Consider the following 115343-nt stretch of genomic DNA (forward strand, 5'->3'; position numbering starts at 1 on the left):
TCCTGATCTGGGCCACCATGCGCGCGTGTCAGAGCTCCGATCGCTCGTCCGTCATCCGCAGCTTGCTGCGGGCGTTGGCCGCCCACTCCTTGATGCCCCTCGCCAACTCTTCTCGCGAAATCTCCGACGCATCCTGCGGGGGACCGACGTTGTGATGGGTGTAGATCGCCTCAACCAGTTCACCAACGTCTTCCACCGCTCGCCCCGCGAGCCTCCTCAGTGCTTCCGCCTGCTCGGCCTCGGCCTCGTCAACAGCCAGGTGGAGCGCCGACTCACGGAAGTACAAGTCCGTGAAGCGATCCAGGAGTTGCTGTCGAGGCTCGGCCAGATTGGGAGGCTCTCCGGGAACACCTCCCAGATGATCAATGGCAACCATGCACAGCGAGGTCAGATGCAAGATGCCCATGTGTACGGCCTGGATCTGGCCGAGGTATGTCGCGTAGGCCTCCCGACGCACCTGCCAGAGAGCGGCCTGGTGCTGCCCCGAGATCTGTTCCCGCACACCCGCCAGTGCCGCTTCGACCTGAGCGGCTGCCGTCTCCTGGGCTGCCTTCATCTGAGCGGCTGCCGCCTTGCGCGCTGCGTACCAACCCATTCCAGCGGTGATCACCACACCACCGACACCGATGCCTGCTGCCCAAATGGCTGCTGCGCCCTGATCCATGCTGCGTGATTATGCCTGCGCGATCACTTGCCAGGCGGGACAGTTGTACGTCTCATCTCACGTCTGCGAGCGAGCGTCACGCGCTCTCTTGCTTCCGAACGGCGCTCAGGCACGTCTCTCGGCTCCCAGCAGAGCTAGCGCGACAGAAGACACGCACTCAGCAACCGATCTCGTTAGACGCACGCACAGCGTTTCGGCAGGTCAGCGCGTGCCGGCGAGCACTGCACGAGACCATCGAGAAGCCCGGCACTCCTCGCGAGTGACCGGGCTTCTCTGCTCGGGGCTGGTGAGGAGTGCGGTGCGGGCTCCGCACAAGCCGTTGCTGTTCCGGTATGCGCTCAGCCGGTTCCAGCAGGACGCCGACGGCGAGCTGCGGTACAGCGCGATGGGGCAGGACCTGCGGCGGCTCTCGCCGAGTATGGGCCCGGCAACCGGACGACGCCCGCTTATCCCTTCCCTCACCTGGTGAGTGACGGGGTGTGGGAGGTGCGCACCGGGCGCGGGACGGGCAGCCCCGGGACCGGGACCGGCTGCGGGAACTGTCCGACTGGCTGCAGGAGGAACACGGCCCGCTCACCGAAGGAGGGCGCATCGCAGCGTTTCGAGGAACTGGAGGAGCTCGACGCCGAGCACGAGCGCCGTCGCGCCGCCGGAACGCACGGCGCGGGAGAGGCCGCGTGAAGAAGCGGGCCGGTGAGCCGGGCGGCGCCCGCTGCGCGTCTTCGTACTCGGCTGCGAAGCCCTGTCCCTGGCCGTGCGCGGCGAACGGAAGATGATCGCATGGCTCGACCTCGCGGCCGGAGGTGAAGCCGAGGTGGTGACATCTCCGATGCCGCTGATCGAGGCGTACGACGGCAGAACCACCGAGCAACGCTGGGACTGGGTGCTCTCGCGGCTCAGAGTCGCCGGCATCGGAAAGGACGAGGCCCGTCAGGCCCGCCGTTTGCTGGCAGATGCCAAGCTGCATGGTCACAAGTACGCGGTCGACGCGGTGCTCGCCGTCATCGCGCGCCGGCAGAAGGGGCAGGTCACCGTCTTCACCTCGGACGTGGACGACCTGGAGAAGCTGGTTCCGGGGTCGATCGTCGTCAAGAAGGTGTGACCGGCACTCTGTTCCGGTCTCGGTCCTGGTCTCATTCACCCCCGTCCGGAGCCGTCCGACCCGCCCGGCACCGCCCGCCACCTGCCCCGTGGCTCCGTGGCCGCGGCGCACCCGGCAGGGTCTGCTGACGCAGGCGGCTGCCGGGTCCGGGCGTCCGTGCCGCGGGCGGTCACTTCGGCGACGGCGGCTCCAGGGTCAGGCGCGGCAGGCGGCGGGCCAGCGGAGCCGGGAGCCACCAGGCGTGGCGGCCCAGGAGGTGCATGACGGCGGGGACGACGAGGCAGCGGATCACCACGGCGTCCAGCAGGATCGCGGTCGCCAGGCCCAGGCCGAACTGCTGGAGCATCCGGCTCGGGCTCAGGACGAACGCGGCGAAGACGACGATCATGATGGCCGCGGCGGCCGTGATGACCCGGCCGGTGGCGGCCAGACCCTCGCGGACCGCGAGGGCGGGGTCACGGGTGCGTTCCCACTCCTCGTGGATGCGGGCGACCAGGAACACCTCGTAGTCCATGGAGAGCCCGAAGACGATCGCGAAGATCATCACCGGGATGAACGCCTCCACCGGGCCCGGCTGCACACCGAACCAGCCGTGCTGGAAGACCAGGGTGATGACGCCGAGCGCGGCCGAGATGGACAGGAGGTTCAGGACGGCGGCCTTCAGCGGGATCCAGACGGAGCGGAAGACCATCAGGAGCAGCAGCGCCGACAGGCCCACCACGATCGCCACGAAGAGCGGGATCCGGTCCGCGACCGAGTCGGCGAAGTCCTGGGCCGCTGCCGTGGGGCCGCCGATCAGATACGTGGCGCCGGTGCGGTCGGACAGGCCGGGCAGGACGTCGTCGCGCAGGGTGTGCACCAGGTCGGCCGTCGGCTCGTCCTGGGGTGCGGTGGTCGGGAAGGCGATGACCGTCGCGATCTCACCGTCGGCGGAGGGCAGCGGCGGGGTCGCCGCCGCGATGCCGGCGGTGTCCGTGAGTGTGCCGCGCAGCGCCGTCGCCGAAATGTCGCCGCCGTCGGTCACCACGACCAGGGGCCCGTTGAAGCCGGGGCCGAAGCCCTCGGCGAGCAGGTCGTAGGCCTGGCGGCTGGTGGACGTCGCCGGGTCGTTGCCCGCGTCGGCGAAGCCCAGGCGCATGTCCAGGGCGGGGGCGGACAGAGCCAGCAGGGCGACGGTCGCCGCCAGCAGCGCGGGCAGCGGTCGGCGCTGCACCGCGGTGGCCAGCCGGCGCCAACGACGGCCTTCGGCCACCCCTTTGGCCTCCGCCTTCGCCGCGTGCTTGCGGACGTGCCGCTGGATACGCGCGCCGCACAGCGACAGCAGTGCGGGCAGCAGCGTCAGTGAGGCGGCCATGGTGACCAGCACGGTCAGCGCGACGGCCAGCGCCACGCCCTGCAGCGCGCCGAGTCCCAGGGCGACCAGGCCGAGCAGCGCGATGATGACCGTGCAGCCGGCGAAGAAGACGGTGCGGCCGGCGGCGTCCAGTGCGGTGCGGGTGGCCGTGCCCGGATCGGCGCCGCGCAGCAGTTCGTGCCGGTAGCGGTAGAAGATCAGCAGGGCGTAGTCGACGCCGACGCCCAGGCCGACCAGCATCATGATCGGCGGGGTGAAGTCGGCGACGGTGAAGACGTGCGAGGCCAGCGTGATCAGGCCGACCGCGCCGCCGACCGCGAACAGCGCCGTGACCAGCGGCAGGGCGGCGGCCACCAGGGAGCCGAAGAGCAGGACGAGGATGACGAGCGCCGCGAGCAGGCCGGCGCCCTCGGCCGAGCCGCCGCCCCCCTCCTCGGCGCCGCGCACCGCCTCGCCGCCGAGTTCCACGGCCAGCCTGTCGCCCTCCGCGCCCCGTGCGGTGTCGATCAGCCGGGTGACGTCCTCCTTCGGGATCTCCTCCGCCCTGCCGTCCAGGACGACGGTCGCATAGCCGATGGTGCCGTCCTCGGAGACGGCGGCGGAGTCGGCGTAGGGGCTGCGGACCTCGGCGACCCCGGGCAGTTCGCGCACCTGGTCGAGGGTGCCCTCGACGGTGGCGCGGTCGCCGGTCAGCCCGGCGTCGTCGTGGAAGACGATCTGCACGCTGTCCCCGGCGTGTGCCGAGCCGTGCCGCTGCAGCAGATCGGTGGCGGCCTGGGAGTCGGTGCCGGGGAGGCTGAAGTCGTTGCGGTACGCGCTGCCCGCGCTCTGCGCGCCGACGGTGATGACGGCGACCACGACGACCCAGAGGAACAGGGCTGCCCAGCGGTGGCGCTGGGACCAGGAGGCGAGGCGGCCGAACACACCGGGCGCGGCGGGCGGCGCCGCCGTCGCCGGTGGGGTGCTGGTGATGCGGTGGGTGTCCATGACGGCAGCGTCCGGCGCCGGTGTGCCGGCGGGCGTCGGCCCGGGGTGGGCATCCGGGGTACGCCTGTGGTTGCGGAGCGGTGACGCTCGTAGGCCCGGGGTTGCGGGTCCGTCCGACGGCGGGCGCGGCACCCGTCCGCCGATGGCCGCGCGAGCCGTTCCGACGGCGGCACGAAGCCGGTCCGACGGCGGCACGAAGCCGGTCCGACGGCGGCACGGAGCCCCTCGGGCCTACTCGCGCAGCCAGCCCGGTCTGACCATCCCGGACTCGTAGGCCAGGACAACCAGTTGGGCGCGGTCGCGGGCGTCCAGCTTGGTCATGATGCGGCTGACATGGGTCTTGGCGGTGGCGGGGCTCAGTACGAGGCTCGCGGCGATCTCGTCGTTGGTCAGGCCGGCCGCGACCAGCCGCATGACCTCGCGCTCCCGGTCGGTGAGGGCGTTCAGCCGCGGGCCGGGCTCGGGTGGGCGGACCCGGCCGGCGAACTCGGCGATCAGGCGGCGGGTGATGGACGGGCTGATCAGGGCGTCGCCGCGGGCCGCGACGCGGACGGCGTGCACCAGTTCCTCGGGCTCGGTGTCCTTGACCAGGAAGCCGGTGGCACCGGCGCGCAGCGCGCCGTACACGTAGTCGTCGAGGTCGAAGGTGGTCAGGATGACCACACGGACGTCGGCCAGGCGCGCGTCGGCGGCGATGTCGCGGGCCGCCTGGAGGCCGTCGACGCCGGGCATGCGGATGTCCAGCAGGACGACGTCGGGGTGGAGCGTCCGGCAGGCGGTGAGCGCTTCGGCGCCGTCGCCGGCCTCACCGACGACGGCGATGTCGTCCTCGTCCTCCAGGATCGAGCGGAAACCGGCACGCACCAGGCGCTGGTCGTCCGCCAGCACCACTTTGATCATGTCCATCGTCACCGTTCACCGTCGTCCGTGGGATTCCTCGTCGTCACCGTTCACCGTCGTCAGCGACATTCCTCGTCGGCGCCGTCACCATCGTCCTCGTCCTCGTACTCGTCCTCGTACTCGTCCTCGTCCTCGTGGCGTCGCCGTCATCGTCCGGCGCTGCGCGGGTCGTCGGGCCACCGGTCGCCGGCCCCGGACGGGCACGGGAGTGTCGCGCGGACCGTGAAGCCGCCGTCGGGGGCGGGGCCCGCGGTCAGTTCGCCGCCCAGTGCCCGGGCGCGCTCCCGCATGCCGCTGATGCCCGTGCCAGGGGTGCCGCCGGTGACCGGGACGGCGGCCGGTCCGCGGCCGTTGTCGGTGATCTCCACGGTGATCCGGCCCGGCTCCCGCCCGGTGCGGATGGTGACGGCGGTGGCGTGGGCGTGCCGGGCGACGTTGGTGAGCGCCTCCTGGACGATGCGGTACGCCGCCAGGTCCACCTCGGCGGGCAGCGGCCGGCGGGCCGCCGCGCCGTCACCGCGTACCCGGACCTCCAGGCCGGCCAGGCGGGCCGGTTCCACCAGCTCCCGGAGCCGGTCCAGCCCGCCGGTTGCGGGCGCGGTGGGCGCCGCCTCGCCCTCCTGCCGCAGCACGCCCAGCGTCGTCCGCAGCTCGCGGAGCGCCTCCCTGCTGGCGTCCTTGACCGCGTCGAGGGCGGCCTCGGCGCGCTGCGGTCCGCTCTCCGGGTCCTTGTGCAGCCTGCGCAGCGCAGCCGCGGACTGGACGTTGATGAGGGAGAGATGGTGGCCGACGACGTCGTGCAGCTCGCGGGCGATGCGCAGCCGCTCCTCGCTCACCGCGCGCTGTTCCGTCTCCCGGGCCAGCGCCAGGCGGTTGTGCCGCACCCAGCCGAGCGCGACCACGCCCACCAGCCAGCCGGTCATCATGAACAGCGCGACGCCGTTGACGTCCTGGTTGCCCAGGAGCGTGCCGGTGCCGGTGAGCAGCAGGCCGAGTGCGGCCAGGACGATCGCGGCCCGCAGCCGGCCCCGGGCCGCGACCAGGTAGAGGGCCACGACGAAGGCGACCATGAGGGGGCCGTCGTAGGCGCTGATCAGGTAGTACGCGATGGTGGCGGCCAGTACGAAGGTGGCGACCGGCACCGGGTGGCGACGGCAGCCGTACAGGGCGGCGCAGGCGGCCACCAGCAGCCCCCAGGCGAGGGCGGTGGTCTCCCAGGGTTCCTCCCGGTCACCGAGGAGCGAGCGCAGGCTGCCGACGGCGACCAGGACGAGCACGCCCCCGGCGAGGGCGGCGTCCGCCGCACGGCCGCGCGGCAGCCGCGGGCGGGGAACCGCGACGGAAACCATGCGGCCAGCGTAGGCAGCCCGGCCCCGCCGTGCCGTCCTCCGTGCGGCGGACCGTGCCACCGCGGCGCCGCAACCCCGGAGGTAGCCGGGCACCGGGAGCCGCAACCCGCGCAGTACGCCAGATGTCGGCCGCCGGCCGACGCCGCGGGGCGGACCGGCCGCCGACGCTGGCCCCATGAGCACAGATCCCGGAACCGGCCTTCCCCTCTCCGCCCGGCTGCGGCTGCTGAGCCGGCCGATGGTGGTCCTGCTGACCGCCGTCGCGATGCTGCGGCCGCTGTTCTCGGTCACCGGACTGACCGACGCGCTGGGCAGGCCCTTCGCGCCCCTGCTCCTCACGGTGGTGATCACGCTGACCTGGATCCTCGCCGTCGGCCTGAGCCGGGTGCGCGAGCCGGTGCTGACCGTGGTCGCCGCCGGGGTGGGGTACGCGCTGACCTCGCTGGTCCTCAGCGCGGCCCTGTCCCCGGTCCTGACCGGCGAGCTCCAGGGGCCGCTGGCCCGGCCCGCGGCCCTGATCCCGCACTTCCTGGTCAACGGGGTGTGGGGCGCGGTGTGCGGGGTGTGCGCGCTGGGCGTACAGCGGTTGCGCGGGGTCGACTGAGCGCGCGGGCGCGGGGGCCGGACGGGCGCGGGCACCGATGCGGGACAGGGGAGCCGGACCGATGGAGCACAGGGGAGCCGGACCGATGGAGCACAGGGGAGCCGGACCGATGGAGCACAGGGGATCGGCATCCGCCCGTCCCTCACCACGACGGGCGTGCCGTCACCCCGCCGTCCACCACCAGGTCGTGGCCCGTCACCCAGGATGCCAGCCGCGAGGCGAGGAACACGCAGGCGTCGCCGACGTCCTCCGGGCGGCCCAGGCGACCGGTGGGCGCCGCCGCCCGCCACCGCCGTACGCCGTCCGGCCAGGCCTCGGCCAGGCCCTCCCGGTGGATCAGCCCCGGGGAGACGGTGTTGACCCGGACGCCCCACGGGCCGTACTCCAGGGCCGCCGCGCGGGCGTGCATGACGACCGCGGCCTTCGAGGAGCTGTAGTGCGCGTGGGCCGGTGCGGGTGCGCCCGCCTCGATGGAGGCGATGTGGGTGATCGAGCCGCCGCCGGAGCGGCGAATCACCTCGGCCGCCGCCTGGGTGCACGAGAACGCGCTCGTGAGGTTGGTGTCCACCACGGCCCGCCACTCGGCCGCCGTCATCCCGGCCAGTTCGCGCACCGGTTGTACGCCGGCGTTGTTGACCAGCGCGGTCAACCGGCCGACGCCCTCGCCGCCGCCCGGGTCCGGGCTCCCGTCGCCGTCCCGGCCCGGCCTTCCGTCGCCGTCCCGGCCACCGCCCCGTACGGCCCTCGCGCCGTCGCCGCCCCACTCCGCGGCGTCCGCCACCAGCCGCCGGCAGGCGTCCTCGTCGGTGAGGTCGGCTCGCAACACCAGGGCCCGGCCGCCACGGGCCCGGACCTGCTCGGCGACATCCCGGGCCGCGTCCACCGCCGTACGGCAGTGCACCACGACGTTCGCGCCCTCCTCGGCGAACCGCAGCGCGATGCCCCGGCCGATGCCGCCGGCGGCGCCCGTGACCAGGACGACCTGGCCCTGCAGCAGACTCATGGGCGGCACAGTTCCACGATCCGGTCCGCGTGCTCCGGATAGCGCGCGGTGAGGGCGGCCGGGTCGCCGTGCTCGTAGTCCGCCTCGATGAAGCCGGGCGCCATCGTGCAGCCGAACAGCGTCCACGCGCCCCCCGGCGCGACCCGGGCGCCCATCCAGGTGCCGGCCGGCACGGTGAGCTGGACATGCTGCCCGCCCAGGAGGTCCGGACCCAGCACGGCCGTGCGCGCGGTGCCGTCGGGGGCGAGGAGCAGCAGGTGGAGCGGGTCGCCGAGGTAGAGGTGCCAGATCTCGTCGGTGGGCAGCCGGTGCAGCGCCGAGCAGTCGCCCGGGCGGGCGGTCAGCAGGGCCACGATCGCCGTGCCGGCCGGGCGTCCGTCGGGGCGGTCCGGTCCGGCCCAGGTCTGCCGGTACAGGCCGCCCTCGCGGGGGATCGGCTCCATGCCGTAGTGGGCGATGAGGTCCTTCGGGGTCGGCCGGCTCACCCGCCGAAGACTACCTCCCGGTGGAGGAAAGCGAGTTGGGCCTTCTTCTCCGGCAGATACACGTCGGGCAGATCGACCTCGGGGAGCACGACCACCGGCCCGGCGGTGAAGCCCTGCCGCAGGAAGCGCGCGACGGCCTTCTCGTTGGCCACGTCGGGGTCGACCACGAGCCGCTTCTTGTCCAGGCCCACCAGGACGTAGCCCAGCAGTACCAGCGCCAGCGCCGCCGTCCAGCCGGGGCGCCCGCCGCCCGCGCCGGCGGGGGCGAGCAGGACGTGGGCGCCGATGTCGCCGGGCTCGACGTCGTAGCACTCCCCGACGCGGTCGGCGGCCGGGTCGTACGTCTGGAGCAGGGCTGCCGGTTCGCCGTCCTTGAGGACGAGGAAGGCATGGTGGGTGTCGAGGGCGTCCATGTGTGCGTAGATCTCGGCCACCTGATCGCGGGTCAGGCCGTTCATGCCCCAGAACGCGGCCCGTTCCTCGCTCACCCAGCGGTGGATCACCTCGGCGTCGGCCGCGGCGTCCAGAGGCAGCACACGGACCGTGCCGAAGCCGTCGAGCGCCTGTTCGTGCACGGCGGTCCGGGCGGAGTACGTCTCGTTCGTCGGGGCGGTCGTCCGGTCGTGCGCCGAGTCGTGCGCTGGGGCGGCCGTGGGGGTGAGCGTGGGGGTGGGCATCGGGTCAGTCATCGGTTTCCTCGGTGAGCTGGTCGAAGTCGGTGACCACCGGGACGAGAGCGCCGGTGAGCCACAGGGGGAGCTGATCGCGGTGATGGGGCGAGCCGGGAACGCCCGAGGCACCGAGCGGCACGACCCAGCGGCTGGCCCCGCGGTCGGCCAGGTCCCAGACGTAGCGGGCGGCCGGGCCGCGCGCCGCGCGGTCGGTGAGACCGGGCACGGCGGAGGTGCACAGCACACAGTCGTGGTCGCCGGAGAGCCCGGGTTCCTCGGACGCCGGGTCGGCGGGCAGCGCCCGCCAGGGGGCGAGGCGGTGGCGCTCGCCCCAGGTCCCGGACGGCGGACCCGCGGCCACCTCCTCGGCCGCCGCGCGGATCAGGGCGGTGCGGTCGACGCCGTACAGGTCCGGGGCGCGCAGCAGGTGCTCGAGGGCGAAGGCGATCCGCGGCAGCAGCGCCAGCCAGGGCTGGAGCACCTCCGGGTAGGCGGGGGCCTCGGCGAGCGGGGCGAACACCGGCTCGGCCGCCAGCCGTCGTACGACCGCACTGCGCAGCGCCGCGTACTCGGCGGCCTCGGTGCTGGCGGCGTCCATCCGGCGGTCCCAGGCCAGCAGCCGGCCGCGGAGGGCGTCGGCGCCGGGGGTGAGGTCGTCCAGGGCGGCGAGGCGGTCCAGCAGGGGGCCGGCGGAGGCCAGGTGGGTGTCGGTGTGGATGGCCGGCATGTCGGCGGCCGACCAGCGGTCCTTGCCGGCCAGCAGTTCGGCGATGCGGTCGGCGCGGTGCGGCGGGGCGAACTCGACGCCGAGCGGGGCGGCCGGGCCGCGCTGGTTGGCCATGACCGCGATACCGTCCCCGGTGAGTCCGGCGCGCGGCGGCTCGTGCCAGCCCTGCCATGCGTGGCCGGGCTCCCAGGCCGGGACCAGCCGGGTTCGGTTGGCCTCGGCGCGCACCGGCACCCGGCCCGCGACCCGGTGCAGCAGTCCGCCCTCGGTGTCGGCGGCCTGCACCACGTTGACCGGCTCCGCCCAGGCGTCCAGGGCACGGTCCACGTCGGCGACCCGGCGCGCCCGCAGCAGCGGCAGCAGGGCGCTGAAGCCGAGGTCGCCGGTGACGCGGGGCGGGCAGCGCAGGCTGAGCGCGACCGGGGTGCCGTCGTCGAGGCCCTCGGGACCGCCGGCGATCACCGGGCCGCGGTCGGTCTCGATCACCTCGACCTCGATGTCCTCCTCCCCGGCGACCTGGACGCGTTCGGTGTGCCGGGCGGCGCGGTGCCAGCCGCCGTCGGGGCCGAGCGCCTCGATTCCGGCGCCGGTGCGCCGCAGCCGCTCGCGGTAGAGGTCCTGGTAGTCGGCCATGGCGTTGGTGATGGCCCAGGCGACCGGGCCGGCGTGGCCGAAGTGGGCGATGCCGGGGACTCCGGGCACGGCGAGGCCGACGACGTCGAACTCCGGGCAGGACAGGTGGATCTGCTGGTAGACGCCGGGATCCTCGACGAAGCGGTGCGGGTCTCCGGCGATGAGCGCGTGCCCGGTCACGGTGCGCTCGCCGCTCACCAGCCAGCCGTTGCTTCCGGCGGTGCCGGGTCCGTCGGTCGCGAACAGGGCGACGGCCTCCGGGCCGAGGTGCTCCACGACCTGCTCGCGCCAGAGCTTGGCCGGGAACCCGGCGAACAGGACATGGGTGGCGAGCCAGACGCCGAGCGGGGTCCAGGGCTCCCAGCGGCCGGGGGCGAGACCGGTGCGCGCGAACCCGGAGGAGCGGTTTCCGGCCACCGTCGTCGGCTCCGTCGGCCCGGTCACCCCCGTCGACCCGGTCGGCCCGGTCACCCCCGTCGACCCGGTCGGCCCGGTCACTCCCGTCGCCGCCGTCCGGCACTCCGGCGCCGCCGTCCGGCGCAGCCTCTCCAGTCCCTCGTTCACTCCGTCGACGTACGCTCGCACCCAGGTTGCCGTCTCCGGGTCCCGTTCCTCCAGGGCGGTGAAGCAGCGGCGGGCGGTGTCGGCGAGCCGGGCACGACGGGCGAAGCGGTCCCAGGGCAGGGCCGCGGTGCCCAGGAAGGATGCGGAGGTGCCCTGGGCGCGGTGCCGTTCGACCTCCAGCTGCCAGGCCCGGTCGCGTGCGGTGACCCGGCCCTGGGCACGGGCGAGTTCGTCCACGTTGTCCGCGCGCAGATGCGGGATTCCCCAGGCGTCGCGGTATCTCTCGGCGCTCACCCCTGTGCCTCTACTTTCCTTTAGGTTAGGCTCACCTAAGTCAATGTCGTGGCCGAATAGTACGTGAAGGGTGAAGAAAAGATGGGGCAGGGGCGGGGTTGGGAGGGCGCGGTCCTCAAGTTGATGCGCGCGAAGGACTTCGAGTTCACCGTGACCGGTGCCGAGGACGTCACCGAGCACTACCGGCGCGTGCATCTCACCGACGGCGGCATGCTCGCCGCGACCGGCGTCCACCCCACCATGTGGGTACGACTGTGGTTCCACAACGCGGGCAAGCCCCACCAGCGCGCCTACACCCTGGTCGACCCCGACCCGGAGGCGGGCACCTTCACCCTGGAGTTCGCGCTGCACGAGGGGTGCGCCAGTGACTGGGCCCGGACCGTCAAGCCCGGCGAGACCATCGAGGCGACCGTCCAGGGCACCGGCTTCCAGCACCCCGAGCCGGCGCCCTCGCATGTCTTCGCCATCGCCGACCCCGCCTCCCTGCCCGCTCTCAACTCCCTGCTGGGCACGCTGGACCAGGCCCCCGCGACGGTCTGGTTCGAGGGCGGCACCGGCGACGAACTGGACGGCCTGCCGTTCCGCACCGACCCCGACCGGCACGAGGTGCGCGCCGTGCCCCGCCGCGACGCCGGCGCCCATCTCGTCGCCCAGGTGAAAGAGGCCCTGCCCGAGCTGCTGCGGGACACCCCCGACCCGTACGTCTGGATCGCCTGCGACACGGCCACCACCCGCGCCCTGACCGCCTACGTCCGCAAGGAGCTGGACCTGCCCAAACAGCGGGTCAACGCGCTCGGCTACTGGCGCGCGACCTGAGCCGACCCGCGCGACCATCGGGTCATGGACGTCACACTGCACCTCGCCCAGGACCCCGAGGCCGACGAGCTCCTCGGCCGCAGTCCGCTCGCCGCGCTGGTCGGCATGCTGCTGGACCAGCAGATCCCGATGGAGTGGGCCTTCAAGGGCCCCTCCACCATCGCCCGGCGGATGGGCGCCGAGGACCTGGACGCCCACGAGATCGCCCGGTACGGCCCCGAGGAGTTCGCGGCGCTGCTCTCGGCCAAGCCCGCCGTGCACCGCTACCCGGGGTCGATGGCCGGGCGCATCCAGCAGCTCTGCCAGTACCTGGTCGAGACCTACGACGGTGACGCCGAGGCCGTGTGGCGGGGCGTCGGCAGCGGCAGGGAGCTGCTGAAGCGGCTCCAGGATCTGCCGGGCTTCGGCAGGCAGAAGGCCCAGATCTTCCTGGCCCTGCTGGGCAAGCGGCTCGGGGTCCGACCCGACGGCTGGCAGGAGGCGGCGGGCGACTACGGCGCACCGGGCGCCTTCCGCTCCGTCGCCGACATCACCGGGCCCGAGTCCCTGGCCAAGGTGCGGGCCCACAAGCAGGAGATCAAGGCGGCGGCAAAAGCAGCGAAGGCCGCGAAGGCGTCCCGCCCTCCGGGCGGCGGCGGAGCGTAGGCACCACCCGCCGGAACGACGGACCCCGCACACCCAACCCACCCGCCGGGACGCGGTGAAGCCGGCGCACCACCCCACCCGCCGGGACGCGGTGGCACCGGTGCACCGCCCACCCGCCGGAAGAGCGCGGAGCCCGCGCAGCCGCCCCGCACCGTCCGGAGACGACAGAGTCCGCGCACCGCTCCGGTCCGTCGCCCGGATGGCGATCGGTGTGCAGGTCTCGCACTCGCCGGGGCGCGCCGGCCGCACCCGTAGATGCCGGAGCAGCCGCGCGGCATACGCCCGTTGCCCCCCGCTTGGCCGCCCCCGGGTGGCGGGGCCCTCCGCCACCCGCCAAGCATGGGGCATGACCGAGCCGCCGAGCGGGTTCCCCCGGGGCACGGGGGACGACGACCGCAGGGTCCACGCCCGTCACACACCGCCGGCCGGGCCGCACGAGCCCGAGCCGCCCATCGAGGGGCCGCTGCACCTGCTGTCCCGGGCCGCCTGGCAGACCGTCCTGCTCACCGGCATCGCCTCGCTCGCGCTGGGCGTGCTGGTACTGGTCTGGCCGGGCGCCTCGTTGCGCGTCGCCGGGGTGCTCTTCGGCCTGTATCTGCTGATCAGCGGCGTTCTCCAGCTGGCCGCCGCGTTCGGCACGCACCGGACGACGTCGCTGCGCGTGCTGGCCTTCGTCAGCGGCGTGCTCTCCGTCCTCCTGGGCCTGTTCTGCTTCCGCGGCCCGCTCCAGTCGGTGCTGCTGCTCGCCCTGTTCATCGGCATCGGCTGGCTGTTCCGCGGCATCACCCAGACCATCGCCGCCGCCCAGGACCCGGCGATGCCCGCCCGCGGCTGGCAGATCTTCCTCGGTGTCGTCTCCGCTCTCGCCGGGATCGTGCTGATCGTCTCTCCGTTCGAGTCCGTCGCCGTACTCACCGTCCTGGCCGGCTGCTGGCTCGTCGCGGTCGGCGTGGTCGAGATCGCCACCGCCGTCCGGATCCGCACCCGCGCCCGGCAGGTCCCGCACACGCTGTGAACGGCACCCTTCTCCCATCCGGCGGTACGCCGAGCGGGCGGTTCTCCGCCCGGCGCGACGGTCCCCGGGTGCCACACGGGGAGACGACCTGACGTGAGCCGCGTACCACCGCCCGCCACCGCCCGCGCCGGACGCCGACGTGCCCGGTCGCGGGGGCTGGTACGGATACTGGTACTCGCGCTGGTGCTGCTGCTGCCCGGCACGTCCGCGCAGGCCCAGTCGGGGCCGACCGCGGTGGTGTCCGCCGAGGGCGGTGGCGGCCAGGTCCTGGAGTACGAGCCTTTCGACACCGCCCTGCGCGCCCCCGCCCGGACCGTCCGGCGCCGCGGCGCACCCCGGCACCCCGGACCCTCGTTCCCGGCCGACCGCGCACCCACGCGCACCGACCGGCGCCTGGCCGCCGTGCCGCCGCCGGGACCGCCGTACTTCCTGCGCGGCCTGCGTTCGGTGGTCCTGCGCTGCTGACCGGACCGGCTACCCGACCGGTCCCTCAGCCCGACGCACGGAAAAGGAAGTACCGCCCATGCTCAAGGACCCCTATGCCGTCATGCGCGCCCTGCTGCGCGCCGAGGCCACCCGCAGCGCACCCGCCGAGCCGGCCCGGCCCGAGCCGGACCCACAGCCCCGCCACCAGATCGACCCCCGCGACCGTGTCGAGCAGGTCGGGCAGGTCGGGCAGAGCGATCGGGGCCAACAGCTCCGTCAGGTCGTGGAAGAACGCAAGCGCGACTGATCCGCGGGCACGGCGGGGGCGGACCGGCTCCCTTCACCCCGTCTCCGCCGTGCGGTGCCGACGAGTACGGGACAGGACGGGACGGCCTCGGGGTCGTTCCTCTCGAGCCCCTGTTCCCGTTTGCCCGGCTTTACTGCGTCTTTTTCGGCGCCGTACTCCGTCGCCATGGCTGCGCCCGGGACGACTGGGCCGGTAGGCTTTCCGTGTGATCTTCAAGCGCATCGGAAACGGCCGGCCGTACCCCGACCACGGCCGGGAGAGCACCCGGCAGTGGGCGGACGTGGCGCCGCGCCCGGTCCGCCTCGATCAGCTCGTCACCACGAAGCAGCAGCTCGACCTGGAGACGCTCCTCGCAGAGGACTCCACCTTCTACGGCGACCTCTTCGCGCACGTCGTGAAGTGGCAGGGCGACCTGTATCTGGAGGACGGCCTGCACCGCGCGGTCCGCGCGGCTCTCCAGCAGCGCCAGGTACTGCACGCCCGCGTCCTCGAGCTCGACTGATCCCGGCTGCGCCGCAGTCCGTCAGCGACTGATCCCTTCGGTCACCGGCTGATCCCTTCGGTCACCGGCTGATCCCGTCGGTCGCCGTCGCCAGCTGATTCCTGCGGTCGCCGAGCGGCCCGGGCGGTCACCGAACGGCCCGGGCAGTCGCCGACCGATCCAGCCGTGAACCGACCGGTCCCCGCAGAGCCGACTACGGGGGACCGCCCGACGGCTCCCCCCTTCCCTCACCGGACGGCCCGCGCGAGCCCGCAACCGCCCCTTTCGGGTGGCGATTGGGCGAGTCGGCGCAACATCGAATGATCATCTAGTAGGCAGCGCCGCCCGCGCGCACTACGCTGCGCTCATGAGCATGCTGACTCCCCCCGGCATGGGCGGCCAGTACCGGATCACGGGGGACAAGTACCCGCGGATGCGCCCGCCCCGGAGGCGCGGCAGGCTCGGAGTGCTCGTCGTGGCCTGTGTGACCGCCTTCGGCCTGCTCGGCTGGGGCACGCTCCAGCTCATCGACGTCTTCACCGGCGGTGACGAGGCCTCCGCGGCCGGCGCCAAGGACGGCTGCCCGGTCGCTCCGGCCAGGGCGTCGGCGTCCCCGGCCGCCGCCTCCCCCGCCCTCACCGCGCTGCCCGAGCCCGGCCAGGTCACCGTGAACGTGCTCAACGCCACGACCCGCAGCGGTCTGGCCCAGCAGACCGCCGACGAGCTGAAGAAGCGCGGTTTCCGCATCGGCGACGTGGCCAACGCGCCCCAGGAGTTCGACAAGAAGGTCGCGGGCGCCGGGATCCTGCTCGGCCCGGCCACCGGCCTGAAGACCACACTGCCCGTGCTGGGCACCCAGCTCCCGGCCGCCGAACAGCGCACCGACGCCGCCCGCAAGGGATCGGCGGTGGACCTGATCCTCGGCAACGGCTTCAAGGGACTGGCGGCCAAGGTGGACGCCGACGCGGCGCTGGCCAAGGCGGCGGCCCCGAAGCCGACGGCCACCGCCGCCGGAAAGGGCTGCTGACCGGCGAGGCGCGTCCGGCTGCCCGGCCCCGGCAGGACCTCCATGGCCGGCCTGCCGGCCCGGCCACCGTGAAGCCGGACGGGCCTCGCCCACCGACTCGGCTAGGCCGTACGGCCCGCGTTCTCCGCCGGGCCGTACGGCCCGCATACTCGGCCCGCATACTCGGCCCGCCTGTTCGGCCCGTCCACTCCACCGGGCCGTACGGCCCGCGTACTCGGCCCGCCTGTTCGGCCCGTCTACTCGGCCGCCCCGTACATCCGGTCCCCCGCGTCGCCGAGGCCCGGCACGATGTAGCCGTGCTCGTTGAGCCGCTGGTCGACCGAGGCCGTCACGACCGTCACCGGTGTCCCGGCCAGCTCGCGCTCCATGACCTCCACGCCCTCGGGCGCGGCCAGCAGCACCACGGCGGTCACGTCGTCGGCACCGCGCTTGATCAGCTCCTGGATGGCCGCGACCAGCGTGCCGCCGGTGGCCAGCATCGGGTCCAGGACGTACACCTGACGCCCGGAGAGGTCCTCCGGCATCCGGGTCGCGTACGTGGAGGCCTGCAGCGTCTCCTCGTTGCGGATCATGCCGAGGAAGCCGACCTCGGCGGTCGGCAGCAGCCGGACCATGCCGTCGAGCATGCCGAGCCCGGCGCGCAGGATCGGCACCACCAGCGGGCGCGGATGGGAGAGCTTGACGCCGGTGGTCTGCTCGACCGGCGTCCGGATGTCGACCTGCTCGGTGCGCACGTCGCGCGTGGCCTCGTAGGCGAGCAGGGTGACCAGCTCGTCGGCGAGACGGCGGAAGGTCGCGGAGTCGGTGCGCTGGTCGCGCAACGTGGTGAGCTTGTGGGCGACCAGGGGGTGGTCGACGACGTGGAGACGCATGTCCCCCACAGTAACCGGGCCGGGATGCCCCGGCGTCCCCGCGCCGGGGCAAGCCCGGGTCGCGGCCTTCACCCGCTCGCTGGCGTCGAACCACCCGTCCGGGGGAAGGTGGGAGGGACGGACGCTGTGCGGGCTGGGTGGTGAGACTGTGCCGGACCGGGAATTCCACGACACGCCGTCCCCGCGGCCCCCGCGCGAGGGGCCGGGGCAGGTGCCTCGGACGGGTCCGCCCACCAGGCGACCGGCGCAGCAGCCGACGGAGCCGGGGAGCGACCCGGACGGCGAGCGCCGCCGGCGCCGGGCGCAGTTCCTGCGCGAACTGGCGGAGGCCCGGGCGCTGCGGGACCGGGTGCAGCCGCGGCGCGCCAAGGCGGCCCGCCTGCGGCACGCGATGCGGATGCGAACGTTCCGCTGGTAGCGCCCCGTTGGGCAAGTCGATGCGGCCCTGTCGGGGAAGATCGCGCGGCACGCCGGTGTTCCCGGTACGGACGTGCACGGGCTCCGGGTGAATCCGCGTACGATCCGATCGTGGCGGCAACGAGTGCGCTGGTGAGTCCCGTGGGGACGCGTTCACCGGCGGGCGCCGGGGCATCCCCACGGGCCCGTGGTCGAAACAGCCGGACACAGGGAGCCGAAGACGTCCCCTGACGGCTTCGTTTCTGCCACGATTCCGAGTGGGTGGGGCTCGGAGCCCGCTCTCCCCGCCCGCACACCTCCGCCGGGGGGACCGCCAACCGGCACGCCTAGGACCAGTGGGAGAGTCACGGTGTACTTCGCCGCACTGCTCGCGCGCACCGAAGACGGGTGGGAAGCGAGCGACACAGAGCTCGACGATGTGGAGACCCTGGCCGACCTGGCCGACCTTGCCCGGGAGGCCTCCCCCGACGAGGACACGGTGCTCGTCCTGATCGAGCAGGAGGAGGGGTGGTTCGGCGTCGTCCGGGTGGACGGCGAGGACGACCCCCGCATCTATGTCTCCGACGCCGCTGCGGCGGCCCGCAGCAGCTACGGCGAGATCCTGCTCACCGACGAGCTGCTGGGCCGCGAGCCCGGCGACGACGGCACCGACCTGGACGCCCTCGACCTCGACGGCACCGAGGACGGCGAGCCGGAGGACGGCGCCGACGGCGACGGTCCGGACGCCGGGTCCGCCGAGTCGGCGGTGCCGCACGCCCCGGTGGGCGACGCGGGGATCCTGGAGGACCTGGGCGTCGGCGAGAAGGAGCTGCGCTCGATGACCGAGGACGCCCTCGGCCGGATCGCCGACGCCCTGGGCGCCTCCGAGGTACTGGAGACCGTCCGCTGACCGCACCGACCGAACCCGGCCGGGACCCCGGTTCCCCGGATCCGGTGCGCGACCCCTGGCGGCCCGCGATGCGGCTCGCCCTCGACGAGGCGCGGCAGGCCCTCGCGGGCGGCGACGTGCCCGTGGGCGCCGTCGTGCTGTCCGCGGACGGTACGACGGTGCTGGCGGCCGGGCACAACGAGCGCGAGGCCACCGGCGATCCGACCGCGCACGCGGAGGTGCTGGCCGTCCGCCGGGCCGCCCAGCGGCTCGGGGCGTGGCGGCTGGCCGGCTGCACGCTCGTCGTCACCCTGGAGCCGTGCACGATGTGCGCGGGCGCACTGGTGCAGTCCCGGGTGGACCGGGTGGTCTACGGCGCCCGCGACGACAAGGCGGGCGCGGCCGGCTCCCTGTGGGACGTCGTACGGGACCGGCGGCTGAACCACCGTCCCGAGGTGATCGAGGGGGTACTCGCCGCCGACTGCGCCCGGCTGCTCACCGACTTCTTCCGCGGCGACCGGTGACCGGGCGGGGGCCCGCGCATATCGATTTCGGACCACTGGACACCTTGCTGTAAGGTCTCCCTCGGTAGCGTGTCCGAGCGGCCGAAGGAGCTCGCCTCGAAAGCGAGTGTGGCGTAACCCGTCACCGTGGGTTCAAATCCCACCGCTACCGCTTGGGAAGGGCCTCGTCGGGAGACGGGGCCCTTCGTGCGATCATGAGCGGTACTCGGGCTCGGCAGCGACATCAGCGACGTCAGCGACAGGGGAGGCCGCGGTGGCGGTGAACGCGAAGAAGATCGCCGTCTACGTACTGGTGGTCTTCGCGCTGTATCTGATCATCACGGATCCGGCCAAGGCGGCCGACTACGTACAGATAGGGTTCGAGGGCATATCCGACGCCGCCAAGGCCATCGGCGACTTCATGACGTGGATCGCCAACGGAGGTAAGTGATGATCCGGCACCTGGTCCTGTTCAGGCTCGACGAGGGCGTCGAGCGCGACGACCCGCGTGTGGTGAAGGGCGTCGAGGCCTTCCGGGCGCTCGGCGGGCAGATCCCTCAGCTCCGCTTCTGGGAGTGCGGCTGGAACATCAGCGACCGGCCCATCGCGTACGACTTCGCCATCAACTCCGCCGTGGACGACGCGGACGCGCTGAAGAGCTACCTGGAGCACCCGGCGCACCAGGCGGGCGTCGCCCTGTGGCGGGAGTTCGCCACCTGGGTGGTCGCCGACTACGAGTTCTGAGCCCGCCTCCGGCAGCCCCCACCGGCAGCCCCCCACCGGCGCACCGCCGCGCACCGTCCCGCGCCCGGGCACCGCGCCATCCCCCTCCACACTGCATCCCCTGTCCGGGCCACCGCGCCCGCCCCTTCCGCAGCTCACCCCCTGTCCGTACCGGCGCGCCCGCCCCCTCCGCACCGCACTCCTGTCCGGACCACTGCTCCCGCCTCTCCGCGTCTCATTCCCCCGATCCCCGCTCGGCCGTATCCGACTCCCGGCCCCTCGCCGATCCGAAGAGGGGCTAATTGTGCTTTATGCCCGTTTATAGCGCATCTTGCACACAACACGGCGTTATGCGGTGCTTGCACACAGTGGACATGTCTTGTGATGCTATGACCGCTTTTGACGGATGAGTTGACGGATACGAGGTGGAGTTGACCGTGCCGGCCAGTACTGCGCCTCGAACGCCGCTCCAGGAGGCACCGCCCCAGGAAGCACCGCCCCGGGAAGCCGCACCCCAGCGCAGTGGCCGCAGCCGGCGCGGAGCCGACACCCGGGCCCTGACGCAGGTGCTCTTCGCCGAACTCAAGGAGCTCCAGCCCGGCACCCCGGAGCACGACCGGGTGCGCGGGGCGCTCATCGAGGCCAACCTCCCGCTGGTGCGCTACGCCGCCGCCCGCTTCCGCTCCCGCAACGAGCCGATGGAGGACGTCGTCCAGGTCGGCACCATCGGGCTGATCAACGCCATCGACCGCTTCGACCCGGACCGGGGCGTGCAGTTCCCGACCTTCGCGATGCCGACGGTGGTCGGCGAGATCAAACGATACTTCCGGGACAACGTCCGCACCGTCCACGTGCCGCGTCGGCTGCACGAGCTGTGGGTGCAGGTCAACAGCGCGACCGAGGATCTGACCACCGCCTTCGGACGCACCCCGACGACCGCCGAGATCGCCGAGCGGCTGCGCATCACCGAGGACGAGGTGCTGTCCTGCATCGAGGCCGGGCGTTCGTACCACGCCACCTCGCTGGAGGCCGCACAGGAGGGCGACGGGCTGCCCGGACTGCTCGACCGGCTCGGCTACGAGGACCCGGCGCTGGACGGGGTCGAGCACCGCGACCTGGTCCGCCACCTGCTGGTCCAGCTCCCGGAGCGGGAGCAGCGGATCCTGCTGCTGCGCTACTACAGCAACCTGACCCAGTCGCAGATCAGCGCGGAGCTCGGGGTCTCCCAGATGCACGTCTCACGGCTGCTCGCGCGCAGCTTCCAGCGGTTGCGGTCCGCGAACCGGATCGATGCATGACCTCGGCGCATTCCGTCGGTGCACGGCGCCGGTGCACAACACCCCGCGCTCGACCGCAAACTTGAGCGAGTGATCACCGGCGGGAGCGAATCGCCGACCAGGGGCGTTGCCGACACCACGGCCCCGAGGGATCGTCAGACCCCCTGTTTCCAGGGGCGATTCATGTATCGGATGTCGACATGTCACTACAGCGTGTTGCCGACATGTGACATTCTGCCGGAAGCGCGTTTGCCGGGGCCCCGGCTCCGGTATTCAGGTGAAGGCTGCGTTCTCGAGGTGGGGACGCGCGCCGCGACCGTCCCGCGACCCAAAGGGGGTGGCATGTCCGCAGACCAGGGCAGCTCGAAGGTGCTCGCACTCGCGGAGAGCGAGACCGCGCCCGACGCGCTCGACGCGCTCGGCCCCATCGATGACGTCCCGTCCCTCGAATCCGGGCCGGCTCCCGCCGCCCCGGCCACGGCAGCCATCGACACCCGCACCCTGTCCCGCTCCCTTTTCCTGCGGCTCGCCGCACTCGACGAGGACAGCCCGGAGCGTGCCTACGTCCGGGACACCCTGATCGAGCTCAACCTCCCGCTGGTGCGCTACGCCGCGGCCCGGTTCCGCTCGCGCAACGAGCCGATGGAGGACATCGTCCAGGTCGGCACCATCGGGCTGATCAAGGCGATCGACCGCTTCGACTGCGAACGGGGCGTGGAGTTCCCGACGTTCGCGATGCCGACGGTGGTCGGCGAGATCAAGCGGTTCTTCCGGGACACCTCGTGGTCGGTGCGGGTGCCGCGCCGGCTGCAGGAGCTGCGCCTGGCGCTGACGAAGGCCAGTGACGAGCTGTCGCAGAAGCTGGACCGCTCGCCGACGGTCGGTGAACTGGCCGCCGTGCTGGGGGTGTCGGAGGAGGACGTCGTCGACGGCCTGGCGGTCGGCAACGCCTACACGGCCTCCTCGCTGGACTCCCCGGCCCCGGAGGACGACGGCGGCGAGGGCTCGCTCGCGGACCGGCTGGGCTACGAGGACACGGCGCTGGAGGGCGTGGAGTACCGCGAGTCCCTCAAGCCGCTGCTGGCCAAGCTCCCGCCCCGGGAGCGGCGGATCATCATGCTGCGCTTCTTCGCCAACATGACGCAGTCACAGATCGGCGAGGAGGTCGGGATCTCCCAGATGCACGTCTCGCGCCTGCTGACGCGCACCCTGGCCCAGCTCCGCGAGGGCCTGATCTCCGACTGACGGACGCGCGGCCCGCGGTCAGGCACCCTTACCCCTACGACCCGACAGCCAGACCGCCTCACGGTCCGACCGGCCTCACGGTCCGACCGGCCTCACGGTCTGACGGCCCGACCGGCCTCGCGACCCGACGGCCCGACCGGCCTCACTGCCGGGGTGACACCGACCCGGTCACACGCCCGCCGCGGCTCCCTCCACGGGATCCGCGGCGGCGTCATGGGGAGGGCATGCCGCCGGTGTCGCCCGACGGCGCTCCGGCTATGCCAGCGCCAGCCAGGCCACTGCCGCGACGATCGCCACTGCGGCGACGACGCCGATGATCAGGCCGATCCGGGGTCCGGCCGGGGCAGGGGCCGACCGGCCGGACCGGGGGGCGCCCTCGTCGACGAACGCGCGGAACATCTGGGTGCTGCCAGCGGGGTCGTGATTGCCCTGGGGGCCCTGGTTGTTAGCCATGGCCCGAGACCCTAGCGAATCCGCGGGGAGGGCCCAAGCGGGGGTCCGGTGCGGGTCCGGTGAGGGGCCGGGCACCTCTGATGACACCTCCGTACGCCACTGCGATGCGGCACCCTCCCGTGCCACCTGGGCGTTTACTGGGGCAATACTTGCCTTTGCCAACTTTTTAGCGCACACCCCGCTCATTTATTTGCCTGTAGCAACTAAATGCTTCTATGGTTGCCCTAAGCAACAACCACAGGAGGTGCGCATGGCGGGACCGGCGCGGTACGAGGAACTGGCCCGCCAGCTCAGCGCCTTCGGCGCGGTGAAGCGGGAGCTGGGCCGGATCCTGCCGGCCGACTGTCCGAGCGGCTCCGCAGCCGTGCTGACGTTGCTGGACCGGCACGGGGACATGCGCATGAGCAAGCTCGCCGAGTTGCTCGCCGTGGACGTGTCGGTGACCAGCCGGCACGTCGCGCACCTCGCGGAACAGACCTTGATCGAACGTTCCCCCGACCCCGCCGACAAGCGTTCACGCATCCTGCGGCTGACCCCCGCGGGACGGGCCCGGCTCGACGAGCTCTCCGAGCGCACCACGCAGCTGCTCGCGCACCGCCTCGGCGACTGGACCGACGACGAGCTCGGCCAGCTCACCCGGCTGATGGCCAGGCTCCGGGCGAGCTTCGACGACTGCCGCGCCGAGCAGTCCACCCGTACACCCGCGATCACCACGTAGCAAAGGAAGTCCATGGCAACGACCACACCGGCCGGTGTGCGGGCCCATACCAAGCACGGGGGAAGCCCCTCCGGGAGCGCTCCGATGACGCACCGGCAGATCATGGAGGCGCTCTCCGGGCTGCTGCTCGGCATGTTCGCCGCCATCCTGTCCTCGACCATCGTCACCAACGCGCTTCCCGAGATCGTGAAGGACCTCGGCGGCGGCCAGAGCGCCTACACCTGGGTCGTCACCGCATCCCTGCTGGCGATGACGGCCTCCACCCCTCTCTGGGGCAAGCTCGCCGACCTGGTCAGCAAGAAGGCCCTGGTCCAGACAGCCCTGGTCGTCTACGTCGTCGGCTCGGTGGTCGCCGGTCTGGCGCAGAACCCGGGGATGCTGATCACCGCGCGGGCCATCCAGGGCCTGGGCGCGGGCGGTCTGTCCGCCCTGGCGCAGATCATCATGGCCGCGATGATCTCCCCGCGGGAGCGCGGCCGTTACTCCGGCTATCTGGGCGCGACCTTCGCCGTGGCCACCGTCGGCGGCCCGCTGCTGGGCGGGGTCATCACCGACACCAGCTGGCTGGGCTGGCGCTGGTGCCTCTACGTCGGCGTGCCGTTCGCGGTGATCGCGCTGATCGTGCTGCAGAAGACGCTGCACCTGCCGGTGGTCAGGCGCCGGGTCAAGGTCGACTGGGCCGGTGCCTTCTTCGTCACCGCGGCCGTCTCCCTGCTGCTGGTCTGGGTCACCTTCGCCGACGACAAGTACGCCTGGCTGTCCTGGCAGACGTACACCATGGTCGGCGGCGCGATCGCGCTCGCGCTGGTCTTCGTGCTCGTCGAGAGCAGGGCGAGCGAACCGATCATCCCGCTGCGGCTGTTCCGCAACCGCACCATCACGCTGGCCTCGCTCGCCTCCCTCTTCGTCGGCGTGGCGATGTTCGCGGGCACCGTCTACTTCAGCCAGTACTTCCAGCTGGCCCGGGACAAGTCCCCGACCATGTCCGGCGTCATGACCATCCCCATGATCGGCGGCCTGTTCGTGTCGTCCACGGTCTCCGGGCAGGTCATCACCCGCACCGGCCGGTGGAAGGGATGGCTGCTGGCGGGCGGTGTGCTGCTGACCGCGGGCCTCGGGCTGCTGGGCACGATGCGCTACGACACGCCGTACTGGCACATCGCGATCTTCATGGCGCTGATGGGACTCGGCGTCGGCATGATGATGCAGAACCTGGTGCTGTGCACCCAGAACCAGGTCGCCCCGACCGACCTGGGTGCGGCCTCCTCCGTCGTGACCTTCTTCCGGTCGCTCGGCGGCGCGGTGGGCGTCTCGGTGCTCGGCTCCGTCATGTCGACCCGGATCGCTCACCATGCCCAGGACACCATCGGACAGCTCAGCCCGCAGGAACAGGCGGCGGCCGCCGGCAGTGCGGGCGGGGGCGCCATCCCGGACATGGATCTGCTGCCCCCGGGCATCCGCACCTGGCTGGAGAGCGCCTACGGGCACGGCATCGCCGACATCTTCCTCTACGTCACTCCGATCGCCGCCCTCGCCGTCCTGGTGACGCTGTTCATCAAGGAGGTTCCGCTGCGCACCTCCGGCGCCCTGGCCCAGGCCGCGGAGGGCGCCGGGACCACCGGGACCACCGGGACCACTGGCGGCCCCGCCCCGGCCGAGTCCGCCGCTGCCGCCGCCCCGCCGCTGCCGTCGCGGAGCCGGTCCCGGCCGGTGCGGTGACGGCCACGCAGGCCACGGACGGCCGGCCCGCCCCGCAGCGGCTCGCCGGCGTCGCCACGGCGGCCGGTGCCGACGCCGACCCGCCCGTCGGCGACGGCGACGGCGACGGCGACGGCGACGGCGACGGCATGCTAGTTGCGGTATGCAGCACGCGGGACGCCCTTCTGTGGTCAGCGGACTTCCTGGACGCCGAGCGCTTCCCGGGATCACCTACCGCTCCACCGGACCGACCCGGGCGGGACCGGCCGCCGGAGCGTCCACGGCGAGCCGGGTCTGCACGGCGAGGTACGGCCGGTCGGCCTGGACCCGGCCCACCCGGCCCGCCTGGGCACCGGCCCCGACCCGTGGGGCGGCACCCGGGCGGCGTTCCGGGCGACGGCCCGGCTGCGGCGCGAGGACTTCGCCGTGCACGACGACCAGGTCGCGCGGGCCGGGATCGCCGACGTCGGGACGACGCTGCGGGTGGTGCCGGACATCCAGCCGGTGCAGGGCACGGCGCTGCCGGCGGGGTGGGGCCGGACGGCACGGACACCGCGTCCCCTTCGGCGCCTCACCCCCGACGGACACCGCGTCCCCTTCGGCGTCTCACCCCCGCTCGACCATCACCTCGATGCCCGCGACCAGCAGCTCCAGGGCGAGGTCGAAGTCACGCTCCAGCATCTCCGCCACCGTGTCACCGCCGCGCGCCGCCATGATCCGCCGGGACTCGGCGAGGACCTCGGCGGCGTTCGGCCCCGGGGCCTGCGTCGAGTCGCGCAGAGACTGCTGGAAGTACTCGTCCGCGGTCATCCCGGACTCGGCGACCCGGGCGAGGAAGTGGCCCTCGATGGTGCCGTAGCCGTACACGAACTGGAAGACCGCCGAGATCGCACTCGTCACCCGGTACGCGGGCAGGCCCGATCGGCGGATGACGCGCTGGACGGCCCGGGAGAACTCCAGGGATCTGGGCCCGATGTTGAGGAAGCTGCCGGCCAGTGGTGACAGCCACGCGTGGCGCACCAGCAGCGCCCGGTACTCCCGGGCCAGCGCCCCCAGTTGGTCGCGCCAGTCCGCCTCGCCCTCCGGGTCGGGCAGCCGCACCTCGCCGTAGACCCGGTCCAGGGCGAGTTCGAGGAGGTCGTCCTTGGTGTCGACGTACCAGTAGACGGACATCGCCGTGACGTTCAGCTCCGCTGCCAGCCGGCGCATCGAGAACCTGGCCAGCCCCTCGGCATCCAGCAGCCGGACGGTCACCTCGGTGATCCGCTCCCGGTCCAGCCCCGACGGCTGGCCGCCACCGCCCCGACCGCCGCGCGGTGGCCTGCCCTCCAGCCAGACGCTGGTCCGGGGACCGTCCGGGGCTGCCTTCGTCATGGATACCTACCTTCGCCTTTCCCTCGCCCGGTCGGGCGACGCACGGCCGCCGAGCTCCTAGGCAGTCGAGTCTGCCCGCTCCGCGCGCCGCAGCAACGTCGCCGCGACGATCCCGCCGAGCAGCACCGCCGCCGCGCCCACCAGCTGACTGCTCTCCAGCCCGGCGGAGAACGCGTCCACGATCCGTTCCTTCTCCGCCGCGCCGTCCGCCGAGGCCAGCGCCGCCGGGAGCGAGCTCGCCGCCACCGGGATCAGCGCCGCGAACCGGGAGTTGAGCACCGCGCCCAGTACGGCCACCCCGAGCCCGTTGCCGAACTCGGCGAGGGTGCCGTTGATCCCTGCGCCGACCCCTGCCTTGGCCGGCGGGATGGCGCTCATGATCGCGTGCGCCATGGCCGGGTTGGCGATCGCGCAGCCGGCCCCGATCAGCAGCAGCCCCAGCAGTGTGCCGGCGTATCCCTGCCCGGTCAGCAGGGCGATCGCGACCAGGCCCGCCGACATCAGCACCAGCCCGAGCAGCACCGACATCGGCGTACCGAGCCGGGTCATCCACTTCGCGGCCACCCCGGAGAAGTTCAGCGCGACGACGGTGAGCGCCAGCGGCGCGGTGCGCAGGCCCGCCTCCAGCGGCTCGTAGCCGAGCACGAACTGCAGGTGCTGGGTGAGCAGGAACAGCGCCCCGCCCATGCCGAAGGTGATCAGCACGGCACCGGCGACCGCGCCGGTGAACCGGTGGTTGCGGAAGAAGTGCAGGTCGAGCATCGGATACGGGATCCGGGACTCCCAGTACGCGAACAGCGCGAGGACGACCAGGGCGACCGCGGCGGTGGCCTGCACCCGGCCCGAGGTCCAGCCGTGCTCGGGGCCGGAGATGATCGCGAACACCAGCGAGGCCATCCCGATCGTGGAGAGCAGGGCGCCGAGCAGGTCGGGGCGGTCGCCCTGCGGGTTCTTCGACTCGGGGACCAGGGCGACCACGGCGAACAGGCCGAGGGCGGCGACCGGCAGGTTGATCAGGAAGATCGCGCCCCACCAGAAGTGGTCGAGCATGAAGCCGCCGAGCAGCGGGCCGCAGGCGAAGCCGAGCGCGTTGACCGCGCTCCAGATGCCGATGGCCTTCGGGTGCTCCTCGGGCGTGAAGATCTGCATCGCCACGGCCAGGGTCGTGGTCAGCAGCAGCGCACCGCCGACGCCCATGCCGGCCCGGGCCGCGATCAGCTGAGCGGTGGAGTCCGCGAAGCCGGCCACCAGGGAGCCGACGCCGAACAGCGCCAGCCCGGTGAGCAGCATCTTCTTGCGGCCGTAGCGGTCGGCGGCGCTGCCGGCGGTGAGCAGCAGCCCGGACTGCACCAGCGAGTAGGCGTTGATCATCCACTGGATGTCGGAGGTGGAGGCGCCCAGTTCGCCGGTGAGCGAGGGGATGGCCACGTTGAGGACGGTGTTGTCCAGCAGGACGGTGAGCTGGGCGAGGCAGATGACACCGAGGATCAGCCAGCGCTGCGGATGGCCCTGGGCGCCGGGCTGGGGCGGTGCCTCTTGCTGGGGGGACGTCGACATGTTGTACACCGTATAGTGCTCACTATACGGTGTACAACATGTACAACACGAGGTCGTCGGGAACGGGAGCGTCAGTCCCCGTCCGTCGGCCGGGTGAGGTCGTAGAAGGTGGCCGAACCGACCGTGACCTCGGTGAAGTTGGCCTCCACCCAGGAGGTGATCTGCGCGGACGTGCCACTGTCGGAACCGCCGGGGCCGTCGCCCCTGCCACCGCCCATTCCGCCGCCCGCGACGAAGTAGTGGATCTTCCCTTCCGCGACGTACTCCTTGAACCGGGCGAGCGTCGGCGACGGGTCGGTGCCGTTGAAGCCGCCGATCGCCATCACCGGTTCACCGGTGGCCAGTTGATAGCTGGCGGCGTTCTGGGCACCGATCGTCGCCGCGACCCAGGTGTAGTCGTCGGCATCGGTCTCCAGCAGCTCCCTGGCCTCGGAGCCGACCCGGGCGCCGTCCAGCAGGCCGCCCGTTCCGCCGGCCCGCCCGCCGCCCTCACGGGCCGGGCCGCCGCGCTGGGTGCCCTGGTTGCTCCGGCTTCCCTGGCCTCCCGGGCTGCCCTGACCGCCCGACCCGCCCGGACCGTCCTGACCCGCGCCGCCGCCGGGGAAGCCACCACCGCCCGTACCACCCGTGCCACCCGTTCCGTCGGTGCCGCCGTCCCGGGGAGCACCGTTGCCGTCACCGTTCTGCTGCCCCTGGCCGCCCTGTGTCCGGCCGCCCGGGAAGGCCCCGCCGCCGGGACCACCGCCCCGGCCGCCACCGCCGGGACCGCCGCCCATCAGGCTCGCGCCCGTCGGCCCGGCCGTGACGATGGAACCGGACTTGCCCTCCTGCACCGTGCTCAGGGTGTACGCCGTCGGCGCGGCCAGCCCGGCGGCCAGGCCCAGCCCAGCCACCGCCAGCGCCGCCCGGCGGCCGAGCCGGCCGGCGAAGAGCAGCCCGAGCGCCGCGGCCAGGCCGCCGATCAGCACCAGCCACTTCAGCCACGGCAGATAGTCGGGCGTGCGGTCGAGCAGAACGTAGCCCCAGGCCGCGGTCGCCGTCGCGGCGGCGGCCAGACCGAGCGCGGCAAGGGTCTCGTGGCGCCGCTGCCACAGGACCGCCGTCGCCATGCCGATGACGGCCGCAAGGTAGGGCGCGAGCGCCACCGTGTAGTACTCGTGGAAGATGCCCGCCATGAAGCTGAAGACGGCCGCGGTCATCAGCAGCGAGCCGCCCCAGACGAGCAGAGCGCCGCGGGTCGGGTCGGTGCGCCGGGCCTTCCGGGTCAGCACCAGCACCATGGCCAGCAGGATCAGGGCGGCCGGCAGCAGCCAGGAGATCTGGCCACCGATGCTGTCGTTGAACATCCGGTCCCAGCCGGTGTCGCCCCAGCGGCCCCCACCGCCCCCGCCGCCGGGCCCGCCCCCGCCTCCGACGCTGCCGGTCTCCTCGCCGTTGAGCCGACCGAGGCCGTTGTAGCCGAAGGTCAGCTCCAGGAAGCTGTTGTTCTGCGAGCCGCCGATGTAGGGGCGCGAGGAGGCCGGCCACAGTTCGACCACCGCCACCCACCAGCCGCCGGAGACGACGATCGCGGCCGTGGCGAGCGCCAGCTGCGCCAGCCGCTTCCGCAGCCGCACCGGCGCGCAGACGCCGTAGACCAGCGCCAGCGCCGGAAGGATCAGAAAGGCCTGCAGCGTCTTGGTCAGGAACGCGAACCCGATCGCGACCCCCGCCCACACCAGCCACCTGGTACGGCCGTCCTCCAGCGCCCGGACCACCAGGTAGCAGGCGACGGACAGCAGCAGCGCCAGCAGCGCGTCGGGGTTGTTGAAGCGGAACATCAGCGCCGCGACCGGCGTCAGCGCCAGCACCGCCCCCGCCGTCAGCCCGGCCCCGGGGCCGGACCGGCGGCGTACCGCCGCGTACACGACGGCGACCGTGCCGACGCCCATCAGCACCTCGGGGACGAGGATCGCCCACGAGGACAGCCCGAAGATCTTCACCGACAGCGCCATCGGCCACAGCGCGGCCGGGGGCTTGTCCACGGTGATGGCGTTCGCGGCGTCCAGGGAGCCGAAGAAGAACGCCTTCCAGGACTGGCTGCCCGCCTGGACGGCCGCCGAGTAGAAAGAGTTGGCGTAACCGGAGGCACTCAGGTTGTAGAGGTAGAGCAGACCGGTGACGAGGAGGAGGCCGAGGAGGGCCGGGCGGGCCCAGCGGGGGTCCGCGGGGCGGCCCTCGGGCGGACCGGCGTTCGGCGGCGCCGCGCTGGTCGGGAGGGTCCGGTGGTCCTGAAGGGTCATCGTGCGTCCCTGGGGCTGAAGTAGTCGGTGGTTCCGGTGGTTCCGGTGATGCCGGTGGCTTCGGTGGCTTCGGCGGTACCGGTTTCAGTGGCTCCGGATTCGGCGGCTCCGGATTCGGTGGCTCCCGTGGCTTCGGTTTCAGTGGCTCGGGTCGCTCCGGATTCGGTGGCTCCGGTTCCGGTCCCGGTCGCTCCGGTTTCGGTCGCTCCGGTTTCGGTGGGGAACACCCACGCGCGGAAGAGCAGGAAGCGCAGCACGGTGGCCGCGAGGTTGGCGGTGATGAGCACCGCCAGCTCGGTGGAGTGGGCCGGTTCGGTCGTCGCCGCGTTCAGGGCGGCGAGCGAACCGCTGGTGAGCGCGAGCCCGATGCCGAACACCACCAGGCCCTGCGCCTGATGGCGTACGGCGCCGCTGCGACCGCGCACCCCGAAGGTCAGCCGCCGGTTGGCCGCGGTGTTGGCGACCGCCGAGACCAGCAGCGCGAGCGCGTTGGCGAACTGCGGTCCGGCGAGCAGCCGGAAGCCGCTGTAGAGCAGCAGGTAGAAGAGGGTGGACAGGGCACCGACCACGAGGAAGCCGACGAGCTGGCGGGCCAGGCCCCGCGGCACGTCCGCGATGTCCCGGTCGCGCGGGTCGTCGCCGAACGGCCGGGCGAGGCGGTCCAGCGGCAGCGAGCCGGTGGCCAGCGCCCTGCCCACCCGCCACACGCCCTTCAGATCGTCCGTGGCCGTCCTCACGAGGTGCACGGTGGAGTCGGGGTCGTCCACCCAGTCGACCGGCACCTCGTGGATGCGCAGCCCTGCGCGCTCCGCGAGCACCAGCAGCTCGGTGTCGAAGAACCAGCCGCTGTCCTCCACCAGCGGCAGCAGCGCCCGCGCCACGTCCCGGCGGATCGCCTTGAACCCACACTGGGCGTCGGAGAATCGGGCCTGGAGCGACCCGCGCAGAATGAGGTTGTAGGAGCGGGAGATGAACTCCCGCTTGGCACCGCGCACCACCCGGGAACTGCGCGCCAGCCGCGAGCCGATCGCCAGGTCGGAGTGGCCGGAGATCAGCGGGGCGACCAGCGGCAGCAGGGCGTTGAGGTCGGTGGACAGGTCGACGTCCATATAGGCCAGGACCGGGGCCTCCGAGACCGACCAGACGGTGCGCAGCGCCCGCCCCCGGCCCTTCTGCTCCAGCCGCACCGGGGCGACCTCGGGCAGTTCCGCCGCCAGCCGGGCGGCCTCGTGCGGGGTGCCGTCGGTGGAGGCGTTGTCGGCGATCGTGATGCGGAACGCGTACGGGAACGTCTGCGCGAGATGGTCGTGCAGCCGGCGGACGCACGGCCCGAGGTCCTTCTCCTCGTTGTAGACGGGGATCACTACGTCCAGGACAGGCGCGCCGGCTGCCGCGGCCGGGAGGTGCTCCCGCGCCGGCAGGGTGCCGGGAGAAGAGTCGGTTCGCATGCGACCGACTCTTCTCAAGTCGCCTGTCGCACCTGTGTGGTGAGGCTGTGCCGTACCTGTGAGTGGAGCTGCGGTGGCGCGGGGGCCGGAAGGTGCACGGTGAACGCCGTGCGTCCGGGCACACTGTCGACGGTCACCGTGCCGCCGTGCGCGGTCGCCACGGCCTGCACGATGGCCAGGCCGAGGCCGGTGGACCCGGTGGCGCGGGAGCGGGCCGAGTCACCCCGCGCGAACCGCTCGAAGACATGCGGGAGCAGCGCCGGCGCGATGCCCGGGCCGTCGTCCTCGATGTCCACCCGCAGCCACGGTCCGCTGCGGCGCACCCGGGCGGTCACCGTGGTACCCGGCGGGGTGTGGGTGCGGGCGTTGGCCAGCAGATTGACCAGCACCTGCTGCAGCCGGGCCGCGTCGGCCGACACCTGCGCCGGTTCGTCGGGCAGGTCCAGCCGCCAGCTGTGGTCCGTCCCGGCCGCGCGGGCGTCGCTGACGGTGTCCACGACCAGCGGGACGAGGTCGGTGGGCTCGAACTGCAGTGGCCGCCCCGCATCCAGGCGGGCGAGCAGCAGCAGATCCTCCACCAGCAGGGTCATCCGCCCGGCCTCGGACTCGATCCGGCCCAGCGCGTGCCGGGTGTCGGGGCCGACCCGTTCCCCTCCCCTGCGGGTCAGTTCGGCGTATCCGCGGATCGAGGCGAGCGGTGTGCGCAGCTCGTGGCTGGCATCCGCGACGAACTGCCGTACCCGGGTCTCGCTCTGCTGCCGGGCGTGCAGCGCGCCGTGGACATGGTCCAGCATCCGGTTCAGCGCGGCGCCGACCCGCCCGACCTCGGTGTGCGGGTCGCACTCGCTCTCCGGGACACGCTCGTCGAGGTTCACCTCGCCCGCGTGCAGGGGCAGTTCGGAGACCCGGGTCGCGGTGTCGGCGACCCTGCGCAGTGGCCGGGTGGCCAGCCCGACGAGGACGGTGCCGGCCAGGGAGGCGGCGACGAGGACCGCGGCGGTGACGCTCACCTCCACGAGGACGAGCGTGCCGACGGTGTCCGTCACGGACTCGGTGGGCAGGGCTACGTAGAAGGAGCCGTTCACACCGCTGCGGAAGACGACGCGGTACTCGTCCAGCCCCGGGACGTCGACGGTGTGCGGCTCCCCGTCCCGGGGGACGTCGGCGAGGGCGGCGAGCTGGCCGGCGTCGAGGGAGACGGGTTCCGATGTAGTGACCCCGTCCTCCACCTTGGCCTCGTTGACCAGGCCCTCCGTGACCTGCCCGTTCTCGACGGTCGCTCCGATGGTGCCGATCACGACCTGCGGGGCCGCGGTGACGAAGTCGAGCGGTGGCTTCTTGCCGGTGCGCGGTCCGGGGCGATGGCGGCCGTCGTCCAGCGGCCCTGCGGCCCCGCGCGCCACGTCCGCCACCTGCCCGTCCAGCTGCTCGTACAGATACGAGCGCAGCGCCACCGCCGTCACCGTGCCGATCACCGCGCACACCACCGCGATCAGCGCCACCGACGCCACGACCAGCCGCGTCCGCAGAGTACGTGGGGTCCGCGGGGTTCGTGGGATCTGCGGGACCTGCGGGACCTGCGAGATCTGCGAGATCTGCGGGGACAGTGAGGTCTGCGGGGTCTGCGGGCGGGCGCGCCGGCGCCACACCGTCACACCACCGCGGGCTTGATCAGATAGCCGGCGCCGCGCCGGGTGTGGATCATCGGCTCCCGACCGGCGTCGATCTTCCGCCGCAGATAGGAGATGTACAGCTCGACGACGTTGGCCTGGCCGCCGAAGTCGTAGGACCAGACCCGGTCCAGGATCTGCGCCTTGCTGAGCACCCGCCGCGGGTTGCGCATGAGGAAGCGCAGCAGTTCGAACTCGGTGGCGGTGAGATGGATGCCGTCCCCGCCCCGGGTGACCTCGTGACTGTCCTCGTCGAGGGTGAGGTCGCCGACGACCAGGAGGGACTCGGAGCGGCGGTCGACGGCCCCGGAGCGGCGGATCAGCCCGCGCAGCCGGGCCACCACTTCCTCCAGGCTGAACGGCTTGGTGACGTAGTCGTCGCCGCCGGCCGTCAGCCCGGCGATCCGGTCCTCCACTGCGTCCTTGGCGGTCAGGAACAGCACGGGTACGTCGGGCAGTTCGCGCCGCAGCCGACCGAGCACGCTCAGCCCGTCCATGTCCGGCAGCATCATGTCGAGCACGATGGCGTCGGGCCGGAACTCCCGCGCGCTCCGGACGGCTCCCTGCCCGTCCCCCGCGCTGCGGATCTGCCAGCCCTCGTAGCGCAGGGCCATGGACAGCAGCTCGGTGATCGACTGTTCGTCGTCCACCACAAGCACCCGGACGGGGCTCCCGTCCGGCCTCAGCAGTTCGGTGCGCCCCTGGGGCGAGGTCGTGGTCATGGCGGCCACGATGCCCACACGCTCTGAGAGCACTCTTGCGCGAACCTGTGATTTCCCTGAGAAAACCTCAGGCCCCGGCCAGTCCCAGGCCGGGTCCCCGCCAGGTCCCGGCCAGATCCCGGCCGGGTCCAGTCGGAATCCGGCTCGCTCCCGAACTGCCGGCTGTCTGCTGCCTGCTGTCTGCTGTTTCTGTGTGCCGCCTGCCGTCTACTTCCTGCTGCCCGCCCTCAGCCGAGCCCGAACAGCTCCACACCGTTGTCATGGCACACCGCCCGCAGCCACGGGTCCCCCAGCTCCAGTCGCTCCAGAGCCTGGAGCTGGTGCAGGTAGGGGTACGGGATGTTGGGGAAGTCGCTCCCCAGCAGGACCCGGTCTCCGAGTCCCGCGAGCCGGGGCAGCGCGCGCCGGGGGAACGGGGCGAGCCGCTCACTGAAGTCGGTGAAGGCCACGGTCGTGTCCAACCGCACCTCCGGGTACCTCTCGGCGAGCTCCAGGAAGTCCTCGTACTCGGGCATCCCGAGATGCGCGATCACCAGCCGCAGCCGCGGGTGCCGGGCCAGCACGCGGGCTATCGGCTCGGGCCCGGTGTGCTTGCCGGGCGCCGGCCCGGAACCACAGTGGATCACCACCGGCACCCCGGCCTCGGCGAGCATCCCCCAGGCCGGATCGAGCCGTTCGTCCGCCGGGTCGTACGCCCCCACCTGCACATGCGCCTTGAAAACCCGCGCCCCCTGCTCGACCGCCTCCCGGACATACGCCGTGACGCCCGGCTCCGGGAAGAGGGTGGACGTGTGCAGACAGTCCGGCGTCCGCGCGGCGAACTCCGCCGCCCAGCCGTTCAGCCAACGGGCCATGCCGGGCTTGTGCGGATACAGCATGGCCGTGAACGCCCGCACCCCGAACCGGCGCAGCAGCGCGACCCGTTCGTCCTCCTCCCTCCGATAGGTGATCGGCCACGTGATGCCACCGGTCAGCGGCCCGAGCGAGTCGAAGTAGCCCCAGACCTTGCGCAGCACGCTCTCCGGCATGAAGTGCGTGTGCACATCGACCAGCCCCGGTACCCCCAACCGCTCGGCGAACCGCCGGACTTCGGCAGCCTCGTCGGCGATTCCGCGGTCGCCGGTGCCGTTGTCGGCGACCGAGCGCGCCGAGCTCTCCTGACCCACACCGTGATCACACATAGGTCCACCCTGACCCCCGAACCGATCTCCCGCCACCCCCTGTTCTCCCTGTTCTCCTTGTTCTCCCTGTTCCCTCCGTTCCCCTCCGTTCCCCTCCGCTCGCCCTCCGCCCTCCGCTCCCCATCAGAACAGCCCGTCCTGCACCGCCGCCTCCCGCACCGCCGCCCTCAAGGGCCGTACCGGCACGGTGACGCGCTCGTCCTCGCCCACCACGGGGACCAGCTCCCAGCCGGTCATCAACCGCGTGTCGAGCACCACCACCCCCTGCTCGGTGGCCAGATGGAGATCGGGCCCGGCCGCCGCCACCAGCTCGCCACCGACCACTCCACCCGGCGCCAGCTCGGCCACCTCCGCGACAGCGGCACCGGCCCGGCAGACGCCGTCGACCTCACCCACCTCGCCGACCGGCCGATCCAGCCCGAACACCCCGACGTGATCCACACCGCGGAACGGCTCCGGCGCCAGCGACTCCGGCCACCCTCCGAGTGCCGACGCCCGGGCATGCAGCCCCGCCGTCTCCGCCGCCCGCTCCGCCGCCGTCGCCGGCAGGGCACCCCGCACCGCCCGCTTCTCGACGTACGGAACCCGGTCGGGCACACCGAGCGCGGCACGCAGCAGCTCCTCGGTGCGCCGCGCGGCCATCAGCGGCCCGCTGCCCAGCCAGCTGAAGCAGACAGCCCCCTGCTCCAGCAGCCGCGCCGGTCCCCGCTCCACCGCGGTGATCCCGACCTTGACCAGCCCCGGCCCGAACCACGCGAGGTAGACGCGGTAGGGCCGCGGATCGTCGGCGATCGTGTCGGCGGCCACGGAGTGCGCGCGGTCCAGCCGCGCACACTCCTCGCACCGCGCCCCCGTACTCCGCCCCGGTACCACGGCCCCCACCGGGCACACATGCCCCCGCGCTCCCACACAGGTCCGCACACCCCCGTCCGCGACCCCGAAGGCCACCCGCTTCCCCCAGGCCAGCGCACTGCGCCGGCCACCGTCCCAGCCCAGCACGGGACCGCCGACCGCCCACCGCAGCCCCGCGCACTTCCATGCCTGTGCCATCTCCGCCGAGAGTAGAGGCGACCACTGACAACGCCCGGCGGCGGCGGTCACGGACGGCGGCAGACGCGCACGCCGGCTTACGCGGAACGGTGAAGTCGGCATCGTCGTAACCTGCCCGCATGGAGCCGATCGAGGTCGTCGAACGCTTCAACGCCGCGATCAACCGCCGGGACCTCGCCGATATCGCCGCCCTGATGTCGGAGGACCACGCTTTCGTCGACTCGGCGGGCGGTGCGGTCCGCGGCAAACAGGCCTGCGTCGAGGCCTGGCGCGGTTTCTTCGCGGCGTTCCCCGACTACCGCAATGTATTCACCGACCTGACCGCACGGGAGCAGGTCGTCACCGCGTCGGGATATTCCGTCTGCTCCCACCCGGACCTCTCCGGCCCCGCTCGCTGGACCGCCCGGGTCCGAGGCGACCTGGTCACCGAGTGGCGCGTGAGCGATGCGGTGACATGACCCACAGAACCACCGCAGACGACGTGGGCAACCCTCCTCGCGTGTCCTTTTTGTCTCCGTGAAAGCCATTCGCATGACGCCGCGGCCCACAAAAACAAACGCCCACCTCTTTTTACTGCCGCCTAAAATCGGAGCCGCCGAGGCCACCCTGCACACTTTCTGGTGGCTGCTCCCGCGATTTCACCTGAAGAAGGGCAAGCAGTGGCACTTCGTCGTTCCCTCGCCATGGCCGCCGCCGTAGCAGTGATCACCCCCGTCGCGCTGTTCACCGCCACTCCGGCGTTCGCCGCGGAGAGCAGCCCGGACCGGATACAGAACCAGCCGACCTACGCGGAGCTGCAGAAGGCCGCCGCCGACGCGAAGAAGGCGTACGAGGACGCCGTCACCGCCAAGGAGGAGGGCCTGAAGAAGCTCGAGGCCACCCTGGATGCCCTGGAGTCCGAGACCCACCCGCTCAGGGCGGCCACGATCACCGCGGACAAGGCGGCGAAGGAGGCCGCCGACGCCAGGACCGCCGCCGAGAAGGCCGTCGCGGATGCCGAGGCCGAGCTCGAAGCTGCCGGGAGCGACACCGAGAAGGCCGAGGCGGAGCAGGCCCTGGCAACCGCCGAGGCCGCTCTGGCGGACGCGGAGAAGGCCAAGAAGGAGGCCGACGCCGAAGCCAAGGAGGCCCAGACCGCGCTGGACGATGCCAGGGTTGCCGCCTTCAGCGAATACAGCAAGGTCCAGGACACCCCCGAGAAGGCGAAGAAGGCGAAGGACGCCGCCGAGAAGGCACTCGCCGCCGCCGAGGAGTGCGTCCGTGAGAAGGGCCTGACCTCACTCGCGGTGGGGCTGCCGTCCGAGGTGGCTGCGGGCACGACCGTCGAGTTCACCCTGCGCGTGACCAACGGGACCGAGCGCACACTGACCGTGGACCCCCTGGTCTTCGTCCACGGGGAGGACGAACGCATCGGTGAGAAGAGCGCCCTGAAGGTCGAATGGTCCAACGGCGCGGGCTGGCAGTCCCTCTCCGGCGACGGGCCCCGGCACATCGCGCACATCGACACCATGAAGCCGGGCGAGCAGAGCGACGTGAAGCTGCGGATGACGGTCGACTCCGCCGCCCCGGCCTCCGACGCCTTCGCCCTGTTCGCCAGTGACGCCTCCGACGCGTACAACCCCTGCGTCCTGGGCCCGATGAAGCGCTACGACTTCGCACTCCTGCCCGCGGGCAGCGAGACCGACCCGGCCGGCGAGGCCAAGCCCACCGAGCCCGGCAAGGACGACGACAAGCGGCCGGACGCCGCCACCCCCGGCAAGGACACCGGCGGCAAGTCGCCCCAGGGCGGCGCATCCCAGCAGACCTCTCGGACGACCACCGGGACCGGCACCGGCGGCAACCTCGCCGAGACCGGCGCCTCCACCCCGATCGCACCGATCGCCGCCGCGAGCGCCCTGACTGCGGCGCTCGGCGTCGGCGCGGTCTTCGCCGTACGCCGCCGCAAGGCGTCGGGCAACGCCTGACCACCCAGAGGCGCCCGGCCCACGGGGTCGGGCGCCCGGCGGCGCTGCTGAACCTCGCTGCCGTCTGCCCGCGGAACGCCGAAGGCCCCGGATCACTCCGGGGCCTCTGACCTGTGCGCACTCGGCAGGATTCGAACCTGCAACCTTCTGATCCGTAGTCAGATGCTCTATCCGTTAAGCTACGAGTGCTTGTCTTCTTCAGTTGTTCCGCCGCTCCTGGCCCTTCCGGCCCGCTCGCGGCGACAGGAAGAACATTACATGACTGCCGCCGCCATGTGAAATCCATTGGCTGCACCCCTTGCGGCCTGCAGAAACACCGTGTGGGCCAGGTCTGGGCGCTGGACAGCAGCGAAGCCCCGGCCGACGGGCCGGGGCTTCGCTGATCTTGTGCGGAGGCGGAGGGATTTGAACCCTCGATGGGGGGTAAACCCCAAACCGCATTAGCAGTGCGGCGCCATAGACCGGACTAGGCGACGCCTCCAGACAACACAACCTCTCGCGGGCGAGCGCGAGCGTTGCGTGCCGATGATGACACAGGCGAGCCTGCCGTCACCAATCGCCCCCCACGGTACTAGGCGGGGAGGTCGCAGGGCAAAGCACATTCGGCGCCCTTTCGCCGCCGTTTCGGCGAGGTTGCGCAACATCCGGACGGCCGGCGCGTTAGTCAGGTCATGCCCCAGGTGACCCGCATCCTCGGCGCCGCCGCTCTCTGCGGTGCCGCCGCCCTCACCGCGCCGGCCGCGGTTCCGCCCGCGTCGGCGCTGACCGCCGCATCCGCCACCGGGGCCGCCAGGGCCGTCATGCCGCCGCCGGCCCGGGACGGCGATCATCTGACCGTCGTCGTCGAGGGTGCCGGACGGGACGTGGACGGGACGTACGAGCTGCGCTGCCGGCCCGTCGGCGGCAGCCACCCCGACCCGGCCGGCGCCTGCACCACGGTCGAGGGGAGCACCCGGGCCGGGCAGGACGCCTTCGCCCCGGTCCCGCAGGGCAGCGTCTGCACCATGCAGTACGGCGGCCCGGCCACCGCGCGTGTCACCGGCACCTGGGCCCGACGCCCGGTCGACACCACGTACGACCGGAGCAACGGCTGCCAGATCGTCCGCTGGGACCGGCTCGTCCCGCTGCTGCCGGACCTGCGGCAGGCTCCGGGCGTCTCGTGACCCGGCACCCCGCGGCCCACGGCCGGCCCTCGGCGCCGCGTGCCCCACGGGCGGCCCCCGGCACCGCGTGATCCGGAGCCGGACCCCGGCGCGTCGCGCGCCCCACGGGCACTCACCCGACCTGGCGCGTCCAACCCACGCGGCTGCACCGGACGCCCGGGCCAGCACGGCCGACTGCACAGACCCCGGGCCCCCGCAACCGACTGCAGACAGCCCGGGGCCACACGGCCGCATCCGGACGCCCTTGACAGGTGAGCCGCACCGGGCTGCGGGTCCGGGGAGCGCGCGGACGGGGGCCGTAGGCGGGTAAACCCAGCGGAACCGGTCACGCGTTCTACGCCACTTCCTCGTGCGACCTCCCTCCCATCCGGCGCCCCGTGCTGCGCCCCAGCCCTTAGACTCCCTCGCGTGACACCCCGCGGGCCGGTTGGCAAGATGGCCCAGGCGGTCGGCAAGTGCGGTAACAGGGAGGAAGGCGTTCCGTGAGCAGCAGGCCATCCCGAGGCGCTGCTCGCCTCGCAGCCATACTGGACGCCCTGCCCGACGCGTTGTTCCTGGTCAACGCCAACGGCACCGTCGTCAACGCGAACACGATCGCCCTGGAGGCCTTCGAGGCCCCCGGCACCGCGCTCGTGGGGCGCGGCCTGCTGGATCTGCTGCCGGAGTTCGACTCCAAACTGATCCCCGGCTCCATGCGGCGCCCGGACCACATCGACCCGCGGGCCCGCACCAAGCCGACGCGGATGGTCGCGCGGCGCACGGACGGCTCGGAGTTCCCCGTCGAGGTCACCAGCGCCAATCTGGAGACCGGCCAGCAGGCCTACGACAACTACGGATACGCCGGCGACGAGCTGCTGATGCTGGTGGTCCGCGATCTGTCCGGCACCGTCGACACCGAGGCCGAGCTGGCCCGTTCCCAGCGCCAGACCGAGATGATCCTGCGGGCCGCCGCCGAGGGCGTCGTCGGCACGGACACCGACGGACGGATCGTCCTCGTCAACCCGGCCGCCGCGCAGATACTGGGGTACCGGGCCGGCGAGCTGGGCGGGCGCGAGCTGCACACCCTCGTCCTGCACTCCCGCGCCGACGGCGCCCCCTTCCCGTACGACGAGTCGCCGCTCGCCGACACCCTGCGCTCCGGGCGGAAGCACCGGGTGCGCGGGCAGGTGCTGTACGCCAAGAACGGCGACCCGGTGCCGGTGGACCTGACCACCGCTCCCGTCCGCGACGGCGACCAGCTCGTCGGCGCCGTGATGACCTTCACCGACCGGCGGCCCTACGACACGGTCGTCCAGGAGAAGGAGGACGCGGCCCGGCAGCACACCGAGGAGCTGGAGCGGCTCGCCGAGGAGCACGCCTCCGAGCTCACCGCGGTGCGCCGGCGGCACGCGACCGAGCTGGACGAGCTCCGCGAGAAGCACGCCGAGGAGCTGGCGGCGAACGAGGAGCGGTACGCCGCCCTCGGCGAACGCGAGAAGGACCGTTTCGAGGCACTCTCCGCCCGGCACGAGCAGCTGCTCACCCTGCTGCAGAACTCCCTGCGCGGACCGCTGGAAGAGCTGCGCGGCGAGCTGTCCGCGCTGGCCGCCGACGACGCCGGACAGCTGTGGCCCGAGGCCAACCAGGTGCTGCACCATCTGTCGGCGGGGTACTCGCGGATCACCACGCTCATCGACAACGTCCTCGGGTACCAGCGGCTGGACGCCGACGGCAGCGGGATCGCGCGTACGAAGGTGATGCTGGACGTCGTCGTCGCGGCCGGTGTCGACGGTGCTGTGGAGCTGGTCGGCCCGGGGCGGGTGCAGTTCGCCGTGCACGCGCCGCCGATCGAGGCCGCGGTCGACCAGCGGCTGCTCGCGACCGCGCTCGCCCATCTCGTCGCGGACGTCGCCGGCGTCGACGCGACGGGCAACGCGCCCGTGTCGGCGGGCGGTTACATGGACAACACCGTCGTGGTGGCGGCGGCGCAGCGCGGCGAGGTCGTCCGGATCGAGGTGCGCGGGCCGTACGCCGGGGGGGACCCGGTGCACCAGCCGATCGTCCGCGGGATCGTCCGGGCGCACGGAGGTGTGCTGCAGACGCACGAAGTGCCGGGCATGAGCGGCAGCGCGTACGTCCTCGAGGTGCCGCTGGGGGGTGGGGCGGGCGCCCTTTCCGCCGGGGTCCCGGGTGCGGGTGCGGACGCGGCCCCGGAGACGACTGCCGGAGGCGGTCGGGACGGTCAGGTCGGTCGGGACGGCCAGGAGGGCCAGGACGGCCAGGACGGTCAGAAGGGCCACGAGGGCCGGGCGGGCCAGGACGTGCAGGCGCAGGCCGGGAGCGAGATCGAGGCGGCCGCCCCGGCCGCCGAGCAGGGTGCGGGCGGTGGCGGTCGGCGGCGGGCCCGCCGGTCGTCGGTGGACGCGTTCCTGGAGAGCGAGGTCGCGGGTGCCACGGCCGGCTCGGGCTCCGGCGGGGCCGAGGCGCCGACGCCCGCCCCCGCCCCGCCGACCGGGCGGCGCAGGCGCCGTGCCGCGGCTCCGGAGCCGGACCCGCAGTCGGCACCGCAGACCGCGCAGGTGCCGGCCCAGGCATCGGGCGGCTCCGGCGGTACGGGGCGGCGGCGCGGCCGGCCCGCGGAGGACCCGGGCGCCGGGGTCGCCGGGGGAGCGGCCGGGGTCGCCGAGGGCGCAGGGGTCGAGGGTGCCGTCGTCACCGCCGCCGAGCATGCGGCGGGGGCCGCGGCCTCGGGCAACGGCCTGGGCGGCACCGTACCGCCGCAGGGTGTCCCGGCCGCCGCCCAAGGGGTACCGGCCTCGCCCCAGGGTTTGCCCGTGTCCCCGCAGGGTGTGCCCGCGGGCGGCGGGCGGCGGGCCCGGCGTCCCGTCGGGGAGCAGCACGCGCTGCCGCCGGCACTGCCGGCGCAGTCCGCCGGTGAGGCGGCGGGGGACGCGGCGCCGCAGCCCACCGGGCGCCGGCGCCGTGCGCTGGCCCCCACGCCCGAGCGGGCCGGTGCACCGGAGCCGGGACCCCGTCAGGTCTTCGCCCTGCCGCCCGCCGAGGCGGACCGGGTGCCCGGCGCGGCGCCGGGACAGCCGGTTCCGGAGCTGCCGCAGCCGCAGGTCCCCGGGCCCGCCGCGGCCGGGGACGCGCTGATCGACGACCGCGGGCGGCACGACGCCGTACCGCACGACCAGTCCGGCGACCACACCCCGCCACAGCCGCACCCCACTAGCGCGCCGACGGGCCGCCGTCGCCGTGCCGCCGCGGCCCATCCGGCCGAGGCCGCGGTCCAGCCTCCGGCGTCGCATCAGCCGGGCTCCCCGGAGGCAGCTCCCGCGGCGCCCCTTCCGGCGGGCGGTCAGGGGGTTCCCGCCCGGGGCGTCCCGGCCGATCCCACCGTGCCGGGGTCTCCGGTCCCGGTGGGCGCGGTGCCGCCGCAGGCGCCCGCCACCGGCGATGCCGCTCCCGCGGCCCGTGTCGCGCCCGGCGTGTCCGCCGAGGCCGCGCAGACCGCGCAGACCGCGGGCGCCGCCGGGCAGCCACTGCCGCCACCCCAGGCCCCCGCCCAGGACCAGGGCCCGCCCCCTGCCCAGGAGGGGCGGGCACAGCCGCATGCCTCCGGTCAGCCGGCGCCCGTCGCCCAGCCCGCCCCCGCGCCGCGGGCCTGGCCCACGGCCGCGGGCGGCGATACCCCGGACACGGGTACGCCCGTCCCCGCCGACGGTGCGGTGACCGGCGGAGCAGCCCCCGCCCCGGCCGCCGCCACCCCCGTACCGCCCAACGCCGCGCCCGCTCCCGTGCCCTCCGCTCCCGTGCCCTCCGCCCCGGAGACCCCGGGCCGTGGCACCCCGCTGCCGCCGGAGAACACGCCCCGGGCCGCGCAGCCGCTGCCCGCGGAGGCCGGAGGCGAGGCGCTGGTCGACCCGGACTCCACGCAGGGACGGGCGATCAGCGTGCGGACGCTGGGCCAGGGGGTTCCGTTCAACCGGCAGGCGGCGCAGGTGCAGCAGCCGACGGCGACGCCTGCCCCGCAGCAGCCCGGCGGCTCCGGTCGCCGACGCAAGCTGGGCACCCCGCCCGACCCGGCTGCCGCGCGCACGGAGCCGGCGGCCAGTCCGCATCCGCAGGCCGAGCAGGCGTCGGCACAGCAACAGGCAGGGGTCTCCCCGGCTCCCCCGCCCGCCCGGCCGAGGCCCCAGCCCGCGCCCCAGCCGCAACCGGCCCGGCAGCCCCAGTCGCCGCCGCAGTCGCTGCCGCAGCCACAGTCGCCTGCCCCGCCCGGCCAGTCCCGGCTGACGCCGGTGACGCAGGGTGCCGGGCGGTCGTACGCGATAGGCGCGCCGGACGAGAACGCCGCCGAGGGGCCCGAGCCGCTGGACGGTCCGGGTGGCGCCGTAGAGGTGGCGGACACGCCCCGGTCGCAGCCGATGGACGACGAGCTGCCGCCGGAGCCGCTGGACAACCCGCGCCGGCTGCTGGTCTGGCCCGCGCCCGACGTGTCCACGCAGCAGGCGCTGAGCGACCGCGGCTACCGGCCGGTGATCGTGAACTCCCGCGAGGAGGTCGATGCGCAGATCGCCGCGTTCCCGGCCGCCCTGTTCGTGGACCCGCTGACCGGACCCATCACCCGTACGGCGCTGCAGTCGCTGCGTCAGGCGGCGGTGGCGGCCGAGGTACCGGTGATGGTCACCGCCGGGCTGGGGCAGGCCTCGCGCGATGCGGCGTACGGCGCCGATCCCGCCGTACTGCTGAAGGCGCTGGCGCCGCGGGACAGTGAGCAGCATCCGCCGCGGGTGCTGCTGATCGAGGAGCACGCGGAGATCGCGCTGGCGCTGACCGGGACGCTGGAGCGGCGCGGGATGCAGGTCGCGCGGGCGGCGAGCGACACCGACGCGGTGACGCTGGCCGGGCAGTTCCGGCCGAACCTGGTCGTGATGGATCTGATGCAGGTGCACCGCCGCCGGGCCGGGTTCACCGGGATCATCGACTGGCTGCGCGCCAACGGGCAGCTCAACCGCACCCCGCTGGTGGTGTACACCGCGGCCGTCGACCAGGCCGATCTGCCCCGGCTGGCCTCCGGGGAGACGGTGCTGTTCCTGGCGGAGCGGTCCACGAGCGGAGAGGTGCAGGCCCGGATCGTGGAGCTGCTGTCCCGGATCGGGACCAACTGAGGCCGACCGACGGCATACGCCGACGGGTGGGGCGCCCGGTGTGATCCGGGCGCCCCACCCGTCGTGAGACCGCTTCGTGAGACCGCTTCGTGAGACCGCTTCGTACGGAGCTCGGTCAGAGCTCGGTCAGAGCTGTGTCACGTCGAGCTGACCGTCCGCGTACTGCCTGCGCAGCACCTTCTTGTCGAACTTGCCGACGCTGGTCTTCGGCACCGCCTCGATGATCGTCCAGCGTTCCGGGAGCTGCCACTTGGCGATCTTGCCCTCCTCGGCGAGGAATGCGCGCAGCGACTCGAAGTCGGCGGCGGCGCCCTCGCGCAGGACCACCGTGGCCAGCGGGCGCTCGCCCCACTTCTCGTCGGGGACGGCGACGACGGCGGCCTCGGTGACCTCCGGGTGGGACATCAGCGCGTTCTCCAGCTCGACGGAGGAGATCCACTCGCCGCCGGACTTGATGACGTCCTTGGCCCGGTCGGTGAGGGTGAGGAAGCCGTCGGGGGAGATGGTGCCGACGTCGCCGGTCTTCAGCCAGCCGTCCTCGCTGAACTTGTCGGCGGGGCGCAGCGGCTCGGCGTCGGGGCCGTTGTAGTAGGCGCCGGCGATCCAAGTGCCGCGCACCTCCAGCTCGCCGGCCGACTCGCCGTCCCAGGGCAGCCGCTCGCCGCCGGGGCCGGTGAGGCGGGCCTCGACACCGGCCGGGAAGCGGCCCTGGGTGAGGCGGTAGGCGAACTCCTCGTCGGTGCCGACCGCGTGGGCCGGCGGGCGGGCGACCGTGCCGAGCGGCGAGGTCTCCGTCATGCCCCAGGCGTGGCAGACCCGCATGCCGAGCTTGTCGAACGCCTCCATCAGCGACGGCGGGCAGGCGGAGCCGCCGATGGTGACCTGGGTGAGGGAAGCGACGTCGCGGGGCTTGGCGGTCAGCTCTGCCAGCAGGCCCTGCCAGATGGTGGGCACGGCGGCGGCGTGCGTCGGCTTCTCGCTCTCGATCATCTCGGCGATCGGGGCGGGTTGCAGGAAGCGGTCCGGCATCAGCATGTTGACGCCGGTCATGAAGGTGGCGTGCGGCAGGCCCCAGGCGTTGACGTGGAACTGGGGGACGACCACGAGGGAGGTGTCCTCGTCGGTCAGGCCCATCGACTCGGTCATGTTGACCTGCATGGAGTGCAGGTAGATGGAGCGGTGGCTGTAGACGACGCCCTTGGGGTCGCCGGTGGTGCCGGAGGTGTAGCACATGGCGGCGGCCTGCCGCTCGTCCAGCTCCGGCCACTCGTACGTGGTCGGCTTCCCGGCGATCAGGTCCTCGTATTCGTGCACCTGGACGGCGGGGCCCGCCTCGGCGAGCAGGGAGCGGTCACCGGGGCCGGTGACGACGACGTGCTCGACCGGCTTCAGGTGCGGCAGCAGCGGGGCGAGCAGGGGCAGCAGGGAGCCGTTGACGATCACGACGCGGTCGGCGGCGTGGTTGACGATCCACGCCAGCTGCTCGGGCGGGAGCCGGAGGTTGAGGGTGTGCAGGATCGCGCCCATGGAGGGGATCGCGAAGTAGGCCTCGACGTGTTCGGCGTTGTTCCAGGCGAGGGTGGCGACCCGGTCGTCGTCGGTGACGCCGAGGTCCTCGCGCAGTGCGTGCGCCAGCTGGGCGGCGCGGGCGCCGATCTCGGCGAAGCTGCGGCGATGCGGCTCGGCCTCGCCGGTCCAGGTGGTGACCTGGGAGGTGCCGTGGATCGTCGATCCGTGGGTCAGGATCCTGGAGATCAGCAGCGGTACGTCCTGCATCGTGCTCAGCACGGTGTCCTCCCGGGGCGACATTGCCTGCGCGTGAACCTACGCAGCGGTAAGGGTTCTGCAGATTCTGCGCACATACCACTTGGTATGTCACTAGGGCGGGGATGATCGATCACCGCACGATGCCGGTCAGAACCCTCCCTGTCACTCCACAGATCGGCACACTATCGAACAAACCCCAGCTCAGCGTCGTCCCGCAGCTTGCCCAGAGCCCGGGACACCGCCGATTTCACGGTGCCGACGGAGACGCCGAGCACCTCGGCCGTCTGTGCCTCGCTGAGATCCTCGTAGTACCGCAGGACGACCATCGCGCGCTGCCGGGCCGGGAGTCTCATGATCGCCCGCCACATCGCGTCCCGCAGCGCCTGCCGCTCCGCCGGATCGTCACCGCCCGGCACCGGCTCCGGCTCGGGCAGCTCGTCGCAGGAGAACTCGTCGACCCTGCGCTTGCGCCACTGCGACGTCCGGGTGTTCAGCAGCGCCCGGCGGACATAGCCGTCGAGCGCCCGGTGGTCCTCGATGCGCTCCCAGGCGACGTAGGTCTTGGCGAGCGCGGTCTGCAGCAGGTCCTCCGCGTCGCTCGGGTTCGCGGTCAGCGACCGGGCGGTACGCAGCAGCACCGGCTGGCGGGCCTGCACGTACGAGGAGAAGGACGGATACGGGAAGGTCTGCGTCGCCGGTGCGGCGGCGTCCGAAGCGCTGGTGCAGACGGGTGTGGTCATGGCTCAACGCTATGAGCGAGGGGACCGTGGACGGATCGCCCGCAGGTCCCGAAGCGGAGTCCCCCTCAGGTTGTAGGGGTGGGGATGACTGCACCTCCTGAAGGTGGACGGGAGGAGGAGGGTGCGTGGGGGTTCGTCCCTGAGGCCCGTGCCCCGAGGCAGCCCGCCCTCCGGCCCGGCGGCAGCCCGCCCCCCGGCCCGGCGGCAGCCCGCTGCGCTCAGCCGTCCCCGGTCAGTACCAGTCCCGACGTCGGTACGCCCGCCCCGGCCGTCACCAGGGCCCGCTCGGCGCCGGGCACCTGGTTCACCGCCGTGCCCCGCAGCTGCCGTACCGCCTCCGCGATGCCGTTCATCCCGTGCAGATACGCCTCGCCGAGCTGACCGCCGTGGGTGTTCAGCGGCAGCCGCGCCTCGGCCGCGAAGTCCGCCGCCTCCCCCGGTCCGCAGAACCCGTACCCCTCAAGTTGCATCAGCACGTACGGGGTGAAGTGGTCGTAGAGGATGCCCACATCGATGTCCCCCGGCCCCAGTCCCGACGCCCGCCACAGCCCGCGGGCCACCACCCGGGACTCCGGCAGCCCGGCCAGGTCACCGCGGTAGAAGCCGGTCATCTGCTCCTGCGCCCGTCCCGCGCCCTGCGCCGCCGCCGCGACCAGCACCGGCGGGCGGGGCAGATCGCGGGCCCGCTCCAGGGAGGTGACGACCAGGGCCTGCCCGCCGTCCGTCTCCTGGCAGCAGTCCAGCAGCCGCAGCGGCTCGGCGATCCAGCGGGACGCGGCATGCTCGGCGAGGGTGAGGGGACGGCCGTGGAAGTACGCCGCCGGGTTCGTCGCCGCGTACCGGCGGGCGGTGACGGCCACCCGCCCGAACACCTCCGGCGTCAGCCCGTAGGTGTGCAGATACCGCTGCGCCGCCATGGCCGCCCAGGAAGCCGGGGTGAGCAGCCCGAAGGGCAGGGTCCAGCCGAGTGCCGTCCCCTCCGCCGACGGCTCCCGGCGCTGCACGCCCGCGCCGAAGCGCCGGCCCGACCGCTCGTTGAACGCGCGGTAGCAGACCACGACCCGGGCCGCGCCGGTCGCCACCGCCAGCGCCGCCTGCTGGACGGTCGCGCAGGCGGCGCCGCCGCCGTAGTGCACGCGGGAGAAGAAGGTCAGCTCGCCGATCCCGGCCGCCTGGGCCACGGTGATCTCCGGGCTGGTGTCCATCGTGAACGTGACCATGCCGTCCACGTCCTCCGGGCCCAGCCCGGCGTCGGCCAGGGCGGCATGCACCGCTTCCACGGCCAGCCGCAGCTCGCTGCGTCCGGAGCCCTTCGAGAACCCGGTGGCGCCGATGCCGACGATCGCGGCGGCCGGGCCGGTCATATCCGGGCCCCTTCCGGCATGGCCTCCGGGCCGTCGGGGCCGTGCGGACCGTCCGGGCCGTCAGGGCCGTGCGGACCGTCCGGGCCGTCAGGAACGTCCGAGTCGTCCGGGTCATCCGGAGCGTCAGGGGCGTACAGGCCGTCCGCCGGGGGCGCGGCCAGTGTCAGTGTCGCCGTTCCGGTGACGTGCGTGCCGAGGCTGTTGGTCCCGACCACGCGCACCGTAGCCGTGCCGTCGGCGACCTCCTCGACGGAGCCCGTCAGGAGCATCGTGTCGCCAGGGTGGTTGGGCGCGCCCAGGCGCACGGCCAGCCGGCGCAGTACCGCGTGCGGACCGAAGTGATCGGTGAGGTAGCGGCCGACCAGCCCGCCCGTCGTCAGGATGTTCATGAAGATGTCGGGCGCGCCCTTCTCCCGGGCCGCCTCGGCATCGTGGTGCACGTCCTGGTAGTCGCGGGAGGCGATCGCCCCGGCGACGATCAGCAGGCGGGTGACCGGTACCTCCAGCGGCGGCAGCACGTCACCGTCCGCACCGGCGTCCGCACCCCGGGCCTCGTCACCCGCGTCGCCGCCCGTCTCGTATCCGCCGTCCTCGTATCCGCCGTCCTCGTATCCGCCGTCCTCGTATCCGCCGTCCTCGTATCCGCCGTCCTCGTACCCGGCGTCGCCCCGGGGACGGAACACGGGCAGCACGAGCTCCTCGTCGTACCGCCGGAACTCGACCCGCACCGGCATCCCGATCCGCACCTTGTCGTACGGGACCCCCACCACGTTGCTGATCATCCGGACCCCCTCGGCGAGTTCGACCAGCCCGACCGCGTAGGGCGGGTCGAAGGCGGGGAACGGCGGGTGGTGCAGGACGGTGTAGGAGTGGACGGTGCCCTCGCCGCTCGCCTCGACCGGCTCCCACCTCGGGCAGCCGCACCGGTTGCACCCCGGCAGCCAGGGGAATCGCAGGGTTGCGCAGTCGGCACATCGCTGGACGAGCAGCCGATGCCGCTCGACTCCCTCCCAGAAGGCCGCGTTGTCGCGGTTGACGACGGGGCGGGGGCGGAGCGGGGCGGGAGTAGGGCGTCCGGCCGGCCGCCGGGCCGGGCGTGGGACCGGGCCCCCGGCCGGGCGTGGCGCCGGGGCGTACTTGAGGATGCGGAAGCGGTGTGTGCCGACGGGCTCGGCGCCGACGCGGATGTCAGTACGGGTGGTGACGAAGTGGCCCGCGCCCAGCTTGGTCGTCTTCCGGCCCGAGACCGACTCCACCACCGTGTCGAAGCGGACCTCGTCCCCGTGCCGCAGCGGGCGCAGGTACTCCTGCTCGCAGTCGGTGGCGACGACCGCGGTGCAGCCGGCCGAGTCCAGCAGGCCGAGCAGCGCGTCGAAGGCCGCCGAACGCCCCGGGTTCCCGGACAGACCGCCCATCGTCCACGCCTGGAGCATGGTGGGCGGGGCGATCGCGTCCGGGCCGGTGTAGGCGGGGTTGGTGTCGCCGAGCGCCTCGCACCAGTGCCGGATCATGGGGGCGTTGACGGGGTCCTTGCCGCTGCCGCCCACGACGGCCGGACGCCCCTCGTGGGCCTTCAGCCGCCGTTCCAGGTCGTCGTCGTCCGCGGTTTCGCCCACCGTCACCTCGCCTCCCACACAACTGACTGTCCGTCAGAAACCGGGAGACGTCAAGACGTTGCGACATCGACGGCGCAGCGCACGTCTGCGCGGCGGCACCGAACCGGTACCGCCGCGCAGACGTCGTACGACCCCATGAAGCACACCCACTCGGAGCGGAGGGACCGGCACCGGCTTCCCCGTGCCGCCACCGGTCCCTCAGCTCACCACCACAGGGGGGTGAAGCTGACCGCGACGTTGTCGTTGCCCTGGTTGACGGCCGTGAACGCGGAGCCGTCGACCTGCGCGGTGTTGCTCTGGTTCGAGGCGCCGGAACCGACCGCCTGCTGCTGGGTGGTGGACGAGTTGCCGTTGTTGTCCCCGCCGACACCGCTGCCGATGATGCCGGCGAAGGCCTCCGAGGCGGTCGCGTTCGATCCGTCGTCCGCGAAGGCACCGTTGTCCGCGGTGGCCACGCCGGTGAACAGGGCTGCGGCGAGCGGGAGTGCGGAGACGGCGGCGATGACGCGGGCGGTACGGATGCTTGCCATGTTGCTCCTCCAGAAACCAGAACGAGTACCTGAACCTGAACCTGAACCAGGACTGTGACCAAGGCAGTTGGCCATCCGCCTCGGCTGTCGTGCACGACGTCGCGTGATCAGAGTTGCCCACCGAATCCCCGGCGAACCACCCCGGAAGGCGTGATTCGCTCCCAAGCGTGATGACAAGTCGATAAACCCCTTTGCGCCCCTCGCGCACCGGCTCGGGACAGGCCGGGGCAGCCTCCCCTCAAGCACCACAAGTGGTGAAGCGTTCCGCCAGACCTCCCGGCGTTCACCCCCACCCCGGCGCGTCGCGCACGACCCCACTTTCTTTTCTCGAACATATGTACGAAACTAAACCCATGGCCACCACCGACCGGAACCCCGACCGGCAGGCCGCGACGCTGGCCCTCGCACACGCCCTGTCCGCCGCCGAACGCGGGCTGGCGGTCATCCCGCTGGGGCGGACCAAGCTCCCGGCCCTGCGGTCACCGCACCACGACGACCCCGACCACGCCACCCGCTGCCACGGCGAGTGCGGACGCTTCGGCCACGGTGTCCACGACGCCTCCGGCGACCCGGTCCGCATCCGGGAACTGTTCGCCGCGGCCCCCTGGGCCACCGGCTACGGCATCGCCTGCGGGCTGCCCCCGCACCATCTGATCGGCATCGACCTCGACACCAGGGCCGCCTCGGAACCGGACTCCTCGGTGGCACTGCGCGAGCTGGCGCTGCGCCACCTGTTCACGATCCCGCCCACGGTGGTCGTCCTGACCCCCAGCGGCGGCCGTCATCTGTGGCTGACCGGCCCGCCCGAGGTCGTGGTGCCCAACTCGGCGGGCCGGCTGGCCTCCGGCATCGACGTCCGCGGTGCCGGCGGCTACCTCGTCGGCCCCGGCTCCCGCACCCGGCGCGGGACCTACACCACCGCACCGGGAACCGCGCATCTCACCCCGGCCCGCTGCCCGCGCGCACTGCTGCGCCTGCTCCTGCCCCCGCCCCGTACGCACCACCCCACGCCCCCGCCGGCCGGTGAGCACGGCCAGGGCCTGGTGCAGTTCGTGCTCGCCGCCCACGAGGGCCAGCGCAACACCCGTCTGTTCTGGGCGGCCTGCCGCGCCTACGAGGACGGCATCGGCCCCGCCCTCATCGCCCCGCTGGTCGACGCGGCCCTCCGCACCGGCCTGTCCGAACGCGAGGCCAGGGCGACGATCGCATCGGCGGCCCGGATGACCGGCCGCCACGCCTGAGCCCAGGACGGCCGATGCCGCCCGACCCCGGCGGGGCGGCCCGACCCCGGCGGGGCGGCCCGACCCCGGCGGGGCGGCCCGACCCCGGCGGAGTGGGCAGCCCCAGGCGGAGTGGGCAGCCCCCGGCGCCCTCCTCCCCGCCCCTGCCCGCCCCGCGCCTCCAGCCGCACGGTCGGCCTGGCCGAGTCACGGCTCTCACGGCGCACAGCGGTGTGCCGGTCCCGGGCGGCCTACGGCTCCTTGGTCCAGGGCCGGACGGCCAACCGGCCCGTGGTGCCGAGGTCGAGCTCCGGCGCGACCATCACCGGGTCGGCGCCGTCCCTGGCCGCGACCCGGACGTACGGCACGTTCACCGCCGTGCCGCCCCCGGTGGTGTTGCGCCACGCCATGCCCGCCGACGCGGACTCACCGGGTTTCAGAGTCACCGCCCTGGCCGGGACGTCGTATCCGGGCAGCGTGGCGATGTCACCACTGCCGTGGACGATCTCGACGCCGTCGACGGGCCGGTGGTCCTCGTCGAGAAGTTCGAGCGCCGGATGCCCGTCGAGCCGGTACGGACGGCCGCCGCAGTTCTCCAGATGCAGCCCCACGACCCGCAGTCCCATCGCCGCGTCGCCCTGGTCGGCATAGAGCCGCACCCCCGACTCCGGGCAGGACCCGGCCGGCGCGGGCGCCTCGTCGGCGGGCACCCGCTTCACGTCGCTGATCCGGACGTACGTCGCGTCGGCGGCACCGTCCGGCACCATGATCCGGTCCCTGCCGTCTCCGCTCATCCCCGTCCGGGTGACCGTACGCCGCACGGTCCGCCCCGCCCCGACGTCCGCCACGGTCTCCTCGACGTGCGACATCACGTGCCCTTGCTCCGACAGGAAGGAGAAGCGAACGGTGTACGTCATCGCCTCGGCCCGGTCATTGGTCACGGTGTACGGCGTGGAGCACCGGGCCATGTCCTCGGTGCCGGGCAGGGGTTCAGCCCGGACTATCCCACCACCCTCCGGCGACCGCGCATCGGACGGACCGGCAGCAGGCCCTCCCTCGTCGGGATCGGCAGCCCCGCCCTCCGCGTCCTCGCCCGCCCATGCGGGATCACCTTCGACGATCCGCACCCCGTCCCGCTCCAGATCCCCGGCACCGGAACCGACCGCCGCGGCAACGGAGTCCGGGCCCGGCGCGTCGACGTCCCTCGGCTCACACCGCCCGGCCTCCCGGTCCTCACCGCCGCTCCCGGTGACCTGCGTGCCACAGGCACCGACCAGGAGACCCACGGACAGTACACCGACGACCGCACGAGCCAAGGCTGTTCGCATCCCGCCACCCCACCAGCCCACGCACCCCACCACCGATGACGGAAGCCACAATTCCGGTCACAGCCCTGTACCAAAGCCCCTGACAGCACGTCCGGTGCCGCGCCGTCCAGGGCCCGCCAGAACCTGCGCCGAGTCAATCCTCGTTGCGACCCATGTAGATCTTCATGAATTCCCGCCCCTTAGGGTGACTCCTGAGGGGATCCAAGGATGGGTCCACTTCTGTCCAGAGTCGATTTGGCTCCGAAAGCGGATTGCGGACGACTTTACCCAAGTGAATCAAGGCCTGCTCGACACAAGCTTCGACGTGCGCATCGCCTCTCTTGATCATATGTGAATAGAAACACGCAGCGTTATAGTGAGCCATCCACCCTGCCCCCGGCACCCACCTCTTCTCCGTCATGAATTTATTCATGCTTGCCAGGGGACATTCGGAGGAGTCGTCGACCGCCTCGAGATACTTCTTCATCACGCGAACGGCGCGAAGGAACAATTTTCTCTTGCTTCGCCCGAACCGGCATCCGGGCCGGCGGTGCCGCAACCAGGAAGCCCAGTACCTCCTCTCACCCAAGCTGACCCGACCGGGCCTGAAACCTCGAAGCCACCGAAGGCGAGACTTCCGCCACCCCAAAGATTTCTCGAGCTCCCTGATCTCCTTCTTCGCGGACATCTTCCAATCTTGACTCCTCTCCCGCCCTTTCTCCAGCATTCCGTAATTTATATATGCAGCGACGAGCCGGTATCGAGTCTCGATGCTTTCAGGCCAGACCTCAAGGCATTTCTTGTAAAGCTCAATGGCCTTCATATTCTCCTCTTCGGCGACAGCAGCCTCGAGAGCCTGTGCATGAAGGAGGCGAATGTTGAGGTTTCGGGGTTCAACCCGCTGAGCTCTACGAAATTTCCGGAATACTCGGAACGAAGCCCTTCCGCAGTCCCGACCGTCGCTGATGGAAGATTGCAGCGCCTCCCGATAGAATCGATAGCCTCGCTGGTCACCCGACCATTGCTCCCAGCGCAGAGAATGTCGAAAATTTGTGGGGCAGCGACGAATCTCTTGCAGGCAGTAGCATCCCGCCTGCGCTATGACGTCCTCCCAGCTTCTGGCCTCGAAGGTGCTTGACGCCTCGACGGTGTTGTGCGGTCTTTCGATGACCTGGACAGAAATAGCGAAGCCATTGGGTTCGCTTCGATCCCGTCGGGACCTACTGCGAATCATACGCAACCTTACTACGTGAGCCGGTTTGCTTTGATGGCTGAGGTGAATATAGCGAGCAAGCACTCCTTCGACCGTTTCCGGCGCCGCGTGCGTTGAAGTAGCAGGGCTGGAAACCTCACTCCCTCCAGGCGGCCGAGCAATGCGAAGTTCACTCAGGTCCTCCGCGATGTACTGGGTGAAATCGGTCTCCAGGCGCTTGTGCTCTTCCGGCAGAACCGGCGGAACACCATCATCAGCCGGGTCGTTCTCGTCACGGATCACTTCGATCTCTATCGGAAGATTCCCTCTTCGCCGCACCCATCGGTCGGCCAGTACCCGATAGCAGAAACACAGCAGTGCGACAAGTATCAGAGAACCAATTGCCACCGGAAATACGAGCGACGGCGACAAGGATTGCAGTACATCGGTGGAAGGGGAAGGGGAAGGTGTTGGCGTACTCGGGGAGGGTGTTGGAGTACTCATGGAACGTCCTGAGGCTCACCGAAGCAGAGGATTCTGGCCGCCACACTCCGCTGTGCGGACCAACCGCCCTGTGTCCACTCTGAGTCCGTGACAGCGATCAGGCAAACGGAGCAGAGAGGCTCGGCCGGTACGTGAGCCCGGAACCCGGCGGGTGGCTGACGCTCGGCGATCCGCTGCCCCATGAGCGCTCCTGCCGAGAGGCCCTGGGCTGGCTGCGGCAAGGGATGCGGCAACCGAGACGCAGGAGGGCGGGGAGAAGTAGGCCATGGAGACCAGGCACATGGCCCCAGAGATCGCCGCAGAACTCAGTATCGGTCCACTCGCCCTGACGGCAGACACCTCACAGGGAACGACGGGCAGCCGAGCGGCAGCGCCAACGACAACGGCCCCCGACCGTAGTGCCTGGTCAGGGGCCGTCAATCAGCGCGGTGGGTGTGGGATTTGAACCCACGGTGACTTGCGCCACGACGGTTTTCAAGACCGTTCCCTTAGGCCGCTCGGGCAACCCACCTCCTGCACCGTCCACCAGGGGCGGAGCGGGTACAGCGTACCGGCCTCACGCGTTTCGCGTCGGCCGTGGTCCACCGCAGGTCCGGATCAGGGGCATCCGGGCCACCCTGGGGGCAGAGCAGGCGCCCCCCGGCAAACTGACGCGGAGCCCTTAGGATCGCCCGGGCACGACGAGCAAACGGAGAGGGAGCAAGCATGGCCTACGTGTTCATTGCCGGCTGCTTCCTCCTGCTCGGCGTGGTCAGTTCACTGGCCGCCCGCATCGGGTACCGGGGCAGGGTCTGCGACAGGTCGGACGGGTACGAGGTTCCCGCGGAAGTGAGATCCGACCCCGTCCTGCGGAAGCGCGCCAACGGACTGGTGGCGTTCTGGTGCACGGGGGCCGCGGTGCTCAGCTTCGCTCCGCTGGTGCCGGTCGGGAGCGTCATCCTGAGTGAAGGCGGTAGGTCGGTCTCCACCTGGGGGCTTGTCGTGTTCGCTCTTTACGGCCTGGCCGTGGTGATCGTGGGGGCCTACCCCTTCGAGAAGATCAAGCAGCTCGGCAGATCCGCCGAGCGCTGAACGCTCTCGCCCGCAGACCCGACCCCGGGCAGCCGCTCCGCACGCGCGCGTGCGGGTCCCGCACCCGGGCCTGACGCAGGTCCGCGTGGTCAGCCGCTCCGCACGCGCGCGTGCGGGTCAGCTGTCGCCGACGCGGGAGCCGAGGGTGAGTTCGACGGTGTGCTGCTTGCCGTCGCGCTCGTAGGTGACCGTGACCTCGTCGCCGGGCTGGTGGGTCCAGATCTCGCCGATCAGGGTCGGGCCGCTGTCGATCACGCGGTCGTCGAGCTTGGTGATGACGTCGCCGGGCTCGAGGCCCGCGACGTCCGCGGGGCCGCCCTGCTCCACGGCCTCGCCGCCGCCGGCGCCGCGCTCGGTGATCTGGGCGCCGTCCGTGGTCTCCTCCAGGGAGACCGACGCGCCGATCTTCGCGTACACCGGCTTGCCGGTCTTGATCAGCTGCTGGGCGACGTACTTGGCCTGGTTGATCGGGATGGCGAAGCCCAGGCCGATCGACCCGGCCTGCCCCGTGCCGCCCAGGCCGTTGCTCGCGCTCTGGATCGCGGAGTTGATGCCGATCACATTGCCCTTGGCGTCCAGCAGCGGGCCGCCGGAGTTTCCCGGGTTGATCGACGCGTCGGTCTGCAGGGCGCTCATGTAGGACGCCTTGCTGCCGGCGCTGCCGTCGCTGGAGGCCACCGGGCGGTTCTTGGCGCTGATGATGCCCGTGGTGACCGTGTTGGACAGGCCGAAGGGGGCACCGATGGCGATCGTCGAGTCGCCGACGGCCACCTGGTCGGAGTTGCCCAGGGGGAGCGGGGACAGGTCCGACGGGGCGTTCTCGAGTCTGATGACCGCCACGTCGTAGCCCTGGGCGTGACCGACCACCTCGGCGTCGTACTTCTTGCCGTTGGGGAACGTCGCGGTGACCTTGCCGCCGTCCACCGCTCCGGCCACCACATGGTTGTTGGTGACGATGTGGCCCTGCTTGTCGAAGACGAACCCGGTCCCGGTGCCGCCCTCGCCGCTGGTGCTCTCCGCCTGGATGGTGACCGTGCTGGGCAGCGCCTTGGCGGCCACGGCCGCTACCGTGCCGTCGTCGCGCTTGAGCGAGCCGCCGGTGTCCTGCGCGGAGACCGTCGTCGAGCCGGACTGGTCGTTGTTCTTGGCCAGCGTGTAGCCGAGGCCGCCGCCCAGTCCGCCCGCGACCAGCGCGGCGATCAGGATCCCGGCGACCACACCGCCGCGCCCGCGGTCCGCCTTCGGTGCGGGGGGCTGGTACGAAGAGCCCCACCCGCCCGGACCGTAGCCACCGTCGCCGTAACCGGCACCGCCGTAGCCACCCGGGCCGTGGCCGCCGGGTCCGGCAGCAGCGCCGGAGGCGTGATCGCCGGTGCCATGGCCGCCGGGACCGGGACCGGGGCCGTATCCACCGGCGCCCGGGTCGGCGGGCCTGCCAGGACCGGCATGCGGGTGATCGGCGGGGCCGGGGCCGCCCGGGACCCGATCGTTCGGGCCGTAGGTGTTGCCTCCGTCGGCCGGGGTACCTCCGGGTGCCGGAGGGGCCGGCGGCGACGGCGGCGGCCAGGAGGGGTCCGGGGGTGAGCTCTGCGCTGCGGGGGCGTTCTGCGGAGGTCCCATCTGCTGCGGGGAGGCTGCGGGAGAATCCACCGGCACGGGGGGTGCGGACGGGGCCGGGGGTACCGCGGTGCCCTCGTTCTCGGTGCTCACAGCTCTCTCTCCTCGATCCACGGCTGGTGTTCGGTCACACAGTCACACGGTCTCGCACTCGCGGCACTCGCCGCACTCCGCTGTCTCCGCGCGCACGCGCGCGTGCGCTGGTTCCGGCGGTCCGGCGCGTTGCCGCTGTGCAGGTCTTTTGTATGCCGTCAGCCTTTCCCACGGGCCGTCAGAGCACCATAAGCGGTAGCTGTGGGTCCGTGGCGTTTCTCATAGGTCCCACGACCGCGGGCACGTCCCTGTGACCGTCCTGTGCGTGTCCCATGCACGTCCGTGTAGACGTCGTAGTACACGCCGTACACGCCGTACACGCCTTGTATAGGGCATCCAGGGACCGAAGGGTCACTATCTCGACCCTCCGGTCGCACGTCTACCCCCGGGCGGTGGCACCATGACGCGGTGACCCACGCACGGCAGCACCGGATTCAAGTAGTCGCCCACCGCGGAGCCTCCGAAGAGGCGCCCGAACACACCCTGGCCGCCTACCGGAAGGCGATCGAGGAGGGTGCGGACGCCCTTGAGTGCGATGTGCGTATGACCGCCGACGGCCATCTGGTCTGCGTCCACGACCGCAGGGTGAATCGTACGTCCAACGGGCGCGGGGCGGTCTCGGCACTGGAGCTCGCCGAACTGGCCGCCCTGGACTTCGGGTCCTGGAAGACCCGCGAGGCCTGGTCGGGCCGCGACGAGGAGCCCGACTGGGAGCACCGGCCCGAGGACCGGGAGGAGACCTCCGTCCTCACCCTGGAACGGCTGCTGGAGCTCGTGACCGGCGCCGGGCGCCGGGTGGAGCTGGCCATCGAGACCAAGCACCCGACGCGCTGGGCGGGGCAGGTGGAGGAGCGGCTGCTGGTACTGCTGAAGCGCTTCGGGCTCGATGCCCCGGCCCGGCCCGAGGATTCGCAGGTCCGGGTGATGAGTTTCTCGGCGCGCTCGCTGCACCGGGTCCGGGCCGCGGCGCCGACGCTGCCGACCGTCTATCTGATGCAGTTCGTCTCGCCACGGCTGCGTGACGGACGGCTGCCGGCGGGGATCGGGATCGCGGGTCCCTCGATCCGTATCGTGCGCAACCACCCGGCGTACGTCGAGCGCCTGAAGGAGTCCGGTCACCAGGTGCACGTGTGGACCGTGAACGAGCCCGAGGACGTGGATCTCTGCGTCGGTCTCGACGTGGACGCCATCATCACCAACCGCCCCCGCGCGGTACTGGACCGGCTGGGCCGCTGAACCGTACGGCGAGCAGTTCGACGGCTGGGCACGGCACCCCGGCCGACGCCTCCTCCGACGGCGGCCCAGGCCACACCTCTCGGGCGCATCGTCTCGAGCACATCGTCTCGGCCACAGCGCAGGAATCCAGCCGCAGCACATCGACGTCATTACAGGGAGTGCACCGGCGCGTTCGTTCCGTGGTCGTCGCGTGTCGAATGCGTCACCGTACGGCGATCGGCCGGTTTCCGCTTCAGGCCGATGGGGCATCCACACCGTGGCGTGGGGCAAAGGAGGTCTCGGGGGTGGCGTTGGTGGCGGCACAGGAGGTGCCCACGTCGTCGAGCATGGCCGTTTCCCATGGCCCTGCGGGCGTGGGGAAAGCAAGGCGTCGTATGCGTGAGCAGTTGCGCACGGGCGGCGTAGCGGATTCGGTCATCGACGACGCCGTACTGGTCCTTTCCGAACTCTTGAGCAATGCGTGCAAACACGGCCGGCCTCTGGGCGATGCCCTGGCCGGAGACGGTGACGTCCGTGCCGCGTGGTGGGTGGACGCCGGCGGCCGGCTCGTCGTCGAGGTGACGGACGGCGGAGGTCCGACCCGCCCGGCCCCGGCCACCCCGTCGGTCACCGCGCACGGCGGACGGGGGCTGAACATCATCACCGCGCTCGCCGACGACTGGGGCGTACGGGACGACGCGCGCGGCGAGGTGACGGTCTGGGTCGTCGTCCATGACGATGTGCACGACCCGGACGCCGGGCACCGCCGCGACGACTTCGTTTCGCGGGTGGCGGCCCCGGCGGTGTCCGAGATACCCGGCCTGGACTTCGCGGACGCCTTCGAAGAGTTCGGGTGAGGGCGGCAGACCGGTGACGGGCCGGTCCCTGCTGCGGGTGCGTTCGCGCACCCCGGCCCAGACCACCCTGATCCACACCACCCCGGCCCGCGCCACTCCGGCGCACACCCCGTCGTCCACAGGCTTCCGGGTTGTCCACAGGGTCCCGTCGGTCGGGCGGTGAACGGCTAGGCTCGCGCCGTACGAGAAGAGCCGTGACCGGGAGACAGCCACGATGGCCAAGAAGCGACCCCAGACGAAGGCCAAGCGCCCTCAGATCGACGGACCGATCCCGGTTGTCGGCGCCCGCGAGCCCTGCCCCTGCGGCAGCGGCCGGCGGTACAAGGCCTGCCACGGCAGGGCCGCCGCACAGGCCGTGACCGAGCTGGTGCACCGCCCGTTCGAGGCCCTGCCCGGTGAGTGCGACTGGGTGGCGCTGCGCGAGCTGGTGCCCGCGGCCACCGTGCAGCTGACCCTGAAGGGCGGCCTTCCCGAGGGCGTCCCGTCCGTCACCCTGGCCACCGTCCTGCCGATGGCCTGGCCGGCCCTGCGCCGCGACAACGGCTCGGTCCTCCTCGGCCTGCAGAACGACACCGCGTCCGGCGACATCAGCCGCGACCTCGCCGACACCCTCCAGCGCGCCCTGACCGCCGAGCCGGGCACCCCGGTGCAGGCCCGCCGCGCCCCCGCCGACGCCCCGCGGCTCCAGGAGCTGCTCGACCCGGAGGGCACATTCGAGCCGATCGTGCACGAGGGCTTCGAGTTCTGGGTCCCGGACGCGGAGAACGCCACTCCCGAGGTGTCCGCGTCCCTGGAGCGGGCCAACGCCGCCGCCATCCCGACCGTCCGGCTCCAGGGCGTGGACGCCGCCTACTGGTGCCGCACACCGGAGAAGAACCACCTGCGCTGGGTCATGCCGCACCCCGAGGAGCGGCTTCTGGACGCTCTCGCCCGGCTGCACGCGGCGGGCCGGTCGAGTCTCGGCGAGGGCACCCGGCTCGTCGGCTCCTTCCGGGCCCACGGGCTGACCGTCCCGGTCTGGGACCTGCCGAGCGAGGTCGGCGCCCAGGACGTGGAGAAGCCGGCGGCCGAGTTCGCCGAGCGGCTCGCCGAGGCCCTGGCCACGGATGCTCCACTCACGGCCGAGGAGCGCCGGGCCCGCGGCGGGCTCACCAACCGCCAGGTCACCCTCAACTGACGCAGGGCCGCACCGGCCGGGTCCGGGCTGACCGACCGATCAGCCCGAACCCGGCCCCCGTAAGGCGTGACTCCAGTCACAGCAACCACAACTCCCGGTCAAGACAAGCCAGTCGGTGACCGGAAAAGCTGAGATCGAATTTGCTAACCGCCGATCTCTTGTTACCGTTCCCGTAGCCCGGTTGCTGGTGCATCCCCCGTCGCCAGCAACCGGGTCTTTCCATGGCGCCGAATCCACCCGCCGGAAGCACCCGGCTTCGCGCACCGGAAGGACTCGGATTCGCGCACCGGAAGCACCCGGGCACCCGGGACTCATGCACCGGAAGCACGCGGATCCACGGCCCGGAAAGAATCCGGGTCCCCGCGGCCGGCAGCCGCCGGACCCCGCGCCGGAAGCCGCCCTGGATCCCCACCGGACGGATCGCCCCGTCCCTCGCCGGGGCCCGAAGCAGCACCGGCACCGGTTCCGCGACGGAGTCCGGAGACCGTCCCGGAACCGCCTCCGGGTCCGCGCCCGCCGCCCGGCCCGGCCGCCGCCCTTCACCGCCGGTCGCTCACCGCTCATCCGCCGGTATCCACGGGCCCGTTGCCCCGGAGGGCCCGTCGCTCCCGGAGAGCCCGTCGCTCCCGGAGAGCCCGTCGCTCCCGGAGCGCAGCAGCAGCGGCCCGTACCCGGCCCGCCTCGCGAACTCCGCTACGGCCGCGTACGCCGCCGGTTCGCCGTCCGTGCGCACCCGCGGTGTCTCGCAGCTGCCCGGCCCGTCCTCGGCACCGGTCGCGCAGCGCGTCCGCAAGGTACGGTCGCCGGGCCCCATGAGACTCAGCGCGGCATCCAGTGCGGCGCCGGTCGCATTGCGGTAGTAGGTGCGCGCCCAGGTCTCCTCCCCCCGGGTCAGTACGCAGGTCTGCGCCTCGATGCCGCCGGGAGAGGTGAGTTCCGGACCGCAGCGCACGGCGGTGGCGAGTCCGGGGGCAAGCACCGGAGTTCCCGACGGGGGCAACGGCTCGCCGCGCGGGCTGCTCTCCCGCCCGTCGGCCGCGCCGTCGGGCGCAGCGCCCGCCGAGCCCTCCCACGGGGCGCTGTCCGCGTCCTCCGTCGGACCACTCCCACCCGCGCCCGCCGGAGCGTCGCCCGCACCGCCCCCCTTGCCGTCCCCGCCGCCCCGCACCGCGGAGATGTGCCCCGCCGGCTCGTCGGACCCCGCGGTCGCCATGGCGTAGGGCAGCACCACCGCGCAGGCCACGACACCCGCCAGGGCGTACAGACGGAGCCTGCGGGCATCGGGCCCGTCACAGGCCCCGGCCACGCCGTGCGCACGATGCCCGTCACGCGTGTCATGCCGGTCACGAACGCCCCGCCGGGCGCGGTGCCGCGGCGGTACGGCGCGCTGCTCCCCGCGGGGACCGGCGGCCGGGCGGTGGCCGGCGGCCGGACGAGGGGGCTCCCCAGGATGAAGCGGCATGGGGCGGACGATAACGACCCCGGCGGGTGAGGGGTTCCGCGCGCGCCCGACACCCCTACAACTCGGGCGCGCTCACACCCGTACGAGTGAGGGCGTCGACCACGGCGTCCACCACGGCCTCCACGTCGGGCACCCACGGGGAGGCGGAGCCGGGCAGCGGCGCACGCTCCCAGCGGACGGCTCCGCGGCCGGTCTCGGACGGGGGCAGAGCCAGGTAGCCGCCCTCGCCGTGGAAGCGGAGCGAACCGGGGACGAAGTCCTTGGCGTAGAGCAGTTCGCCCAGTTGCTCCATGGAGTACGGCTTGACCAGGATCGACCAGCGGGCGGACGAGGCGGCGACCGGACCGAGCCGCATACCCATGCGGTCCAGCGCGGTCAGAGCCCGGGCGGCAGGCAGAGCGGGCAGCGAGACCGCGCACGGAGCCCGGCCGCCGGTGGCCAGCACGATGGGCGCCGCCGGCCGGTTGGTCCACCACCAGCGCACCATGCGGGCGTCGGTGGTGGCCGCGAGAAGGCCGGGGTCGAAGGGATGGGCGCCTGGCACGGTGCACTCGGGGTCGGGGCAGCCGCAGCGGGCACGCCCCTGCGGGTCCGCCGCCACACCCGGGAGGACGGGCCACTGCCATTGCGTCGCGTAGGCCAGGGCCGCGCCGATCATGTCAGGCCCCCCGCCGTTGCGCCGTGACAGGAGCCTGCGTCGCCTTCCGAGGATCTCGCGCATGAGCGCTCGTTCCTTTCCGTTGCACGCCTGGCAACACCGTGGGCCGCATCACACCATGAGTCGATCACTTCGCTGTGCGTAGCTGTTGGCGCATCACACCCCCACCGAGGGAGGGGGAACCCCACGTAACCCCTCGAGGTCTCCTAGAACTGCGAGGACCCTGGGGTTCGAGCACTGACTGCGTCCGCGGCCGGCTGCCGTAACGGATGTTGCGACCGTTACCGCTGTTCCGGCCGTTACGTCCATACTGCGTCGCGCAAAAGCTCGGGCGTGGCGCGGGGTGGCGAAGTCTGGCGTTTGCCGTCCCGCGTAGTTCTCTTCGCCTCCGCCGCGGGAGGATGGGGTTCGGTCGTCGGTGGATAGGACGCCCGGTCCCCGCGCCAGGTTCCGGGCGGCCCCCAACCACCCCTGGCCTTCACCGAGTACGTACCCATCACGACCGTTGTGACGCTCCGTGGAGCACCCCCAGTCGACCGCAACAAGCCGTCCTCTAGGGCAGTTTCAAGCCAACTTTGCATTTCCGCAAGAGGTCGAGAAGGAGGTCGCTCAGACCTCACGGACACCAGGAATCCCAGCAGGACAATGCTGGACATCCCCTCACGAGTGCGTGTACATGTGGAGACACTGCTAGCGGCGCAGAATGACATGGGGGTTTGCGATGCTTTTGAGCAGTAAGCGCCGGTCGGAAAGCCGTACGCCATGAACGCCCCGCACCCTCCGAAAGTGGCCGGAATCGATTCGACGGTTCCCGCCCCCGCACACACTGTCGCGCCCGCCGCCGCGGGTGCCTCGCTTCACTCACCGCACTCCCCCGGCGCCCCGGGCGCGCTCCTCCAGGACCGCCTCGCCGGATGGGTCTCGGACCTCACGACACTGCACGAACTGACCGAGCGCCTGGCCCGCACCCACGGCCTCGCGGAAGCGCTCCAGGAACTGCTGCGCGCCGGTGCCGCCCTGGTGGGCGCCCGGCGCGGTTTCGTCGTACTGGAACCGGGCGACGGGCTCGGCCCCGACACCACCGTCGGCCTCGGCCTGGCCCGCGCCGATCTCGGCCATCTGGAGACCGTGCCGCGTGCCTGTCTGCCGTACGGACGGATCCTGGCGGGCCCGGCGGACGCCGAGGCGGGCATCGCCCAGCCCGACCTGTTCGCCGAGGAGCGGCTCGACCCCCGGCACCGCGAGGTCGCGGTCCGGCTCGGTTACGCCGCCAGCTACACCGTCCCGCTGCACACCGGGCATCCCGCGCACACCGCGCACCGATCCGAGCACGCGCAGCACGCCCAGCACATCGGGGACGCCGGGAGCGGCGACGAGCGGCTCGGTGCCGCCGTATGGCTCTACGACGAGCCGGCCGAACCGGCCGAGCGGCAGCGGCACCTCGTCGGGCTGTACGCCCGCTTCGCCGCAGAACACCTGGCCCGGCTGCTGGAGGTCGAGCGCACGCGCGCGTGTATGACGACCCTGGCCGAGGAACTGCTGCCGGCCCGCCTGCCGCGGGTCGCCGGGGTGCAGCTCGCCGCCCGGCACCGCACCGGGCCGCGCGGCGGCGGGGACTGGTTCGACGCGCTGCCGCTGCCCGACGCCGCGGTCGGGCTCGCGGTCGGCTCGGTCACCGGTTCCGGACCCAGCGCGGTCGCCGCGATGGGCCGGCTGCGCGCGTCGCTCCGGGCCTACGCGGTGATGGAGGGCGAGGACCCGGTGGCCGTCCTGTCCGACCTGGAGCTGCTGCTGCGGCTCACCGAGCCCGCCCGTTCGGCCACCGCCCTGTTCGGCTACTGCGAACCTGCCGTACGCCGGATCACCCTGGCCGGTGCCGGACACACCCCGCCGCTGCTGATCGGCGAGCGGCGCACGGAGTTCGTCGAGACCTCCGTCTCCGCACCGCTGGGCATGCTGGCCTGCTGGGAGGCGCCCAGCGTGGAGGTCCAGGCAGCAGCCGGAGAGACGGTTCTGCTGTACACCGACGGGCTGCTGCACCGCACCGGCGACTCCACCGACCGCGCCTTCGCCCGGCTGCACGCGGCAGCCGCCGGGGTACCGAGGACGGCCCGCCACGAACCGGACGCGGTCGCGGAGCATGTGCTGCGCGCGGTCCTGCCGGACGGGCTGGACCGGGCGGACAGCGAGGAGGATGTCGTGCTCCTGGCGGTCCGGTTCGAATAACGGACCGCAGGGCCGTGAGTGCCGCCGTTTCGGCCACGCCCCCGCCTGTCGCACACCTATGTAGCCTCCATAGCACCTGTGCAGCGCCCACAGCGCCTGCACGTCGCGCGTCCGGATAACGGACAGCGACCCGCACGGTACGCCACGCATCCGGCCAGGGTGCGACAGACCCTTCGGCCCTGGGCGGGCTTCCGGGCGACCGTACGATGGGGAGCGGTCCAGTGCCGTATCAAGGAGGATGACGTGGCGGAGGAGCTCCCGGCGAACCCGGAGACCGCTGAGGAAGAGCCGATCAAGCAGCGCAAGAACGGCCTGTACCCGGGCCTGTCCGACGAGCTGGCCGAGAACATGAAGTCCGGCTGGGCCGACACCGAGCTGCACGACCTCGAGCCGATCGCCCAGGCCGCCGAGACCGCCGGCCGCCGAGCCGCCCTCTCCGCGCGCTTCCCCGGCGAGCGTCTGGTCATCCCCGCGGGCAACCTCAAGACGCGCTCCAACGACACCGAGTACGCCTTCCGCGCCTCCGTCGAGTACGCCTACCTCACCGGCAACCAGACCGAGGACGGCGTCCTCGTGCTGGAGCCCGCCTCGGACGGCCACCGGGCCACGCTGTACCTGCTGCCGCGCTCCGACCGCGAGAACGGCGAGTTCTGGCTGGACGGCCAGGGCGAGCTGTGGGTCGGCCGCCGCCACTCCCTCACCGAGGCGGAGAAGCTCTACGGCATCCCGGCCTCCGACGTGCGCGAGCTGGCCGACGCGCTGCGCGAGGCCACCGGCCCGGTGCGCGTCGTGCGCGGCCACGACGCCGGGATCGAGGCCGCGCTGACCGACAAGGTCACCGCCGAGCGCGACGAGGAGTTGCGCGTCTTCCTGTCCGAGATGCGGCTGGTCAAGGACGACTTCGAGGTCGGCGAGCTGCAGAAGGCCGTCGACTCGACCGTGCGCGGCTTCGAGGACGTCGTGAAGGTCCTCGACAAGGCGGAGGCCACCAGCGAGCGGTACATCGAGGGCACGTTCTTCCTCCGCGCGCGCGTGGAGGGCAACGACATCGGCTACGGGTCCATCTGCGCCGCCGGCCCGCACGCCTGCACGCTGCACTGGGTGCGGAACGACGGCCCGGTCCGCGCCGGCGACCTGCTGCTGCTCGACGCGGGTGTGGAGACGCACACCTACTACACCGCCGACGTCACGCGCACGCTGCCGGTCAACGGCCACTACAGCGAACTGCAGAGGAAGATCTACGACGCGGTGTACGAGGCCCAGGAGGCCGGTATCGCGGCGGTCGGGCCCGGCGCCAAGTACCGCGACTTCCACGACGCCGCGCAGCGCGTGCTGGCCGAGAAGCTGGTCGAGTGGGGTCTGGTCGAGGGCCCGGTCGAGCGGGTGCTGGAGCTGGGCCTGCAGCGCCGCTGGACGCTGCACGGCACCGGGCACATGCTCGGCATGGACGTCCACGACTGCGCCGCTGCACGGACCGAGGCGTACGTGGACGGCGTCCTGGAGCCCGGCATGGTGCTCACGGTCGAGCCGGGCCTGTACTTCCAGGCCGACGACCTGACCGTGCCGGAGGAGTACCGCGGCATCGGCGTGCGGATCGAGGACGACATCCTGGTCACCGAAGGCGGCAACCGGAACCTGTCGGCCGCCCTGCCTCGGCGGTCGGACGAGGTCGAGGCCTGGATGGCCCGGCTGAAGGGCTGACACCGCAGGACGGCCCGAGGCCCGCAGGGCGTTCGGGGAGCCGCAGAGCGATCAGAGAGCCGCAGAGCACTCAGAGAGCCGCAGAGCGGATCAAAGTCCGCATGGCGGACCAATGGTCGCACTGCCGACCAATAGCCGTACAACAGCCCTGGGGCCGCAGAAAGCACGCGGAAACGACAGACCGGGGCAGGCCCCCGGCAGGACGCGCCGCCCGTGGTGTCACACCGCCACCAGCGGCGCGTCCTCTCTCCATTTGAGGATCTTGTCGAAGCTCACCACGGCCCCGCCGCTGCCCGGCTTGTTGCCGATGTGGACGTGGTCGGCGAGTTCCCGGATGAGACACAGGCCGCGGCCGTCCTCGGCGTCGGCGGCCGGGCGGTGGACCGGACCCGCCGGGCAGCCGGGCAGGTCGGCGGGAAAGCCGGGACCGGTGTCGTCGACCTCGATCCGGCAGCGCTCACCGTCCAGATAGGCAGTGACCCGGTAGGCCTTGCAGGGGCCGTCCGGTCCACCGTCCCCGCCGTGCTCGACGGCGTTGGCGCAGGCCTCGCTGAGGGCGACGGAGAGGTCGAAGGAGATGTCGGGGTCGACTCCCGCCGACTCCATCGTGCCGAGCAGCAGGCGGCGTGCCAGGGGCACGCTCGCAGCCTCGCGCCGCAGATGGAGTGACCACCAGATGCTCATGCTCCAGCCTCCCGGCCACGGCTCGACATACCGTTACGTATTGCCCCGGGTGCCTCCGCGTAAGCGCCGGTCCGGCGCAACACCGTCCGTACGGCGGATGCGCCCGCGCGGCAGTCGGTGTATGCGCGGTCTGCGTGGGCACTCCGTGGCAGGCCGCGACAGATGGTGATCTTCCGGTCGTACGGCATCTTGCGGACCTGCCGTACGGCGCCGGTCGGGCCAGTGCGATGATGAGCCCGCCATGACTGCCCCCCATCCGCCAGTGGCGCGCTCCGGACACGATCTCCGGGTCCTGCGGGCCGCGGTGTTCGCCGCGGTCTGCGTCGTGCTGGCCGCGGCCGGGCACACGCTCGCCTCCGGCGCGGGGATCCCGCTGTGGGCCCTGGGCGCGGGACTGCTCGGGGTGGCCGTGGTGGCGGCGCCGCTCGCCGGACGCGAGCGCTCGCTGCCGGGCATCGCGGCCCTGCTGGCGGCCGGACAGCTGGCGCTGCACACGCTGTTCGGGCTCGGGCAGCACGGCGGTACGGCGGTCACGGCGACGGCCCGGTCGGCCGGCTCGCTGTCCGACGCCTCGCTGATCCAGCAGGCCGCGCGGCTGATGTGCGGGACCACCGCGGCGGCGATCAGCCCGGCCCAGGCCGAGCGGATCCTGACCGATGCGCGGGTCGTCCCGGACGCCGGCGCTCAGGCGGCCCAGGCCTCCGCGGCTCCCGCCTCCGGTGCGGTGTCCCTCGCCGCGCACTCCTCCGAGTCGCTCCTGCCGTCCCTGTCGATGCTGCTCGGCCATGTCCTCGCCGCCGCCGCGGCGGGCTGGCTGCTGCGCCGCGGCGACCTGGCGCTGGCGCGGCTCGTCGAACTGTCGGCGCAATCGGCGCACGCGGTCGCCGAGGAGACCCTCGTACGCTCCCTGCGCGGGGCGCTCGCGCTGGTCCGCGCCCTGAGCTCCGGGCTTCCGGACGCCCCCGAGTGCGGCCTGCGCGGGCTGCGTACCACCCCGCTCGCACCGCCCGCGCCGCGTAACACCGCACTGCAGCACACGGTGATCCGGCGCGGTCCGCCCGCCACCGTGTTCGCCCTCGCCGCCTGACACGACGCGACACCACCGCTCCACCGCTCCGCCGCATCGCCGTTCCACGGGAGTGAACGGGGAGAGGGGCCGCCGTCGTGCGGCACGCGCGCGTGCGCTCTTGATGCACCCGCGCACCCCTGTAACCGTTCAGCACCGCCGGTGCGTCCGCACCGGCAACCCACTCGAAGCGGAGTACTCAAGCCCATGAAGGCTTCCCGTCTCGCCGCCGCCGGCGCCGTGGCCGGCACCGCCGTGCTCGTTCTGTCCTCCCCGGCGTTCGCGCACGTCACCGTGCAACCCGAGGGCACCGCCGCCCAGGGCGGCTACGCCACCGTCAACTTCAAGGTCCCCAACGAGCGGGACAACGCCTCCACCACCAAGCTGGAGATCACCTTCCCCGCGGACCACCCGCTGTCCTCGGTGATGCCCGCGCCGGTCCCCGGCTGGAAGGCGGACGTCACCAAGAGCAAGCTGGACAAGCCGATCGAGGCGCACGGCAAGAAGCTCACCGAGGCCGTCACCAAGGTCACCTGGACCGCCGACGGCAAGGGCATCGAGCCGGGCTACTTCCAGAAGTTCCCGGTCTCCGTCGGCGCGCTCCCCGAGGACACCGACGAACTGGTCTTCAAGGCGCTCCAGACGTACTCCAACGACGAGGTCGTCCGCTGGATCGAGGTGCCGCAGGAAGGCCAGGAAGAGCCCGACCATCCGGCGCCCGTGCTCGAGCTGTCCGCCGCCGAGGACGGCCACCACGGCGGTGGCTCGGACGCGAAGTCCGGCGAGGAGGCCGAGGGGGCCCACGAGGCCAAGGACGCCGAGCCCGCCGCCCAGAACACCACCACCGCCGACGCAGGCTCCTCCGACAGCACCGACACCACCGCCCGAGTCCTGGGTGTCGTCGGCATCGTCGTCGGCGCCGCGGGTGTGGCGTACGGCGTGCTCGCCGGGCGCCGACGCGGCAACGCCTGACGTTCCTCCCGTCCGGTGCGCGCCGGGCCCGAATCCGCAGTGCGGGCCCCTCGGTGTCCGCGGTTCGGCACCCCGGCGCGCACCCGCGCACCTCACATCTGGGACATTTTTCTATGCGCAAGAAGACCATCGCGGCGGCGGCCCTGCTCGCCGCCGCCTCCCTGACCCTGTCCGCCTGCGGCAGCGGTGACAGCAGCGACGATCCGGTCACCGTGGTCTCCGAGGACACCTCCCAAGAGGCGGCCACCGTCCTCGACCGGCCGTTCGAGAAGCCGGACCTGGTCCTGACCGACACCCACGGCAACTCCTACGACCTGCGCGAGCAGACCGCGGGCAAGCCGACCCTGATCTACTTCGGCTACACCCACTGCCCGGACGTCTGCCCGCTGACCATGAGCAACATCGCGGTGGCCAAGAAGGAACTGTCCCCGGCCGAGCAGGAGAAGCTGCAGGTCGTGTTCGTCTCCACCGACCCCGAGCGGGACACCCCCGAGGCGCTCGGCAAGTGGCTCAAGGGCATCGACCCCGAGTTCGTCGGTCTGACCGGTGACTTCTCCACCGTCCAGGCCGGTGCCCGCACCCTCGGCATCTCCATCGACCCGCCGGCCAAGGACAAGAACGGCAAGGTCGTCTCGCAGCACGGCACCCAGGTGATCGCCTTCTCCCCGAAGACCGACGCCGGCTATGTGATCTACGGCGAGGACGCCCAGGTCGACGACTACGCCAAGGATCTCCCCAAGCTCATCGAGGGGGCGAAGCCGTGAGCCTCCGCATCCGCCGGGCCGCCGCCCGGCCGGCCCTGCACCGCGCCCTCGCCGTGCCCGCCTCCGTCCTGGCCGGCGCCCTGATACTCGCGGCTTGCGGCTCGGACAGCTCCGGCTCCGGCTCCGGCTCCGGCTCCGGCTCCGGCGAGGATTCCCGGGCCGCCGATCTGGCGGTCAGCGCCGCCTACATGCCGCAGCCGGTCTCCGAGTCGATGGCCGCCGGGTTCCTGACCATCGCCAACGAGGGCGACGCCCAGGACGAGCTGACCTCCGTCACCAGCGACCTCGGCGAGGTGACCGTGCACGAGACGGTCGACGGGGTGATGAAGGAGGTCGACGGCCTCCCGATCCCCGCGCACGGCAAGCTCGAACTTAAGAGCGGCGGCAACCATCTGATGTTCGAGGAGCTGAAGCAGCAGCCGAAGGAGGGGCAGACGGTGTCCGTCGAACTCCACTTCGCGCACTCCGACCCCGTCACGGTCGATCTGCCGGTGAAGCCGGCCACGTACCGGCCGGACGCCGGAGACTCGGCGGGCTCGGCGCACTCCACAGACTCCGGGGAGTCGGAGCACTCCGATCGCTCGGGGAAGTCCAAGCACTCAGGGCACTGAGCGCTTCCGGTCACCCAGGGAGGGACCACCTTGACGCAGACCATCGCTCCGCGCATGCGAACCCTGGTGCTGCTGTTCCTGGCCGCGGCCTGCGCACTGCTCGCCGCGGCCGGCCCGGCCTCCGCGCATGCCGCGCTGACCGGGAGCGACCCGCAGCAGGGGGCGGTGGTCGACAAGGCCCCGGCCCAGGTGTCCGTCACCTTCTCCGAGTCGGTGTCGATGGACGCGGACTCACTGCGGGTCCTCGATCCCAAGGGCAACCGCGTCGACGACGGTGAACCGTCCGAGGCGGGCGGCACCACCTACGCCGTGAAGCTGCGCTCGGGGCTGCCCGACGGCACGTACACGGTGGCCTACCAGGTCGTGTCCGCCGACAGCCATCCCGTCGCCGGGGCCTTCACCTTCTCCATAGGCGCGCCCTCGGCGACCTCGGTCTCGGCCTCCGACCAGGTCGTCGGCGGCGGCGTCGTCGGACTGCTGTACGGATTCGGGCGGTATGTGTCGTACGCCGGCTTCATCGTGCTCGTGGGCGGCGCGGCCTTCGTGCTCGCCTGCTGGCCGCGCGGATCGGGCGTCCGGACCGTGCAGCGGCTGGTGGTCTCCGGATGGCTGGCGCTCACCGGCGCGACCCTGCTCCTGCTGCTGCTCCGCGGCTCCTACACCAGCTCCGGGAAGGTCGGCGACATCTTCGACCTGGAGCTGCTCGGCCAGGTGCTGCAGACCAAGACCGGTGCGGCCCTCGTCTCCCGGTTGCTGCTGCTCGCCGCGGCGGCGCTGTTCGTCGCCGTACTCTTCGGCGCCTACGACAAGCGCGAGGACGAGGAGAAGCGCGACCTGACCTTCGGACTCGCGGTCGGCGGGACGGTCGTCGCGGCCGGGCTGGCGGCGAGCTGGGCGATGTCCGAGCACGCCTCGACCGGGATCCAGACGGGCATCGCGATGCCGGTCGACGTCGTCCATCTACTGGCCGTCGCCGCCTGGCTCGGCGGGCTCACCGCCCTGCTCGTCGCGCTGTACCGAGCCCCCGCGGACCAGCCGGTGGAGGCATCCGCCGTACACCGCTTCTCACGGGTCGCCTTCGGCAGCGTGGTCGCGCTGGTGGCGACCGGCGTCTACCAGTCCTGGCGCCAGCTGGGCTCCTGGACGGCGTTCACCGACACCCGGTACGGCCAGCTGCTGATGGTCAAGCTCGGGCTGGTGGTGGTGCTGGTCGGCGTCGCCTATGTGTCCCGGAGGTGGACGGCCCAGCTGGCGGACGCGGTGACCGCCGCGGCGAAACAGCGGTCCAGGACTCGGGAGAAGGACCGCGCTGAGCAGCGGGAGAAGAAGCAGCAGAAAGATCAGAAGGAGCAGCGGGAGCAGACGCGGGCGAAGGTGGGGGCGGCGGCCGGTGCTGCGGGCTCCGGCGACTCCAAGCGCGCCGCGCAGCTCGCCCGGCAGCGTGCGGCGGTGGAGGCCGCCCGCCAGAAGCGGGTACGCGACTCCGATCCGCACCGCTTCGGACTCCGGCGCTCCGTGCTCGCCGAGGCCGGCGTCGCCGTCGTCCTGCTCGCCGTCACGACCGTGCTGACGCAGACCGAGCCGGGACGCACGGTGGAGGAGGCCGCGGCCGCCACCTCGTCCGACACCGCCTCGTCGACCGACACCGCCACCGGAACGCTGACGCTGGACATCCCGTTCGACACCGGCGGCGAGAACGGCAAGGGCGTCGTACGGATCGACCTCGATCCCGCCCGCGTCGGCGCCAACGACGTCCATGTCTACGCCACCCGGACGGACGGACGCCCCCTCGACCTCCCCGAGGTGAAGATCGCCTTCACTCTGGAGGCGAAGGACCTCGGGCCGCTGCCCGTCGTCCCCGACCACATCTCGACCGGCCACTGGTCGGCGAGCGGAGTGCAGATCCCCATGGCCGGTGACTGGGAGGTCGCCGCGACCGTGCGCAGCTCCGACGTCGACCAGGTGACCGTCTCCAAGAACGCGCAGATCGGCTGATTCGCACATGGCTGACCAGTCCATTCCGCAGGCCCGTAGCACCCGCGAGGCGGGCACCGGCGTCCAGGGCCCCGTACAGGCGCTCGCGCCGGCGGGCATCTCACGGCGGCGGCTGCTCGGCACCGCCGGCGCCACCGGCCTCGTGCTCGGGGCGGCGGGCGCGGCCACGGGATATGCGGCCGCCCCCTCCGGCGCCACCCCGCTCACCTCGCTCGGTACGGGGCAGGCGATGTTTCACGGGAAACATCAGCCGGGAATCACCGACCCGATGCAGTCGTGCGGCCATCTCGTCGCCTTCGACCTGGCGGCGGGTGCCGGACGCAAGGAGGCGACGGCCCTGCTGCGCCGCTGGTCCGACACGGCCCGGCGGTTGATGGCGGGCGATCCGGCCGGGTCCGACGACACCGATGTGGCCCGGGACGCCGGGCCCTCCTCCCTCACCGTGACCTTCGGCTTCGGCCACGGCTTCTTCGGCCGGACCGGCCTGGAGAAGCAGCGGCCGACCGCGCTGGACCCACTGCCCGACTTCTCCTCCGACCGACTCGACAAGGCCCGTAGCAACGGCGACCTGTGGGTGCAGATCGGCGCGAACGACGCTCTGGTCGCCTTCCACGCCCTCCGCGCGATCCAGAAGGACGCCAGGTCGGCGGCCCGGGTCCGCTGGCAGATGAACGGCTTCAACCGCTCCCCTGGTGCCACCGCCCACCCGATGACGGCCCGCAACCTCATGGGCCAGGTGGACGGCACCCGCAACCCCAAGCCGGCCGACGCCGACTTCGACGAGCGGATCTTCGTGCCCGGGCCGGGCGAGGGGGACCCCGCGTGGATGGCCAACGGCTCCTACGCCGTGGTACGCCGCATCCGCATGCTGCTGGACGACTGGGAGAAGCTGTCGGCAAGGGCGCAGGAGGACGTCATCGGGCGCCGCAAGTCCGACGGGGCACCGCTGTCCGGGGGCGGCGAGACGACCGAGATGGACCTGGAGAAGACCGACGACACCGGGACACTGGCCGTCCCCGTCAACGCCCACGCCCGGATCACCCGCCCCGACCAGAACGGCGGCGCGGCGATGCTCCGGCGGCCCTTCTCCTACCACGACGGCTACGACGCGGACGGCGTGCCCGACGCCGGTCTGCTGTTCATCTGCTGGCAGGCCGATCCGCTGCGCGGCTTCGTGCCGGTACAGCGCAAGCTGGACCGGGGGGACGCGCTGTCGGAGTTCATCCGCCACGAGGCCAGCGGACTGTTCGCAGTGCCGGGTGGCGCGGCGGAGGGGGAGTACGTCGGGCAGCGGCTGCTGGAGAGCTGACCGCCGGACCGGCCCGCCCCTCGCGGTACCCGCCGGCGGCGGTCCGGCTCCCGGCGTTCCCGGTTCCCCTGGGAGGGCTGCGGTGAGACGCGAGGGACGGGATTCCGCGGGCGCATTAGGGTGAGGTCATGCCAGCCAGTTACGCGTATCTCGGCCCCGAGGGCACCTTCACCGAAGTCGCCCTGCGCACGCTTCCCGAGGCAGCGACCCGGGAACTGGTCCCGTACGTGTCGGTCCAGTCCGCGCTCGACGCCGTGCGGGACGGCGAGGCCGAGGCCGCGTTCGTACCGATCGAGAACTCCGTCGAGGGCGGTATCACCACCACCCTCGACGAGCTGGTCGCCGGCCGACCGCTGATGATCTACCGCGAGGTGCTGCTGTCGATCACCTTCGCACTGCTGGTCCGCCCCGGCACCAGGCTGTCGGACATCAAGACGGTCACCGCCCATCCGGCGGCCCAGCCCCAGGTGCGCAACTGGCTGAAGGCACATCTTCCGGACGCCGCCTGGGAGTCGGCCGCCTCCAACGCCGACGGCGCCCGCCTGGTCCAGGAGGGCCGGTACGACGCCGCCTTCGCCGGCGAGTTCGCCGCCTCCCGGTACGGCCTCGTGCCGCTGGAGACCGGGATCCACGACGCGGAGAACGCCCAGACACGCTTTGTGCTGGTGGGCCGCCCCGCTCGACCGGCGGCGCCGACCGGTGCCGACAAGACGTCCGTGGTGCTGTGGCAGCGCGACGACCACCCCGGCGGGCTACGCGATCTGCTCGGCGAGTTCGCCACCCGCGGCATCAACCTGATGCTGCTCCAGTCCCGCCCCACCGGCGCCGGAATCGGCAACTACTGCTTCTGCATCGACGCCGAGGGACATATCTCCGACCGCCGGGTGGCCGACGCCCTGGCGGGGCTGAAGCGGATCTGTCTCCAGGTGCGGTACCTCGGGTCCTATCCGCGTGCGGACCTGAAGCCGGGCGATGCGGATGCGCCGCGGCAGGACACCTCGGACGAGGCGTTCGCGGCGGCGGCGGACTGGGTCGGGCGCTGTCAGGACGGGCGTTTCTGAGCCGCTGCCAGGACGGTCGATTCCGAGCCGTCGTACGGTCGTATCGGCCGATCGTCGTTGTCCACAGAAGTTATCCACAGGTCCGCTTCTCGATCTGGGGACAAGTCGACAGCGAAGCATGATTCAGTCGACAAATCGCCCTACAAGCCCCGTCTCCGCCCTCCGTGCCGCAAGTCACCCTTCGTCCACCTGTTTCTCGCCCGCCATCCCCCGGAGTGACCCGTTTCCACTCGAACGTGGGTGTGCGGGAGGTTTCCATCGGGAATTCTTCGCCCGCAGAACCCATTGGGAATGATCAATTCCGGAATCCACAGATCTTTCGCACAGCCTGTGGATAACTTTCCGGAACTGTGGATCCCTGTGGACAACCAATCCCCAAGTCCCGTTCCCCGCAAGGAAATCCGGTCAATGCGCACCCTCCCACATGCCCCGTTCCAGGGAATGAGACGCCGTCAATTGACAGGCGGAGGATCCGGTGGATCAGGAGGGAGCACAAGCCGCAATTGCCTCATAACGGAAGGTGAGCACGGCAGTGGCACGGCAGTGGCGAATAGTGAGTCGAGGGCCGTCAGCGGGCACCGGTAGCCTTGACCGCGTGATTGACCTTCGCCTGCTCCGTGAGGACCCCGACCGAGTGCGCGCCTCCCAGCGCGCCCGTGGAGAGGATGTCGCCCTCGTCGACGCTCTCCTCTCCGCCGACGAACGGCGCAGGTCGTCCGGCGTCCGCTTCGACGAGCTGCGCGTCGAGCAGAAGGGCCTCGGCAAGCTCATCGGCAAGGCCACCGGCGACGAGAAGGCTCAGCTGCTCGAGCGGGCGAGCCAGCTCGCCGCCGACGTCAAGGCGGCCGACGCCGAGCGCGACGCCGCCGACGCCGAGACCCAGGAACTGCTGCTGCGCCTCGGCAACCTCGTCCACCCCGACGTCCCCGTCGGCGGCGAGGAGGACTTCGTCACGCTGGAGACGCACGGCACGCGCCGCGACTTCGCCACCGAGGGCTTCGAGCCCAGGGACCATCTGGAGCTCGGCCAGCTGCTCGGCGCCATCGACGTGGAGCGCGGGGCCAAGGTCTCCGGCTCCCGCTTCTACTTCCTGACCGGCGTCGGCGCCCTGCTGGAGCTGGCCCTGGTCAACGCGGCGATGGCGCAGGCCACCGAGGCCGGCTTCACCCCGATGCTCACCCCGGCGCTGGTACGCCCGCAGTCGATGGCCGGCACCGGCTTCCTCGGCCAGGCCGCGCAGGATGTCTACCACTTCGACAAGGACGACCTCTATCTGGTCGGCACGTCCGAGGTGCCGCTCGCCGCATACCACATGGACGAGATCATCGATGCCTCCCGGCTGCCGCTGCGCTACGCCGGGTTCTCGCCCTGCTTCCGCCGCGAGGCCGGTTCGCACGGCAAGGACACCCGGGGCATCTTCCGCGTCCACCAGTTCGACAAGGTCGAGATGTTCTCCTACGTCGCCCCGGAGGACTCTCAGGCCGAGCACCAGCGGCTGCTGGAGTGGGAGAAGCAGTGGCTGACCTCGCTGGAGCTGCCCTTCCGAGTGATCGACGTCGCCACCGGTGACCTGGGCGCCTCGGCCTCGCGCAAGTTCGACTGCGAGGCGTGGATCCCGACCCAGGGCAAGTACCGCGAGCTGACCTCGACCTCGGACTGCACCGAGTTCCAGTCCCGCCGGCTGTCGATCCGGGTGCGCGAGGACAAGAAGGTGCGCCCGCTGGCCACGCTCAACGGCACGCTGTGCGCGGTGCCGCGCACCATCGTCGCCCTCTTGGAGAACCACCAGCAGGCCGACGGCTCGGTGCGCGTGCCCGAGGTGCTGCGCCCGTACCTGGGCGGCCGGGAGGTCCTGGAGCCGGTGGCCAAGTGAGCGGCACCTCTTCCGGCGCGGATCTGCCCTACCGGCTGATCGCGACCGACCTCGACGGCACGCTGCTGCGCACCGACGACACCGTCTCGAGGCGCACCCGTGACGCGCTCACCACGGCCACCTCGGCGGGCGCCGCCCATATCGTCGTCACCGGCCGCGGGGTCCCCTGGACCCGGCACATCCTCGACGATCTCGGCTACGAGGGTCTGGCCGTCTGCGGTCAGGGTGCGCAGGTGTACCACGCCGGGGAGCACCGGCTGCTCACCTCGGTCACGCTGGACCGCCAGCTGGCGGGGTTGGCGCTGGCCAAGATCGAGGCGGAGACCGGCCCGCTGTATCTGGCGGCCAGCCGCGACGGCCTGGACGGCGAGGTCCTGGTCGGGCCCGGCTACGAGGTCGCGGGCAATCTGCAGGCGACCCCTTTCACGGACGCCTCGGACCTGTGGTCCGCGCCGCTGAACAAGATCTATATCCAGCATCCGGCGCTGTCGGACGATGCACTGGCCGAGGTGGCCCGCCGGACCGCGGGCGGCTTCGTCACGGTCACCATGGCGGGCGCGGGCATCGTCGAGCTCCTTCCGCTCGGGCTGTCCAAGGCCACCGGGCTGTCGCTGGCGGCCCGGCGGCTCGGGCTGAAGGCCGCGGACACCATCGCCTTCGGCGACATGCCCAACGACATCCCGATGTTCGCCTGGGCCTCCCACGGCGTGGCCATGGCCAATGCCCATGCCGAGCTGCGGGCGGTGGCGGACGAGGTCACGTCCTCGAACGACGAGGACGGCATCGCGGTGGTGCTGGAGCGACTGCTCGGCTGAGCCGGCCGTCCCGGACACCGCAGTGGTCCTCGTGGCTTTCCGTGGGTCTCGGGTGTCGGCCGGGGGCTGCTGGTTCCTGATGCCGACCGGGGCCGGTGGTTCGAGATGCCGGCCGGGGGCCGGTGGTTCGGTATGGCGTCGGGACGGCGGGGTTTTCCGATGTCGGCGGAGGATGCACGGATCGAACGTGCGCGGGCTTTCCAGGCCCGACCTCGGCTCGCCTCTGCTGCGTCACAGCGCAAGCCGGTGCCTTACCGCTCGGCCAATCCTCCGGGTGGGCGGCCCACGCGGGCGCGGTGCACCGCGTGCTCGAAGCGGCCGCCCCGGGCAGCTCCCCGTGCGGGGCGGGCTCTACGGAGGGGTGGTGGCTACTCCGGAGCCCGCCGCGGGCTGCCCTGTCGGGAGCCGGACGTACTGTCGTGCATGGACATCGCCCGGGCTCCTCTCCCAGTACACGGCGCCGCCTCACTCCCGGCGGCGCGTACGACAACCAGTCTGCGGGGCGCCGGAGTTCGGCGCCACCGATTAATCCACCGCGGCGCCGGTGGCGGGTCCACCGGGCGCACTCGGTGTGATCCACCGGAGGACCGGCAGGGGCCCGCCGGCCCCGTCTCACTCCTCTCCGGCGAGTGTCAGCGAGCGAAGTTTCTGGCCGGCGTACCAGGTGGCCAGCACCGTGACCGCCGCCAGCAGCACTGTCGCGGTGGTCAGACCCACGTCCGAGGTCACCAGGTTGCCGTCGCCGACCTTCTGTGCGACCGCCAGCGACCACTGCTGGACGCTGAGGGTGCGCGCGCCGGGGACCAGGGAGCCGAACAGGGCCTCCCAGACGAGGGCGTAGACCAGCCCGAACACCACGGCGTGCCGGGACACCGTGCCCAGCAGCAGGAACAGCGCGGCGTAGGCGATGGAGGCGACCAGCGCGGCGACGGTGTAGGCGACGGCGACCTGCTGGCCGTTGCCGTTCAGGATCAGCCCCGCGATCATGGTCGGACCGGCGGAGAAGACCATCGTCACGGCGACGGCGACGATCAGCTTGGTGAAGATGATCGTCGGCCGCTTGACCGGCTTGGACAGCAGATACACCACCGAGCCGTCGTCGATCTCCGGGCCGATGGCCCCGGTGCCGGCGATGACGCCGATGATCGGCACCATGGTGGCGAGCGCGAACCCGCCCAGCACATCGGCCGCCGTCTGGTCGTCGGCTCCGGACAGACCGCGCACCGCCACGGCGATGACGAGCAGCAGCAGGGGCAGCGCGCCCAGGATGAGCGCCCGGCGACGGCCGAGCAGGGCCCGGAAGGTGAGCCGGGCGACTGTGGGGTCGTACATCTTCGGCCTCCTACGCCGCGACCAGATACGAGAAGACGGACTCGAGGGACTCGTCGGACGGCGAGACCGTGAGCAGGCGGATGCCGTGCTCCTTGGCGACTCTCGGCAGCAGGGCCGTGAACCGGCCGAAGTCCACCGCCTGGATGCGCAGCGCTCCCTCGGTCAGGTCGACCTCGATACCGGATGTCGACGGGTCGGCGATCAGCGCCGCCGCGAGCGTCCGGTCGTCGCTGGAGCGGACCAGATAGCGGTGCGGCCGGTCGGTCATCAGGCGGCGGATCTTGCGGAAGTCGCCGCTGGCCGCGTGCCGTCCGGCGACCACGACCTCGATGTGCCGGGCGAGCTGCTCGACCTCCTCGAGGATGTGGGAGGAGAACAGCACGGTGCGGCCCTCGTCGCCCATGCGGCGCAGCAGATCCATCAGCTGCATGCGCTGGCGCGGGTCCATGCCGTTGAACGGCTCGTCCAGCAGGAGCAGCGAGGGGTCGTGGACCAGGGCGGAGGCCATCTTGACACGCTGCCGCATGCCCTTGGAGTAGGTGGCGATCTTGCGGTCCTGCGCGTACTCCATCTCGACCGTGGCGAGCGCCTTCTGGGCCGCCGTGGCGCCCAGCCCGTGCAGTTCGGCGTTGGCGAGGACGAACTCGCGGCCGGTGAGGAAGTCGTACATCGCCTCTCGTTCGGGGACGATGCCGATGTGCCGGTAGATGTCCTCGTTGCGCCAGACCTGCCGGCCGTCGAGGGTGACGGTGCCGGTGGAGGGGGCCAGGAAGCCGCCCATCATATTGATGAGGGTGGACTTGCCGGCGCCGTTGGGGCCGAGGAGGCCGGTGACGCCGGGGCCGATGGTCATGGTGATGTCGTTGACGGCGACCACGTTGCCGAACCAGCGGGAGACGTGGTCGATGCTCAGCGTGGTCACAGTCCCACCTTCTTGTAGCGGCGCGTCAGCAGGCCGTAGCTGCCGGCGATCAGGCCCAGGGTGACGAGGACGTAGACCACGCCCTCCGCGTTGCTCGGGCCGGCCCCGCCGGGGAAGGCGGACACGGCGCCGAGGTAGGCGGACTGCACGCCGTCGATCAGGGTGATCGGCGAGAACAGTCCGATCCAGGCGATGGAGCCGGAGCTGTCCTGCACCTCCGCGATGGCCTGGAGGGTGGAGACGGCGCCGTAGCTGATGGTCAGCACGGCGATGACGGCGGCGATTCCGAACCCCCGGCGCGGGGTGACGGAGGCGATCACCAGGCCGATTCCGGCGAAGAGCAGTGAGAGCAGTGCCACGGAGACGAGTCCCTGTGCGAATCCCTTGGTCTGGTCCGCGAAGTCGAGCTTGGCGAGCAGCGCGCCCACGTAGAGGACCAGCAGGGGGGCGGCGGTGAGGACGAACAGTGCCGAGGCCAGGGCCGCGTACTTGGCGCGCACGTAGTCGGCGGTCTCGATGGGCCGCGAGAAGTACAGCGGTACGGTCTTGAAGCGCAGGTCGCGGGAGACCGACTGGGGTGCCTGGGAGGCGATGTACAGGCTGATGACGGCCTGCATGACGATCGCGTAGCGGGTGTAGTCGACCGGCAGGTCGTTGGCCTTGGTGGCGACGGCGACGGCGACCATGATGGCCGCCGGCACGCACATCACCACGAACAGCAGCATCGGCAGCACCTTCGACTTGACCGAGCGGCCGAGGCCGTAGGAGCCCCGCAGGGACTGCGAGAAGAGCGAGCGGCGGGCGTAGGCGCGGCCGAGGCGGGGGCCGTCGTAGCTGCGGTACCCGATGTTGTGGATGCGGGTCTGGTCGCCCGGGGCCGGGACCGGGGGATGCAGGGAATGCTCAGCTGCCATGGCCGACCGCCTCCTTCGGTGCTGCCTCGCTCTGCTCCGCGTCGCTGTCCTTGAAGACCTCCGCGATGTGGTGCCGGCGCTGCTCCATGCGCACCAGGCCGAGGCCGAGGTCGGCGATGATGTCGCGGACCAGGTCGTAGGTCTGGTCGCCCTGTGCGGTGAGCAGCAGTACATGGCCCGCTCCGGGCAGTCCGCTGCCGTCCTGGACGGTCACCCCGCGCCCGTGGAGCGCCTCGCGCATCGCCCGGGTGCCGTCCGGGTGTTCGTCGGTGTCGGTGACCTCGACGGCGAGGGTGGTGGTGGTCTGGGTGAAGTCGGTGGTGGAGCTGGAGCGGAGCAGCTTGCCGCCGTCGACGACGACGACGTGGTCGCAGGTGCGTTCCAGCTCGCCCAGCAGGTGGGAGGTGACCAGGACCGAGATCCCGAAGTCCGTGTGGACGCGGCGGATCAGGCCGAGCATCTCGTCGCGGCCGACGGGGTCGAGGCCGTTGGTCGGCTCGTCGAGGAAGACCAGCTGCGGGTCGTGGACGAGGGCCTGGGCGAGTTTGACCCGCTGCTTCATGCCGGTGGAGTAGCCGCCGATGGGGCGGTAGCGCTCCTCGTAGAGGCCGACGTGGCGCAGGGTGTCCGCGGTGCGCTCGCGGGCGGCGGTGGGGGGCAGGCCGGACATGCGCGCCATGTGGACGACGAACTCGGTGGCCGAGACATCGGGGGGCAGGCAGTCGTGCTCCGGCATGTAGCCGACCCGCTCGCGGATCTCGGCGCCCCTGGTGGCGACGTCGAGGCCGAGCACCTCGGCGCGGCCCTCGGTGGCGGGGGACAGGCCCAGCAGAATCTTGATGAGCGTGGACTTGCCGGCTCCGTTGGCTCCGACGAGTCCGGTCACACCGGGCCCGACGTCCACGGAGAGCCGGTCGAGTGCGGTCACCCGGGGGAACCGCTTGCTCAGGCTTTCGGTCGCGATCACAGTCACGTCTTCGACCATAGTGACGCGGACCACGCCGGTCGTCAGACCCCAGAGCCGTCTTGGCGTCGTACTCGAGTCGTACGGGACCTTAGGGGACGCAGTTCCTGAGAGCTACGGCGGCGATGTACCCGCACTGGACGAGCGCCTGCCGGACCCCCGCCGTGCCCCGCCGAACCGGCCGGTACGCAATCTATTGACGAACCGTCTAACAAGTGGAACATTCGGCGACGTCGAGTAACGAGTGCGTAGCGCAGTCGGCGCGGGCCGGTGGGGCGGGTGGCATGACGACGGCAGTGACAGAGCAACGCCTCGCGGACCTGCGGGGGTTCCGGGAGGTACAACAGCTCGCCTACGCCTGTGCGGAGGCGGTGGCGGCCCGACTGGAACCGGGCGTGACGGAGCGCGAGGCGGCGCGGATGCAGCGTGAGTGGCTGCACGAGCGCGGGGTGCGGGACTGGTTCCACCTCCCCTTCGCCTGGTTCGGCGACCGCACCGCGTTCACGGACTTCCGGATTCCGCTGCAGTTCTTCCCGACCGGCCGGCAGCTGGAGCCCGGGATGCCGTTCATCCTGGACATGGCCCCGGTGTACCGCGGCCACACCGCGGACATCGGCTATTCCGGTTCGCTCGGGGCCAACCCCGTGCAGCACCGGCTCATGGCCGATCTTCGGGCGCACCGCGAGCTCATCCTGCGCGAGGTGCGCGAGCGCCGGTCGCTGCGCGAGATCTACCAGGACGTGGACCGGCTCATGGTCCGCCAGGGCTACGCCAACCGGCATCGCGCGTACCCCTTCGGCGTGATCGCGCACAAGGTGGACCGAGTACCGGAACGGCGGCTGTCCCCGCGCCTGTTCGGCTTCGGCACCCGGGCGCTCCGTGGCCTGGCGTCGGACGCGCTGCACGGGCACCGCGAGGGCTGGTCCCCGCTGTGGTCGCCCTACCGCTTCTCCGACCATCCGCCGCAGCCCGGACTGTGGGCGGTCGAACCCCACCTCGGCTTCCGGGGTACCGGCGCGAAGTTCGAGGAGATCCTGGTCGTCACCGGCTCCCGGGACCCCGAGGAGAGCGCCTTCTGGCTGGACGACGATCTGCCGCACGTGCGGCGCTGGGCGGAGGAGAGGTGACGGTGATGGAGGCAGCGCGCGAGCACCGGGTGCGCACCGGCGGGGTCGACCTGTGCGTGGCCGAACTGGGCGACCCGCAGCAGCCCACGGTCGTCCTGGTGCACGGCTACCCGGACAGCAAGGAGGTCTGGTCGGAGGTGGCCGCCCGGCTTGCCGACCGCTTTCACGTGGTGCTGTACGACGTCCGGGGCCACGGCCGGTCGACCGCGCCGAAGCCGCTGCGCGGAGGGTTCACGCTGGAGAAGCTGACCGACGACTTCCTGGCGGTCGCGGATGCGGTCAGCCCGGACCGGCCGGTGCATCTGGTGGGCCACGACTGGGGATCGGTGCAGGCCTGGGAGTTCACCACGGTCAGGCGCACCGAGGGGCGGATCGCCTCCTTCACCTCGGTGTCCGGGCCCTCCCTGGACCACTTCGGCCACTGGATCGGCCGGCGGCTGAAGCGGCCCACCCCACGCCGGGTGGGTCAGCTCCTCGGCCAGGGCGCCAAGTCCTGGTACGTCTATCTGCTGCACACACCGGCCCTGCCGGAACTGGCCTGGCGCGGCCCGCTCGGCAAGCGTTGGCCGGGCATCCTGCGGCGCGTCGAGAAGGTCCCCGCGGACGACTACCCGACGGCGTCGCTGCCCACCGACGCGGCGCACGGTGCGTGGCTGTACCGGGACAACGTACGGGCCCGGCTGCGGCGGCCGCGCGCCGACGCGTACGCCCACGCGCCGGTGCAGCTCATCACGCCGGTGGCGGACCTGTTCCTCTCCGAGCGGCTCTACGACGATCTGGAGCTGTGGGCGCCGCGGCTGACCCGCCGCACGCTGCCGGCGAAGCACTGGGTCCCGCGGACCCGGCCCGATCTGCTCTCCGGCTGGATCACCGAGTTCGTCACGTCCGTCGAGGGCGGCCGGACCGGGGTCGCGGCGCGCGGGAAGCACGCCGACCGGTTCGGCGGGCAGCTGGTCCTGGTCACCGGCGCGGGCAGCGGCATCGGCCGGGCCACCGCGTTCGCGTTCGCCGAGGCGGGTGCCCGGGTGATCGCCGTCGACCGGGACGGCGAGGCGGCGGCGCGTACGGCGGAGCTGTCCCGGCTGATCGGGGCCGCCGACGCCTGGGCGGAGACCGCCGACGTCTCCGACGAGCAGGGCATGGAGAAGCTCGCCGACAAGGTCGCCGCCGAGTACGGGGTGGTCGATGTGCTGGTCAACAACGCCGGGGTCGGTCTGTCGGGCTCCTTCTTCGACACCACTCCGGAGGACTGGAAGAAGGTCCTCGACGTCAATCTGTGGGGTGTGATCCACGGCTGCCGGCTGTTCGGCCGGCAGATGGCGGAGCGCGGACAGGGCGGTCACATCGTGAACACGGCCTCGGCCGCCGCGTACCAGCCGTCCAAAGTGCTGCCCGCCTACAGCACCTCGAAGGCGGCGGTGCTGATGCTGAGCGAGTGCCTGCGTGCCGAGCTGGCCGCACAGGGGATCGGCGTGACGGCGATATGCCCCGGCCTGGTCAACACCAACATCACCGCGACCGCCCGCTTCGCCGGGGTCGACGCCGACGAGGAGAAGCGCCGCCGGCAGCGCAGCTCCCGGCTGTACGGGATGCGCAACTATCCGCCGGAGAAGGTCGCCGACGCGATCCTGGAGGCGGTCGTGCACGACCGGGCCGTCGTGCCGGTGACGCCCGAGGCACGCGGGGCCCATCTGCTGCACCGGTTCATGCCGGGGGCGCTGCGGGCGCTGGCGCGGGTGGAGCCGCCGCTGTGAGGCCAGCGGTTCTCCGACGTGTGAGGGCCCGTGCTCCGATGTGTAGGGCCACCGGTTCTCCACAGGGCCACCCAATTCCCCTGTGGATAACAGCAGTTGCTGTGGATCAAACCTCGTCGGCAAAACCGTTCGCGTGACGCGCGTCTCGTCGGCACGCTGAAGGCATGAACCAACAGTCGAACCGGACACACCTGGACGACAGACGCACAGTGAAGGTGTCCAAGTACCTCGCCAGGCATCTGCGTCACCAGCCAGAGCGGATCGGGCTCACGCTGGACGAAGGCGGCTGGGTGGAGATCGACACACTGATCGCCGCTGCCGCCGCCCACGGCTTCCGGTTCAGCCGTGAGGAGCTGGACCACGTGGTCGCCACGAACGACAAGTGCCGCTTCGCCGTGGACGGCAGCAGGATCCGGGCCAGCCAGGGTCACACCGTCGCGGTGGACCTGGGCCTGCCTGAGGCGACCCCGCCGCCGTACCTCTACCACGGCACCGTGGCCCGCAGCCTGGACGCGATCCGCGCCGAGGGGCTGCGCCCGATGAACCGGCACGACGTGCACCTCTCGGCCGACCGGGAGACCGCGACCCGGGTCGGCGCCCGTCGTGGCCGGCCGGTGGTACTGGCCGTGGACGCCGCCGCCATGCACCGCGACGGTCATGTGTTCCGGCTCAGCGCCAACGGAGTGTGGCTGACCGAGACGGTGCCGCCGCACTACCTGCGGTTTCGTGAAACGTCCTGATCGTTCATGATCAACGGCATGAAGCATTTGCCGACCACCGAAGCCGCCGTCGCCGCCCTCCGCAGCATCGCCGAGGAGTACGTGGTCGAGATCGCGGTCACCCATGACATCGGCGCCGACCAGACCTCCCGGCGCAGCGCAGCGGGCTTCGGCGTCACCACGGACCCGGACGGTTCCCTGCCCCACGAGGCGTATGTCGAGTTCGGCGGTTCGCCGCGGGTGACCGTCCGGCTCTACCCGGAGGACGACGCGCTGATCGACGTCGAGGGCGTCGAGTGCCCGGACATCGACCGCGACGAGGTGCCCGCCTTCCTCCGCTCGGTCTTCGGCGGGCTGGCATGGGTGAGGGCCCGCCGCTTCCCGCCCGGCTACTTCCTGATGGTGCCGTTGCCCGGTGACCGGGTGCACAAGGAGTACATGCCGATGATCACCCTCACTCCGTGGCTGAGCGGCCGCGTGCGGTGACCTGGTGACCGTTTCACGTGAAACACGGGTCGGCCGCTTAGGCTCGGTGGCATGAGTCTGCGCCTGAGCACCGTGATCCTTCCCTACCGCCGCTGGCACGACGGAGGCCGCGCGCCCTGGGAACGGGCCGAGCAACTCGGTTTCCGCACCGCCTACACCTACGACCATCTGTCCTGGCGGAGCTTCCGCGACGGCCCCTGGTTCGGTGCCGTACCGACGCTGACCGCGGCCGCCGCGGTGACCGAGCGGATCCGCCTGGGCACTCTGGTGACCTCGCCCAACTTCCGCCACCCGGTGACGCTCGCCAAGGAACTGATCTCGCTCGACGACATCTCCGGCGGGCGGATCTCGCTCGGCATAGGAGCGGGCGGCACCGGTTTCGACGCCACCGCGCTGGGCCAGGAGCCCTGGACCCCGCGGGAGCGTGCCGACCGGTTCGCGGAGTTTCTGGCACTGCTCGACCGGCTGCTGACGGAGGACTCCGTCTCGTACGAGGGCGACTTCTACTCGGCGCACGAGGCGCGCAACGTCCCGGGCTGCGTGCAGCGCCCCCGACTGCCGTTCGCGGTGGCGGCAACCGGTCCACGCGGGCTGCGGCTCGCCGCGAGGTTCGGCCAGGCATGGGTGACCACCGGTGACCCCAAGCTGTACGAGAACGGCACCCCGGAGCAGTCGGTCCGGGCCCTGCGCGAGCAGGCAGACCGGCTCGCCGACGCCTGCTCCGCTATCGGTCGCGATGTGGCGGAGCTCGACAAGGTGCTGCTCACCGGCTTCACCCCGGACCGGAACCGGCCGCTGGAGTCCCTGGACGCCTTTGTGGACTTCGCCGGACGTCACCGGGATCTCGGGTTCACCGAGCTGGTGATCCACTGGCCGATTCCCGGCTCGGACTTCGCGGTGGACGAGAAGATCTTCGAAGAGATCGCCATGGAGGCACCCGCGCAGCTGGGCTGAGCCACGAGAGGCGCCTGTGCAGGGCGGGGCAGCCGTGAGGTGCGGAGCACGAGGAGCCGAACCTCACAGATGTGCGGAGTCCCGCACGACCGTGCAGGCATATGCGGAACAATGACCGGGTGACCTCTGCGACCCGACAGCCCGACATCCCGGCGGCCACCGCCCGTCCACGCCTGATCGCCACCGACCTCGACGGCACCCTGCTCCGCGACGACAAGTCGGTGTCCCCGCGCACGGTCGCCGCCCTGGCCGCCGCCGAGGAAGCGGGCGTCGAGGTCTTCTTCGTCACCGGGCGCCCGGCCCGCTGGATGGACGTCGTCAGCGACCACGTCCATGGTCACGGCCTCGCCATCTGCGGCAACGGGGCCGCCGTGGTCGACCTGCACGGCGCCCCCGGCTCCCACCAGTTCGTGAAGGTGCGGGAGCTGGCCCGGGAGAACGCCCTGGACGCGGTCCGGCGGCTGCGCGACGCGGCGCCGGGCACGGTGTACGCGGTGGAGCAGACCTACGCCTTCAACACGGAGCCGGAGTACCCGCGGCTGCACATGGAGGTTCCCGATGTCCTGAGGAGGGCGGAGGAACTGCTGGGTCCGGACGGTCCCGCCATGGACGAGCCGGTGCTCAAGATCCTCGCCTTCCATCCGGAGATGGACCCCGACGCCTTCCTCACCCTGGCCCGCCTCGCCGTCGGCGAACACGCCAATGTGACCCGCTCCAGCCCCAGCGCCCTGCTGGAGATCAGCGGTCCCGGCGTCTCCAAGGCCAGCACGCTCGCCCTGTGCTGCGCCGAGCGCGGTATCTCGCACGAGGAGGTCGTCGCGTTCGGAGACATGCCGAACGACGTCGAGATGCTCACCTGGGCGGGCCGCTCGTACGCGATGGGCAATGCGCACCCGGACGTGGTCGCGGCCGCCTCGGGCCGGACGGTGGCCAACAACGACGACGGGGTCGCGATCGTGATCGAGAAGCTGCTCACGGAATAGCCCTCCCCCCCCCCCCCCGACCGGCCGCAGGACCGAAGTGCCCCGGTGCTCACCCCGGGGCGTCCCGGGGCGAGCGCCCTTCAGAGGGCCACGCCGCGCCGGTCCAGCCACGGCACCGGATCGACCGCCGAGCCCAGCGACGGGGTGACCCGCACCTCGAAGTGCAGATGCGGACCGGTGGAGTTCCCGGAGCTGCCGGACTGGCCGATCCACTCGCCCGGACCGACCCGGTCACCCTGGTCCACGGCCGCGGAGGCGAGATGCGCGTACTGCGTGTAGTAGCCGCCCGCATGCTGCAGGACGACCTCGATACCGAAGGGACCGCCGCACGCCACCTTCACCACCCGCCCCGCACCCACCGCGCGCACCGGAGTACCCACCGGCACCGCGAAGTCCTGCCCGGTGTGCCGGTTCGCCCAGCGCTCCCCGCCACTGCCGAAGGACGACGACAGGTCGTAGGACTCCAGCGGCGCGACCCACTCGCGTGTGTGGCCTGCCCCGGACTGGTCCAGCCGGACGGCGCCGGGGCAGGATCCGGCCGCGACCGAGGCATCCGCCTGCCCCTGCAGTCGCGACCGCGCCGCCTGCAGCTTGCGCTCGATGGTCTGCTTCAGCTCGGCCAGTTCGGTGTTCCGTCTCTCCAGCGCCTGCCAGGCGGCCGCGGCCTTCGCCTCGTCGGCGGCCAGCCGCGCCTCGGCCCTCCGGCTCTTGCCGATGGCGTTGTTCACTGCCAGATCCGCCTGCCACACGGCACGCTGACCGCGCATCAGCTCCTCCGGATCCTCCGCGAGGATCATCTGTGCGGTCAGCGGAAGCCCGCCACCGCTGCGGTACTGGGCGCGGGCGATCCGGCCCAGGTCCTCGTTCAGCACGGCGATCTGCTCCCGTTCCCGGTCCAGGAGCCTCTCGAGGCGCTGCACCTCCGCCCGCTGCTTCTCGGCGGCGCGCTGCCCCTCCTCGTACTGCTGCGCCGTCTCGGCCGCGTCCTCGTACAGCTGCGCCACCTCGGCGCCGACCCCGTTGCCGGAGCCACCGCCCGTGTCCGTGATGTCGGTGGGACGCGCCGCGAGCACGGCGAGGGCGCACAGCAGCACCGGAACGAGCAGCGGGTGACGGCGACGTGAGCGCATGTCAGCGATCGTGGCCCGGTCGGCGCACTGTGGTCACCTTCAAGTCGTACGCCCGGGGTACACGTTGCTGCACACGGGTCACGCCAGGGGCCCGCCGGCCGGTGCGGGGCGTCCCACCCACCATGGTCCCGCGGCCGTCCGGCCCGAGGCCCGGGTCGATGCGCACAGCGCCGCCCAGGTGTTCGGACCGGCGTTCCAGGTTGCGCAGCACGCTGCGTCGGCTGTGTCCCCCGGGGAGTGCCGACACCGTCGTCCGCAACGGTCAGCCGCACACCGGGCCGGCCGTCGGGCAGGGGCACGGCGGCATCTACGACGACCTCGATCCTGGTCGCCCGGGCGTGCCGGAACGCATTCGACAGGGCCTCGCGGAGCGCGGCGACGAGTTCCTGCCGGTCCCGTCGCCGACCACGCCGTCCACCCGGCCGAGGCAGCGGTACACCGGGGTGAAGCCGAGCACCACGGCGGCCGTGGTGGCCCCCGCAGCAGTCGGGCGTTCGGCCCTAGGGCTCCTCGGAGAGGCCGTCGCCGTCCTCGGCGACCACGGCGATCGCCGCGTACGGGGCGGCCGCCAGGTCGGCGGCCGACCCGCAGATCCGGTGCAGGGTGGCGGCGGGCGGCTGCAGGCCGCTGCCGACGGACCGCATCGCCTCCAGCAGCTTCGGCACCACTCGCGCAGCTCAGCAGCGGCCTCCTCGTCGGGCGGCCGGGAGCCGGACGGCGACGCTGCGGGCAGGCACCGAGCCTCGTCAGCCCGTTTTGCCGGGGAAAGTCGGATTACTGGGCTGCCGCCAGCAGTTCCGACAGCGCCTCCCGCTCGATCATCGTCCGCAGCGCCCCCTCCTCGGCGGACAGCTCCGCGAATGTGCCCCGCTGCACGATCCGTCCCTCGTCCAGGACGATCACCTCGTCCACGGCCTCCAGACCCGCCAGCCGGTGTGTGATCAGCAGGGTGGTACGGCCCTCGGTGGCAGCCAGCAGGTCTGTGGTGAGCGCGTCCGCGGTCGGCAGATCGAGGTGTTCGGCCGGTTCGTCCAGCACCAGCACCGGGAAGTCCGCCAGCAGCGCACGGGCCAGCGCCAGCCGCTGCCGCTGGCCTCCGGAGAGCCGGGCCCCATGCTCTCCGACCAGGGTGCCGAGACCGTCGGGGAGGCTGTCGGCCCATTCCAGCAGCCGGGCCCGGGCAAGTGCGGCGCGCAGTTCCTCCTCGGTGGCGTCCCGCCTGGCCAGCAGCAGGTTCTCCCGCACCGAGCTGTCGAAGAGGTGCGCATCCTGAGCGCACAGCCCGACCAGCCGCCGTACGTCGTCACCGTCCAGGGTGTGCGCATCGGACCCGGCCAGCGTGTACGAGCCGGCCTCCGCGTCCAGGAACCGCAGCAGCACCTGGGCCAGCGTCGTCTTGCCGGAGCCGGACGGCCCGACCACGGCGATCCTGCGCCCCCGCGTCAGGACCAGGTTCACTCCGGCGAGCGCCTCCCGGTCCTGTCCGGCATGCCGGGCCCGCAGGTCCTCGACGACCACCGGGAACGGCGACACCGGCGGCGGCAGCGGCGACTCCGGTTCCCGCACCGGGTCGGGTGCGTCGAGCACCTCGTACACGCGCTCGGCGCTCCGGCGCACCCGCTGCCGGTACTGCGCGGCGAGCGGCATGCCCAGGACGGCCTCGAAGGCTGCCAGTGAGGTGAGGACGACCACCGCCGTCAGCAGCCCGTCGAGCCTGCCGTCCGCCACCGCCTGCACGGCGACGAGCGCGACAGCGGCGACGGTCAGCCCCGAGATCAGCGCGGTGAGCCCGTCGCCGAGGGCGGTGGCGGTGGCCCCCCGCGAGGCGATCCGGGTGAGAGTCGTGTCGGCCCGCCGTGCCTCGGCCGCCCGTGCCGGCAGAGCGCCGGCCACGGTCAGCTCCGCAGTGCCCGTGAGCAGGTCGGTCACCCGGGTGGCGAGCAGTCCACGGGCGGGGGCCAGGGTGCGCTCGGCACGTCGTGCAACGACGGCGGTGACCAACGGGACGCCGACCCCGGCCGCCAGCAGTCCCGCGGTCAGCACGGCCCCGGCCTCCGGCAGCAGCCAGACCGTGAAGCCGACGGATGCGGCGGACACCATCGCCGCGGCCGAGGCGGGCAGCAGCCAGCGCAGCCAGTAGTCCTGCAGCGCGTCCACGTCGGCGACGAGCCGCGCCAGCAGATCGCCCCGGCGGCTGCGGCGCAGCCCCGCGGGCGCCAACCGCTCCAGGCGCCGGTAGACCGCGACCCGAGTGTCGGCCAGCATGCGCAGCACCGCGTCGTGCGACACGAACCGCTCGGCGTACCGGAACACCGCCCGGCCGATCCCGAAGGCCCGGGTCGCTGTCACGGCCAGCATCAGATACAGCACCGGCGGCTGCTGCGACGCGCGCGAGATCAGATATCCCGAGGTGGCCATCAGTCCGACGGCGCTGCCGAGGGCTAGCGAGCCGAGGAGCAGCGCGAGCCCGAGCCGGCCCCGGCGGGCGGCGGACATCGCACGGACTCGGGCGAGCGTCCGGCCGCCGGCTGCCGAAGCATGCTCCGCAGAGGCCGGGGCGGGCTCCGCAGAGGCCGGGACGCCGGTGTCCCGCGTCCGGGGCAGCGGCTCGCCGCCGTCACGGGACGCATCCGTGCCCGGCACGTCGGTCTGTGATGCGCTGGAGTGCGGTGCACCGGAATGCGGCACAGCGGGCACCGTCGGCTCCGCCAGCCGCACCATCCGGTCCGCCACCTCCAGGAGCGCCGGCCGGTGGGCCACCAGAAGCACCGTCCGGCCGACCGAGAGCCGCCGCACCGCCGCCACGATCTCGGCCTCCGTAGCCCCGTCCAGGGCTGCCGTCGGCTCGTCGAGAAGCAGGACCGGCCGGTCGGAGAGAAAGGCGCGGGCCAGGGCCAGCCGCTGCCGCTGGCCCGCCGACAGTCCGGTCCCGTCCTCACCGAGCACGGTGTCCATGCCTTCGCCCAGCGCATCCACGAAGTCGAGCGCCCCGGCATCGCGCAGTGCCCGGCGCACCGCGCTGTCGTCGGCGTCCGGGTGGGCGAGGCGTACGTTCTCGGCGATGGTCCCGGCGTACAGATGCGGACGCTGCGGCACCCAGGCGACCTGGGTGTGCCACTGCGCCGGGTCGATGTCGGTGAGAGCGGTGCCCCCGACGCACACCCGGCCCGCGGTCGGCTCGACAAAACCCAGCAGAACGTCGAGGAGCGTCGACTTGCCCGCGCCGCTGGGCCCGACGAGCGCGACCGTCTCCCCGGGTTCCACGGTGAAGCTCACGTCCGAGACGGCGTCGCCGGACCGGCCGGGATAGCGGACCGTCACCTCCTCGAAGGAGAGTGCGCCCCGCGCCGCCACCGCCTCGGTGCCGTGCGCCGGCGCGGGGGTCTCCAGCACCTCGAAGATCTCTTCGGCCGAGGCCAGCCCTTCGGCCGCCGCGTGGTACTGCGCGCCGACCTGGCGCAGCGGCAGATACGCCTCCGGCGCCAGGATGAGCACCAGCAGCCCGTCGTACAGCTCCATGTCGCCATGGACGAGGCGCATGCCGATCGTCACGGCGACCAGCGCCACCGAGAGTGTGGCGAGCAGTTCCAGGGCGAAGGAGGACAGGAAGGCGATGCGCAGGGTCCGCATGGTCGCCTGCCGGTACTCACCGGTGATCCGCCTGATCGACTCGGCCTGGGCCTTGGCGCGGCCGAACACCTTCAGTGTGGGAAGCCCTGCGACCACATCGAGGAAGTGGCCGGACAGCCGGGACAGCAGTCGCCACTGACGGTCCATCCGGGCCTGTGTGGCCCAGCCGATCAGCACCATGAAGAGCGGAATGAGCGGCAGGGTGCCGACGATGATGGCCGCCGACACCCAGTCCTCGGTGACGATCCGCGCCAGCACCGCCACCGGCACGATCACGGCAAGGCCCAACTGGGGCAGATAGCGGGAGAAGTAGTCGTCGAGGGCGTCGACTCCCCGGGTGGCCAGGGCGACCAGCGACCCGGTCCGCTGCGCGCTCAGCCATCCAGGACCGAGTGCGGTGGCCCGCTCCAGCAGCCTGCCCCTCAGTTCGGACTTCACGGCCGCGCTGGCTCGGTGCGCCGCCAGTTCCGTGAGCCAGCCGACCAGAGCCCGGCCGCCGGCGACAGCGACCAACAGCAGCAGCGGAGTGCGAAGATCGGCGACCCCCCGGCCGCCCTGGAAGGCGCCCACCACGATCTCGGCAATGAGCATCGCCTGCGCGATGACCAGCCCGGCGCCTACGGCTCCCAGGACGACGACCGCGTTGAGGAAGAGCCGGGTGGTGCGGGCGTAGCGCAGCAGACGGGGGTCGATGGGTTTCACGTGAAACACGCCCTCTCGTGTCCAGCACGTGTTTCACGGGAAACACCGCTCGGGAGCCGGGGGAGGTGGAACATGCTCGGGCTGTCCTCAGTGCGAGGCATCGGCGAGATGCTGGGTACCGATGCGCTTGCGGAACACCCAGTATGTCCATCCCTGGTAGAGCAGGACGACGGGCGTGGCGATCACCGCCAGCCAGGTCATGATCTTCAGTGTGTACGGGCTGGACGAGGCGTTGGTGACCGTCAGGCTCCACTCGGCGTTCAGCGTGGACGGCATGACGTTCGGAAAGAGCGTCAGGAAGAGCATGGCCACGGTGGCCACAATGGTGATGCCGGACAGGGCGAACGCCCAGCCCTCACGCCCGGCCTGGTTGGCCATCAGGGCCACGACCAGGGCGGCGACCGCCACCACCAGGGCGACCAGGCTCTTGGCGTCGCCGTTCTCGATCTGCGTCCACAGCAGGAAGAGCGAGGCCAGTGCGGCCGTGACGACGCCGATGCGCAGTGCGAGTCCCCGGGCCCGCTCACGAATCTCCCCCACGGTCTTGAGCGCGGTGAACACCGTGCCGTGGAAGGTGAACAGAGTCAGTGTCACCAGGCCGCCGAGCAGCGCGTAGGGGTTGAGCAGGTCCCCGACACTGCCGACGTACTCCAGTTCGCGGTCGATCTTCACACCCCGGACGATGTTGCCGAAGGCCACGCCCCACAGGAACGCCGGGATCAGCGAGGTCCAGAAGATCGCGGTCTCCCAGTTGCACTGCCAGCGTTCCTCTGGCCGTTTCACCCGGTACTCGAAGGCCACGCCACGGATGATCAGGCACACCAGGATGGCCAGCAAGGGGAGATAAAAGCCGGAGAACAGCGTCGCGTACCACTCCGGGAAGGCGGCGAAGGTGGCCCCTCCGGCCGTGAGCAGCCACACCTCGTTGCCGTCCCAGACGGGGCCGATGGTGTTGATCAGCACCCGCTTCTCGGGCCGGTTCCGGGCCAGCAGCCGGGTCAGCACGCCGACCCCGAAGTCGAAGCCCTCCAGGAAGAAGTAGCCGGTCCACAGGACGGCGATCAGGACGAACCAGACGTCGTGCAGTTCCATGTCGGTACAGCTCCCTCGGCCTAGTACGAGAAGGCCATCGGCTTGTCGGCGTCCCGGAGGTCGCCGCCGATCTTCGTGGGCGGATTGAGGTCGGCCTCGGTGAGCTCGGGCGGGCCGGCCTTGGCGTACTTGACGAGCAGCTTGACCTCGATGACGGCCAGCACGGCGTAGAGGGTGGTGAAGACGATCATCGAGGTGAGGATCTCAGCCTGGGATACACCGGGGGAGACCGCGTCGCGGGTCTGGAACAGCCCGTAGACGACCCACGGCTGGCGGCCCATCTCGGTGAAGATCCAGCCCCAGGCGTTGGCGATGAGCGGGAAGCCCATCGTCCACAGCGCCAGCAGCCAGTACAGCCGGGTGAGCCTCGATCCGAGCGGCTTCTTCAGCAGGACCAGATGCGGCACCTCGTCCTCGCCGGTCCGCCGGGCGCGCGGCAGCAGGAACCTCTTCCGGGTGAGCCACAGGCCGAGCAGAGCGAGGGAGAACGACGCCATTCCGAAGCCGATCATCCAGCGGAAGCCCCAGTAGGCGACGGGGACGATGGGCTTGTAGTCACCGGGGCCGAACTGTTCCTGCAGGGCCTCGTTGGTGTCGTTGATGCCCGGTACATACGACTCGAAGTCGCTATGGGCGAGGAAGGAGAGCAGTCCGGGTATCTCGAGGGCGACCTTGTTGTGTCCCTCGTCGACGTCCCCGTAGGCGAAGACGGAGAAGGGTGCCGGGCTCTCGCCGTCCCACAGGGCCTCGGCGGCGGCCATCTTCATCGGCTGCTGCTCGTACATCACCTTGCCGAGGGTGTCGCCGCTGACCGCGGTGAGCAGACCGCCGACAGCCATGGTGACCAGGCCGAGCCGGAGCGATGTCCGCATCACCGGGATGTGCTTCTTGCGCATCAGGTGGAAGGCGGCGATGCCCACCATGAAGGCGCCGCCGGTGAGGAAGGCGGCCGAGAAACTGTGGAAGACCTGGTTGAGCGTGGTGTTCTGGGTGAGGACCGCCCAGAAGTCGGTCAGCTCGGCCCGGCCCTTCTCCTCGTTGAACCGGTAGCCGACCGGGTGCTGCATCCAGGAGTTCGCCGCGAGGATGAAGTACGCCGACAGCAGGGTGCCGATCGAGACCATCCATATGCAGGCCAGATGGAGCTTCTTGGGCAGCTTGTCCCAGCCGAAGATCCACAAGCCGATGAAGGTCGACTCGAAGAAGAAGGCGATCAGCGCCTCGAAGGCGAGCGGCGCACCGAAGACATCGCCGACGAACCGCGAGTAGTCCGACCAGTTCATGCCGAACTGGAACTCCTGCACGATCCCGGTGACCACACCCATGGCGATGTTGATCAGGAAGAGCTTGCCCCAGAACTTGGTCGCCCGGAGGTACTTCGCCTTCTCGGTCCGCACCCACGCGGTCTGCAGTCCGGCCGTGAGGGCGGCCAGCGAGATCGTCAGGGGAACGAAAAGGAAGTGGTAGACGGTGGTGATACCGAACTGCCAGCGCGCCAGCGTCTCCGGCGCCAGGGCCATGTCCACGTCGTCGGTCTCCTTACCTCGCCACATCGCCGTGGTCAGCGGCAGTTTGTGCGTGTACGCCGCACCTAACCCGGGAGCAACCAGACACGCTTGTGAACGCGTTCACATTCACAAGCAATTATGACCTACAGCTTTTCGCCATCGACAGGGGGGTCCCTGTGACGTCAACCCCTTGGCAAGAACTTCAACATATTGTTGAATTCGCCGCATGGACACACAGGGACAGCAGACACAGATCCGGATCTCCTGGCCTGCGGGACACCTCACTGCGACCCTCGACCACACCGCCACCACGCAGGCGTTCCTCAAGGCCCTGCCGCTTACGGCAAGCGCACACACCTGGGGTGAGGAGGTGTACTTCGACACAGGTATGTCGGTTTCACGTGAAACGAATGCCCGACAGGTCGTCGAGCCAGGCACGGTCGTCTTCTGGACCGACGGCGACGCCTTGGCGCTCCCTTACGGACCGACGCCGATCTCGCAAGGTTGGGGGTCCCCCAGATCGGAGTTCGGGGGAGAGTGCCGCCTCGCGAGCCCATGCAATGTCATGGGCCGCCTGAACGGGGACCCCCGCCTGCTGGCGACGGTCCGCGGTGGCGACCCGATCCGCGTGGAGGCCGTGGACGCGTAGCCGACGTGACAAACGCCGCGACGCGCTGCACGAGCCGGCCTCCCTACACCTCTCTGCGGAACGCTTCCGTCACCTTCAGGAAGATGTCGTTCGCCTCGCTCTCGCCCACTGTGACCCGCACACCCTCGCCCGGGAACGGCCGCACCACCACACCGGCCCGCTCGCACGCCTCCGCAAAGGCGACGGTCCGCTCCCCCAGCCGCAGCCATACGAAATTCGCCTGGGTCTCCGGCACCGTCCAGCCCTGGGCACGCAGCCCGTCGACCACGCGCGTGCGCTCACACACCAGCGAACCGACCCTGCCGAACAGCTCGTCCTCGGCCCGTAGCGAGGCGATCGCCGCGTCCTGCGCAAGCTGGCTCACCCCGAACGGCACCGCAGTCTTGCGCAGCGCCGCCGCCACCGGTTCATGGGCCACGGCGAAGCCCACCCGCAGTCCGGCAAGGCCGTACGCCTTGGAGAAGGTCCGCAGCACACAGACGTTGGGACGCTCGCGGTACAGCTCAAGGCCGTCCGGCACGTCGGTGTCCCGGATGAATTCGCGGTAGGCCTCGTCCAGCACCACGAGCACATCACTGGGGACCCGGTCCAGGAACCGCTCCAGCTCGGCCCGCCGCACCACGGTCCCCGTCGGGTTGTTGGGGTTGCAGACGAAGATCAGCCGGGTCCTGTCGGTGATGGCCTCCGCCATGGCGTCCAGGTCGTGCACGTCACCCGGCGTCAGCGGCACGCGCACCGAGGTGGCACCGCTGATCTGCGTGATGATCGGGTACGCCTCGAAGGACCGCCACGCGTAGATCACCTCGTCACCGGGTCCTGAGGTCGCCTGCAGCAGCTGCTGGGCGACACCCACGGATCCGGTGCCGGTGGACAGATGGGTGAGAGGGACGCCGAACCGCTCGGACAGCTCGTTCATCAGGCCCGTACAGGCCATGTCCGGGTATCGGTTGAAGGAGGAGGCGGCCGCCGTCACCGTCTCCATCACACCGGGCAGCGGCGGATACGGATTCTCGTTGGAGGACAGCTTGTAGGCGACCGGGCCGCCGACCGCCGCGGGCCTGCCCGGCTTGTAGGTGGGGATACCCTCCAGCTCTGCGCGCAGCTTGGGGCTCGTCTCGCTCACCGCAGTCCTCCTCATGACCACCACCGGCATCGAATGCTCCTCACCTTATGAGGATTCGGCGCCGCTGCGTATAGGTGCGAACAGACGGAGCCGAGCTCGGCGGTCATCCGGGAGTCCTCTCAGCAGTCACATGGGAATCAGGGGCATCAGCACACGAAGGCGTACGTTCCGGGGGCGCGCCGCACATATATCTATGCGCCGGTGGCTCACGCCGTGGCGCGCATCCCCCGTGAAGGTGAGTTGAGACCTCTTCGCAACATCGGGGCCTTGCCAGGCCCGCGCATGCCCACACATCACGTAATGGGATGCGAGGTGGGAACTGCCTTGGTTTCCAAGGCAGTTCACCTACAGCAGCCATGCAGAAACGTGCCTGTCAACGGACGCATATGCGTCCGCCCTACCCCACTGCATGAGCCCTACTATCGGCTCGCCATGACAGCAGCAGGGAAGCACAAGGTGAGCCGCGCGGAAACCTCACGTCGAGGCAGCCGGCCGGGCCGGGCGGGCATCAGGGACGTGGCCGCCGCCGCCGGAGTCTCCATCACGACCGTCTCCGACGCCCTCAACGGCAAGGGCCGGCTCCCGGACGCCACCCGCCGACATGTCCGCGAGGTGGCCGACCGGCTGGGCTACCGCCCCTCGGCCGCCGCCCGTACGCTCCGGACCGGCAAGTCGGGACTCATCGGCCTGACCGTCACGACGTACGGGGATGAACCTTTCACCTTCACCGAGTTCGCGTACTTCGCCGAGATGGCGCGGGCCGCCACGTCCGCCGCCCTGGACCGCGGATACGCCCTGGTCATCCTGCCCGCGACCTCCCGCCACGACGTGTGGTCCAACGTCGCCCTGGACGGCACGGTCGTCATCGACCCCTCGGACCAGGACCCGGTCGTCGGCGAGCTGGTCCGCCAGGGCCTGCCGGTGGTCTCCGACGGTCGGCCCGCGGGAGCACTCCCGGTCACCGCCTGGGTCGACAACGACCACGAGGCCGCCGTCCTCGGCATCCTCGACCATCTCGCCGACGCCGGAGCCCGCCGCATCGGCCTGCTCACCGGCACCTCGACCGACACCTACACCCACCTGTCGACCACGGCCTATCTGCGCTGGTGCGAGCGGGTCGGCCAGGACCCGGTGTACGAGGCCTACCCGGCGCACGACCCGTGTGCGGGAGCCGTCGCCGCCGACCGGCTGCTCGCTCGCCCCGACCGGCCCGACGCCGTCTACGGACTGTTCGACCCCAACGGCACCGACCTGCTCGCCGCCGCCCGCCGCTACGGCCTGCGAGTACCCGACGACCTGCTGCTGGTGTGCTGCAGCGAGTCCACGATGTACGCCAGCACCGAGCCGCCCATCACGACGCTGTCGCTGAAGCCACGCCGCATCGGCACGGCGGTGGTGCAGCTCCTCATCGACGCCATCGAGGGCGTCGACTCGGACCAGCCGGTCGAGCAGGTGATACCGACCGAGCTGATCGTGCGGAACTCCTCGCAGCGCCGCCCGCCGCGCACGACGGTCAGCCCGCCGCGCTCGCCCGAGGATCAGTAGCCGGACGCCGGATGCGCGGACACGCCGGACACTCGGACGGAAGGATGGAAGGGCGGAAGGGTTTACGGGTGGTATGACGGGCGGCGGCAGGAACGCACGGGGGCGGAAGGGAGCACAACGGGCGGTGGCGGACAACGGCACGCGGGAAGCGTCACCCGGACGGCGGGCGCGCTCCGGCGGATGGCAGGCGCACCCCCGGGTGTGGACGGCGAGCGCGCTCCATGCGTGGCCGCCGGGCACGCCCCACATGCCCGGCCACAGGCAACCGCACCCCGGACAACGGACGCGGTGTGCCGCGAGAGCGATCCGGTGCCCGGGCGAACCCCGGCCCAATCGGGGCGAAAGCCGCCGTGAAGAGGCGTCCCGTTCCGATTCACCACCCCTGGGTCATCACACGGCGCGATCCGCATTCCTATGATGGGCCCACGACACCGCGGGCCGCTGCGACCAGGCAGTCCGAAGCGGTGCAGATGCGGCGCGATGGTGGAGGGGTCGATGACTCAGGGGGCCGGTCGGGGACCCGAGGCGGAGCGGACGGCGACAGTGCGCGACTTCCGGGTGCCCGCGTACGTCCACGAGACCGGTCCGTACGGCCACAGCACGCACCCCGGCGACATCGCCCCGCCGCACGAGCAGAGCCACCCCGACGGGTACACGCCCACAGAACGCGATCTTCCCGTCATCAACCGCGGTGACACGGTTCAGGTGACCGTCGACCCCGTGGCGGCACCGGTCACGCAGCCGGGCACCGGTCCCGGCCCGCTGTACGTGGTCGGCGACGTGCACGGCTACCTCGACGAGCTGGTCGCCGCGCTGCAGGAGAAGGGCCTGATCGACGCCGCCGGGCACTGGTGCGCGGGCACCACCCGGCTGTGGTTCCTCGGCGACTTCACCGACCGCGGTCCGGACGGCATCGGCGTCATCGACCTGGTGATGCGGCTGTCCGCCGAGGCCGCCGCGGCCGGCGGCTACTGCAAGGCGCTGATGGGCAACCACGAACTGCTGCTGCTCGGCGCCAAACGGTTCGGCGACACGCCGGTCAACTCCGGAGCCGGCACCGCGACCTTCCAGGCCGCCTGGCTGCTCAACGGCGGCCAGAAGACCGACATGGACCGCCTCCAGGACCATCACCTGCAGTGGATGGCCCGGCTGGACGCCCTCGAAGAGGTCGACGGCCACCTCCTGGTCCACTCCGACACCACCTCGTACCTCGACTACGGCGGCTCCATCGAGGAGGTCAACGACACCGTCCGCGAAACGCTCACGCGCAACGACGCCGACGAGTGCTGGGACCTGTTCCGCAAGTTCACCAAGCGCTTCTCCTTCCGGGACGAGGGCGGCGCCGACGCGGTGCGCTCGCTGCTGGATACGTACGGCGGCACCCGCATCGTTCACGGTCACAGCCCCATCCCGTACCTGCTGGGTGAGGTCGGTTCCGAGGACGGCGAGGACGAGGCCCGTCCCGTCGTCGACGGACCTCACGTCTACGCCGACGGACTGGCCATCGCCATGGACGGCGGCGTGACCATGGCCGGAAAGCTGCTGGTCCAGCAACTGCCGCTGAGCGACTGACCATTCATCTGACGGGCACCGGACCGTCCGCGTTCGTACAGGCAGACACCCAATTTCTGGAAACCCCCTGTCACCGCCTGCCGTCACCGCTCTACCATCGGTCTATCCGTAGCAGGCTCCCCTCCGTTTCTGCCCGACGGCTCGTTGGCATGCGAGCCCCAAGCCCTACGGAGCATCGGGGGATGCACATGAACAGCGTTCCGCAGCAATTGTTGAGCGAGGACCGTCAAGAGTACGAGCGGATCCTCAACGAGGCGCTGCGCTCCGCACCACACCGCCCGGAACTGGCCTCTCTCGGCCAGCGGCTCAACACCGAACAACTGCGCACCATGGCCCTGGGCGCCAGCGCGCTGATCACCGCCGCAGCGGCCACGGAGTACCAGCACTACGTCAAGGTCCGCGAGGAACTGCGCCAGCCGGCGACGTCCACCCCGTCCACGCCCGCGCGCGAATCCGGCTCCGAGGAGTCGAGCACGAGTGCGGTGGGGCTCGCCGCCACCATGGGAGAGGTCGCCGAGGCCGCCGGTGCGGGCGCCGTGGCCATCGTCGCCGTGCTGGCACCGGTGCTGGCCGGAACCGCCGCGGCGATCTTCCTGCTCGTCGGGTACGTGCTGAAGATGCTCGCCCCCGGGCAGGCGTTCGCCCAGACCATGCTGACCACCGGATGGGTCTTCGGCGCGGTGACCGCCGTGGCGATCCTCGTCGCCGCGGTCGGGCTGCTGCTCACCGCGCTGCGCAACCGCCCCTCGGCGGAGGCGGGGCGCTACGGCGAACTGGACGGAGAGCTGACCCAGGCCAGGGATGCCTGGCGGGAGGCGCTGCTGGAACGCGGCATCCTGCCGTTCCTCAGGGACGCGCTCGCCGACCCGAGCGCGGCGACGGCGTTGCAGAGCACGACTCCGTCGGCACCGAGGGGTCGCATGCCGCACCTCGGCTACGACCGCCCCGGGTTCACCAGTCCCGACGAGGGCACCGCCGCCGGGCACCGGCCGCGCTACTCGAGCCCGGACTACTCCAGCCCGGAATTCGGCGGTCCCGAGCACCGGCCGGAATGAGCACCGGCCTGCGCTCCCCCCGGGCGGAACTCTTGCGCAAGGGGAGCGCACGCCGGTCGCCTGATCAGAGGATTCCCGCCTGGCCGGCGGCCCTGATCCAGGACGGGAACTCGGACAGCAGCCGGTCGTAGAGCTCCGGGTCGGGGACGCTGCTGATGTCGTCCACCGCGAAGAAGCCCACGTTGTCGACGCGACGGCCGGGGAGCGTGTCGAACCGCTCCAGCACTCCGTAGTCGGACCGGCCCAGCCCCACGAACTGCCAGAAAACCGGCTCTTCCACCGCCTCCCGCAGTTCACGTTCGATCTCGGTGTTCCGGTAGACCCCGCCGTCGGAGAAGAACAGCACCAGGGTCGGCACCGGCGCCGGGTGGGCCCGGACGAACGCCCGCACCTCGGCGATCACCTTCTGCTCCTCGTTCTGGATCCCGACCGCGCGCATGTCGACCTGGTCCGGCTCCAGGCCCTTCTTCCGGCCGCGGCGGAACAGACCGATCTCACCGACGCGCACATGCAGCCGCAGCCAGTCCGGCAGCTCGCCCAACCGCAGGTCGGGCAGGCGGGCCGGGTTCGAGGCGAAGGTCCAGGCCTGCATCTCCCCGTCGTCGTCGAGTTGCGCCGCCACCGCCGCCATGCGCTCCACGACATCGGCCACGACTCCTTTGGAGTAGAGGAAGGACATCGACCCGGAGGCGTCGAGCACCAGCACGACCCGCGCCGTCACCGCGCCGACGCCGTGTTTGCGCAGGCTGACCGCCACCTGTTCCTTGCGCAGCGACAGCCGCTTGCGCATGTCCACGGGCAACCGCTCCTCGCCCTTGGTCAGCCGGGGTCCCGCCTCCGGGGGTGCCGTCCGGTCAGCGGGGGCGCGGAGGGACGGGGCCGTGACAGGAGGAGGGAGAGTGGCAGCAGGAGCTACGGGGGGTGCGGGCGGCGCGGCCGCGTCGTCGACGGTGATACCGAAGTCGGTCGCCAGCCCCGCCAGCCCGGAAGCATAGCCCTGTCCTACCGCGCGGAACTTCCACCTCCCCTGGCGCCGGTACAGCTCGCCGCCGATCATCGCGGTCTCGGTGGCCGCCGTCATCTCGAAACGGGCCAGCTCGGCTCCGGTCGCGCGGTCCAGCAGCCTCAGGGACAGTCCGGGCACCTGCCCGAAGGTCCCGCCGTCGGCCGACGCGCAGAGCACGATCCGCTCGACAGCCGGCTCCAGCGAGCGCAGGTCCACGTCCAGGGCGTCGGTGGTGACGGCGGCATCGGCGCTCTTCCGCTTCCCGGTGTGCTCGACGGCACCGGAGCCGTGCCGGGGCTGGTTGTAGAAGACGAAGTCACCGTCGTCCCGCACCCGTCCGTCCGCACCGAGCAGCAGGGCCGAGGCATCGACCTCGGGCACACCGGGCCCGGCGGACCAGGCCAGCTCGACATGCACCGTGGACGAGTCGACGGCGAGGTTGGCGCCCTTGTTCAAGGGTGTGGCTGTCATGGGACCAGTCTGCCGACAGCCCCACCGCGGCGGGGAGGGGGCGAGCCGTCCCCTCCCCGCCGACCGGACCGGGTCCGCTCAGTCGGCGATCGGCAGATACACGCGGTTGCCCGCAGCCGCGAACTCCTCCGACTTCCGGGCCATGCCCTCCTCGATCTCGGTCTGGCTGCCACCATGCTCCCGGCGGATGTCCTGCGAGATCTTCATCGAGCAGAACTTCGGCCCGCACATGGAACAGAAGTGGGCCGTCTTGGCGGGCTCGGCCGGCAGGGTCTCGTCGTGGAACTCCCGTGCCGTGTCCGGGTCGAGGGCCAGGTTGAACTGGTCCTCCCACCGGAACTCGAAGCGGGCGTCGGACAACGCGTCGTCCCATTCCTGCGCACCGGGGTGCCCCTTGGCAAGGTCGGCCGCGTGGGCCGCGATCTTGTAGGTGATGACGCCGGTCTTGACGTCGTCACGGTTGGGCAGACCCAGGTGTTCCTTGGGCGTGACGTAGCAGAGCATGGCCGTGCCCCACCAGGCGATCATCGCGGCACCGATGCCGGAGGTGATGTGGTCGTACGCCGGGGCGACGTCCGTCGTCAGCGGGCCGAGCGTATAGAACGGAGCTTCATCGCAGATCTCCTGCTGAAGGTCGATGTTCTCCTTGATCTTGTGCATCGGGACATGGCCCGGGCCTTCGATCATGGTCTGTACGTTCCAACGCTTCGCGATCCGGTTGAGTTCCCCGAGCGTCTCCAACTCGGCGAACTGCGCACGGTCGTTGGCGTCCGCGATCGACCCCGGCCGAAGGCCGTCGCCGAGGGAGTAGGTGACGTCGTAAGCGGCGAGGATCTCGCAGAGCTCCTCGAAGTTCTCGTACAGGAACGACTCCTTGTGGTGCGCCAGGCACCACGCGGCCATGATCGACCCTCCGCGAGAGACGATGCCCGTTTTGCGGTTCGCGGTCAGCGGTACGTACGGAAGGCGCACGCCCGCGTGGACGGTCATGTAGTCCACGCCCTGCTCGGCCTGCTCGATGACCGTGTCCTTGTAGATCTCCCACGTCAGCTCCTCGGCCCTGCCGTCGACCTTCTCCAGGGCCTGGTAGAGCGGCACGGTGCCGATGGGCACGGGGGAGTTGCGCAGCACCCACTCACGGGTGGTGTGGATATTGCGTCCGGTGGACAGGTCCATGACCGTGTCGGCGCCCCAGCGGGTCGCCCAGGTCATCTTCTCCACCTCCTCCTCGATGGAGGAGGTCACGGCCGAGTTGCCGATGTTGGCATTGACCTTGACCAGGAACCTCTTACCGATGATCATCGGCTCGATCTCGGGGTGGTTGACATTGGCCGGCAGCACGGCCCGGCCCGCAGCGATCTCCTCGCGCACCACCTCCGGCGTCACGTTCTCCCGGATGGCCACGTACTCCATCTCGGGTGTGATCTCGCCCCTGCGCGCGTACGCGAGCTGGGTGACCGCGTGACCGTCCCGGCTTCGCCTCGGCTGACGCGGCCGACCGGGAAAGACCGCATCGAGGTTGCGCAGTCCGCCACGCGGCGAGGTGTGCTTGATCCCGTCGTCCTCGGGACGGACAGGACGGCCCGCGTACTCCTCGGTGTCGCCACGGGCGATGATCCAGTTCTCGCGCAGCGGCGCCAGTCCCCTGCGGACATCGGTATCGACGGCTGGATCGGTGTACGGGCCCGAGGTGTCGTACAGCGTGACCGACTGCCCGTTGGTGAGATGCACCTGACGGACCGGCACGCGCAGATCGGGGCGCGAGCCCTCGACATACGCCTTGTGCCATCCGATGGACTTCCCGGCCTCCCCGTCGGCAGTGCTCTGCGGGGCAGGGGTCTGCCCGTTCTGCATGGAGGCAGGCGTGCGTGCGTCCTTGATGGTCATGAGACCTACTCCCTACGCCGGCATTACCCGGTAACAGGTTCGGCGGTCGACGCAGCGGTATCCGTCTGCCGACGTTTCGTGTGAAACATCACTCGACTTCGGTGATGTTTCATGTGAAACATCGCTGGGACGGAGGTCAGCGCCCTCTCAGCCCGGTGCTCCGAGCTCCCGCGTGTACAAAGGTGCCCCCCACGCTAGCGCCAATTCGGGCGCGGTGAACAGAGGGCCCCCTGTGTTCTTGCGATGATCGGCCGGTGACCACGATGCAGCATCCTCCCTCGCCCCCGCCCGACCCACACCGCGGGCACGGCCCCGCGAGCGGCCCTGGCCCCGGAGACGGCCAGGGCTTCCGTGGCGGACACGGCGGCGGTTCGGGAGGCCGACACGACTCCGGTGCGGGGCATGGCTCGGGGGACGGGCATGGTTCGGGCGGTCATGGTTCGGACTCCGGCGGAGGCGGAGGCGGATCCGGACATGGTCACGGGCACGGGCACGGGCACAGCCACGGGCCCGCGACACCGGTCTCGAGGCATCTGCGCAGGGTCATCGCGGCCGTCCTCATCCCGTTCGCCGCGGCCGTGGCCGTCGGCCTCACCGTGCTCTGGCCCGGCGGCGCGCCACCGCACGAGCGCACCGGGGTCGGATTCGACCGCCAAACGCAGCAGGCCACGGTCACCGAGGTGGTCGAGGTGGACTGCGAGGACGTCAACGCCTCCGGAGTCCCACCGACCGGCGACACCTCCACCGCGGAGGGCTCCTCCGCGGTACAACGGCAGAACGGCACCTGCGACAGGGCGACGATCCGGGTCGACACCGGCCAGGACGAAGGCCGGACCTTCACCGAGATCGTGCAGCCGGACCAGTCACGGCAGCTGCACGAGGGCCAGAAGGTCGTGGTCGCCTACGAACCCTCCGCTCCCGAGGATCTGCAGTACTCGGTGACCGACATCAACCGCCGACTGCCGATGGCACTGCTGGCCGGGATCTTCGCGGTCGCCGTGGTGGTCGTCGGCCGGCTCCGCGGGCTCATGGCGCTGATCTCGCTGGCGATCAGCTTCCTGGTGCTGAACTTCTTCATCCTGCCCGCCATCCTGCAGGGCTCCAACCCGCTGATCGTGGCGGTGGTCGGGGCCAGCGCGATCATGCTGATGGCGCTCTACCTGTGTCACGGGCTGTCGGCCCGGACGTCCGTCGCGGTACTGGGCACCTTGATCTCGCTGCTGCTGATCGGCATCCTCGGGTCGGCGTTCATCGACTGGGCGGCGCTGACCGGCAACACGGACGACAACACCGGTCTGATCCACGGGCTGTATCCGACGATCGACATGAGCGGTCTGCTGCTGGCCGGCATCATCATCGGCTCGCTCGGTGTCCTCGACGATGTCACGGTCACCCAGACGTCGGCCGTCTGGGAGCTGCACGACGCCAATCCGACGATGGGCTGGCGCGGGCTGTACCGCGCGGGCATCCGTATCGGCCGCGACCACATCGCATCCGTCGTCAACACCTTGGTCCTGGCCTATGCGGGCGCAGCTCTGCCTCTGCTTCTGCTGTTCTCGATCGCCCAGAGCAGCGTGGGCACGGTCGCCAACAGCGAACTGGTCGCCGAGGAGATCGTGCGCACACTGGTCGGCTCGATCGGCCTCGTGGCGTCGGTACCCGTCACCACCGCGCTGGCGGCCCTGGTGGTGTCGGCCGACCGTCCCGGGCCGGCGACGGCAGCCGGGGCCGGCACGGCCCCGGCGCGCAGCGGACGAGGCCGCCGCCGCAAGCGCTGACGCCCCGGCGAAGCGTTACGCCACCGCCGTACGACCGCTGTGACGCTTCAGCCCGCGCTCTGTTCCTCGGCCAGGATCCGGTCCAGGGCCTCGTCGAGATGGGCGTCGAAGTCGGCGAGCGCGCCTTCCTGGCCCAGCGGCACCAGCTTGTCGGTGCGGTCGAGGAAGGCCACGAGCGGTGCCACCGACGAGCGGAACACTGCCTGGTCACCGCCGACCTGAAGACGGATCAGCACCTCGGCCAACGGCTCCGGGTCCACGGGCGAGATCCGCACATCACCGTCCCCGCACGGCCGCCCCACTCCGTCGATCAGCAGCTCCCTGCCGAAGGCCCAGGTCACCGGGGCATCGCCGGGGAGATGGAAGGTCAGCCGCACGGCATAGGGATCACACGTCTCGTAGCGCAGCTCTACCGGAATACGGAACGAGAGCTCCTCGGACACGAGAAAGCTCATCATGACCTCTGCCTGTACGGACTCGCGCATCGCCTACCCCGTCTCGCCGTCGACTGGCCGGGAATCAAACCTCTTACACTGGTGGCATCTTGCTGAACGTACACACCAGATCACAAGGAGTGAGTTTTCAGATACTGATAGAGATCGCCAGCGATCCCAGAAGCCGCCCCGCCTCGTGCTGCAGCTGCAGTGCAGCGGGCAGCAGCCGGTCGGCCTGGTGAGCGGGCAGTGAGATGGCCATCGTCGCGGCCGTGGTGCCGATGGTGATGGGAAGCGCCGCGCACACCGTCCCGAGGGCGTACTCCTGGCATTCGACCACCGGCTCCGTCCGTCGCATGGAGTCCAGGCGCCGCTGCAGATGATGGTCGTCACGCACCGTGTACGGCGTGACGGACCGTACGGGGTAGCGGGCGAGGTGATCACGGCGGGACTCCTCGTCCAGCTGCGACAGCAGACACTGTCCGATCGCATGAGCATGTCCGGTCTCACGGAAGTCGGCCCACTCCTGGACCGCCGGAATGCCCGGAGTGTCGGACACACAGACGACGTCGATCTCGCCCTCGTGATACCGGGCGTAGTACACGGGCACGCCGATGGCATCGCGCCAGCGTGCAAGCGTGTCGACCACTGTGCTGCGACGTTTCTGCTGCGCCCCGCTGCTGCTCAGCCGCTCGGCCGCCTCCCCGAGGAAGAACAGCCCCTTCTCCCGGCGCAGATACCCCTCGTGAACGAGGGTGCGCAGCAGGTGGTACGCGGTCGGGAGCGCAAGGCCCGTCTCACGGGCCAGTTGTTTGGCAGGGGCGCCGTACGGATGCTCGGCGACGGTCTCCAGCAGCCGCATCGCACGCTGCACGGATCCGATCAGCGTCACGGAGGATCCGCCGGCGCCGGGTCCGCCACTGCTCGGATTATCGACGGGGGGTCTGCCCACGGACGGGCCGACAGCCCTTCCCGCAGGGGCGCCCTCCCCCGCGGGCGGAGTCGAACGGGGCTGCACGGGGAGGGGGTGCAGCGGGACGGATGCGGGTTGAGCCGTGGCCAAGGTCGCTCCCGAGGCGTGAGGGGGCAGCCGGTGCGGAGAACACGGGTGGGGTGTCGACCGCTCGCGGGGTTGTCCCGCGTGGAGTTCCGGACTCTAACCACCTGTCATGGCTTGCATACGACCCGTGCAGCAAACTTCCCTCGCGCGAGGGAACCGGTGATTCCCGTTACCCCCACCGGTGTCCCACAGTCCTCACCAGTCGCCGCGGGAGGAGGAACTCGCAGTGAACTTCCGTACGACGTAGACCAGTCCACCGACCAGCGCCACGAAGAGCAGCACCTTGAACAGCAGGCCGATCACAAAGCCCACCACGCTGGCGATCAGTCCGCCGAACACGACCAGGGCGATGACCGGCACCGCGATCCACTTCACCCACCACGGCAGTCCCGTGAAGATCTCTCGCATCGGTCTCGTCCTCACCTCTCCGCCCGCCCGCGCCGCCCGTTTCGAGTGCCGGGCCCCACGGGTACGGGAACGTGTCCGGGAGCCCGTGTCCGGGAATCTCCCCTGTCCTGCACTCGATGCTAGGGCCGCGATGCCCCGCGCGGGGGCCTGGCATCCCTTGTCGTCCCCTGACAGAACCCCTAGGGAATCCCTGGGTCCCGATCAGCTCTCGGGCGGAGAGAACACCACCAGAACCCGCAGGTCCTCGCTGATGTGGTGGAACTTGTGGGCGACACCGGCCGGCACGTACACCACGCTGCCGCGGGCGACCTGGGTGGTCTCCATACCGACGGTGATCGAGGCCCGGCCGCTCACGACGAAGTACACCTCGTCCTGGGAGTGCGGCTTCTGCGGATCGGCCGTGCCCGCGTCGAGGGCGTAGAGGCCGACCGACATGTTCCGCTCCCGCAGGAACTGGAGGTACGCCCCGTCGTTCGCGGCGCGCTCCGCCTCCAGTTCGTCCAGCCGGAATGCCTTCACCTTGTCCGCCCCTGACTCTTCCCATGTGCCCGACCCTGTCTGCCACGATCAGACACATGAAGAATTTTGTAGTCAAGACGATCGCGAACGCGGGCGCCCTGGCGGTCGCCGTATGGCTGTTGGACAAGATCACCCTGACCGGTGACAGCACGGGCCGGCAGATCGGCACGCTACTCCTCGTGGCACTGCTCTTCGGCCTCGTGAACCTGCTGGTCAAGCCCATCGTGAAGCTGCTGACCCTTCCCCTGTTCATCCTGACGCTGGGCCTGTTCACTCTGGTGGTCAACGCACTCATGCTGCTGTTGACATCCTGGCTGGCGGACCGGCTCGATCTGAGTTTCCATGTGGACGGCTTCTGGACCGCGGTCCTGGGCGGGCTGATCATCTCGATCGTCTCCTGGGCCCTGAACGCCTTCCTGCCCGACGGGGACTGAGCACCGATGACCTATCGCGTCTGTTTCGTCTGCACCGGCAACATCTGCCGCTCCCCGATGGCCGAGTCGGTCTTCCGCGCGCGCGTGGCGGAATCCGGGCTCGAGGGCCGGGTAGGCGTGGACAGCGCCGGTACGGGCGGCTGGCACGAGGGCGAGGGCGCCGACCCGCGCACCATGGCCGTCCTGGAGCGCAACGGCTACGGCCTGGATCACACGGCCCGGCAGTTCCAGGTGGAGTGGTTTTCCCGCCTGGATCTCGTCATCGCCCTCGACGCCGGCCACCTCCGGGCGCTGCGCCGGATGGCTCCCACCGAGCAGGACGCGGCCAAGGTGCGTCTGCTGCGGTCCTACGACCCCGCCGTCAGCGGCGGCGACCTGGACGTGCCTGACCCGTACTACGGGGGCGCGGACGGCTTCGAGGAGTGCCTCGAGATGGTGGTGGCGGCGAGCCAGGGCCTGCTCGCCGAAGTACGCGAGCAGGTGGAGGGACGGGCGGCATGAACGATTCCGCCACACATGACGGGCGCGGCACCAACCCGGACGCGCTGCCCCATGACCCGGGCGCTCCGCCCTGCGACGCGGGCATCGGCGCGGGCGACGGCACACGCGCGGTACGGGCCGGGCTGCCCGAGCCGGTCAGGCACGAGCCGACCCTGCCCGGTCCGGTGTTCGCCGCCCACTTCCATCTGCCCGGCGATCCCACCGGTCCGTACACCTACGGGCGGGACGAGAACCCGACGTGGACCCTGCTGGAGCAGGCCGTCGGCGGTCTGGAGGCGCCCGGGCGGGACGACGTGGAGACACTCGTGTTCGCCTCGGGCATGGCAGCGATCTCGTCGGTGCTCTTCTCCCAGCTGCGCGCCGGTGACGCGGTCGTCCTGCCCAGCGACGGCTACCAGGTGCTGCCCCTGGTGCGTACCCAGCTCGAGGCGTACGGCGTCCAGGTCCGCACCGCGCCCACCCGCGGCGACGCCCAGCTCGAGGTGCTGGACGGCGCCAGGCTGCTGTGGATCGAGACGCCGTCGAATCCCGGGCTCGATGTGTGTGACGTCAGGCGGCTCGTCGAGGCGGCGCATGCGCGCGGCGCCCTGGTCGCCGTCGACAACACCCTCGCCACACCCCTCGGGCAGCGTCCGCTGGAGCTGGGCGCCGACTTCTCCGTGGCCAGCGGTACCAAGCAGCTGACCGGCCACGGCGATCTTCTCCTGGGATACGTCACCGGCCGCGACGGCGAGGCCATGAACGGAGTGCGGCGCTGGCGCAAGATCGTCGGAGCGATCCCCGGGCCTATGGAAGCATGGCTCGCCCACCGGTCCATCGCCACGCTCCAGTTGCGGGTCGACCGGCAGAACGCGACCGCGCTGCGGGTGGCCGAGGCTCTGCAGAGGCGTCCGGAGGTGACCGGCCTGCGCTACCCGGGACTGCCGGACGATCCGTCCCACAAGATCGCCACACAGCAGATGCGCCGCTACGGGTGCGTCGTTTCCTTCACGCTTCCCACGCGCGCGCGTGCCGATCGTTTTCTCGACGCGCTGCACCTGGTGGACGATGCGACGAGTTTCGGCGGGGTACGGTCCACGGCCGAGCGGCGCGGGCGCTGGGGCGGTGATGCGGTACCGGAGGGCTTCATCAGGCTGTCGGTCGGGGCGGAGGACCCTGAGGACCTGGTGACGGATCTGCTGCGGGCACTGGTCGCCTCGCGGGACTGATCGCCTGTCACGGTTGTGGACAGCGGGTGGTCCGAGCCTCCCCCCTCGTGGCTCGGACCACCCTCGGTTCTGCGCGCGAGGAACCGCGTCGACAAGGCTAGTTGACTCAGTGTCAGTGTCCAATCACGGTAGCGACAGAGACCTATCGACATATTTATAGTTGGGCGGGACCGGAGGGTCGGAGGCACGGCAGTGGAGGGGGTGGTTCTCCGTGGATCTGGCGTTGCTGCGCACCTTTGTGACCGTGCACCGAGCCGGCTCCTTCACTCGCGCCGCTGCCCTGCTCGGCCTCTCCCAACCGGCCGTCACCGCGCAGATCCGCACCCTCGAGCGGCAACTTGGCCGGCCTCTGTTCCTGCGCCAGGCCCGCGGCGTCACCCCGACGAGCATCGGCGACGAGCTCGCCCACAAAGCCGCGCCGCATCTCGATGCCCTCGTGGAGATCGCCGAGTCCGGGCTCGATGACACCTCCTCCCTGCGCACTCTGCATCTCGCCGGGCCTCCCGAGTTCACCGCCGAGCGTGCACTGCCTGCCCTGACGGAGCTCACCGGCGAGGACGGCCAGGGCTTCGCCCTGCGCACCTCCTTCGGAAACGCCGAGGAGTCCCTGGAGGGGCTGGCCGCGGGACACCATGACCTGGCCATCAGCACAGCCCGGCCCCGGGGTGCCCTGCTCACCGCGACTCCGCTCTGCGACGAGGAACATGTCCTGGTCGCCGCACCCCGATGGGCGAAACAGCTCGGCGTCGGCACACCCGGCCGCGACGGAGCACCGGCGCTGGAGCAGATCCCCGTCGTCGAGGTGCACGAGTCACTGCCTCTGGTCTCCCGGTACTGGGCGGCCGTCTTCGATTCCCGCCCGGCCGCCCCGGGTACGGTCATTGTTCCTGACCTGCGTGCAGTCCTCGCCTGCGCGGTCGCGGGCGCCGGACTGGCGGTGCTGCCCCGGTATCTGTGCACGAATGCCCTGGAGGGCGGTGACGTCGCCGCCCTGCACGATCCAGCCGTGCCGCCGCTGCGGACGTACTTTCTCGCCGTGCGCACCGGCACCCTGGCGATGCCCCACATCGCACGGGCCCACGAGTGGCTGCTGCAGGCTGCGGCCGACTGGAGCTGACCCCGGGGTCAGCCCGGAGATGCCGAGGGCGTCGCTGGAGGTCAGAGCGGTGCAATCCGCGATGTTTCACGTGGAACCTACCGGGCCACATTTCTCCCATGACCGTCCGACCCGTGGTCAAGCGCACCGCTCGCGCCGTTCTCCTGGACGGCGACGATCTGATCCTGATCAAGCGCACCAAGCCAGGTGTGGATCCCTACTGGCTCACTCCCGGTGGCGGAGTGGAACCGGGGGACACGACCGTCGTCGATGCGCTGCACAGGGAGGTGTACGAGGAACTCGGCGCCAAGATCACCGATGTGGTCCCGTGCTTCGTAGACACCGTGGAGCACATCGGGGAAGACGGCGGCGCGACTGGCGTCAAGGTGCAGCACTTCTTCGTCTGCCGTCTGGAGTCCATGGACCCGTCGCTGCGGCACGGCCCCGAGGTAGAGGAGCCCACCGGCGAGTACGAGATCGTGCGGGTGCCGTTCACCCGGGTGGGGATCGCCTCGGTCCATCTCGTCCCTCTGTCGCTCCGGCATTACCTGGACGGCAACATCGAGGGCGTACGCGCCATGCACGCCCCCGACCTGGGATGAGCCGAGACACAGATCGGTGTTTCACGTGAAACGTCGTGCAGGTGACGCAGCGCTGTGCAGCCGGACACGACATGGCCAAAAGATCGCATCGCTCACCGGAAACCGGTGGACGCCAAGCGCTCCCGTCGGCCAGCCTGACCTGCGTGCCGACACCTTCTCCTGCCGCCCTGCCGATCCGCCGCCTGACGCGTCGTGATCTCACCGCGTGCGCCGACCTGTCCGAGGACCGGGGGTGGCCACGCGAAGAGCACAAGTGGGGTCTTCTCCTCACAGCCGGGCGGGGGTACGGCATCGATGACCCCGCAGGCGGACTGGTCGGCACCTGCACCATCACCGAGTACGGTGCCCAGGACCGTCCCGCCTTTGCGGCCATCGGCATGGTGCTGGTCGCGGAGCGGCACGCCCGGCAGGGTGTCGGGCGTCGGCTGATGCGCCATGTGACCACCACTATGGGCCCGACCCCGCTCACCCTGCACGCCACCCCCAGCGGCCGACCGCTCTACGAGGAGATCGGCTTCAAGGTCACCGGGCGGGCGGAGATGGTGCGCGGACGCTTCATGCCCAACAGCTCCGAGCCCGAGATCGCCACCAGGGCAGCCACAGCGGGCGACCTCACGGCGATCGTCCGGCTCGACGAGGACGTGTTCGGTGCCGACCGCACCCACATCATCACCCGACTCCCCGCGTTCGCCGACCAGCTGCGTGTGGCGGAGGAGAACGGCCGGATCATTGGCTACGCGGCAGCCTGGCCCAATATGGACACCCATGTTGTGGGCCCGCTGATCGCCCAGGACACGGAGACGGCCAAGGCACTCGTGGCTTCCGTCGCCGCCCGGACCGACCGTCCACTGCGCACCGACATCGATGTGCGCCACGAAGAACTGCTGGACTGGGTCAAGGCTCGCGGCCTGGTGTCCATCGCGTTCAACTCTGTCATGGCGCACGGCATCACGGAGCTGCCCGGCGACTGGAACCGGCGGTTCGCCCCGCTGACGGTGGCAGCGGGCTGACCACCCTTCCCCATGCCGCGTTACGCATAGGGATCGGCCCCGCTCACGGCCCCTGTCTGCATAGGGTGCCTGCTATGGGAGATCTTGATATCCGGCCCGCCGACGAGAACGACATACCCGCGATAGTCGCCCTGCTCGCCGACGACCCGTTGGGTGCCCAGCGCGAGTCACCCGGCGACCTGAGCCCCTATCTGCCGGCATTCGAGCGGCTCCGCACCGACCCGAACCAGCATCTGATGGTGGCCGTCCGCGAGGGCCGGGTGATCGGCACCCTCCAGTTGACGATCGTTCCCGGACTGTCCCGCCGCGGAGCAACCAGGTCGGTCATCGAAGCCGTGCGTGTCCAAGCGGACGAGCGCGGCAGCGGCCTGGGGGCCCGGCTCATCACCTGGGCCGTCGACGAATCCGGACGTCAGGGCTGCGAGTTGGTGCAGCTGACCTCCGATGCCAGCCGTACCGACGCGCACCGTTTCTATGAGCGACTCGGCTTCTCGGCGTCGCACGTCGGTTTCAAGCTCCAGCTCTGATCGACCGCTGCGGTGTCCGCTTCCACGTGTGTGGTGTCCTGTTTCACGTGAAACAGGACACCACTCCGCTCTCCCGGCTCACGTCCCGGCAGAACGCCTAGCGGATGCCCCGCCAGCCCTCCGGGTCGACCCCGCCCGGCACCGGAGCCTCTTCGTCGTACGGCTGACGCGTGAACACGAAGGAGCCGAGATCGAGATGGCTCACCGTCCCGTCCGGGCGCTGTACCGCACGCAGCACCTCCCCGGCGTAGTAGCCCTCCAGACCGGTCCAGGTGCCGTCGTCGTTCGCGCGGAAGTGTGAGCGGCGGCCCGGGCCCGAGAGCGGCTCCAGCGAGATGTCACTGTCCCGGGTGAGCCGCAGCGCGAACCCCTGTGTTCCCCA

General features: G+C 71.6%; 100 protein-coding genes, 5 tRNA genes and 5 pseudogenes (1 of these 110 running past the window's edge). 59 read left to right on the plus strand and 51 right to left on the minus strand.

What is annotated here, in order from left to right; genetic code table 11:
- Positions 1 to 28: 28 nt before the first annotated feature.
- Positions 29 to 664: a hypothetical protein gene (locus V5O46_RS19340; protein ID WP_332885881.1), complete on the minus strand. Its 636-nt coding sequence runs from the start codon at positions 662 to 664 to the stop codon at positions 29 to 31.
- A gap of 259 nt (positions 665 to 923) precedes the next feature.
- On the opposite strand from V5O46_RS19340, the pseudogene V5O46_RS19345 reads away from it, so the two are divergent.
- Both V5O46_RS19345 and V5O46_RS19355 read left to right on the plus strand, forming a co-directional pair.
- Positions 924 to 1189, plus strand: a pseudogene (locus V5O46_RS19345) (hypothetical protein); the annotation flags it as partial.
- A 152-nt stretch (positions 1190 to 1341) separates the two neighbouring features.
- Positions 1342 to 1766: pseudogene (locus tag V5O46_RS19355) on the plus strand (hypothetical protein).
- A gap of 169 nt (positions 1767 to 1935) precedes the next feature.
- Here the strand turns inward: V5O46_RS19355 and V5O46_RS19360 are convergent.
- From V5O46_RS19360 to V5O46_RS19370, 3 genes are all read right to left on the minus strand, one after another.
- Positions 1936 to 4107: an MMPL family transporter gene (locus tag V5O46_RS19360; protein ID WP_332885883.1), complete on the minus strand. Its 2172-nt coding sequence runs from the start codon at positions 4105 to 4107 to the stop codon at positions 1936 to 1938.
- A gap of 231 nt (positions 4108 to 4338) precedes the next feature.
- On the minus strand, positions 4339 to 5007 hold the full coding sequence (locus V5O46_RS19365; RefSeq protein WP_332885983.1) for a response regulator transcription factor: 669 nt from the start codon (positions 5005 to 5007) through the stop codon (positions 4339 to 4341).
- Positions 5008 to 5153: 146 nt separating this feature from the next.
- Positions 5154 to 6356, minus strand: a complete 1203-nt coding sequence (locus V5O46_RS19370) for a sensor histidine kinase (protein ID WP_332885884.1) — start codon at positions 6354 to 6356, stop codon at positions 5154 to 5156.
- Between the two features lie 175 nt (positions 6357 to 6531).
- Here V5O46_RS19370 and V5O46_RS19375 point away from each other — a divergent pair, with 175 nt between their 5' ends.
- Complete coding sequence (locus tag V5O46_RS19375; RefSeq protein ID WP_332885885.1) at positions 6532 to 6960, plus strand: hypothetical protein; 429 nt, start codon at positions 6532 to 6534, stop codon at positions 6958 to 6960.
- Positions 6961 to 7102: 142 nt separating this feature from the next.
- Here V5O46_RS19375 and V5O46_RS19380 read toward each other — a convergent pair whose 3' ends face one another.
- From V5O46_RS19380 to V5O46_RS19395, 4 genes are read right to left on the minus strand one after another with little or no spacing between them, the layout of a single operon-like run.
- Complete coding sequence (locus tag V5O46_RS19380; protein ID WP_332885886.1) at positions 7103 to 7963, minus strand: SDR family NAD(P)-dependent oxidoreductase; 861 nt, start codon at positions 7961 to 7963, stop codon at positions 7103 to 7105.
- The gene (locus tag V5O46_RS19385) at positions 7960 to 8406 is read right to left on the minus strand and encodes a cupin domain-containing protein (protein ID WP_408649024.1); all 447 of its coding nucleotides are present in this window, start codon (positions 8404 to 8406) and stop codon (positions 7960 to 7962) included. The genes V5O46_RS19380 and V5O46_RS19385 overlap by 4 nt, the downstream gene beginning before the upstream one ends.
- 38 nt (positions 8407 to 8444) lie before the next feature.
- On the minus strand, positions 8445 to 9137 hold the full coding sequence (locus V5O46_RS19390; protein WP_332885888.1) for a GNAT family N-acetyltransferase: 693 nt from the start codon (positions 9135 to 9137) through the stop codon (positions 8445 to 8447).
- Positions 9130 to 11337 (minus strand): penicillin acylase family protein, encoded by a 2208-nt coding sequence (locus tag V5O46_RS19395; RefSeq protein WP_332885889.1) that lies wholly within the window; start codon positions 11335 to 11337, stop codon positions 9130 to 9132. The genes V5O46_RS19390 and V5O46_RS19395 overlap by 8 nt, the downstream gene beginning before the upstream one ends.
- 81 nt (positions 11338 to 11418) lie before the next feature.
- Here V5O46_RS19395 and V5O46_RS19400 point away from each other — a divergent pair, with 81 nt between their 5' ends.
- The 7 genes from V5O46_RS19400 (at position 11419) to V5O46_RS19430 (ending at position 16054) form a co-directional block, all read left to right on the plus strand.
- Entirely contained in the window at positions 11419 to 12153 is a 735-nt protein-coding gene (locus V5O46_RS19400; protein WP_332885890.1) for a siderophore-interacting protein, read from the plus strand.
- A 24-nt stretch (positions 12154 to 12177) separates the two neighbouring features.
- Entirely contained in the window at positions 12178 to 12798 is a 621-nt protein-coding gene (locus V5O46_RS19405; protein ID WP_332885891.1) for an HhH-GPD-type base excision DNA repair protein, read from the plus strand.
- 346 nt (positions 12799 to 13144) lie between these two features.
- Positions 13145 to 13813 (plus strand): HdeD family acid-resistance protein, encoded by a 669-nt coding sequence (locus V5O46_RS19410; protein ID WP_332885892.1) that lies wholly within the window; start codon positions 13145 to 13147, stop codon positions 13811 to 13813.
- A 93-nt stretch (positions 13814 to 13906) separates the two neighbouring features.
- Positions 13907 to 14278, plus strand: a complete 372-nt coding sequence (locus V5O46_RS19415) for a hypothetical protein (RefSeq protein ID WP_332885893.1) — start codon at positions 13907 to 13909, stop codon at positions 14276 to 14278.
- 58 nt (positions 14279 to 14336) lie between these two features.
- A complete protein-coding gene (locus V5O46_RS19420) occupies positions 14337 to 14546 on the plus strand; it encodes a hypothetical protein (RefSeq protein WP_332885894.1) in 210 nt (69 codons plus the stop codon).
- 205 nt (positions 14547 to 14751) lie between these two features.
- On the plus strand, positions 14752 to 15048 hold the full coding sequence (locus V5O46_RS19425) for a type II toxin-antitoxin system VapB family antitoxin (protein WP_004943146.1): 297 nt from the start codon (positions 14752 to 14754) through the stop codon (positions 15046 to 15048).
- Between the two features lie 370 nt (positions 15049 to 15418).
- Complete coding sequence (locus tag V5O46_RS19430) at positions 15419 to 16054, plus strand: LytR C-terminal domain-containing protein (RefSeq protein ID WP_332885984.1); 636 nt, start codon at positions 15419 to 15421, stop codon at positions 16052 to 16054.
- A gap of 236 nt (positions 16055 to 16290) precedes the next feature.
- Here V5O46_RS19430 and upp read toward each other — a convergent pair whose 3' ends face one another.
- Positions 16291 to 16926 carry a uracil phosphoribosyltransferase gene (upp, locus tag V5O46_RS19435; protein WP_332885895.1) on the minus strand — a complete coding sequence of 212 codons (636 nt, stop codon included), beginning with the start codon at positions 16924 to 16926 and terminating at the stop codon, positions 16291 to 16293.
- A 211-nt stretch (positions 16927 to 17137) separates the two neighbouring features.
- Here upp and V5O46_RS19440 point away from each other — a divergent pair, with 211 nt between their 5' ends.
- From V5O46_RS19440 to V5O46_RS19475, 8 genes are all read left to right on the plus strand, one after another.
- On the plus strand, positions 17138 to 17344 hold the full coding sequence (locus V5O46_RS19440; RefSeq protein WP_332885896.1) for a hypothetical protein: 207 nt from the start codon (positions 17138 to 17140) through the stop codon (positions 17342 to 17344).
- 348 nt (positions 17345 to 17692) lie between these two features.
- Entirely contained in the window at positions 17693 to 18232 is a 540-nt protein-coding gene (locus V5O46_RS19445) for a tRNA adenosine deaminase-associated protein (protein ID WP_332885897.1), read from the plus strand.
- 68 nt (positions 18233 to 18300) lie between these two features.
- A complete protein-coding gene (gene tadA / locus V5O46_RS19450) occupies positions 18301 to 18735 on the plus strand; it encodes a tRNA adenosine(34) deaminase TadA (protein WP_332885985.1) in 435 nt (144 codons plus the stop codon).
- Positions 18736 to 18798: 63 nt separating this feature from the next.
- Positions 18799 to 18886 (plus strand) — tRNA-Ser (locus V5O46_RS19455).
- A gap of 102 nt (positions 18887 to 18988) precedes the next feature.
- Positions 18989 to 19165 (plus strand): hypothetical protein, encoded by a 177-nt coding sequence (locus V5O46_RS19460; RefSeq protein WP_332885898.1) that lies wholly within the window; start codon positions 18989 to 18991, stop codon positions 19163 to 19165.
- Positions 19165 to 19458, plus strand: coding sequence for a Dabb family protein (locus V5O46_RS19465; RefSeq protein ID WP_332885899.1), 294 nt, complete (start codon positions 19165 to 19167; stop codon positions 19456 to 19458). The genes V5O46_RS19460 and V5O46_RS19465 overlap by 1 nt, the downstream gene beginning before the upstream one ends.
- A gap of 404 nt (positions 19459 to 19862) precedes the next feature.
- On the plus strand, positions 19863 to 20735 hold the full coding sequence (locus V5O46_RS19470) for an RNA polymerase sigma factor SigF (protein ID WP_332885900.1): 873 nt from the start codon (positions 19863 to 19865) through the stop codon (positions 20733 to 20735).
- Positions 20736 to 21056: 321 nt separating this feature from the next.
- Positions 21057 to 21959, plus strand: a complete 903-nt coding sequence (locus tag V5O46_RS19475) for an RNA polymerase sigma factor SigF (protein ID WP_332885901.1) — start codon at positions 21057 to 21059, stop codon at positions 21957 to 21959.
- A gap of 255 nt (positions 21960 to 22214) precedes the next feature.
- Here the strand turns inward: V5O46_RS19475 and V5O46_RS19480 are convergent, their stop codons facing one another.
- A complete protein-coding gene (locus V5O46_RS19480; protein ID WP_332885902.1) occupies positions 22215 to 22412 on the minus strand; it encodes a hypothetical protein in 198 nt (65 codons plus the stop codon).
- A gap of 250 nt (positions 22413 to 22662) precedes the next feature.
- Between V5O46_RS19480 and V5O46_RS19485 the strand changes: the two genes are divergently transcribed.
- From V5O46_RS19485 to V5O46_RS19495, 3 genes and pseudogenes are all read left to right on the plus strand, one after another.
- The gene (locus tag V5O46_RS19485; protein ID WP_332885903.1) at positions 22663 to 23130 is read left to right on the plus strand and encodes a MarR family winged helix-turn-helix transcriptional regulator; all 468 of its coding nucleotides are present in this window, start codon (positions 22663 to 22665) and stop codon (positions 23128 to 23130) included.
- A 12-nt stretch (positions 23131 to 23142) separates the two neighbouring features.
- A pseudogene (locus V5O46_RS19490) lies at positions 23143 to 24914 on the plus strand (MDR family MFS transporter); the annotation flags it as partial.
- An 87-nt stretch (positions 24915 to 25001) separates the two neighbouring features.
- Positions 25002 to 25356 (plus strand): annotated as a pseudogene (locus V5O46_RS19495) (YceI family protein); the annotation flags it as partial.
- A 78-nt stretch (positions 25357 to 25434) separates the two neighbouring features.
- On the opposite strand, the gene V5O46_RS19500 reads toward V5O46_RS19495, so the two are convergent.
- From V5O46_RS19500 to V5O46_RS19535, 8 genes are all read right to left on the minus strand, one after another.
- Positions 25435 to 26202, minus strand: a complete 768-nt coding sequence (locus V5O46_RS19500) for a TetR/AcrR family transcriptional regulator (RefSeq protein ID WP_332885905.1) — start codon at positions 26200 to 26202, stop codon at positions 25435 to 25437.
- A gap of 57 nt (positions 26203 to 26259) precedes the next feature.
- The gene (locus V5O46_RS19505) at positions 26260 to 27759 is read right to left on the minus strand and encodes an MFS transporter (RefSeq protein ID WP_332885906.1); all 1500 of its coding nucleotides are present in this window, start codon (positions 27757 to 27759) and stop codon (positions 26260 to 26262) included.
- Positions 27760 to 27830: 71 nt separating this feature from the next.
- The gene (locus V5O46_RS19510; RefSeq protein ID WP_332885907.1) at positions 27831 to 30041 is read right to left on the minus strand and encodes an ArnT family glycosyltransferase; all 2211 of its coding nucleotides are present in this window, start codon (positions 30039 to 30041) and stop codon (positions 27831 to 27833) included.
- The gene (locus tag V5O46_RS19515) at positions 30038 to 31489 is read right to left on the minus strand and encodes a bifunctional glycosyltransferase family 2/GtrA family protein (RefSeq protein ID WP_332885908.1); all 1452 of its coding nucleotides are present in this window, start codon (positions 31487 to 31489) and stop codon (positions 30038 to 30040) included. The genes V5O46_RS19510 and V5O46_RS19515 overlap by 4 nt, the downstream gene beginning before the upstream one ends.
- A 14-nt stretch (positions 31490 to 31503) precedes the next feature.
- Complete coding sequence (locus V5O46_RS19520) at positions 31504 to 33075, minus strand: ATP-binding protein (RefSeq protein ID WP_408649025.1); 1572 nt, start codon at positions 33073 to 33075, stop codon at positions 31504 to 31506.
- A 65-nt stretch (positions 33076 to 33140) separates the two neighbouring features.
- On the minus strand, positions 33141 to 33881 hold the full coding sequence (locus V5O46_RS19525) for a response regulator transcription factor (protein WP_332885909.1): 741 nt from the start codon (positions 33879 to 33881) through the stop codon (positions 33141 to 33143).
- Between the two features lie 227 nt (positions 33882 to 34108).
- On the minus strand, positions 34109 to 35047 hold the full coding sequence (locus tag V5O46_RS19530; RefSeq protein WP_408649018.1) for an amidohydrolase family protein: 939 nt from the start codon (positions 35045 to 35047) through the stop codon (positions 34109 to 34111).
- A gap of 138 nt (positions 35048 to 35185) precedes the next feature.
- Complete coding sequence (locus V5O46_RS19535) at positions 35186 to 36112, minus strand: DUF2797 domain-containing protein (RefSeq protein ID WP_332885910.1); 927 nt, start codon at positions 36110 to 36112, stop codon at positions 35186 to 35188.
- Positions 36113 to 36231: 119 nt separating this feature from the next.
- Between V5O46_RS19535 and V5O46_RS19540 the strand changes: the two genes are divergently transcribed.
- A complete protein-coding gene (locus V5O46_RS19540) occupies positions 36232 to 36570 on the plus strand; it encodes a YybH family protein (protein ID WP_332885911.1) in 339 nt (112 codons plus the stop codon).
- A 201-nt stretch (positions 36571 to 36771) separates the two neighbouring features.
- Positions 36772 to 38076, plus strand: coding sequence for a hypothetical protein (locus V5O46_RS19545; protein WP_332885912.1), 1305 nt, complete (start codon positions 36772 to 36774; stop codon positions 38074 to 38076).
- Positions 38077 to 38192: 116 nt separating this feature from the next.
- On the opposite strand, the gene V5O46_RS19550 is transcribed toward V5O46_RS19545, so the two are convergent.
- A tRNA-Arg gene (locus V5O46_RS19550) sits at positions 38193 to 38265 on the minus strand.
- Positions 38266 to 38466: 201 nt separating this feature from the next.
- Positions 38467 to 38557 (minus strand) — tRNA-Ser (locus tag V5O46_RS19555).
- A 190-nt stretch (positions 38558 to 38747) separates the two neighbouring features.
- Between V5O46_RS19555 and V5O46_RS19560 the strand changes: the two genes are divergently transcribed.
- Both V5O46_RS19560 and V5O46_RS19565 read left to right on the plus strand, forming a co-directional pair.
- Entirely contained in the window at positions 38748 to 39239 is a 492-nt protein-coding gene (locus V5O46_RS19560) for an SSI family serine proteinase inhibitor (RefSeq protein ID WP_332885913.1), read from the plus strand.
- A gap of 482 nt (positions 39240 to 39721) precedes the next feature.
- The gene (locus V5O46_RS19565; RefSeq protein WP_332885914.1) at positions 39722 to 44392 is read left to right on the plus strand and encodes a hybrid sensor histidine kinase/response regulator; all 4671 of its coding nucleotides are present in this window, start codon (positions 39722 to 39724) and stop codon (positions 44390 to 44392) included.
- Between the two features lie 126 nt (positions 44393 to 44518).
- On the opposite strand, the gene V5O46_RS19570 is transcribed toward V5O46_RS19565, so the two are convergent.
- The 5 genes from V5O46_RS19570 to V5O46_RS19595 form a co-directional block, all read right to left on the minus strand.
- Positions 44519 to 46201: a long-chain fatty acid--CoA ligase gene (locus V5O46_RS19570; RefSeq protein ID WP_332885915.1), complete on the minus strand. Its 1683-nt coding sequence runs from the start codon at positions 46199 to 46201 to the stop codon at positions 44519 to 44521.
- A gap of 140 nt (positions 46202 to 46341) precedes the next feature.
- Positions 46342 to 46899 (minus strand): SigE family RNA polymerase sigma factor, encoded by a 558-nt coding sequence (locus V5O46_RS19575; RefSeq protein WP_332885916.1) that lies wholly within the window; start codon positions 46897 to 46899, stop codon positions 46342 to 46344.
- Positions 46900 to 47117: 218 nt separating this feature from the next.
- Entirely contained in the window at positions 47118 to 48263 is a 1146-nt protein-coding gene (locus V5O46_RS19580; RefSeq protein ID WP_332885917.1) for a lipid-transfer protein, read from the minus strand.
- On the minus strand, positions 48260 to 49885 hold the full coding sequence (locus V5O46_RS31970; protein WP_408649019.1) for an OB-fold domain-containing protein: 1626 nt from the start codon (positions 49883 to 49885) through the stop codon (positions 48260 to 48262). Before V5O46_RS31970 ends, V5O46_RS19580 begins: the two co-directional genes overlap by 4 nt.
- Positions 49886 to 50082: 197 nt before the next feature.
- Positions 50083 to 50409, minus strand: coding sequence for a hypothetical protein (locus V5O46_RS19595; RefSeq protein WP_332885918.1), 327 nt, complete (start codon positions 50407 to 50409; stop codon positions 50083 to 50085).
- 353 nt (positions 50410 to 50762) lie between these two features.
- Between V5O46_RS19595 and V5O46_RS19600 the strand changes: the two genes are divergently transcribed.
- Positions 50763 to 51650, plus strand: coding sequence for a bifunctional DNA primase/polymerase (locus V5O46_RS19600; RefSeq protein ID WP_332885919.1), 888 nt, complete (start codon positions 50763 to 50765; stop codon positions 51648 to 51650).
- A gap of 230 nt (positions 51651 to 51880) precedes the next feature.
- On the opposite strand, the gene V5O46_RS19605 is transcribed toward V5O46_RS19600, so the two are convergent.
- The 3 genes from V5O46_RS19605 to V5O46_RS19615 form a co-directional block, all read right to left on the minus strand.
- A complete protein-coding gene (locus V5O46_RS19605; protein ID WP_332885920.1) occupies positions 51881 to 52570 on the minus strand; it encodes a DUF4232 domain-containing protein in 690 nt (229 codons plus the stop codon).
- 520 nt (positions 52571 to 53090) lie between these two features.
- On the minus strand, positions 53091 to 53759 hold the full coding sequence (locus tag V5O46_RS19610; protein WP_332885921.1) for a hypothetical protein: 669 nt from the start codon (positions 53757 to 53759) through the stop codon (positions 53091 to 53093).
- Positions 53760 to 55058: 1299 nt separating this feature from the next.
- Positions 55059 to 55143, minus strand: a tRNA-Ser gene (locus V5O46_RS19615).
- 194 nt (positions 55144 to 55337) lie between these two features.
- Between V5O46_RS19615 and V5O46_RS19620 the strand changes: the two genes are divergently transcribed.
- Entirely contained in the window at positions 55338 to 55703 is a 366-nt protein-coding gene (locus tag V5O46_RS19620) for a hypothetical protein (protein ID WP_332885922.1), read from the plus strand.
- Positions 55704 to 55820: 117 nt separating this feature from the next.
- Here the strand turns inward: V5O46_RS19620 and V5O46_RS19625 are convergent, their stop codons facing one another.
- Positions 55821 to 57413 (minus strand): S1C family serine protease, encoded by a 1593-nt coding sequence (locus V5O46_RS19625; RefSeq protein WP_332885923.1) that lies wholly within the window; start codon positions 57411 to 57413, stop codon positions 55821 to 55823.
- Positions 57414 to 57821: 408 nt separating this feature from the next.
- Here V5O46_RS19625 and V5O46_RS19630 point away from each other — a divergent pair, with 408 nt between their 5' ends.
- From V5O46_RS19630 to V5O46_RS19640, 3 genes are all read left to right on the plus strand, one after another.
- Positions 57822 to 58649 carry a glycerophosphodiester phosphodiesterase gene (locus tag V5O46_RS19630; protein ID WP_332885924.1) on the plus strand — a complete coding sequence of 276 codons (828 nt, stop codon included), beginning with the start codon at positions 57822 to 57824 and terminating at the stop codon, positions 58647 to 58649.
- A gap of 197 nt (positions 58650 to 58846) precedes the next feature.
- Entirely contained in the window at positions 58847 to 59485 is a 639-nt protein-coding gene (locus V5O46_RS19635; RefSeq protein WP_332885925.1) for an ATP-binding protein, read from the plus strand.
- Positions 59486 to 59699: 214 nt separating this feature from the next.
- Positions 59700 to 60662: a DUF5926 family protein gene (locus V5O46_RS19640; RefSeq protein ID WP_332885926.1), complete on the plus strand. Its 963-nt coding sequence runs from the start codon at positions 59700 to 59702 to the stop codon at positions 60660 to 60662.
- Positions 60663 to 61215: 553 nt separating this feature from the next.
- Here V5O46_RS19640 and V5O46_RS19645 read toward each other — a convergent pair.
- Positions 61216 to 61968, minus strand: a complete 753-nt coding sequence (locus tag V5O46_RS19645; RefSeq protein WP_332885927.1) for a hypothetical protein — start codon at positions 61966 to 61968, stop codon at positions 61216 to 61218.
- 211 nt (positions 61969 to 62179) lie between these two features.
- The gene (locus tag V5O46_RS19650) at positions 62180 to 62845 is read right to left on the minus strand and encodes a bifunctional DNA primase/polymerase (RefSeq protein WP_332885928.1); all 666 of its coding nucleotides are present in this window, start codon (positions 62843 to 62845) and stop codon (positions 62180 to 62182) included.
- 699 nt (positions 62846 to 63544) lie between these two features.
- Between V5O46_RS19650 and V5O46_RS19655 the strand changes: the two genes are divergently transcribed.
- On the plus strand, positions 63545 to 65008 hold the full coding sequence (locus V5O46_RS19655) for a PP2C family protein-serine/threonine phosphatase (protein WP_332885929.1): 1464 nt from the start codon (positions 63545 to 63547) through the stop codon (positions 65006 to 65008).
- Positions 65009 to 65251: 243 nt separating this feature from the next.
- Positions 65252 to 66709 carry an aminopeptidase P family protein gene (locus V5O46_RS19660; RefSeq protein ID WP_332885930.1) on the plus strand — a complete coding sequence of 486 codons (1458 nt, stop codon included), beginning with the start codon at positions 65252 to 65254 and terminating at the stop codon, positions 66707 to 66709.
- A gap of 219 nt (positions 66710 to 66928) precedes the next feature.
- Here V5O46_RS19660 and V5O46_RS19665 read toward each other — a convergent pair whose 3' ends face one another.
- Positions 66929 to 67393 carry an ATP-binding protein gene (locus V5O46_RS19665; RefSeq protein WP_332885931.1) on the minus strand — a complete coding sequence of 155 codons (465 nt, stop codon included), beginning with the start codon at positions 67391 to 67393 and terminating at the stop codon, positions 66929 to 66931.
- Between the two features lie 241 nt (positions 67394 to 67634).
- On the opposite strand from V5O46_RS19665, the gene V5O46_RS19670 reads away from it, so the two are divergent.
- The 9 genes from V5O46_RS19670 to V5O46_RS19710 all read left to right on the plus strand — a co-directional run bounded on the left by V5O46_RS19670 (position 67635) and on the right by V5O46_RS19710 (position 77859).
- Positions 67635 to 68480: a hypothetical protein gene (locus tag V5O46_RS19670; protein WP_332885932.1), complete on the plus strand. Its 846-nt coding sequence runs from the start codon at positions 67635 to 67637 to the stop codon at positions 68478 to 68480.
- A 186-nt stretch (positions 68481 to 68666) separates the two neighbouring features.
- On the plus strand, positions 68667 to 69431 hold the full coding sequence (locus V5O46_RS19675) for a YcnI family copper-binding membrane protein (RefSeq protein ID WP_332885933.1): 765 nt from the start codon (positions 68667 to 68669) through the stop codon (positions 69429 to 69431).
- 113 nt (positions 69432 to 69544) lie between these two features.
- Positions 69545 to 70195 carry an SCO family protein gene (locus tag V5O46_RS19680; RefSeq protein ID WP_332885934.1) on the plus strand — a complete coding sequence of 217 codons (651 nt, stop codon included), beginning with the start codon at positions 69545 to 69547 and terminating at the stop codon, positions 70193 to 70195.
- Complete coding sequence (locus V5O46_RS19685) at positions 70192 to 70806, plus strand: copper chaperone PCu(A)C (RefSeq protein WP_408649020.1); 615 nt, start codon at positions 70192 to 70194, stop codon at positions 70804 to 70806. Before V5O46_RS19680 ends, V5O46_RS19685 begins: the two co-directional genes overlap by 4 nt.
- 30 nt (positions 70807 to 70836) lie before the next feature.
- Positions 70837 to 72801 carry a copper resistance CopC/CopD family protein gene (locus tag V5O46_RS19690; protein WP_332885935.1) on the plus strand — a complete coding sequence of 655 codons (1965 nt, stop codon included), beginning with the start codon at positions 70837 to 70839 and terminating at the stop codon, positions 72799 to 72801.
- A gap of 7 nt (positions 72802 to 72808) precedes the next feature.
- Positions 72809 to 74110 carry an iron uptake transporter deferrochelatase/peroxidase subunit gene (efeB, locus tag V5O46_RS19695; RefSeq protein ID WP_332885936.1) on the plus strand — a complete coding sequence of 434 codons (1302 nt, stop codon included), beginning with the start codon at positions 72809 to 72811 and terminating at the stop codon, positions 74108 to 74110.
- A 128-nt stretch (positions 74111 to 74238) separates the two neighbouring features.
- Positions 74239 to 75171, plus strand: coding sequence for a prephenate dehydratase (pheA, locus tag V5O46_RS19700; RefSeq protein WP_332885937.1), 933 nt, complete (start codon positions 74239 to 74241; stop codon positions 75169 to 75171).
- 595 nt (positions 75172 to 75766) lie between these two features.
- A complete protein-coding gene (gene serS, locus V5O46_RS19705) occupies positions 75767 to 77044 on the plus strand; it encodes a serine--tRNA ligase (RefSeq protein ID WP_332885938.1) in 1278 nt (425 codons plus the stop codon).
- A complete protein-coding gene (locus tag V5O46_RS19710; protein ID WP_332885939.1) occupies positions 77041 to 77859 on the plus strand; it encodes an HAD family hydrolase in 819 nt (272 codons plus the stop codon). Before serS ends, V5O46_RS19710 begins: the two co-directional genes overlap by 4 nt.
- 166 nt (positions 77860 to 78025) lie before the next feature.
- Here V5O46_RS19710 and V5O46_RS19715 read toward each other — a convergent pair.
- The 5 genes from V5O46_RS19715 to V5O46_RS19735 all read right to left on the minus strand — a co-directional run bounded on the left by V5O46_RS19715 (position 78026) and on the right by V5O46_RS19735 (position 81994).
- Positions 78026 to 78131, minus strand: a tRNA-OTHER gene (locus V5O46_RS19715).
- Positions 78132 to 78471: 340 nt separating this feature from the next.
- Entirely contained in the window at positions 78472 to 79191 is a 720-nt protein-coding gene (locus V5O46_RS19720; RefSeq protein WP_332885940.1) for an ABC transporter permease, read from the minus strand.
- A 10-nt stretch (positions 79192 to 79201) separates the two neighbouring features.
- Positions 79202 to 80113 carry an ABC transporter ATP-binding protein gene (locus tag V5O46_RS19725; protein WP_332885941.1) on the minus strand — a complete coding sequence of 304 codons (912 nt, stop codon included), beginning with the start codon at positions 80111 to 80113 and terminating at the stop codon, positions 79202 to 79204.
- Positions 80110 to 81027, minus strand: a complete 918-nt coding sequence (locus V5O46_RS19730; RefSeq protein WP_332885942.1) for an ABC transporter permease — start codon at positions 81025 to 81027, stop codon at positions 80110 to 80112. Before V5O46_RS19730 ends, V5O46_RS19725 begins: the two co-directional genes overlap by 4 nt.
- Positions 81017 to 81994, minus strand: a complete 978-nt coding sequence (locus V5O46_RS19735) for an ABC transporter ATP-binding protein (protein WP_332885990.1) — start codon at positions 81992 to 81994, stop codon at positions 81017 to 81019. Before V5O46_RS19735 ends, V5O46_RS19730 begins: the two co-directional genes overlap by 11 nt.
- 281 nt (positions 81995 to 82275) lie before the next feature.
- On the opposite strand from V5O46_RS19735, the gene V5O46_RS19740 reads away from it, so the two are divergent.
- From V5O46_RS19740 to V5O46_RS19765, 6 genes are all read left to right on the plus strand, one after another.
- Positions 82276 to 83118, plus strand: a complete 843-nt coding sequence (locus V5O46_RS19740) for a M24 family metallopeptidase (RefSeq protein ID WP_332885943.1) — start codon at positions 82276 to 82278, stop codon at positions 83116 to 83118.
- Between the two features lie 5 nt (positions 83119 to 83123).
- Positions 83124 to 84872 carry an SDR family oxidoreductase gene (locus V5O46_RS19745; protein ID WP_408649021.1) on the plus strand — a complete coding sequence of 583 codons (1749 nt, stop codon included), beginning with the start codon at positions 83124 to 83126 and terminating at the stop codon, positions 84870 to 84872.
- 164 nt (positions 84873 to 85036) lie between these two features.
- Entirely contained in the window at positions 85037 to 85612 is a 576-nt protein-coding gene (locus V5O46_RS19750) for an RNA 2'-phosphotransferase (RefSeq protein WP_332885945.1), read from the plus strand.
- A gap of 6 nt (positions 85613 to 85618) precedes the next feature.
- Complete coding sequence (locus V5O46_RS19755) at positions 85619 to 86077, plus strand: hypothetical protein (RefSeq protein ID WP_332885946.1); 459 nt, start codon at positions 85619 to 85621, stop codon at positions 86075 to 86077.
- Positions 86078 to 86128: 51 nt separating this feature from the next.
- Entirely contained in the window at positions 86129 to 87031 is a 903-nt protein-coding gene (locus V5O46_RS19760) for an LLM class flavin-dependent oxidoreductase (RefSeq protein WP_332885947.1), read from the plus strand.
- Positions 87032 to 87132: 101 nt separating this feature from the next.
- Entirely contained in the window at positions 87133 to 88014 is an 882-nt protein-coding gene (locus V5O46_RS19765; protein ID WP_332885948.1) for a Cof-type HAD-IIB family hydrolase, read from the plus strand.
- A gap of 80 nt (positions 88015 to 88094) precedes the next feature.
- Here V5O46_RS19765 and V5O46_RS19770 read toward each other — a convergent pair whose 3' ends face one another.
- The 6 genes and pseudogenes from V5O46_RS19770 to V5O46_RS19795 form a co-directional block, all read right to left on the minus strand.
- Positions 88095 to 89144, minus strand: coding sequence for a M23 family metallopeptidase (locus V5O46_RS19770; protein WP_332885949.1), 1050 nt, complete (start codon positions 89142 to 89144; stop codon positions 88095 to 88097).
- A gap of 104 nt (positions 89145 to 89248) precedes the next feature.
- Positions 89249 to 89610 (minus strand): annotated as a pseudogene (locus tag V5O46_RS19775) (ATP-binding protein); the annotation flags it as partial.
- Positions 89611 to 89644: 34 nt separating this feature from the next.
- Positions 89645 to 89812, minus strand: coding sequence for a hypothetical protein (locus V5O46_RS19780; protein WP_332885950.1), 168 nt, complete (start codon positions 89810 to 89812; stop codon positions 89645 to 89647).
- Positions 89813 to 89918: 106 nt separating this feature from the next.
- Positions 89919 to 93476 carry a thiol reductant ABC exporter subunit CydD gene (gene cydD / locus V5O46_RS19785; RefSeq protein WP_332885951.1) on the minus strand — a complete coding sequence of 1186 codons (3558 nt, stop codon included), beginning with the start codon at positions 93474 to 93476 and terminating at the stop codon, positions 89919 to 89921.
- A gap of 87 nt (positions 93477 to 93563) precedes the next feature.
- Positions 93564 to 94568 carry a cytochrome d ubiquinol oxidase subunit II gene (gene cydB / locus V5O46_RS19790; RefSeq protein WP_332885952.1) on the minus strand — a complete coding sequence of 335 codons (1005 nt, stop codon included), beginning with the start codon at positions 94566 to 94568 and terminating at the stop codon, positions 93564 to 93566.
- A 20-nt stretch (positions 94569 to 94588) separates the two neighbouring features.
- The gene (locus V5O46_RS19795; protein WP_332885953.1) at positions 94589 to 96094 is read right to left on the minus strand and encodes a cytochrome ubiquinol oxidase subunit I; all 1506 of its coding nucleotides are present in this window, start codon (positions 96092 to 96094) and stop codon (positions 94589 to 94591) included.
- Positions 96095 to 96302: 208 nt separating this feature from the next.
- Between V5O46_RS19795 and V5O46_RS19800 the strand changes: the two genes are divergently transcribed.
- Positions 96303 to 96725 carry a cyclophilin-like fold protein gene (locus tag V5O46_RS19800; RefSeq protein ID WP_332885954.1) on the plus strand — a complete coding sequence of 141 codons (423 nt, stop codon included), beginning with the start codon at positions 96303 to 96305 and terminating at the stop codon, positions 96723 to 96725.
- Between the two features lie 43 nt (positions 96726 to 96768).
- Here the strand turns inward: V5O46_RS19800 and hisC are convergent, their stop codons facing one another.
- Positions 96769 to 97848, minus strand: coding sequence for a histidinol-phosphate transaminase (gene hisC / locus V5O46_RS19805; RefSeq protein WP_332885955.1), 1080 nt, complete (start codon positions 97846 to 97848; stop codon positions 96769 to 96771).
- Positions 97849 to 98280: 432 nt separating this feature from the next.
- Here hisC and V5O46_RS19810 point away from each other — a divergent pair, with 432 nt between their 5' ends.
- From V5O46_RS19810 to V5O46_RS19820, 3 genes are all read left to right on the plus strand, one after another.
- Complete coding sequence (locus V5O46_RS19810; RefSeq protein ID WP_332885956.1) at positions 98281 to 99393, plus strand: LacI family DNA-binding transcriptional regulator; 1113 nt, start codon at positions 98281 to 98283, stop codon at positions 99391 to 99393.
- Between the two features lie 480 nt (positions 99394 to 99873).
- The gene (locus tag V5O46_RS19815) at positions 99874 to 100965 is read left to right on the plus strand and encodes a metallophosphoesterase (RefSeq protein WP_332885957.1); all 1092 of its coding nucleotides are present in this window, start codon (positions 99874 to 99876) and stop codon (positions 100963 to 100965) included.
- 182 nt (positions 100966 to 101147) lie between these two features.
- Positions 101148 to 102020, plus strand: coding sequence for a hypothetical protein (locus V5O46_RS19820; protein WP_332885958.1), 873 nt, complete (start codon positions 101148 to 101150; stop codon positions 102018 to 102020).
- 64 nt (positions 102021 to 102084) lie between these two features.
- On the opposite strand, the gene V5O46_RS19825 is transcribed toward V5O46_RS19820, so the two are convergent.
- Both V5O46_RS19825 and thiC read right to left on the minus strand, forming a co-directional pair.
- Complete coding sequence (locus V5O46_RS19825; RefSeq protein WP_332885959.1) at positions 102085 to 103497, minus strand: VWA domain-containing protein; 1413 nt, start codon at positions 103495 to 103497, stop codon at positions 102085 to 102087.
- 78 nt (positions 103498 to 103575) lie between these two features.
- On the minus strand, positions 103576 to 105384 hold the full coding sequence (gene thiC, locus V5O46_RS19830; protein WP_332885960.1) for a phosphomethylpyrimidine synthase ThiC: 1809 nt from the start codon (positions 105382 to 105384) through the stop codon (positions 103576 to 103578).
- A 254-nt stretch (positions 105385 to 105638) separates the two neighbouring features.
- On the opposite strand from thiC, the gene V5O46_RS19835 reads away from it, so the two are divergent.
- Positions 105639 to 107162 carry a YibE/F family protein gene (locus V5O46_RS19835; RefSeq protein WP_332885961.1) on the plus strand — a complete coding sequence of 508 codons (1524 nt, stop codon included), beginning with the start codon at positions 105639 to 105641 and terminating at the stop codon, positions 107160 to 107162.
- A gap of 47 nt (positions 107163 to 107209) precedes the next feature.
- On the opposite strand, the gene V5O46_RS19840 is transcribed toward V5O46_RS19835, so the two are convergent.
- The 4 genes from V5O46_RS19840 to V5O46_RS19855 form a co-directional block, all read right to left on the minus strand.
- Positions 107210 to 107647, minus strand: coding sequence for an SsgA family sporulation/cell division regulator (locus V5O46_RS19840; RefSeq protein ID WP_332885962.1), 438 nt, complete (start codon positions 107645 to 107647; stop codon positions 107210 to 107212).
- Between the two features lie 97 nt (positions 107648 to 107744).
- The gene (locus V5O46_RS19845; protein ID WP_408649026.1) at positions 107745 to 108482 is read right to left on the minus strand and encodes an IclR family transcriptional regulator; all 738 of its coding nucleotides are present in this window, start codon (positions 108480 to 108482) and stop codon (positions 107745 to 107747) included.
- A 369-nt stretch (positions 108483 to 108851) separates the two neighbouring features.
- Positions 108852 to 109064: a DUF5326 family protein gene (locus tag V5O46_RS19850; RefSeq protein WP_332885964.1), complete on the minus strand. Its 213-nt coding sequence runs from the start codon at positions 109062 to 109064 to the stop codon at positions 108852 to 108854.
- 201 nt (positions 109065 to 109265) lie between these two features.
- Entirely contained in the window at positions 109266 to 109583 is a 318-nt protein-coding gene (locus V5O46_RS19855) for a cupin domain-containing protein (RefSeq protein WP_332885965.1), read from the minus strand.
- 56 nt (positions 109584 to 109639) lie between these two features.
- Between V5O46_RS19855 and V5O46_RS19860 the strand changes: the two genes are divergently transcribed.
- The 7 genes from V5O46_RS19860 (at position 109640) to V5O46_RS19890 (ending at position 114961) form a co-directional block, all read left to right on the plus strand.
- Positions 109640 to 110017, plus strand: a complete 378-nt coding sequence (locus V5O46_RS19860; RefSeq protein ID WP_332885966.1) for a phage holin family protein — start codon at positions 109640 to 109642, stop codon at positions 110015 to 110017.
- 6 nt (positions 110018 to 110023) lie between these two features.
- Positions 110024 to 110518, plus strand: coding sequence for a low molecular weight protein-tyrosine-phosphatase (locus V5O46_RS19865; RefSeq protein WP_332885967.1), 495 nt, complete (start codon positions 110024 to 110026; stop codon positions 110516 to 110518).
- Entirely contained in the window at positions 110515 to 111726 is a 1212-nt protein-coding gene (locus V5O46_RS19870) for a cystathionine gamma-lyase (RefSeq protein WP_332885968.1), read from the plus strand. The genes V5O46_RS19865 and V5O46_RS19870 overlap by 4 nt, the downstream gene beginning before the upstream one ends.
- A gap of 211 nt (positions 111727 to 111937) precedes the next feature.
- Positions 111938 to 112843 (plus strand): LysR family transcriptional regulator, encoded by a 906-nt coding sequence (locus V5O46_RS19875; protein WP_332885969.1) that lies wholly within the window; start codon positions 111938 to 111940, stop codon positions 112841 to 112843.
- A gap of 98 nt (positions 112844 to 112941) precedes the next feature.
- Positions 112942 to 113424 (plus strand): NUDIX hydrolase, encoded by a 483-nt coding sequence (locus V5O46_RS19880; RefSeq protein WP_332885970.1) that lies wholly within the window; start codon positions 112942 to 112944, stop codon positions 113422 to 113424.
- Between the two features lie 143 nt (positions 113425 to 113567).
- Positions 113568 to 114434: a GNAT family N-acetyltransferase gene (locus V5O46_RS19885; protein ID WP_332885971.1), complete on the plus strand. Its 867-nt coding sequence runs from the start codon at positions 113568 to 113570 to the stop codon at positions 114432 to 114434.
- Positions 114435 to 114508: 74 nt separating this feature from the next.
- Entirely contained in the window at positions 114509 to 114961 is a 453-nt protein-coding gene (locus V5O46_RS19890; RefSeq protein ID WP_332885972.1) for a GNAT family N-acetyltransferase, read from the plus strand.
- A 97-nt stretch (positions 114962 to 115058) separates the two neighbouring features.
- On the opposite strand, the gene V5O46_RS19895 is transcribed toward V5O46_RS19890, so the two are convergent.
- On the minus strand, positions 115059 to 115343 hold the final stretch of the coding sequence (locus tag V5O46_RS19895) for a serine hydrolase domain-containing protein (RefSeq protein ID WP_332885973.1). Its footprint extends 1101 nt past the window's final position; the window shows 285 of its 1386 coding nt (coding positions 1102–1386); its start codon lies beyond the right edge, outside the window; the stop codon is at positions 115059 to 115061.

Source organism: Streptomyces poriticola, from assembly GCF_036689765.1.
In the GTDB taxonomy this organism is placed as follows: domain Bacteria; phylum Actinomycetota; class Actinomycetes; order Streptomycetales; family Streptomycetaceae; genus Streptomyces; species Streptomyces poriticola.

Bases quoted from the DNA above. Each gene is read 5' to 3' on its own strand.
- V5O46_RS19340 (WP_332885881.1), bottom strand. From the start codon at position 664: ATGGATCAGGGCGCAGCAGCCATTTGGGCAGCAGGCATCGGTGTCGGT.
- V5O46_RS19360 (WP_332885883.1), bottom strand. From the start codon at position 4,107: ATGGACACCCACCGCATCACCAGCACCCCACCGGCGACGGCGGCGCCG.
- V5O46_RS19365 (WP_332885983.1), bottom strand. From the start codon at position 5,007: ATGATCAAAGTGGTGCTGGCGGACGACCAGCGCCTGGTGCGTGCCGGT.
- V5O46_RS19370 (WP_332885884.1), bottom strand. From the start codon at position 6,356: ATGGTTTCCGTCGCGGTTCCCCGCCCGCGGCTGCCGCGCGGCCGTGCG.
- V5O46_RS19375 (WP_332885885.1), top strand. From the start codon at position 6,532: ATGAGCACAGATCCCGGAACCGGCCTTCCCCTCTCCGCCCGGCTGCGG.
- V5O46_RS19380 (WP_332885886.1), bottom strand. From the start codon at position 7,963: ATGAGTCTGCTGCAGGGCCAGGTCGTCCTGGTCACGGGCGCCGCCGGC.
- V5O46_RS19385 (WP_408649024.1), bottom strand. From the start codon at position 8,406: ATGGAGCCGATCCCCCGCGAGGGCGGCCTGTACCGGCAGACCTGGGCC.
- V5O46_RS19390 (WP_332885888.1), bottom strand. From the start codon at position 9,137: ATGACTGACCCGATGCCCACCCCCACGCTCACCCCCACGGCCGCCCCA.
- V5O46_RS19400 (WP_332885890.1), top strand. From the start codon at position 11,419: ATGGGGCAGGGGCGGGGTTGGGAGGGCGCGGTCCTCAAGTTGATGCGC.
- V5O46_RS19405 (WP_332885891.1), top strand. From the start codon at position 12,178: ATGGACGTCACACTGCACCTCGCCCAGGACCCCGAGGCCGACGAGCTC.
- V5O46_RS19410 (WP_332885892.1), top strand. From the start codon at position 13,145: ATGACCGAGCCGCCGAGCGGGTTCCCCCGGGGCACGGGGGACGACGAC.
- V5O46_RS19420 (WP_332885894.1), top strand. From the start codon at position 14,337: ATGCTCAAGGACCCCTATGCCGTCATGCGCGCCCTGCTGCGCGCCGAG.
- V5O46_RS19430 (WP_332885984.1), top strand. From the start codon at position 15,419: ATGGGCGGCCAGTACCGGATCACGGGGGACAAGTACCCGCGGATGCGC.
- upp (WP_332885895.1), bottom strand. From the start codon at position 16,926: ATGCGTCTCCACGTCGTCGACCACCCCCTGGTCGCCCACAAGCTCACC.
- tadA (WP_332885985.1), top strand. From the start codon at position 18,301: ATGCGGCTCGCCCTCGACGAGGCGCGGCAGGCCCTCGCGGGCGGCGAC.
- V5O46_RS19465 (WP_332885899.1), top strand. From the start codon at position 19,165: ATGATCCGGCACCTGGTCCTGTTCAGGCTCGACGAGGGCGTCGAGCGC.
- V5O46_RS19475 (WP_332885901.1), top strand. From the start codon at position 21,057: ATGTCCGCAGACCAGGGCAGCTCGAAGGTGCTCGCACTCGCGGAGAGC.
- V5O46_RS19480 (WP_332885902.1), bottom strand. From the start codon at position 22,412: ATGGCTAACAACCAGGGCCCCCAGGGCAATCACGACCCCGCTGGCAGC.
- V5O46_RS19485 (WP_332885903.1), top strand. From the start codon at position 22,663: ATGGCGGGACCGGCGCGGTACGAGGAACTGGCCCGCCAGCTCAGCGCC.
- V5O46_RS19500 (WP_332885905.1), bottom strand. From the start codon at position 26,202: ATGACGAAGGCAGCCCCGGACGGTCCCCGGACCAGCGTCTGGCTGGAG.
- V5O46_RS19505 (WP_332885906.1), bottom strand. From the start codon at position 27,759: ATGTCGACGTCCCCCCAGCAAGAGGCACCGCCCCAGCCCGGCGCCCAG.
- V5O46_RS19510 (WP_332885907.1), bottom strand. From the start codon at position 30,041: ATGACCCTTCAGGACCACCGGACCCTCCCGACCAGCGCGGCGCCGCCG.
- V5O46_RS19515 (WP_332885908.1), bottom strand. From the start codon at position 31,489: ATGCGAACCGACTCTTCTCCCGGCACCCTGCCGGCGCGGGAGCACCTC.
- V5O46_RS19525 (WP_332885909.1), bottom strand. From the start codon at position 33,881: ATGACCACGACCTCGCCCCAGGGGCGCACCGAACTGCTGAGGCCGGAC.
- V5O46_RS19535 (WP_332885910.1), bottom strand. From the start codon at position 36,112: ATGGCACAGGCATGGAAGTGCGCGGGGCTGCGGTGGGCGGTCGGCGGT.
- V5O46_RS19540 (WP_332885911.1), top strand. From the start codon at position 36,232: ATGGAGCCGATCGAGGTCGTCGAACGCTTCAACGCCGCGATCAACCGC.
- V5O46_RS19560 (WP_332885913.1), top strand. From the start codon at position 38,748: ATGCCCCAGGTGACCCGCATCCTCGGCGCCGCCGCTCTCTGCGGTGCC.
- V5O46_RS19570 (WP_332885915.1), bottom strand. From the start codon at position 46,201: ATGTCGCCCCGGGAGGACACCGTGCTGAGCACGATGCAGGACGTACCG.
- V5O46_RS19575 (WP_332885916.1), bottom strand. From the start codon at position 46,899: ATGACCACACCCGTCTGCACCAGCGCTTCGGACGCCGCCGCACCGGCG.
- V5O46_RS19580 (WP_332885917.1), bottom strand. From the start codon at position 48,263: ATGACCGGCCCGGCCGCCGCGATCGTCGGCATCGGCGCCACCGGGTTC.
- V5O46_RS19595 (WP_332885918.1), bottom strand. From the start codon at position 50,409: ATGGCAAGCATCCGTACCGCCCGCGTCATCGCCGCCGTCTCCGCACTC.
- V5O46_RS19600 (WP_332885919.1), top strand. From the start codon at position 50,763: ATGGCCACCACCGACCGGAACCCCGACCGGCAGGCCGCGACGCTGGCC.
- V5O46_RS19610 (WP_332885921.1), bottom strand. From the start codon at position 53,759: ATGAAGGCCATTGAGCTTTACAAGAAATGCCTTGAGGTCTGGCCTGAA.
- V5O46_RS19620 (WP_332885922.1), top strand. From the start codon at position 55,338: ATGGCCTACGTGTTCATTGCCGGCTGCTTCCTCCTGCTCGGCGTGGTC.
- V5O46_RS19635 (WP_332885925.1), top strand. From the start codon at position 58,847: ATGCGTCACCGTACGGCGATCGGCCGGTTTCCGCTTCAGGCCGATGGG.
- V5O46_RS19640 (WP_332885926.1), top strand. From the start codon at position 59,700: ATGGCCAAGAAGCGACCCCAGACGAAGGCCAAGCGCCCTCAGATCGAC.
- V5O46_RS19650 (WP_332885928.1), bottom strand. From the start codon at position 62,845: ATGCGCGAGATCCTCGGAAGGCGACGCAGGCTCCTGTCACGGCGCAAC.
- V5O46_RS19655 (WP_332885929.1), top strand. From the start codon at position 63,545: ATGAACGCCCCGCACCCTCCGAAAGTGGCCGGAATCGATTCGACGGTT.
- V5O46_RS19665 (WP_332885931.1), bottom strand. From the start codon at position 67,393: ATGAGCATCTGGTGGTCACTCCATCTGCGGCGCGAGGCTGCGAGCGTG.
- V5O46_RS19670 (WP_332885932.1), top strand. From the start codon at position 67,635: ATGACTGCCCCCCATCCGCCAGTGGCGCGCTCCGGACACGATCTCCGG.
- V5O46_RS19675 (WP_332885933.1), top strand. From the start codon at position 68,667: ATGAAGGCTTCCCGTCTCGCCGCCGCCGGCGCCGTGGCCGGCACCGCC.
- V5O46_RS19680 (WP_332885934.1), top strand. From the start codon at position 69,545: ATGCGCAAGAAGACCATCGCGGCGGCGGCCCTGCTCGCCGCCGCCTCC.
- efeB (WP_332885936.1), top strand. From the start codon at position 72,809: ATGGCTGACCAGTCCATTCCGCAGGCCCGTAGCACCCGCGAGGCGGGC.
- pheA (WP_332885937.1), top strand. From the start codon at position 74,239: ATGCCAGCCAGTTACGCGTATCTCGGCCCCGAGGGCACCTTCACCGAA.
- V5O46_RS19720 (WP_332885940.1), bottom strand. From the start codon at position 79,191: ATGTACGACCCCACAGTCGCCCGGCTCACCTTCCGGGCCCTGCTCGGC.
- V5O46_RS19730 (WP_332885942.1), bottom strand. From the start codon at position 81,027: ATGGCAGCTGAGCATTCCCTGCATCCCCCGGTCCCGGCCCCGGGCGAC.
- V5O46_RS19740 (WP_332885943.1), top strand. From the start codon at position 82,276: ATGACGACGGCAGTGACAGAGCAACGCCTCGCGGACCTGCGGGGGTTC.
- V5O46_RS19745 (WP_408649021.1), top strand. From the start codon at position 83,124: ATGGAGGCAGCGCGCGAGCACCGGGTGCGCACCGGCGGGGTCGACCTG.
- V5O46_RS19750 (WP_332885945.1), top strand. From the start codon at position 85,037: ATGAACCAACAGTCGAACCGGACACACCTGGACGACAGACGCACAGTG.
- V5O46_RS19755 (WP_332885946.1), top strand. From the start codon at position 85,619: ATGATCAACGGCATGAAGCATTTGCCGACCACCGAAGCCGCCGTCGCC.
- V5O46_RS19760 (WP_332885947.1), top strand. From the start codon at position 86,129: ATGAGTCTGCGCCTGAGCACCGTGATCCTTCCCTACCGCCGCTGGCAC.
- V5O46_RS19765 (WP_332885948.1), top strand. From the start codon at position 87,133: ATGCGGAACAATGACCGGGTGACCTCTGCGACCCGACAGCCCGACATC.
- V5O46_RS19770 (WP_332885949.1), bottom strand. From the start codon at position 89,144: ATGCGCTCACGTCGCCGTCACCCGCTGCTCGTTCCGGTGCTGCTGTGC.
- cydB (WP_332885952.1), bottom strand. From the start codon at position 94,568: ATGGAACTGCACGACGTCTGGTTCGTCCTGATCGCCGTCCTGTGGACC.
- V5O46_RS19800 (WP_332885954.1), top strand. From the start codon at position 96,303: ATGGACACACAGGGACAGCAGACACAGATCCGGATCTCCTGGCCTGCG.
- V5O46_RS19810 (WP_332885956.1), top strand. From the start codon at position 98,281: ATGACAGCAGCAGGGAAGCACAAGGTGAGCCGCGCGGAAACCTCACGT.
- V5O46_RS19815 (WP_332885957.1), top strand. From the start codon at position 99,874: ATGGTGGAGGGGTCGATGACTCAGGGGGCCGGTCGGGGACCCGAGGCG.
- V5O46_RS19820 (WP_332885958.1), top strand. From the start codon at position 101,148: ATGCACATGAACAGCGTTCCGCAGCAATTGTTGAGCGAGGACCGTCAA.
- V5O46_RS19825 (WP_332885959.1), bottom strand. From the start codon at position 103,497: ATGACAGCCACACCCTTGAACAAGGGCGCCAACCTCGCCGTCGACTCG.
- thiC (WP_332885960.1), bottom strand. From the start codon at position 105,384: ATGACCATCAAGGACGCACGCACGCCTGCCTCCATGCAGAACGGGCAG.
- V5O46_RS19840 (WP_332885962.1), bottom strand. From the start codon at position 107,647: ATGCGCGAGTCCGTACAGGCAGAGGTCATGATGAGCTTTCTCGTGTCC.
- V5O46_RS19850 (WP_332885964.1), bottom strand. From the start codon at position 109,064: ATGCGAGAGATCTTCACGGGACTGCCGTGGTGGGTGAAGTGGATCGCG.
- V5O46_RS19860 (WP_332885966.1), top strand. From the start codon at position 109,640: ATGAAGAATTTTGTAGTCAAGACGATCGCGAACGCGGGCGCCCTGGCG.
- V5O46_RS19865 (WP_332885967.1), top strand. From the start codon at position 110,024: ATGACCTATCGCGTCTGTTTCGTCTGCACCGGCAACATCTGCCGCTCC.
- V5O46_RS19870 (WP_332885968.1), top strand. From the start codon at position 110,515: ATGAACGATTCCGCCACACATGACGGGCGCGGCACCAACCCGGACGCG.
- V5O46_RS19880 (WP_332885970.1), top strand. From the start codon at position 112,942: ATGACCGTCCGACCCGTGGTCAAGCGCACCGCTCGCGCCGTTCTCCTG.
- V5O46_RS19890 (WP_332885972.1), top strand. From the start codon at position 114,509: ATGGGAGATCTTGATATCCGGCCCGCCGACGAGAACGACATACCCGCG.